The organism is Streptomyces sp. NPDC090106 (assembly GCF_044747265.1).
Taxonomy (GTDB): Bacteria; Actinomycetota; Actinomycetes; order Streptomycetales; family Streptomycetaceae; genus Streptomyces.
Window position 1 is genome coordinate 112,063 of record NZ_JBIVDS010000017.1, and the last position, 114,733, is coordinate 226,795.

General features: G+C 72.0%; 99 protein-coding genes and 1 pseudogene (2 of these 100 running past the window's edge). 47 read left to right on the forward strand and 53 right to left on the reverse strand.

Annotation, left to right across the window (positions count from 1 at the left end; translation table 11 throughout):
- Both ACIPSE_RS40235 and ACIPSE_RS40240 read right to left on the reverse strand, forming a co-directional pair.
- A protein-coding gene (locus tag ACIPSE_RS40235) for a GNAT family N-acetyltransferase (RefSeq protein WP_401673291.1) crosses the window boundary here: on the reverse strand, positions 1 to 216 show its 5' portion. The gene continues 399 nt to the left of window position 1, outside the view; only the first 216 of its 615 coding nucleotides appear in the window; its start codon is at positions 214 to 216; the stop codon falls past the left edge of the window.
- A gap of 60 nt (positions 217 to 276) precedes the next feature.
- Positions 277 to 1,452: a phytanoyl-CoA dioxygenase family protein gene (locus tag ACIPSE_RS40240; RefSeq protein ID WP_401673294.1), complete on the reverse strand. Its 1,176-nt coding sequence runs from the start codon at positions 1,450 to 1,452 to the stop codon at positions 277 to 279.
- A gap of 135 nt (positions 1,453 to 1,587) precedes the next feature.
- On the opposite strand from ACIPSE_RS40240, the gene ACIPSE_RS40245 reads away from it, so the two are divergent.
- Complete coding sequence (locus ACIPSE_RS40245) at positions 1,588 to 2,619, forward strand: LacI family DNA-binding transcriptional regulator (protein WP_401673297.1); 1,032 nt, start codon at positions 1,588 to 1,590, stop codon at positions 2,617 to 2,619.
- Positions 2,620 to 2,722: 103 nt separating this feature from the next.
- Here ACIPSE_RS40245 and paaK read toward each other — a convergent pair whose 3' ends face one another.
- On the reverse strand, positions 2,723 to 4,066 hold the full coding sequence (gene paaK / locus ACIPSE_RS40250) for a phenylacetate--CoA ligase PaaK (protein WP_401673302.1): 1,344 nt from the start codon (positions 4,064 to 4,066) through the stop codon (positions 2,723 to 2,725).
- Entirely contained in the window at positions 4,063 to 4,497 is a 435-nt protein-coding gene (paaI, locus tag ACIPSE_RS40255) for a hydroxyphenylacetyl-CoA thioesterase PaaI (protein ID WP_401673304.1), read from the reverse strand. Before paaI ends, paaK begins: the two co-directional genes overlap by 4 nt.
- Positions 4,498 to 4,610: 113 nt before the next feature.
- On the opposite strand from paaI, the gene ACIPSE_RS40260 reads away from it, so the two are divergent.
- The 6 genes from ACIPSE_RS40260 to paaE all read left to right on the forward strand — a co-directional run bounded on the left by ACIPSE_RS40260 (position 4,611) and on the right by paaE (position 9,414).
- A complete protein-coding gene (locus ACIPSE_RS40260) occupies positions 4,611 to 5,462 on the forward strand; it encodes a 3-hydroxyacyl-CoA dehydrogenase family protein (RefSeq protein WP_401673306.1) in 852 nt (283 codons plus the stop codon).
- Positions 5,463 to 5,548: 86 nt separating this feature from the next.
- Positions 5,549 to 6,496 (forward strand): 1,2-phenylacetyl-CoA epoxidase subunit PaaA, encoded by a 948-nt coding sequence (gene paaA / locus ACIPSE_RS40265; RefSeq protein WP_401673308.1) that lies wholly within the window; start codon positions 5,549 to 5,551, stop codon positions 6,494 to 6,496.
- A gap of 62 nt (positions 6,497 to 6,558) precedes the next feature.
- Positions 6,559 to 6,852 (forward strand): 1,2-phenylacetyl-CoA epoxidase subunit PaaB, encoded by a 294-nt coding sequence (gene paaB, locus ACIPSE_RS40270; RefSeq protein ID WP_401673588.1) that lies wholly within the window; start codon positions 6,559 to 6,561, stop codon positions 6,850 to 6,852.
- Positions 6,853 to 6,884: 32 nt separating this feature from the next.
- The gene (paaC, locus tag ACIPSE_RS40275; protein WP_401673311.1) at positions 6,885 to 7,712 is read left to right on the forward strand and encodes a 1,2-phenylacetyl-CoA epoxidase subunit PaaC; all 828 of its coding nucleotides are present in this window, start codon (positions 6,885 to 6,887) and stop codon (positions 7,710 to 7,712) included.
- Between the two features lie 125 nt (positions 7,713 to 7,837).
- The gene (gene paaD / locus ACIPSE_RS40280; protein ID WP_401673313.1) at positions 7,838 to 8,302 is read left to right on the forward strand and encodes a 1,2-phenylacetyl-CoA epoxidase subunit PaaD; all 465 of its coding nucleotides are present in this window, start codon (positions 7,838 to 7,840) and stop codon (positions 8,300 to 8,302) included.
- Complete coding sequence (gene paaE / locus ACIPSE_RS40285) at positions 8,302 to 9,414, forward strand: 1,2-phenylacetyl-CoA epoxidase subunit PaaE (RefSeq protein WP_401673317.1); 1,113 nt, start codon at positions 8,302 to 8,304, stop codon at positions 9,412 to 9,414. The genes paaD and paaE overlap by 1 nt, the downstream gene beginning before the upstream one ends.
- A 23-nt stretch (positions 9,415 to 9,437) precedes the next feature.
- On the opposite strand, the gene ACIPSE_RS40290 is transcribed toward paaE, so the two are convergent.
- Positions 9,438 to 9,833 carry a luciferase family protein gene (locus ACIPSE_RS40290; protein WP_401673319.1) on the reverse strand — a complete coding sequence of 132 codons (396 nt, stop codon included), beginning with the start codon at positions 9,831 to 9,833 and terminating at the stop codon, positions 9,438 to 9,440.
- 194 nt (positions 9,834 to 10,027) lie between these two features.
- Between ACIPSE_RS40290 and ACIPSE_RS40295 the strand changes: the two genes are divergently transcribed.
- Positions 10,028 to 11,446, forward strand: a complete 1,419-nt coding sequence (locus ACIPSE_RS40295) for a DEAD/DEAH box helicase (RefSeq protein WP_401673321.1) — start codon at positions 10,028 to 10,030, stop codon at positions 11,444 to 11,446.
- A gap of 30 nt (positions 11,447 to 11,476) precedes the next feature.
- Here the strand turns inward: ACIPSE_RS40295 and ACIPSE_RS40300 are convergent, their stop codons facing one another.
- Together ACIPSE_RS40300 and ACIPSE_RS40305 are read right to left on the reverse strand one after the other, a co-directional pair.
- Complete coding sequence (locus ACIPSE_RS40300) at positions 11,477 to 12,511, reverse strand: SDR family oxidoreductase (protein WP_401673323.1); 1,035 nt, start codon at positions 12,509 to 12,511, stop codon at positions 11,477 to 11,479.
- Between the two features lie 47 nt (positions 12,512 to 12,558).
- Positions 12,559 to 13,608, reverse strand: coding sequence for an aldo/keto reductase (locus tag ACIPSE_RS40305; RefSeq protein ID WP_401673325.1), 1,050 nt, complete (start codon positions 13,606 to 13,608; stop codon positions 12,559 to 12,561).
- Between the two features lie 89 nt (positions 13,609 to 13,697).
- Between ACIPSE_RS40305 and ACIPSE_RS40310 the strand changes: the two genes are divergently transcribed.
- Positions 13,698 to 14,234: a TetR/AcrR family transcriptional regulator gene (locus ACIPSE_RS40310; RefSeq protein WP_401673327.1), complete on the forward strand. Its 537-nt coding sequence runs from the start codon at positions 13,698 to 13,700 to the stop codon at positions 14,232 to 14,234.
- Positions 14,235 to 14,352: 118 nt separating this feature from the next.
- Here the strand turns inward: ACIPSE_RS40310 and ACIPSE_RS40315 are convergent, their stop codons facing one another.
- From ACIPSE_RS40315 to ACIPSE_RS40375, 13 genes are all read right to left on the reverse strand, one after another.
- Positions 14,353 to 15,843, reverse strand: coding sequence for a CoA-acylating methylmalonate-semialdehyde dehydrogenase (locus ACIPSE_RS40315; RefSeq protein ID WP_401673329.1), 1,491 nt, complete (start codon positions 15,841 to 15,843; stop codon positions 14,353 to 14,355).
- A gap of 14 nt (positions 15,844 to 15,857) precedes the next feature.
- On the reverse strand, positions 15,858 to 17,741 hold the full coding sequence (gene iolD / locus ACIPSE_RS40320) for a 3D-(3,5/4)-trihydroxycyclohexane-1,2-dione acylhydrolase (decyclizing) (RefSeq protein WP_401673331.1): 1,884 nt from the start codon (positions 17,739 to 17,741) through the stop codon (positions 15,858 to 15,860).
- Positions 17,738 to 18,628: a 5-deoxy-glucuronate isomerase gene (gene iolB / locus ACIPSE_RS40325; RefSeq protein ID WP_401673333.1), complete on the reverse strand. Its 891-nt coding sequence runs from the start codon at positions 18,626 to 18,628 to the stop codon at positions 17,738 to 17,740. Before iolB ends, iolD begins: the two co-directional genes overlap by 4 nt.
- Positions 18,625 to 19,494, reverse strand: a complete 870-nt coding sequence (locus tag ACIPSE_RS40330; RefSeq protein WP_401673340.1) for an aldolase — start codon at positions 19,492 to 19,494, stop codon at positions 18,625 to 18,627. Before ACIPSE_RS40330 ends, iolB begins: the two co-directional genes overlap by 4 nt.
- Entirely contained in the window at positions 19,487 to 20,548 is a 1,062-nt protein-coding gene (iolC, locus tag ACIPSE_RS40335) for a 5-dehydro-2-deoxygluconokinase (protein ID WP_401673342.1), read from the reverse strand. Before iolC ends, ACIPSE_RS40330 begins: the two co-directional genes overlap by 8 nt.
- A 649-nt stretch (positions 20,549 to 21,197) precedes the next feature.
- Entirely contained in the window at positions 21,198 to 21,527 is a 330-nt protein-coding gene (locus ACIPSE_RS40340) for a hypothetical protein (RefSeq protein ID WP_401673345.1), read from the reverse strand.
- Positions 21,528 to 21,725: 198 nt separating this feature from the next.
- Positions 21,726 to 23,006, reverse strand: a complete 1,281-nt coding sequence (locus ACIPSE_RS40345; protein WP_401673347.1) for a helix-turn-helix domain-containing protein — start codon at positions 23,004 to 23,006, stop codon at positions 21,726 to 21,728.
- A 7-nt stretch (positions 23,007 to 23,013) separates the two neighbouring features.
- Positions 23,014 to 23,229, reverse strand: a complete 216-nt coding sequence (locus ACIPSE_RS40350; RefSeq protein ID WP_401673349.1) for a hypothetical protein — start codon at positions 23,227 to 23,229, stop codon at positions 23,014 to 23,016.
- Between the two features lie 669 nt (positions 23,230 to 23,898).
- Positions 23,899 to 24,609, reverse strand: a complete 711-nt coding sequence (locus ACIPSE_RS40355; protein WP_401673351.1) for a hypothetical protein — start codon at positions 24,607 to 24,609, stop codon at positions 23,899 to 23,901.
- 7 nt (positions 24,610 to 24,616) lie between these two features.
- The gene (locus tag ACIPSE_RS40360; protein WP_401673354.1) at positions 24,617 to 25,240 is read right to left on the reverse strand and encodes a sigma-70 family RNA polymerase sigma factor; all 624 of its coding nucleotides are present in this window, start codon (positions 25,238 to 25,240) and stop codon (positions 24,617 to 24,619) included.
- Positions 25,237 to 25,467 carry a hypothetical protein gene (locus tag ACIPSE_RS40365; protein WP_401673356.1) on the reverse strand — a complete coding sequence of 77 codons (231 nt, stop codon included), beginning with the start codon at positions 25,465 to 25,467 and terminating at the stop codon, positions 25,237 to 25,239. Before ACIPSE_RS40365 ends, ACIPSE_RS40360 begins: the two co-directional genes overlap by 4 nt.
- 802 nt (positions 25,468 to 26,269) lie before the next feature.
- Positions 26,270 to 27,127, reverse strand: coding sequence for a sigma-70 family RNA polymerase sigma factor (locus tag ACIPSE_RS40370; protein ID WP_401673359.1), 858 nt, complete (start codon positions 27,125 to 27,127; stop codon positions 26,270 to 26,272).
- Between the two features lie 16 nt (positions 27,128 to 27,143).
- Positions 27,144 to 27,323: a hypothetical protein gene (locus ACIPSE_RS40375; RefSeq protein WP_401673362.1), complete on the reverse strand. Its 180-nt coding sequence runs from the start codon at positions 27,321 to 27,323 to the stop codon at positions 27,144 to 27,146.
- A gap of 518 nt (positions 27,324 to 27,841) precedes the next feature.
- On the opposite strand from ACIPSE_RS40375, the gene ACIPSE_RS40380 reads away from it, so the two are divergent.
- The 8 genes from ACIPSE_RS40380 (at position 27,842) to ACIPSE_RS40415 (ending at position 38,212) form a co-directional block, all read left to right on the forward strand.
- Positions 27,842 to 32,290, forward strand: a complete 4,449-nt coding sequence (locus tag ACIPSE_RS40380; RefSeq protein ID WP_401673364.1) for a hypothetical protein — start codon at positions 27,842 to 27,844, stop codon at positions 32,288 to 32,290.
- 138 nt (positions 32,291 to 32,428) lie between these two features.
- Positions 32,429 to 33,172, forward strand: coding sequence for a Crp/Fnr family transcriptional regulator (locus ACIPSE_RS40385; RefSeq protein ID WP_401673367.1), 744 nt, complete (start codon positions 32,429 to 32,431; stop codon positions 33,170 to 33,172).
- 85 nt (positions 33,173 to 33,257) lie between these two features.
- Positions 33,258 to 34,055 (forward strand): hypothetical protein, encoded by a 798-nt coding sequence (locus ACIPSE_RS40390; protein ID WP_401673369.1) that lies wholly within the window; start codon positions 33,258 to 33,260, stop codon positions 34,053 to 34,055.
- A 268-nt stretch (positions 34,056 to 34,323) separates the two neighbouring features.
- A complete protein-coding gene (locus ACIPSE_RS40395; protein ID WP_401673371.1) occupies positions 34,324 to 35,067 on the forward strand; it encodes a hypothetical protein in 744 nt (247 codons plus the stop codon).
- Positions 35,064 to 35,372, forward strand: a complete 309-nt coding sequence (locus tag ACIPSE_RS40400; protein ID WP_401673373.1) for a helix-turn-helix domain-containing protein — start codon at positions 35,064 to 35,066, stop codon at positions 35,370 to 35,372. Before ACIPSE_RS40395 ends, ACIPSE_RS40400 begins: the two co-directional genes overlap by 4 nt.
- Complete coding sequence (locus ACIPSE_RS40405; protein ID WP_401673376.1) at positions 35,369 to 36,505, forward strand: hypothetical protein; 1,137 nt, start codon at positions 35,369 to 35,371, stop codon at positions 36,503 to 36,505. Before ACIPSE_RS40400 ends, ACIPSE_RS40405 begins: the two co-directional genes overlap by 4 nt.
- A 123-nt stretch (positions 36,506 to 36,628) precedes the next feature.
- Positions 36,629 to 36,898 carry a hypothetical protein gene (locus ACIPSE_RS40410; RefSeq protein ID WP_401673378.1) on the forward strand — a complete coding sequence of 90 codons (270 nt, stop codon included), beginning with the start codon at positions 36,629 to 36,631 and terminating at the stop codon, positions 36,896 to 36,898.
- Positions 36,899 to 37,807: 909 nt separating this feature from the next.
- Positions 37,808 to 38,212, forward strand: coding sequence for a hypothetical protein (locus ACIPSE_RS40415; protein WP_401673380.1), 405 nt, complete (start codon positions 37,808 to 37,810; stop codon positions 38,210 to 38,212).
- On the opposite strand, the gene ACIPSE_RS40420 is transcribed toward ACIPSE_RS40415, so the two are convergent.
- The 7 genes from ACIPSE_RS40420 to xylB form a co-directional block, all read right to left on the reverse strand.
- Positions 38,177 to 39,012, reverse strand: a protein-coding gene (locus tag ACIPSE_RS40420) for an IS5 family transposase (RefSeq protein ID WP_401673382.1) whose coding sequence is annotated in 2 segments (ribosomal slippage) — positions 38,177 to 38,667 and positions 38,667 to 39,012 — 837 coding nt in all. Because the reading frame shifts where the segments join, the coding sequence is not laid out codon by codon here. The genes ACIPSE_RS40415 and ACIPSE_RS40420 overlap by 36 nt on opposite strands.
- A gap of 79 nt (positions 39,013 to 39,091) precedes the next feature.
- Positions 39,092 to 39,909 (reverse strand): IS5 family transposase gene (locus ACIPSE_RS40425; protein ID WP_401673384.1). Its coding sequence is split into 2 segments (ribosomal slippage): positions 39,092 to 39,567 and positions 39,567 to 39,909, totalling 819 coding nucleotides; the frame shifts between segments, so codons are not numbered across the junction.
- Between the two features lie 203 nt (positions 39,910 to 40,112).
- The gene (adh, locus tag ACIPSE_RS40430; protein ID WP_401673386.1) at positions 40,113 to 41,636 is read right to left on the reverse strand and encodes an aldehyde dehydrogenase; all 1,524 of its coding nucleotides are present in this window, start codon (positions 41,634 to 41,636) and stop codon (positions 40,113 to 40,115) included.
- Between the two features lie 87 nt (positions 41,637 to 41,723).
- Positions 41,724 to 42,989, reverse strand: coding sequence for a GAF domain-containing protein (locus tag ACIPSE_RS40435; RefSeq protein ID WP_401673388.1), 1,266 nt, complete (start codon positions 42,987 to 42,989; stop codon positions 41,724 to 41,726).
- 106 nt (positions 42,990 to 43,095) lie between these two features.
- Positions 43,096 to 43,695 carry an N-acetylmuramoyl-L-alanine amidase gene (locus tag ACIPSE_RS40440; protein ID WP_401673390.1) on the reverse strand — a complete coding sequence of 200 codons (600 nt, stop codon included), beginning with the start codon at positions 43,693 to 43,695 and terminating at the stop codon, positions 43,096 to 43,098.
- A 249-nt stretch (positions 43,696 to 43,944) separates the two neighbouring features.
- Complete coding sequence (locus ACIPSE_RS40445) at positions 43,945 to 45,156, reverse strand: ROK family protein (protein ID WP_401673392.1); 1,212 nt, start codon at positions 45,154 to 45,156, stop codon at positions 43,945 to 43,947.
- A gap of 55 nt (positions 45,157 to 45,211) precedes the next feature.
- Positions 45,212 to 46,657, reverse strand: a complete 1,446-nt coding sequence (gene xylB, locus ACIPSE_RS40450) for a xylulokinase (RefSeq protein ID WP_401673394.1) — start codon at positions 46,655 to 46,657, stop codon at positions 45,212 to 45,214.
- A 143-nt stretch (positions 46,658 to 46,800) separates the two neighbouring features.
- Here xylB and xylA point away from each other — a divergent pair, with 143 nt between their 5' ends.
- Entirely contained in the window at positions 46,801 to 47,967 is a 1,167-nt protein-coding gene (xylA, locus tag ACIPSE_RS40455; RefSeq protein ID WP_401673396.1) for a xylose isomerase, read from the forward strand.
- A 186-nt stretch (positions 47,968 to 48,153) separates the two neighbouring features.
- A complete protein-coding gene (locus ACIPSE_RS40460) occupies positions 48,154 to 48,585 on the forward strand; it encodes a hypothetical protein (RefSeq protein WP_401673399.1) in 432 nt (143 codons plus the stop codon).
- 50 nt (positions 48,586 to 48,635) lie between these two features.
- Here the strand turns inward: ACIPSE_RS40460 and ACIPSE_RS40465 are convergent, their stop codons facing one another.
- From ACIPSE_RS40465 to ACIPSE_RS40475, 3 genes are all read right to left on the reverse strand, one after another.
- A complete protein-coding gene (locus ACIPSE_RS40465) occupies positions 48,636 to 49,994 on the reverse strand; it encodes an esterase-like activity of phytase family protein (protein WP_401673401.1) in 1,359 nt (452 codons plus the stop codon).
- Positions 49,995 to 50,139: 145 nt separating this feature from the next.
- Complete coding sequence (locus tag ACIPSE_RS40470; protein WP_401673404.1) at positions 50,140 to 51,456, reverse strand: SWF or SNF family helicase; 1,317 nt, start codon at positions 51,454 to 51,456, stop codon at positions 50,140 to 50,142.
- Complete coding sequence (locus ACIPSE_RS40475; RefSeq protein WP_401673406.1) at positions 51,453 to 54,326, reverse strand: SNF2-related protein; 2,874 nt, start codon at positions 54,324 to 54,326, stop codon at positions 51,453 to 51,455. The genes ACIPSE_RS40470 and ACIPSE_RS40475 overlap by 4 nt, the downstream gene beginning before the upstream one ends.
- Positions 54,327 to 54,635: 309 nt before the next feature.
- On the opposite strand from ACIPSE_RS40475, the gene ACIPSE_RS40480 reads away from it, so the two are divergent.
- The gene (locus ACIPSE_RS40480; RefSeq protein ID WP_401673408.1) at positions 54,636 to 54,818 is read left to right on the forward strand and encodes a hypothetical protein; all 183 of its coding nucleotides are present in this window, start codon (positions 54,636 to 54,638) and stop codon (positions 54,816 to 54,818) included.
- Between the two features lie 93 nt (positions 54,819 to 54,911).
- On the opposite strand, the gene ACIPSE_RS40485 is transcribed toward ACIPSE_RS40480, so the two are convergent.
- Positions 54,912 to 55,748 carry a hypothetical protein gene (locus ACIPSE_RS40485; RefSeq protein ID WP_401673411.1) on the reverse strand — a complete coding sequence of 279 codons (837 nt, stop codon included), beginning with the start codon at positions 55,746 to 55,748 and terminating at the stop codon, positions 54,912 to 54,914.
- A gap of 283 nt (positions 55,749 to 56,031) precedes the next feature.
- Entirely contained in the window at positions 56,032 to 56,328 is a 297-nt protein-coding gene (locus tag ACIPSE_RS40490) for a hypothetical protein (protein ID WP_401673414.1), read from the reverse strand.
- A 121-nt stretch (positions 56,329 to 56,449) separates the two neighbouring features.
- Here ACIPSE_RS40490 and ACIPSE_RS40495 point away from each other — a divergent pair, with 121 nt between their 5' ends.
- On the forward strand, positions 56,450 to 57,349 hold the full coding sequence (locus tag ACIPSE_RS40495) for an oxygenase MpaB family protein (protein WP_401673417.1): 900 nt from the start codon (positions 56,450 to 56,452) through the stop codon (positions 57,347 to 57,349).
- Positions 57,350 to 57,370: 21 nt separating this feature from the next.
- On the opposite strand, the gene ACIPSE_RS40500 is transcribed toward ACIPSE_RS40495, so the two are convergent.
- Positions 57,371 to 57,970 (reverse strand): class I SAM-dependent methyltransferase, encoded by a 600-nt coding sequence (locus ACIPSE_RS40500; protein WP_401673419.1) that lies wholly within the window; start codon positions 57,968 to 57,970, stop codon positions 57,371 to 57,373.
- A gap of 152 nt (positions 57,971 to 58,122) precedes the next feature.
- On the opposite strand from ACIPSE_RS40500, the gene ACIPSE_RS40505 reads away from it, so the two are divergent.
- The 7 genes from ACIPSE_RS40505 (at position 58,123) to ACIPSE_RS40535 (ending at position 64,987) form a co-directional block, all read left to right on the forward strand.
- Positions 58,123 to 58,896, forward strand: coding sequence for an MHYT domain-containing protein (locus tag ACIPSE_RS40505; protein WP_401673421.1), 774 nt, complete (start codon positions 58,123 to 58,125; stop codon positions 58,894 to 58,896).
- Between the two features lie 46 nt (positions 58,897 to 58,942).
- The gene (locus ACIPSE_RS40510) at positions 58,943 to 61,696 is read left to right on the forward strand and encodes a nitrate- and nitrite sensing domain-containing protein (protein WP_401673423.1); all 2,754 of its coding nucleotides are present in this window, start codon (positions 58,943 to 58,945) and stop codon (positions 61,694 to 61,696) included.
- Entirely contained in the window at positions 61,693 to 62,139 is a 447-nt protein-coding gene (locus ACIPSE_RS40515) for a roadblock/LC7 domain-containing protein (RefSeq protein WP_401673425.1), read from the forward strand. Before ACIPSE_RS40510 ends, ACIPSE_RS40515 begins: the two co-directional genes overlap by 4 nt.
- 22 nt (positions 62,140 to 62,161) lie before the next feature.
- A complete protein-coding gene (locus tag ACIPSE_RS40520; RefSeq protein ID WP_401673428.1) occupies positions 62,162 to 62,572 on the forward strand; it encodes a DUF742 domain-containing protein in 411 nt (136 codons plus the stop codon).
- Positions 62,573 to 62,735: 163 nt separating this feature from the next.
- Complete coding sequence (locus ACIPSE_RS40525) at positions 62,736 to 63,341, forward strand: GTP-binding protein (protein ID WP_401673431.1); 606 nt, start codon at positions 62,736 to 62,738, stop codon at positions 63,339 to 63,341.
- Positions 63,342 to 63,532: 191 nt separating this feature from the next.
- Entirely contained in the window at positions 63,533 to 63,946 is a 414-nt protein-coding gene (locus ACIPSE_RS40530) for a roadblock/LC7 domain-containing protein (protein WP_401673433.1), read from the forward strand.
- A gap of 126 nt (positions 63,947 to 64,072) precedes the next feature.
- The gene (locus ACIPSE_RS40535) at positions 64,073 to 64,987 is read left to right on the forward strand and encodes a DUF6397 family protein (RefSeq protein WP_401673435.1); all 915 of its coding nucleotides are present in this window, start codon (positions 64,073 to 64,075) and stop codon (positions 64,985 to 64,987) included.
- Between the two features lie 49 nt (positions 64,988 to 65,036).
- On the opposite strand, the gene ACIPSE_RS40540 is transcribed toward ACIPSE_RS40535, so the two are convergent.
- Positions 65,037 to 65,906 carry an acyl-CoA thioesterase gene (locus tag ACIPSE_RS40540; RefSeq protein ID WP_401673438.1) on the reverse strand — a complete coding sequence of 290 codons (870 nt, stop codon included), beginning with the start codon at positions 65,904 to 65,906 and terminating at the stop codon, positions 65,037 to 65,039.
- A gap of 61 nt (positions 65,907 to 65,967) precedes the next feature.
- The gene (locus tag ACIPSE_RS40545; protein ID WP_401673441.1) at positions 65,968 to 68,481 is read right to left on the reverse strand and encodes a DEAD/DEAH box helicase; all 2,514 of its coding nucleotides are present in this window, start codon (positions 68,479 to 68,481) and stop codon (positions 65,968 to 65,970) included.
- 145 nt (positions 68,482 to 68,626) lie between these two features.
- Here ACIPSE_RS40545 and ACIPSE_RS40550 point away from each other — a divergent pair, with 145 nt between their 5' ends.
- The gene (locus ACIPSE_RS40550; RefSeq protein ID WP_401673443.1) at positions 68,627 to 69,421 is read left to right on the forward strand and encodes a metal-dependent hydrolase; all 795 of its coding nucleotides are present in this window, start codon (positions 68,627 to 68,629) and stop codon (positions 69,419 to 69,421) included.
- A gap of 56 nt (positions 69,422 to 69,477) precedes the next feature.
- On the opposite strand, the gene ACIPSE_RS40555 is transcribed toward ACIPSE_RS40550, so the two are convergent.
- The 3 genes from ACIPSE_RS40555 to ACIPSE_RS40565 all read right to left on the reverse strand — a co-directional run bounded on the left by ACIPSE_RS40555 (position 69,478) and on the right by ACIPSE_RS40565 (position 74,127).
- Entirely contained in the window at positions 69,478 to 69,948 is a 471-nt protein-coding gene (locus ACIPSE_RS40555; protein ID WP_401673446.1) for a DUF5709 domain-containing protein, read from the reverse strand.
- A gap of 574 nt (positions 69,949 to 70,522) precedes the next feature.
- Positions 70,523 to 72,304: an ABC transporter ATP-binding protein gene (locus ACIPSE_RS40560; RefSeq protein WP_401673449.1), complete on the reverse strand. Its 1,782-nt coding sequence runs from the start codon at positions 72,302 to 72,304 to the stop codon at positions 70,523 to 70,525.
- Positions 72,301 to 74,127 carry an ABC transporter ATP-binding protein gene (locus tag ACIPSE_RS40565; protein ID WP_401673452.1) on the reverse strand — a complete coding sequence of 609 codons (1,827 nt, stop codon included), beginning with the start codon at positions 74,125 to 74,127 and terminating at the stop codon, positions 72,301 to 72,303. Before ACIPSE_RS40565 ends, ACIPSE_RS40560 begins: the two co-directional genes overlap by 4 nt.
- Before the next feature lie 208 nt (positions 74,128 to 74,335).
- On the opposite strand from ACIPSE_RS40565, the gene ACIPSE_RS40570 reads away from it, so the two are divergent.
- Complete coding sequence (locus ACIPSE_RS40570; protein WP_401673454.1) at positions 74,336 to 75,922, forward strand: peptide-N4-asparagine amidase; 1,587 nt, start codon at positions 74,336 to 74,338, stop codon at positions 75,920 to 75,922.
- Between the two features lie 105 nt (positions 75,923 to 76,027).
- On the opposite strand, the gene ACIPSE_RS40575 is transcribed toward ACIPSE_RS40570, so the two are convergent.
- Positions 76,028 to 76,522 (reverse strand): MarR family winged helix-turn-helix transcriptional regulator, encoded by a 495-nt coding sequence (locus ACIPSE_RS40575; protein WP_401673457.1) that lies wholly within the window; start codon positions 76,520 to 76,522, stop codon positions 76,028 to 76,030.
- 112 nt (positions 76,523 to 76,634) lie between these two features.
- On the opposite strand from ACIPSE_RS40575, the gene ACIPSE_RS40580 reads away from it, so the two are divergent.
- Together ACIPSE_RS40580 and mltG are read left to right on the forward strand one after the other, a co-directional pair.
- The gene (locus tag ACIPSE_RS40580) at positions 76,635 to 78,437 is read left to right on the forward strand and encodes an ABC transporter ATP-binding protein (protein WP_401673459.1); all 1,803 of its coding nucleotides are present in this window, start codon (positions 76,635 to 76,637) and stop codon (positions 78,435 to 78,437) included.
- 43 nt (positions 78,438 to 78,480) lie between these two features.
- A complete protein-coding gene (mltG, locus tag ACIPSE_RS40585) occupies positions 78,481 to 79,326 on the forward strand; it encodes an endolytic transglycosylase MltG (protein ID WP_401673461.1) in 846 nt (281 codons plus the stop codon).
- Positions 79,327 to 79,338: 12 nt separating this feature from the next.
- Here mltG and ACIPSE_RS40590 read toward each other — a convergent pair whose 3' ends face one another.
- On the reverse strand, positions 79,339 to 80,406 hold the full coding sequence (locus tag ACIPSE_RS40590) for an NAD(P)-binding domain-containing protein (RefSeq protein ID WP_401673463.1): 1,068 nt from the start codon (positions 80,404 to 80,406) through the stop codon (positions 79,339 to 79,341).
- A 104-nt stretch (positions 80,407 to 80,510) separates the two neighbouring features.
- Between ACIPSE_RS40590 and ACIPSE_RS40595 the strand changes: the two genes are divergently transcribed.
- Positions 80,511 to 80,939: a secondary thiamine-phosphate synthase enzyme YjbQ gene (locus ACIPSE_RS40595; RefSeq protein WP_401673466.1), complete on the forward strand. Its 429-nt coding sequence runs from the start codon at positions 80,511 to 80,513 to the stop codon at positions 80,937 to 80,939.
- A gap of 12 nt (positions 80,940 to 80,951) precedes the next feature.
- Here ACIPSE_RS40595 and ACIPSE_RS40600 read toward each other — a convergent pair whose 3' ends face one another.
- Positions 80,952 to 81,530: a TetR/AcrR family transcriptional regulator gene (locus tag ACIPSE_RS40600; RefSeq protein WP_401673468.1), complete on the reverse strand. Its 579-nt coding sequence runs from the start codon at positions 81,528 to 81,530 to the stop codon at positions 80,952 to 80,954.
- Between the two features lie 87 nt (positions 81,531 to 81,617).
- On the opposite strand from ACIPSE_RS40600, the gene ACIPSE_RS40605 reads away from it, so the two are divergent.
- Positions 81,618 to 82,499 carry an SDR family oxidoreductase gene (locus tag ACIPSE_RS40605; RefSeq protein ID WP_401673470.1) on the forward strand — a complete coding sequence of 294 codons (882 nt, stop codon included), beginning with the start codon at positions 81,618 to 81,620 and terminating at the stop codon, positions 82,497 to 82,499.
- A 49-nt stretch (positions 82,500 to 82,548) separates the two neighbouring features.
- Here the strand turns inward: ACIPSE_RS40605 and ACIPSE_RS40610 are convergent, their stop codons facing one another.
- The 5 genes from ACIPSE_RS40610 to ACIPSE_RS40630 form a co-directional block, all read right to left on the reverse strand.
- Positions 82,549 to 83,388: a S1 family peptidase gene (locus ACIPSE_RS40610; protein WP_401673591.1), complete on the reverse strand. Its 840-nt coding sequence runs from the start codon at positions 83,386 to 83,388 to the stop codon at positions 82,549 to 82,551.
- Positions 83,389 to 83,632: 244 nt separating this feature from the next.
- Positions 83,633 to 84,334, reverse strand: a complete 702-nt coding sequence (locus ACIPSE_RS40615) for a response regulator (protein ID WP_401673472.1) — start codon at positions 84,332 to 84,334, stop codon at positions 83,633 to 83,635.
- 121 nt (positions 84,335 to 84,455) lie between these two features.
- Positions 84,456 to 84,920 (reverse strand): cyclic nucleotide-binding domain-containing protein, encoded by a 465-nt coding sequence (locus ACIPSE_RS40620; RefSeq protein WP_401673474.1) that lies wholly within the window; start codon positions 84,918 to 84,920, stop codon positions 84,456 to 84,458.
- A 126-nt stretch (positions 84,921 to 85,046) separates the two neighbouring features.
- The gene (gene ppk2 / locus ACIPSE_RS40625; RefSeq protein WP_401673477.1) at positions 85,047 to 85,850 is read right to left on the reverse strand and encodes a polyphosphate kinase 2; all 804 of its coding nucleotides are present in this window, start codon (positions 85,848 to 85,850) and stop codon (positions 85,047 to 85,049) included.
- A gap of 172 nt (positions 85,851 to 86,022) precedes the next feature.
- The gene (locus ACIPSE_RS40630; RefSeq protein ID WP_401673480.1) at positions 86,023 to 86,700 is read right to left on the reverse strand and encodes a universal stress protein; all 678 of its coding nucleotides are present in this window, start codon (positions 86,698 to 86,700) and stop codon (positions 86,023 to 86,025) included.
- Between the two features lie 242 nt (positions 86,701 to 86,942).
- Between ACIPSE_RS40630 and ACIPSE_RS40635 the strand changes: the two genes are divergently transcribed.
- A complete protein-coding gene (locus ACIPSE_RS40635) occupies positions 86,943 to 88,670 on the forward strand; it encodes a GAF domain-containing protein (RefSeq protein WP_401673482.1) in 1,728 nt (575 codons plus the stop codon).
- A 44-nt stretch (positions 88,671 to 88,714) separates the two neighbouring features.
- Here the strand turns inward: ACIPSE_RS40635 and ACIPSE_RS40640 are convergent, their stop codons facing one another.
- The 4 genes from ACIPSE_RS40640 to ACIPSE_RS40655 all read right to left on the reverse strand — a co-directional run bounded on the left by ACIPSE_RS40640 (position 88,715) and on the right by ACIPSE_RS40655 (position 93,102).
- A complete protein-coding gene (locus ACIPSE_RS40640) occupies positions 88,715 to 89,479 on the reverse strand; it encodes an SDR family NAD(P)-dependent oxidoreductase (RefSeq protein ID WP_401673485.1) in 765 nt (254 codons plus the stop codon).
- Positions 89,480 to 89,612: 133 nt separating this feature from the next.
- Positions 89,613 to 90,506, reverse strand: a complete 894-nt coding sequence (locus ACIPSE_RS40645) for an amidohydrolase (RefSeq protein WP_401673487.1) — start codon at positions 90,504 to 90,506, stop codon at positions 89,613 to 89,615.
- Complete coding sequence (locus tag ACIPSE_RS40650; protein ID WP_401673489.1) at positions 90,503 to 92,104, reverse strand: aromatic amino acid lyase; 1,602 nt, start codon at positions 92,102 to 92,104, stop codon at positions 90,503 to 90,505. The genes ACIPSE_RS40645 and ACIPSE_RS40650 overlap by 4 nt, the downstream gene beginning before the upstream one ends.
- Entirely contained in the window at positions 92,101 to 93,102 is a 1,002-nt protein-coding gene (locus tag ACIPSE_RS40655; protein ID WP_401673491.1) for an ornithine cyclodeaminase family protein, read from the reverse strand. Before ACIPSE_RS40655 ends, ACIPSE_RS40650 begins: the two co-directional genes overlap by 4 nt.
- Positions 93,103 to 93,240: 138 nt before the next feature.
- Here ACIPSE_RS40655 and ACIPSE_RS40660 point away from each other — a divergent pair, with 138 nt between their 5' ends.
- The 6 genes from ACIPSE_RS40660 to ACIPSE_RS40685 all read left to right on the forward strand — a co-directional run bounded on the left by ACIPSE_RS40660 (position 93,241) and on the right by ACIPSE_RS40685 (position 98,550).
- Positions 93,241 to 94,323: an ABC transporter ATP-binding protein gene (locus tag ACIPSE_RS40660; protein ID WP_401673492.1), complete on the forward strand. Its 1,083-nt coding sequence runs from the start codon at positions 93,241 to 93,243 to the stop codon at positions 94,321 to 94,323.
- Positions 94,320 to 94,976, forward strand: a complete 657-nt coding sequence (locus ACIPSE_RS40665; RefSeq protein ID WP_401673494.1) for an ABC transporter permease — start codon at positions 94,320 to 94,322, stop codon at positions 94,974 to 94,976. The genes ACIPSE_RS40660 and ACIPSE_RS40665 overlap by 4 nt, the downstream gene beginning before the upstream one ends.
- Positions 94,973 to 95,662 (forward strand): ABC transporter permease, encoded by a 690-nt coding sequence (locus ACIPSE_RS40670; RefSeq protein WP_401673496.1) that lies wholly within the window; start codon positions 94,973 to 94,975, stop codon positions 95,660 to 95,662. The genes ACIPSE_RS40665 and ACIPSE_RS40670 overlap by 4 nt, the downstream gene beginning before the upstream one ends.
- 61 nt (positions 95,663 to 95,723) lie before the next feature.
- A complete protein-coding gene (locus ACIPSE_RS40675) occupies positions 95,724 to 96,659 on the forward strand; it encodes an ABC transporter substrate-binding protein (RefSeq protein WP_401673499.1) in 936 nt (311 codons plus the stop codon).
- 59 nt (positions 96,660 to 96,718) lie between these two features.
- Positions 96,719 to 97,165, forward strand: coding sequence for a hypothetical protein (locus tag ACIPSE_RS40680; protein ID WP_401673502.1), 447 nt, complete (start codon positions 96,719 to 96,721; stop codon positions 97,163 to 97,165).
- A gap of 161 nt (positions 97,166 to 97,326) precedes the next feature.
- Positions 97,327 to 98,550 carry a cysteine desulfurase-like protein gene (locus tag ACIPSE_RS40685; RefSeq protein ID WP_401673504.1) on the forward strand — a complete coding sequence of 408 codons (1,224 nt, stop codon included), beginning with the start codon at positions 97,327 to 97,329 and terminating at the stop codon, positions 98,548 to 98,550.
- Positions 98,551 to 98,582: 32 nt separating this feature from the next.
- On the opposite strand, the gene ACIPSE_RS40690 is transcribed toward ACIPSE_RS40685, so the two are convergent.
- Both ACIPSE_RS40690 and ACIPSE_RS40695 read right to left on the reverse strand, forming a co-directional pair.
- Positions 98,583 to 99,728: a homoserine O-acetyltransferase gene (locus ACIPSE_RS40690; RefSeq protein ID WP_401673594.1), complete on the reverse strand. Its 1,146-nt coding sequence runs from the start codon at positions 99,726 to 99,728 to the stop codon at positions 98,583 to 98,585.
- A gap of 68 nt (positions 99,729 to 99,796) precedes the next feature.
- A pseudogene (locus ACIPSE_RS40695) lies at positions 99,797 to 101,155 on the reverse strand (bifunctional o-acetylhomoserine/o-acetylserine sulfhydrylase); the annotation flags it as partial.
- 550 nt (positions 101,156 to 101,705) lie between these two features.
- Between ACIPSE_RS40695 and ACIPSE_RS40700 the strand changes: the two are divergent.
- The 6 genes from ACIPSE_RS40700 (at position 101,706) to ACIPSE_RS40725 (ending at position 110,598) form a co-directional block, all read left to right on the forward strand.
- Positions 101,706 to 102,737, forward strand: coding sequence for an isopenicillin N synthase family dioxygenase (locus ACIPSE_RS40700; RefSeq protein ID WP_401673506.1), 1,032 nt, complete (start codon positions 101,706 to 101,708; stop codon positions 102,735 to 102,737).
- On the forward strand, positions 102,734 to 104,041 hold the full coding sequence (locus ACIPSE_RS40705) for an O-acetylhomoserine aminocarboxypropyltransferase/cysteine synthase family protein (RefSeq protein WP_401673508.1): 1,308 nt from the start codon (positions 102,734 to 102,736) through the stop codon (positions 104,039 to 104,041). The genes ACIPSE_RS40700 and ACIPSE_RS40705 overlap by 4 nt, the downstream gene beginning before the upstream one ends.
- Positions 104,038 to 104,304, forward strand: a complete 267-nt coding sequence (locus ACIPSE_RS40710; RefSeq protein WP_401673510.1) for a hypothetical protein — start codon at positions 104,038 to 104,040, stop codon at positions 104,302 to 104,304. The genes ACIPSE_RS40705 and ACIPSE_RS40710 overlap by 4 nt, the downstream gene beginning before the upstream one ends.
- Positions 104,305 to 105,783, forward strand: a complete 1,479-nt coding sequence (locus tag ACIPSE_RS40715) for an MFS transporter (protein ID WP_401673512.1) — start codon at positions 104,305 to 104,307, stop codon at positions 105,781 to 105,783. It begins immediately after the preceding gene.
- Between the two features lie 160 nt (positions 105,784 to 105,943).
- A complete protein-coding gene (locus tag ACIPSE_RS40720; protein ID WP_401673514.1) occupies positions 105,944 to 107,149 on the forward strand; it encodes a cytochrome P450 in 1,206 nt (401 codons plus the stop codon).
- 74 nt (positions 107,150 to 107,223) lie between these two features.
- A complete protein-coding gene (locus ACIPSE_RS40725) occupies positions 107,224 to 110,598 on the forward strand; it encodes a pyruvate carboxylase (protein ID WP_401673517.1) in 3,375 nt (1,124 codons plus the stop codon).
- A 32-nt stretch (positions 110,599 to 110,630) separates the two neighbouring features.
- Here the strand turns inward: ACIPSE_RS40725 and ACIPSE_RS40730 are convergent, their stop codons facing one another.
- Positions 110,631 to 114,733 carry the 3' portion of a hypothetical protein gene (locus ACIPSE_RS40730; protein WP_401673519.1) on the reverse strand. Its footprint extends 253 nt past the window's final position, so 4,103 of the gene's 4,356 nt are visible here — the last part of the coding sequence; the start codon falls outside the window, past its right edge — the gene reads right to left on this strand; the stop codon is at positions 110,631 to 110,633.

Here is a 114,733-nt window from a genome sequence, read left to right on the forward strand (position 1 = left end):
GTACGCGAAGCCCACCACCCGCCCCGACAGCTCCGCGACGAGGAACGGCAGCCGGCGGCCCGCGAGGTCGCCCAGCTTCCGCTCCCAGTCGGCGACGGCCGGCGGGGTCTCCTCGAAGGTGGCCACGGTGTGGCGGACGTAGTGCGTGTAGATGTCGGCCACGGCCCTCATGTCCGCGGTGGCGGCGGGCCGGACGACGCCGTCGAACGCTGTCACGTTGCTCCACTCCCCGGGGCGCTGCCCGGTCGTTCCGTGCCGGTGGCACGGATCAGGACATCACACTCCGCCCCGCCGCTTGGCCCAGGTCGTCAACTCCTGGCGCAGCAGCGCCGGTTCCCAGCCCTCGGTGACCGCCTGCCACAGCGTGTCCGCCTGGGACGGCGGGGCGAGCCCGTCCACCGGCGGGTCGAGGTCCAGGTCCGTGGGGAAGGGGTAGCCCTCGGCGGTCGCGGCGACCACCCGGCGCAGCCAGTCCTCGGAGGCACCGCCGGCCCTGCGCTCCAGCAGCACCGGGAAGAGCGCGTTCGCCATCGCCTCCCGGTCCACCGTCTCCATGGCCCGCCCGAACGCGGACGAGATCTGGAGCAGATTGGCCATGCGCCGGATGTCCGCCGAGCGGTTGTGCCCGGCGGCGTGGAACAGCGCGGGGTTGAAGAAGGCCGCGTCGCCCTTCTCCAGGGGGAGCTGGACGTGATGGGCGTCGAAGTACTCGACGAACTCGGGCAGCCGCCAGGCGAGATAGCCCGGCTCGAACTTCTGCGAGTGCGGCAGGTACAGCGTCGGCCCCGACTCCACGGGCATGTCGCAGTGGGCCACCGCGCCCTGGAGCGTCAGCACCGGGGACAGCCGGTGGACATGGGCCGGATAGGCCGCCGCCCGCGACCGCGACAGGAACCCGAGGTGGTAGTCGCGGTGCACGCTCTGCGCGGCACCGCCCGGGTTGACGACGTTGACCTGCGAGGTCACCTGGTAGGCGGGGCCGAGCCAGGCCTCGGCGACCAGCGCGAGGAGGTCGTTGGCGTAGTAGTCGGCGAACACCTCCGGGGCGCGCAGCGCCACCTTGTCCAGGGCGTTCCACACCCGGTCGTTGGCGCCGGGCCGGGCGAAGTGGTCGCCGCGCGAGACACCCGCGGCGCGCTCCTCCTCGATCAGCTCCCGGAAGGCGTCGGAGGCCCGGTCCACCAGCGCCGGGTCCGTGAACGCGCCCTTGAACACCACGATCCCGGGACCGTCCAGCAGCGCGCGCACCAGCTCGCCCTGCACCGCGCGGCGGCCCTCGGGGGAGGCGGTCAGGGAACGGAGCCGTTCGCCGTCGTAGAGCGGTACGCCCTGCTCCACCCGGTCGGCCGAGGGGAGGGCCGCCGGGTCCGTGGGCCGTTCGACCAGCGCGCGGAACGCGTCGAGGTCGCAGTCCTGATCGGTGAGCCAGGTCCGTGCTGTGCCGGGGTTCATCGCGGGTCCTTTCGCAGCCAGCGCCTTTCTGTCAGTCTTCTGGCAGGAAATCCCTCATTCAAGCCTCAGGGATCCATCAAAAACGCATCACCGTATCCCTGGTCCGAACCGCTGCCCGACCGTGAGGAACCGACCATGCCGCACCCCTATCCGATCCGGGAGATCGCCCGTCAGGCCGGGCTCAGCACGGCCACCGTCGACCGGGTCCTCAACAGCCGGGGCGGGGTGCGCGAGACCACGGTCCGGGAGGTCCGCCAGGCGATCGAGGACCTCGACCGGCAGCGCACCCAGGTACGCATCGCGGGCCGCACCTTCATGATCGACATAGTGATGCAGGCGCCCGAGCGCTTCTCCACGGCCGTCCGGGACGCCCTGGAGGCCGAACTGCCGTCCCTGCACCCGGCGGTGGTCCGCTCCCGGTTCCACTTCCGGGAGACCGGGACGGCCGCCGACCTCGCCGCCACGCTCGACCGGATCGCGGCGCGTGGCACGCAGGGCGTCCTTCTCAAGGCCCCGGACGTCCCCGAGATCACCGCGGCCGTCGGCCGGCTCGCCGCCGCCGGGGTGCCCGTCGTCACGCTCGTCACCGACCTGCCGGGCAGCGCGCGCCTCGCGTACGTCGGCATCGACAACCGGGCCGCGGGCACCACCGCCGCCTATCTCCTCCAGCAGTGGCTCGGCGACCGCCCCGGGCATCTGCTCACCACCATCAGCCGCGGCTCCTTCCGCGGTGAGGAGGAGCGCGACATGGGTCTGCGCAGCGCCCTGCGCGGCACCTTCCCGCGGCGTGAACTGGTCGAGGTCACCGACGCCGACGGCCTCGACAGCACCCAGCGCGACCTCGTCCTGGAGGCGCTGCGCCGGGACGAGGGGATCGTCGCCGTCTACTCGATGGGCGGCGGCAACCTCGCGACCCTGGACGCGTTCGCCGAACTCGGCCGGGAATGCGCGGTGTTCATCGCCCACGACCTCGACCACGACAACGTACGGCTGCTGCGTGAGGGCCGGCTCTCCGCCGTGCTCCACCACGACCTGCGCCACGACGTGCGCCGCGCCTGCCAGACCGTGATGCGCGCCCACCGGGCCCTGCCGGACGACGGCCCCACCCTGCCGTCGGCGATCCAGGTCGTCACCCCGTTCAACATGCCTCCGGAGGCGGGCGGGTGAGACGAACGAGGCGGCGGACCCGGCAGGACGCGGACCCGGCAGGACGCCGACCCGGACCGGCGCGGGTCCGGGAGGCGGCGCGGGTTCAGGAAGTGGTGCGGGTTCAGGAGGTGGTGCGGGTGTCCTTCACGCGCTTCAGTTTGCCCAACGACCGCTCCAGGGTCTCCGGTTCGACGATCTCCACCTCGACGCTGACGCCGACGCCGTCCTTGACGCCCTGCCCGATGGCCCGCGCGGCCTCCGCGCGCTGCTCGGGCCCGCTGCCGGGGCGCGTCTCCACGAGGACCGTCATGTGGTCCATGCGCCCGCGCCGGCCGATCCGGATCTGGAAGTGGGGCGCGACCGCCGGGGTGCGCAGCACGATCTCCTCGATCTGGCTCGGGAAGACGTTCACCCCGCGCAGGATGATCATGTCGTCGCTGCGTCCGGTGATCTTCTCGATCCGGCGGAACCCGGGCCGCGCCGTGCCCGGCAGCAGCCGGGTCAGGTCCCGCGTGCGGTAACGGATGATCGGCAGCGCCTCCTTGGTGAGGGAGGTGAACACCAGCTCACCGCTCTCGCCGTCGGGCAGGGCCTCCTCCCCGAGCGGATCCACCACTTCCGGCAAGAAGTGGTCCTCCCACACGTGGAGGCCGTCCTTGGTCTCCACGCACTCCTGCGCGACCCCGGGGCCGATCACCTCCGACAGCCCGTATATGTCGACGGCGTGGATGTCGAGACGCTCCTCGATCTCCCGGCGCATCTCCTCCGTCCAGGGCTCCGCGCCGAAGATGCCCACCTTCAGGGAGGTGGAGCGGGGGTCGACGCCCTGTTTCTCGAACTCGTCGAGCAGGGTGAGCATGTAGGACGGCGTCACCATGATGATCTCGGGGTGGAAGTCCTGGATGATCTGCACCTGGCGCGCGGTCATCCCGCCGGACGCGGGGATCACCGTGCACCCGGCCCGTTCGGCGCCGTAGTGCGCGCCGAGCCCGCCGGTGAACAGGCCGTAGCCGTACGACACATGGACCTTGTGACCGGGACGGCCGCCGGCCGCGCGGATCGACCGGGCCACCACGTCCGACCACATCGACAGGTCGCCCTCGGTGTACCCGACCACCGTCGGACGGCCCGTCGTGCCGCTGGACGCGTGCAGCCGCCGCACCTGGTCCATCGGCACGGCGAACATCCCGAACGGGTACGTCTCGCGCAGATCGGCCTTGGTGGTGAAGGGGAACCGGGCGAGGTCCTCCAGCGACGCGCAGTCCTCGGGGCGCACGCCCGCCGCGTCGAACTTCTTCCGGTACAGCTCGACGTTGTCGTACGCGTGCCGCAGCGTGGCGCGCAGCCGGGTGAGCTGGAGCGACCTGACCTCCTCGCGTGACATCCGCTCGGTGTCGTCCAGCAGGGCCTCGGGGAGCGGCTCTCCCCGGCGGGCTCCCTGGGGTCCGGTCACTTCGCTGCTCATCGCGGCTCCTCGTCTCGCGTGCTGCGCAGGGTGCGACTGCGGCCGCGGAACTCCGCGATCACCTCGTCGCCGCGCACGACCGTCACGTCGTAGATGCCGCTGCGTCCGAACCGGGTGCGCTCCCGCGCGGTGGCCACCAGGACGTCGCCCTCGTGGGCCGGGGCGACGAACTCGACGTCGGCGCCCGCCGCCACGGTCACCGGACCGTGGCTGTTGCAGGCGCAGGCGAAGGCCGAGTCGGCGAGCAGGAACACGAAGCCACCGTGGGCGATCCCGTGCCCGTTCACCTGTGCGGCGGTCACGGTCATCCGGAGCACGGCGGTCCCTTCGCCGTGCTCCAGCAACTCGATGCCCAGTCCTCGCGAGGCCTCGTCGGCGGCGAACATCGCCTCGACGGGGGAGCGCGTCGGGCAGGGGGCCTCGGGCGTCATTTCCACCACCTTGTGGACCGACCGAACATTCGGTTAGCGTGCGGCACGGTCAAGTAATCCAGCAGGGCACCCGCCTGTCAAGGGTCGCCCCTGTCGAGATCGAGGAGTCGGATATGGCGTCGGTACCGAGGACGGTCGCGGTGATCGGCGGCGGTCGCATGGGCGCGGGCATCGCCCAGTCCTTCGCGACGGCCGGTTCCGCCGTGGTCGTGGTGGAGAGCGGGCAGGAGGCCGCTGCCGCCGCCCTGGAGCGGATCGGCGCGAGCCTCGCGCGGGCGGGGGAGCGGGGCCACCTGGACGAGCCCGCCGCGACGGTGGCGCGCAGGGTCGCCGCCGTGGCCCGGGCGGAGGACCTGCCGGCCGGTGTCGAGCTGGTCGTGGAGGCCGTGCCCGAGGACGCCGGTCTCAAGGCGCGGCTGCTGGCCGAGGCCGAGGCCGCGGTCGGCGACACGGCCGTCCTCGCCACCAACACCAGCTCCCTGTCGGTCACCGACCTCGCCGCCGTGCTCCGGCGCCCGGAACGCTTCCTCGGGATGCACTTCTTCAACCCGGTGCCCGCCTCGGAGCTGGTCGAGATCGTCGTCGCCCCCGGCACCGCCCCGGACACCGTCGCGTCGGCCCTCGCCTGGACCGAGGCGCTGGGCAAGCAGGACGTCGTCGTCCGGGACTCGCCGGGATTCGCCAGCAGCCGGCTCGGTCTCGCGCTCGGCCTGGAGGCGATCCGGATGGTCGAGGAGGGCGTCGCCGAGCCCGGGGCCATCGACGACGCGATGCGGCTCGGCTACAAGCACCCCATGGGGCCGCTGCGGCTCACCGACCTGGTGGGCCTGGACGTCCGGCTCGCCATCGCCGAGTACCTGCACGCCACCCTCGGTGAGCGCTTCGCCCCGCCGCGCCTGCTGCGCGAGAAGGTCGCGCGCGGCGAACTGGGCCGCAAGAGCGGACAGGGGTTCCACACCTGGTGAGGTCCAGGGCTTGCCAGGGTGGCGGGGGATCGTCGTACTATGGACCGAACGAATGGTCGGTTGGGGCAGCGGGAAGGGTGGTAGGGGTGACGGAAGCACTGGAGTCCTCCTTCGAGGCGACCATCGCGCGCGACCAGCGCATCGAGCCGCGCGACTGGATGCCCGAGGGGTACCGCAAGACGCTGATCCGGCAGATCGCCCAGCACGCGCACTCCGAGATCATCGGCATGCAGCCCGAAGGGGAGTGGATCACCCGCGCGCCCTCGCTGCGCCGCAAGGCGATCCTCTTCGCCAAGGTCCAGGACGAGGCCGGCCACGGGCTGTACCTGTACTCGGCCGCCGAGACCCTCGGCGCCGACCGCGCGGACCTCACCCAGCGCCTGGTCGAAGGACGCCAGAAGTACTCGTCGATCTTCAACTACCCGACGCCCACCTTCGCCGACGTCGGCGTCATCGGCTGGTTCGTGGACGGCGCGGCCATCTGCAACCAGGTGCCGCTGTGCCGCAGTTCGTACGGCCCCTACGCGCGCGCCATGGTCCGCATCTGCAAGGAGGAGTCCTTCCACCAACGGCAGGGCTACGAACTGCTGATGACGATGACGCGCGGTACCGAGGCCCAGCGCGAGATGGTCCAGGACGCGGTGAACCGCTGGTGGTGGCCCTCCCTCATGATGTTCGGCCCGCCCGACGACGACTCGCCCAACTCCGCCCGGTCCATGGCCTGGAAGATCAAACGGCACAGCAACGACGAACTCCGTCAGCGCTTCGTCGACATGACCGTCCCCCAGGCCGCCAAGCTCGGCGTCACCCTCCCCGACCCGGACCTGCGCTGGAACGAGGAGCGCGGCCACCACGACTTCGGCACCCCCGACTTCACCGAACTCAAGCGCGTGATCAGCGGCGACGGCCCCTGCAACGCCCAGCGCACCGAACGCCGCCGCAGCGCCCACGAGGACGGCGCCTGGGTCCGCGAGGCGGCCGGCGTCCATGCCGCCAAGCAGGCGGCCCGAGCCCGTAAGGAGACGGCGGTATGACCGACCCCACCGCAGGCGACACCACCCGGGGCGCCGCCCCCGAGCACGGCACCGAGCACGGCGTGCACCGCGGCCCCGCCAACTGGCCCCTGTACGAGGTGTTCGTGCGCGGCAAGCGCGGCCTCAACCACGTCCACGTCGGCTCCCTGCACGCCGCCGACGACCAGATGGCCCTCACCCACGCCCGCGACCTGTACACGCGGCGCAACGAAGGCGTCAGCATCTGGGCGGTCCGCTCCGAGCACATCGCCGCCTCCACCCGCGACGAGAAGGACCCCTTCTTCGCGCCCAGCGCCGACAAGGTGTACCGGCACCCCACGTTCTACGACATCCCCGACGACGTCCCGCACATCTGAAGACGCGGCCAGGAAGAGGAGAGACGCCGGCGATGAGCGACGACCACGTCTACATGACCCTCGCCGAGGGGCACGAGGACGACACCCGCTGGGCCTACGGCACCGGGTTCGAGGACCCCCTGCACGGCGTCGACACCACCGTGCCCGACGGCGTGGACCGGGCCGGACTCGCCGCGCTCTGCCTGGCGTTGGCCGACGACGCCCTCATCGGCGCCCAGCGGCTCGCCGAGTGGACCACCCGGGCGCCCGAGCTGGAGGAGGAGGTGGCGCTCGCCAACATCGGCCTCGATCTGCTCGGCCAGGCCCGCCTCCTGTACGCCCGGTGCGGCCAGGTCGACGGCACGGACCAGGGCGAGGACGCCTACGCCTACTTCCGCGACCCGGACGCCTTCCGCAACGTACGCCTCACCGAACTCCCCAACGGCGACTTCGCGTTCTCGATCGTCCGCCTCCTGGTGTTCTCCAGCTGGCGCCTCGCGCACTTCACCGAACTGTCCTCCGCGCCCGACCCGGTCCTCGCCGCCATCGCGGCCAAGGGCGTCAAGGAACTGGCCTACCACCGCCAGTACGCCGCCGAATGGGCCGTACGCCTCGGTGACGGCACGGACGAGTCCCACGCCCGGATGCGCGCCGCCCTGGACGCGCTCGCGCCCTACTGGCCCGAACTCTTCGCGGCGTACGACGCCCGCGACGCCGTCCTCGCCGACCTCCGCCAGGTGCTGGACGCCGCCGGGCTGCCCCTGCCGGAGGCCGAGGCGCTCCCGGGCAACGGACGCGACGGCGACCGCACCGAGCATCTCGCCCCGCTGCTGGCCGAGTTGCAGAGCGTCGCCCGGGCCCACCCGGAGGCGACATGGTGACCACGTCCGCATCCTCACCTGCATCCGCATCCGCATCCGCATCCACATCCACATCCACGGCTTCGGCTTCGGCTTCGGCCACGGCCTCGGTCGATGTCCGGCGGGCCCGGCGCCTCGCCGCCGAGGTGCCCGACCCCGAACTGCCCATGCTCACCCTGGCCGACCTCGGCGTCCTGCGGGACGTGAGCGTCGAGGCGGACGGCACGGTCGTCGCCTCCCTCACCCCCACCTACTCGGGCTGCCCGGCGATGGCCGAGATGCGTGCGGGCGTCGCGGCGAGGCTGCGCGAGGCCGGCTTCGCGCGCGTCGAGATCCGCACGGTGCTCGACCCCGCGTGGACCAGCGACTGGATCACCGAGGCGGGCCGCCGCAAGCTCGCCGAGCACGGCATCGCCCCGCCCCACCCGGCACCGCGCCGCCCGGCGGGCCCCGTGCCGCTCGTGCTGTCGCCGGCGCCGCGCACCGTCCGCTGCCCGCGCTGCGCGTCCCCCGACACCGAGGAGACCTCGCGCTTCGCGGCCACCTCCTGCAAGGCGCTGTGGCGCTGCCGTGCCTGCCAGGAGCCGTTCGAGTACGTCAAGGAGATCTGATGACGGAGCTGTTGGCCACCACGGCCGGTGCCCCCGCCACACCGCCCCGTCGCCGCAGGCCGGCCTTCCACCCCCTGCGGGTCGCCACCGTGGAGCGGCTCTGCGAGGACGCCGTCGCCGTCGGCTTCGAGATCCCCGAGGACCTCGCCGAGGAGTTCGCCTTCAGTCCCGGCCAGTCCCTCACCCTGCGCCGCGAGGTCGACGGACGCGACGAGCGCCGCTCGTACTCGATCTGCTCACCGGCCGGGGCGCCGCCCCGCATCGGTGTCCGCGAGGTCCCCGGCGGGCTCTTCTCCTCCTGGCTCGTGCACGACGTCCGGCCCGGACAGACCGTCGACGTCATGGCCCCCACCGGCGCGTTCACCCCCGACCTCACCGCGCCGGGCCATCACGTGCTCATCGCGGCGGGCTCGGGCATCACGCCGATGCGGTCCATCGCCGAGTCCGTCCTCGCCGCCGACGACCGCTCCACCGTCACGCTCCTCTACGGCAACCGGCGCACCGACACCGTCATGTTCGCCGACGAGCTGGCCGACCTGAAGGACGCCCACCGCACCCGCTTCCACCTCGCCCACGTGCTGTCCCGCGAGCCCCGCGAGGCCGAACTCCTCTCCGGGCGGCTCGACGGCGACCGGCTCGCCGCCCTCGTCGACGGACTGGTCGACGTCCCCGGGACCGACCACTGGTGGCTGTGCGGACCCCACGGCATGGTCGAGGACGCCCAGGACGTCCTCGCCCGCCTCGGCGTCCCCCGCGAACGCGTCCACCGGGAACTCTTCTTCGCCGACGAGCCCATCGAACCCGTACGGCACGAGGACGCGCCGGCCGACGGCCCCGTCAGCCAGGTCACCGTCACCCTCGACGGCCGCACCACCACCGCCGCGCTGCGCCGCGACACCACGCTCCTCGACGCGGCGGCCCGTGTCCGCCCCGACCTGCCGTTCGCCTGCAAGGGCGGCGTCTGCGGCACCTGCCGCGCCCGGATCACCCTCGGTGAGGCGGACATGCGCCGCAACTACGCGCTGGAACCCGCGGAGGTCGACGCCGGCTACGTCCTGACCTGCCAGAGCTATCCGGTGTCGGAGACGCTGACGGTCGACTACGACAGCTGAGCGGACGGGCCCGCGCGCCGCCGTCAGCCGCCGCTGAACTGCCCGCTCGGGCGGACCCCGCTGCGGTGACCGGTGCAGGGGCCGTCCGGGGCGCCCTCGGCGACCGGACGTGCCTGGTGGGACTGGAGGGCGAGCGTGACCAGGGTGGTCAGCAGATGGACGTCCGCGACGGTGTCCAGACGCACCGTCACCCACGGCGAACCCGGCGCCATCCGCACGGCGCGCGCGGCGGCCAGATGGTCCTCGAACCGCCGGACGGCGCGCAGCGTGAGGTGCAGGTCCACCTCACGGTCGGAGTGGAAGTGGACGATCTCGCGGTGGGCCGTCGCGAGGGCCCGGCCCGTGCCGCAGCTCGGCGCGACCTCGGTGAGGTCCGGCCACGCCGCTAGGTGGGTGAAGGCGTGTTCGGCCATCGTCATAGGCCCATCATGCCCAGTTCACTCCTCGGTCACCGGCTGCCGGCGAACGGCTTTGCGAAGGCGGTGCGGCGCCCCGTGCTAGTGTGGGTCGTTTGCTGTGCCGCCGCGCCGGACCTCCGTGAGGTGTCCCGGCCGGTGGCCGCCGTCCCCGCCGAGCCTCCCTCGGTACGGTCCCCTTCCGAGGAAGGCTCTCTGTGAGCGAATCAGCACGTGCCGATGCCACCCCGGTCCTGCCCCCGGCGACCTCCTTCGCGGAACTGGGCCTGCCGACCGAGGTGCTGCGCGTGCTCGGCGAGCACGGTGTGACGGTGCCCTTCCCCGTCCAGGCGGCGGCCCTGCCGAACGCGCTCGCGGGCCGGGACGTCCTGGGCCGCGGCCGTACCGGCTCCGGCAAGACCCTCGCCTTCGGCCTCGGGATGCTCGCCCGTACCGCGGGACGGCGCGCGCAGCCCAAGGAGCCGCTGGCCCTCGTGCTCGTGCCCACCCGGGAGCTCGCGCAGCAGGTCGGCGAGGCGCTCACCCCGTACGCCGAGGCGCTGCGGCTGCGGCTCGCCACCGTGGTGGGCGGTGTGTCCGTCGGACGGCAGGCCGCCGCGCTGCGGGACGGCGCCGAGATCGTCGTCGCCACCCCCGGCCGTCTGCACGACCTCGTCGAACGCAAGGGCTGCCGACTGGGCCGGGTCCGCATCACGGTGCTGGACGAGGCCGACCAGATGTGCGACATGGGGTTCCTGCCGCAGGTCACCGAGCTCCTCGACCAGGTCCGCCCCGACGGGCAGCGGATGCTGTTCTCCGCGACGCTCGACCGCGACGTCGACCAGCTCGTCCAGGACTACCTGCGCGATCCCGCGGTCCACTCCGTCGACCCGTCCTCCAGCGCGGTCACCGAGATCGAGCACCACGTCTTCGTCGTGCACGGTCCGGACCGGTACGCCGTGACGACGGAGATCGCCGCCCGGGACGGCCGCGTCCTGCTGTTCCTGGACACCAAGCACGGCGTCGACCTCCTCACCCGGCATCTGCGGGCCAACGGCGTGCACGCCGCCGCCCTGCACAGCGGGAAGGCCCAGCCGCAGCGCACCCGGACCCTGGCCCAGTTCAAGGACGGGCAGATCACCGCGCTGGTCGCGACGAACGTCGCCGCACGCGGCCTGCACGTCGAGGACCTCGACCTGGTGGTCAACGTCGACCCGGCCACCGACCCCAAGGACTATCTGCACCGGGCCGGCCGCACCGCCCGCGCGGGCCGCTCCGGCACCGTCGTGACCCTCGCCCTGTCCGGCCAGCGCCGCGAGACGAGCCAGGTGCTGGCGGACGCCGGTGTCGCCCCCAAGGTCACCAAAGTGCGGTCGGGCGAGGCGGAGTTGAGCCGGATCACGGGTGCCAGGGTCCCGTCCGGCAAGCCGCTCGACTCCGCTTCCGCCGCGTCCCGCCCCAAGAACCACAACGCCCCGTTCCGCGGTCTGGGCAGCACCAAGGACACGACGAAGAGCGGTTCCGGTTCAGGGGCCGGGTCCGGTTCCGGTTCCGGCGGCAGGTCCTCCCGCAAGAGCAGCGAGGCCGCCAAGCTCGCCGAGGCCCGCAGGGCGGCGCGGGTGCGGCGCGGGGGCTGAGCCCGGCGTCACGCGCCGCGCGGGGGACGGTCACCGGCCGGGTCGTGCCCCGATGCCCTGGGCCAGCAGGCTCTCGGCCGTCTCCGTGATCGTGTCTTCGATGGGCCGGGCCCGCCAGCCCAGCAGACGTTCCGCCTTGGCGGAGGTCGCGTCGAGGTCCCGGCCCAACTGGTGCCGGAGCAGGCGCAGTTCCGGGTTGACGGCGCCCAGCGCGCGGGCCAGCCACACGGGCAGCTCACGGGTCGGGGCCTGTGCCGCGCGCTCGCCGAGGCGCTCGCGCAGCACACGGGCGATCTCCACGACGCGCAGGCTGTGCCCGGCGACCGCGAGGAACCGTTCACCGGCGGCGGCCGGGTCCGTCATCGCGCGCAGATGCAGATCCGCGACGTCACGGACGTCGACGAAGCCCATGCCGAACGGAGGGCACGCCGGGACCCGTCCTTCCAGCATGCGGCGCACGAGCCGCAGCGACGGCGGGTCGTCCGGCCCGAGCAGCGGACCGAGCACCCCGACCGGGTGGACCGCCGCCAGCTCCATGCCGTCGCCCTCCTCCGCGACGAACCGCCAGGCGGCGCGCTCGGCGAGCGTCTTGGAGCGCTGGTAGGGCGGGATGTCGGCGTCGACGTCGGTCCAGTCCTCCTCGGTGAACGGCGTCGCACGCGGCGGATGCCCGATCCCGACGGCACCGAAGGCGCTCGTCAGGACGGTCCGCCGTACTGTGGCGTCCCGGGCGGCGCGCAGCACCCGCAGCACACCCTCCCGGGCCGGGACGACCAGCTCGTCGTCGTGCGCCGGTGTGTGCCGCAGCGTCGGCGAGGCGACGTGCAGGACGTGGTCGCAGCCGGCGACGGCGTCGTCCCAGCCCTCGTCGTGTTCGAGGTCGGCGCGCACGACCGTGAGCCGGTCGTCGTCGAACGAGGCGGCGGCGTGGAGCCAGGAGCGCAGGTCCCGCTCGCGCCCGAGGTCACGCACCGTGGTGCGCACGGTGTGCCCGGCGTCGAGCAGCGCCAGGACGCACCGGCTCCCGATGAAACCGGTGCCTCCGGTGACCAGTACGCGTGCCATCTCCGTCTCCCGGGATCGGTCGGTGGGTGGGGTGGATGCGATGGGGTTCACGCGAGGGCCATTCCGGGCACCCGCCGGCGGACGGCTTCCATCTCGGCCTCGTCGGAGACGCCCTGCCAGTCGTGGCGCGGCGTGTAAGGGGCCTCCAGGGCGCGTACGTCGTCGTCCGTGAGGTCGAGGTCGAGGGAGGCCACGGCCTCGTCGATCTGCCGGGTCGAACCGGCGCCGACCAGGGGTGCCGTGACGACCGGCTGGCGGCGCAGCCAGGCGAGCGCGACCTGCGCGCGGCTGACCCCGTGGGCGTCGGCGACCTGTCCGACCGCGTCGACGATCGCCCGGTCGGACGCCTCGACGTCGCGTGAGTACAGCTGGTCCGCGTAGGCGCCGTCCGTCTCCGAGCGCACCGTCGAGCGGGCGTCGTCCCAGGTGCGGGCGAGGCGGCCCCGGGCCAGCGGCGACCAGACGACGGTGCCGACGCCCTCGTCCAGACAGAGCGGGATCATCTCGCGCTCCTCCTCGCGGGCGAGGAGGTTGTAGTGGTCCTGCATGGACACGAACCGGGCCCAGCCGTGCTGCTTCTGGAGGTGCAGGGCCTTGGCGAACTCCCACGCGTGCATGGAGGAGGCGCCGAGGTAGCGGACCTTGCCGGACCTCACGACGTCGTTGAGCGCCTCCAGCGTCTCCTCCCACGGCGTGTCGTGGTCGTTGCGGTGGATCTGGTAGAGGTCGATGTGGTCGGTGCCGAGGCGGCGCAGCGAGTGCTCGACCTCGGTCATGACCGCCTTGCGGGACAGTCCCCGCCCGTTGGCTCCCGGCCGCATCGGATGGCGCAGCTTCGTCGCGACGACGACGGCGTCGCGGTCGGCGAAGTCCTTCAGGGCCCGGCCGAGGATCTCCTCGCTGGAGCCGTTCGAGTACATGTTCGCGGTGTCGAAGAAGTTGATGCCCGCTTCCAGCGCGTGCCGGATGAGCGGCCGGGCCTCCTCCTCGCCCTTGGACCAGACGGGGTGCCCGCGGTCGGGCTCGCCGTACGTCATCGCGCCGACCGCGATCGGTGACACGTCCATGCCGGTGGTGCCCAGCTTGATGTAGCGCATGATGCCCCTCTAAACTAAGTGGAGAGCTCTCCGGATAACGTAGTGGAGAGTTCTCCGCTTAGCAAGCCGAGTCGGCAAGGTGAGGTCCTGTGGTTCGTTCAGACGCTCGGGAGAACCGGGCGCGCATCCTCGTGGCGGCCCGCGAGGCGTTCACCGAGAACAGCGGCGCCTCCATGAACCAGGTCGCCCTGCGCGCGGGTGTCGGGGCGGGCACCCTGTACCGCAACTTCCCGACCCGTGAGGCGCTGGTCCTCGCCGTCTACGAGGACGAGGTCGCCCGTATCACCGGCGCCGTGCCCGACCTGCTGGCCCAGCTGGCGCCGCTCGAAGCGCTCCGCGTCTGGACGACCGACCTGGTCGAGGCCATGCGCCAGAAGCACGGCCTCGGCGACGCGCTCAGCGCCGGCGCGCACCAGGCCATCGCCGAGCAGAGCTACGGCCCCGTCATCGCGGCCCTCACCCTGCTCTTCGACGCGGGCAAGGCGGACGGCACCCTCCGCGAGGACGCCGACCCCGGCGACTTCCTCCAGCTCACCGGCGCCCTGTGGCGGGCCGCACCGGGCCCCGGTGACCGGGCGCCGCGGATGCTGGGTCTGATCCTCGACGGGCTGCGCGCACGGCCGTAGACACGCGGGGGAAACGGAAGTGCCCGCGGCGCCGGATGATCCGGGGCCACGGGCACTCGTGGAGGCTGGTCCCAACTCCGTCGGAGCCGGGCCTGATTCAGCCGGAGCGGGCGCTGATTCAGCTGGAGGTGGGGAAGTTGAAGCCCGCGGCCACCTGCTGGCGGGGCTCGGGCCAGCGGGTCGTGACCACCTTCGGACGGGTGTAGAAGCGGATGCCCTCGGGGCCGTGGATGGGGTTGTCGCCGATGAGCGAGTCCTTCCAGCCGCCGAAGGAGTAGTACGACATCGGCACCGGGACCGGCACGTTGATGCCGATCATGCCGACGTGGATACGGCGCTGGAAGCGGCGGGCCGCCTCGCCGGAGCCGGTGAACAGGGCGGTGCCGTTGCCGTACGGGTTGGCGTTGATCAGGTCGATCGCCTCGTCCAGGGTGTCCACGCGGACGACCGCGAGGACCGGGCCGAACAGCTCCTCCTTGTACGCCTCCATCTCGGTGGTGACGTGGTCGAGGAGGGACGGGCCGGTGAAGAAGCCGTCCTCGTGCCCCTCGACCTTCAGGCCGCGGCCGTCGACGACGACGGTGGCACCCTGCGTCTGGGCGACGCCGACCGCGTTCTCCACCCGCTCCTGGGCGGCCTTGGTGACGAGGGGGCCCATCTCGACGCCGGCCTCGTCGCCGGGGCCGACCTTCACCTCGTGGGCCTTGCGGGTGAGGATCTCCACCAGCTGGTCGGCGGCCTCCCCGACGGCGACGGCGACGGAGACGGCCATGCAGCGCTCACCGGCCGAGCCGTACGCGCCGGCGGTGATGTGGTTGGCGGCGAACTCCAGGTCCGCGTCCGGCAGGACGACCGCGTGGTTCTTCGCGCCACCGAGCGCCTGCACCCGCTTGCCGTGCGAAGTCGCCTGCTCGTGGACGTACTTGGCGATGGGGGTGGAGCCGACGAAGGAGACGGCCTCGATGCCCGGGTGGGTCAGGAGGGCGTCCACCGCGTCCTTGCCGCCGTGGACCACGTTGAACACGCCGTCCGGGAGACCGGCCTTGCGGTACAGCTCGGCGACGAAGTTCGCGGCCGACGGGTCGCGCTCGGACGGCTTGAGGATGAAGGTGTTGCCGGTCGCGATGGCGATCGGGTGCATCCACAGCGGCACCATGGCCGGGAAGTTGAACGGGGTGATGCCCGCGACCACACCGAGCGGCTGGCGGAAGTTGTGCACGTCCACGCCGCGCGAGACCTGGTCGGAGAAGGATCCCTTCAGCACGTCGCCCAGACCGCAGGCGAACTCCACGACCTCACGGCCGCGGGTGATCTCGCCGCGGGCGTCGTCCACGGTCTTGCCGTGCTCGGCGGAGATGATCCGGCCCAGCTCCTCCTCGTGCTCGACCAGGAGCTGACGGAAGGCGAACATGACCTGCGTGCGCTGGGAGAGCGAGGAGTCCGCCCACGTCTCGAACGCGGCGCTCGCGGCCTGCACGGCGGCGTCGACCTCCGGGCCGCCGCCGAGGACGACCCGGGCCTGCTCGGCGCCGGTGGCGGGGTTGTAGACGGCCTGGGTGCTCTCGCCGGTGACCTCAGTGCCGTTGATCCAGTGCGGGATGGTGTTCACGGTTCGCGGTTTCCTTACAGGTAGTGGCGCTGGGCCTGCTTGTGGGCGGCATAGGTCTCGTAGGCGCTCCGGGTCGAGTCGAGCGCGGAGACCTCGCTGACGGGGACGTCCCACCAGGCGTGACCGGGCGGGTTGGGGCCGTAGAGGTCGGTCTCCACGTGCACGACGGTCGTCCTGGACGCGGTCTTGGCCTTCTCCATCGCGACGCGGAACTCGTCCACGGAGGAGGCGTGCAGGACGTCCGCGCCGAGGCTCGCCGCGTTCGCCGCCAGGTCGACGGGCAGCACATCGCCGTCGAGCTGGCCCGAACCGTCGTCGCGGAAGCGGTACTTGGTGCCGAACCGCTGCGAGCCGAGCGACTCGGAGAGCGAACCGATGGAGGCGAAGCCGTGGTTCTGGACGAGGACGATGATGACCTTCAGGCCCTCCGAGACCATGGTGACGATCTCCTGAGCCATCATCAGGTAGGAGCCGTCGCCGACGAGGACGACGACCTCGCGCGACGGGTCGGCCATCTTCGCGCCGACACCGGCCGCCACCTCGTAGCCCATGCAGGAGTAGGCGTACTCGACGTGGTAGGCCTTCGGGTCCCGGGCCCGCCACAGCTGCTGGAGGTCGCCCGGCATGGAACCGGCGGCGTTGATGACCACCGCGCGGTCGTCGAGCACGTCGTTGAGGGCCCCGAGGATCTGCGTCTGGGCGGGCAGTTCACCGGTGTTGCGGTCCGGGGCGAAGCACGTCTCCTCGATCTCCCGTGTACGGGCGATGAGTTCACGGGTGTGCGTCCGGTACTCCGGCGCGACCTCCCAGCCGTCCAGCGCGCCGGCCAGGGCCTCGATCCCGAGCCGGGCGTCGGCGACGATCGGTTCGGCGGAGTGCTTGACGGCGTCCAGGCGGGCGACGTTGAGGTTGACGAAGGTGACGTCGGGGTTGCCGAAGACGGTGTGGCTGGCGGTCGTGAAGTCGGAGTACCGGGTGCCGATGCCGAGCACCACGTCGGCCTCGCGCGCCAGTTCGTTGGCCGCGTACGCGCCGGTGGAGCCGAGGCCGCCGACCGCGTAGGGGTGGTCCCACGGCACCGCGCCCTTGCCCGCGTGCGTGTCCGCCACCGGGATGCCGGTCGCCTCGGAGAACGCGCGCAGGGCGGTCTCGGCACCGGAGTAGACCGTGCCGCCACCGGCGACCAGGAGGGGCTTCCTGGCGTTCTTCAGCAGGGCGGCGGCCCGCCGGACGGCGGCTGCCTCCGGCACCGGGCGGCCCACGTGCCAGACCCGGCGCCGGAAGAACGAGGTGGGCCAGTCGTACGCCTCGGCCTGCACGTCCTGGGGGAGGGCGAGGGTCACGGCGCCGGTCTCGACCGGGTCGGTGAGGACCCGCATCGCGGCCAGCGCGGCCGGGATCAGCTGCTCGGGGCGCTGGACGCGGTCGAAGTACTTCGACACGGACCGGAACGCGTCGTTGACGGTGACGTCCCCGGCCCGGGTGTCCTCCAGCTGCTGCAGGACCGGGTCGGCGGCGCGCGTGGCGAACATGTCCGAGGGGAGCAGCAGCACCGGGATGCGGTTGGTGGTGGCCAGCGCCGCGCCCGTGATCATGTTCGTCGAACCCGGGCCGGTGGAGGCCGAGCAGGCGAAGGTGGCGAGCCGGTCGCGCATCTTCGCGTAGGCCACCGACGCGTGCACCATGCCCTGTTCGTTGCGGGCCAGGAAGTACGGCAGATCGGCCTCGCCGGTCACGGACGCCTGGAGGAGCGCCTGGCCGAGGCCGGCGACGTTGCCGTGACCGAAGATGCCCCAGACACCGGGGATCAGACGCTGCTCCTGGCCGTCGCGCTCGCTGTACTGGGCGGCGAGGAAACGCACCAGGGCCTGCGCGGTGGTCAGTCGGACGGTGCTCATGAGGTCTCTCCGAAGGGCAGGCGGTCGTCCACGTCCTGGGTGTCCCAGGTGGCGCGGACCCAGCCGTGGGCGGGGTCGTCGCAGATCAGCCAGGCCCGGTCCTGACCGGGGCCCGCCATGACGTTGAGGTAGTACAGGTCGTAGCCCGGCGCCGCGACGGAGGGGCCGTGCCAGCCGTGCGGGATCAGCACGGCGTCTCCGGAACGCACCTCCGCCAGTACGTCCAGGGGGCGTTCGGGGGTGCCGTAGACGCGCTGGTAGGCGAACGCGTCGTCCCCGCCGGCGATGCGGAAGTAGTAGATCTCCTCCAGCTCCGACTCCACCGGGTTCCCGTCGGCGTCGGTCCGTGCCTCGTCGTGCTTGTGCGGCGGGTAGGAGGACCAGTTGCCTCCCGGGGTCAACACCTCGCACACGAGGAGCTGTTCGGCGTCGAAGGTGCCCGGGAGGCAGTAGTTGTTGACCTGCCGTGAGCAGGCCCCCGCGCCGCGCAGTTCGACGGGCACGTCCTGCTTGGGCCCGTACCGAGCCGGATGACCTCCCTGCTCGGTACGGGCGGAGGGCAGCGCGAACGTCCCGCCGTCCGCACTGCTGATCAGAGCCTCCGACGCGCGGGGGAGATACGCGAAGTCGGTGGCCGAGGCGAACACGTCGGTCCGCCCTTCGAGTTCGAAGGTGCTGCCGTCCGTGGTGACGGTGCAGGATCCCGTCAGCGGCAGGACCAGGAACTCGGAGTCCTCGGTGGACAGGGCGTGCGCCTGTCCCGGTGCCAGGGTGAGGATCCTGAGGCCGGAGTGGCCCCAGCCCGCCGATTCCGGCGTCACGACCAGGTCGTAGTCGCCGTCCCCTGAAGTCCCGTTCGGGAGGTGGTACTTGTGCGAGGAGGTCACAGCAGGCTCACCGCCTTGTCGACGGCCCCGGCGACGTCGCCGCCCGCGGGGTAGAGCAGTGAACGGCCCACGACCAGTCCCTGCGCGGTCGGTTGGCGCAGCGCCCTGCCCCAGGAGGCGAAGGCGGCCTCGGCGTCCTTGACCTCGCCGCCCAGCAGGAGCGCGGGCAGCGTCGAGGAGGCCAGCACCCGTTCCATCTCGGGCACCACCGGCAGCTTCAGCCAGGTGTAGGCGGTGCGGCGGCCCAGCGCGGAGGCGATGGTGACCGACTTGATGACCGCGTCGGGTGTCAGGTCGTTGCGGATCCTGCCGTTCTCCCACACCGACAGGAACGGCTCGATCATCGCGATCAGCCGGCGGTCGTTGAGCTCGTTGACCGCCTTCGCCGTCTCGACCAGGGCGGCCGGGGTGGCCGGGTCGTCCAGGGCGATACGGGTCAGCGTCTTGCCGCCGTCGAAGCCCATCGCGGCGATGGTCTCGGCGTCGTAGCCGGTGAACCGGTCGTCGATCTCGAACACCGAGCCCGCGAGGCCGGCCCGGTTCATCGACCCGAACACCGACTTGCCGTCCAGGACGCCGAGCAGGAGCAGGTCCTCCAGGATGTCGGCGGTGCCCAGCACGCCCGTCACTCCGGGGCGCTCCAGGGCGACGCAGAGCCGGTCCAGCAGCTCCGAGCGGTCCGCCATCGCGTTCGGGTCGCCGCCCACGCCGTTGGCGCCCCGTGCGGGGTGGTCGGCGGCGATGATCATGGCCTTGCCGTGCTCGCCCAGCAGCGAGGCCGCCTTCACCCGGCGATCGGCCGCCGCCTCGATCGCGCCGGGGTCGTTCACCCGGGCGTGGACGATCCGGTCGAGCTTCTCAGACACTCTGGGTCACCTCGTCGAGCTTGGCGGTGGCGTCGTTCTCGGCGGTGGCGCGGGTCTCGGCGGTGCCGCCGGTCTCGGCGTTGACGTCGTTCTCGGCGGTGGCGTCGTTCTCGCCGGTGGCGCCGAGCCTGGCGTCGACTTCGTCCTCGGTCGGCATCGCGTCCGAGCAGGAGAGGCGGCCGGCGACGATCGACCCCGCGACGTTCGCGAAGGACACCGCGCGGCGCACGTCCCAGCCCGACAGCAGCCCGTGGCACAGGGCGCCGCCGAAGGCGTCGCCGGCGCCGAGGCCGTTGACCACGTCCACGAACACCGGCGGGATCTCCGCGATCTCGCCCGAGCGGTCCATGGCGAGGACCCCCTTGGGGCCCTGCTTGACCACGGCCAGCTCCACACCGGCCGCCAGCAGCGCCTCCGCCGCCGCGACCGGCTCCCGGACGCCGGTCGCGACCTCGCACTCGTCGAGGTTGCCGACCGCCACCGTCGTATGGGCCAGCGCCTCGGCGTAGAACGCGCGCGCCTGCTCCGGGTCGGACCAGAACATCGGCCGCCAGTCCAGGTCGAAGACCGTCGTCCCGGCCTTGGCCCGGTGCCGCAGGGCCGCCAGTGTCGCCGAGCGGCTCGGCTCCTCGCTCAGCCCGGTCCCGGTGACCCAGAAGACCTTCGCCCCGCGCACGGCGTCCAGGTCCAGCTCCTCCGGACGGATGTCCAGGTCGGGGGCTTTGGGGAGACGGTAGAAGTAGAGGGGGAAGTCGTCCGGCGGGAAGATCTCGCAGAACGTCACCGGCGTCGGCGCGATGTCGGACGTGCCGACGAACCGGGTGTCCACGCCGTAGCCGTCGAGCGCGGTGCGTACGAAGTCCCCGAACGGGTCCCGCCCCGTCTTCGTGACGACGGCCGCCGACCGCCCGTAGCGGGCCGCGGCCACCGCCACGTTGGTCGGGCTGCCGCCCAGGTACTTGCCGAACGAGGTGACCTCGGCCAGCCCCACCCCGGTCTGGAGCGGATAGACATCCACCCCGACCCGGCCCATGGTCAGGACATCGAACGACATCGCGTGGGGTTCCCTTCGCTCGGCGGCGTGCGTGTCTGTGCGCTCGCGCTTCGGGACAAGAGTATGTCAGGACATTAGGATGTCAACACCGTCGCGGGGTTTGGTGGGGAACGCGATGCCGGCCTGCTCGAAGAACGGCGCGAAGGGACGGCGCGAAGGGACGACGCGAAGGAACGGCGCGAAGGTACGGCTCGAACGATCGGTCGCGCACGTGGCTTCCGGCAGGAACAGTTGATCACCAGTGCCGACGAGCGGGTCACGGCGGGGCGGGTGTCAGTGTCCGTACTCGCTGTCGATGCGCTCGCGTGTCAGGTCACGCGCCTCGCTCCAGCCATCCGGTCGCAGCGCTTCCCGTACGGACCGCGGGGTCCTCTTGTGGCGCGCGACGGCCGACCGGACGCTGTCCTCGGCGTCCGCCGCCGAGTCCGGCGGCAGGCCGGGAGTCGGCTTGCGTTACCGCGGGGTCGGGGTCGGTCGCCGGCACCCTTCCGCTTCACGTGCGGTGCACGCCCGGTCGGGCTGCGAGCGGCGAACACGTCCGCGGTCCTCTTCTCCGACGAAGGGGGAACGGCAGGGGTTCGGCCGGGACGGGCGAGGTCACCGGGTCGGCCCCGTACCTCCGTCGAGTGCCAGGGGCTGACGTGCCGCGTCAGAATCGGCCGGTGCAGCCGAGACAGATCCGCTTCGACTCCCAGTCCGCCCGCGACGTGAGGTAGACGCCCATCTCGCGGTGATCCCAAGCTCCGAACAGCAGCCCGCCCGCCGCCACGGCCAATCCGAGCAGCCAGGAACCGGACACCAGCAGGGCGATTCCGCCGATGAGTGCCAGCGCGGCGATCCACGCTCGCGAATCGACCTTCGCCGGCGGTGCGTACGTCTTCTTGAGCGGCGAATCCGACGCCAGCGACAGCCAGTAGTGCGACAGTTGCTGAACGTTCGTCGAACCGCATTTGTCGGAGGGGCAGGCCAGCATCGTCAACTCCCGTGCGTGTGGCGGTGGTTGACGGAAGATTGCGGCCCGTCGCGCGGGGCGGCAATGGCTACCCGCCGGTCTGTGACGCGGGTCACCGGGCGTAGGAAACGGGCTTCCCAGCCGCAACAGGAGAGGCGCCCGCGTCACCGGACGACTACGCGGAGAGCAACGCCAAGGCCCCTGTGACGCCTCGGCCTGTCCCGGTCACGAGACGTCGTCGATTCTCCCCGGCTGGTCGGGCTTGGGTGTGCGGACGACGATGGGCGGGATGGGGCGGCTGCCGGGGATGTTGATCCGGATGCGGGTCGTCAGGGAGGTGTCCCGGGTGGGTGGCGGCTGCTTGTCGGACTGGGTTCTGCGTTCGTTGGCGCAGAACATGCAGGTGCAGTCGGCGAACGGGGACTGCGGGTGCGCGGGCGCCGGTGCGTCGGTGTGGGTGGCCAGACTGTCGGCGTCCTGGGGTGTGGCCGGGGTGGTGGTCGCGGTGGGCCAGGGGCGTGGGACGCGCTGGGGCAGGGGCGGCGGGACGGTGGGGACGCGGAGGCCCAGCGGCAGGGTGGGAGTGTCCTCGGTGGCGGCGGCCGGGGGCGGTGGGGCGCAGGTGGTGCAGAGCTGGGGGATCCAGCCGCTGCGGTCGTCGTACCCGAAGGAGGGGCGTCGGCACTGCGGGCAGGCGAGGTCTCCGCTGCGCTGCGCCTGGTCGACCAGGAGCTCGCGGGTCATGCGAGTGGACGATTCTGCATCCGCGTCGCCGGGCTGGGGGATGTGGACCAGGAGCTTCAGCCCGGGTTCCTTGCGGGCCGACGACTCCAGTTCGCTCATCAGCTGCTGCAGGTCGCGCGGGGTGGCACGGTCGTGGATCGTCAGACGCGGGTCCGGACCCGCGGGCTTCTTGCGCATACGGGTGCTGCGCCGGTCGGCGTCGGCACGGTCCCAGGCCTTCGTCCACTCCGGGAGATCCGCCTTGCGGACGTTGCAGGCTTCGGCGAAGGCGGCCACGAAGGTTCTGCTGGGCGTGGACTGGCGGTTGAGGACCTTCCCCACGGTGCTGTGGGGGAGCCGGCCCACCCCGCCGACGCGGGCGTCGAGGCTGCGCAGCGGCGGGCTGCCTTCGTCGTGGTAGAGGTCGACGATGACGGAGTGCAGGTCGGCGAAGTCCTTCACGACGCTGATGTGGACGCCGCCGCGGTGTCCGCCGCTGACGGCGCTCTGGGCGCGGGCGGCGTCACGACGGGCCTGCTTCCACAGCCGTTCCGCGTCCTTCGGGCTGAGGTTGCAGGCCCGCGCGTAGGCGATGACGACGGCGGGGTTCTGCGGGACGCTGTGGCCCGATGAGGCGCGCGCGAGAGTGTCCGCACTGAACTGGGTGCGGGCGGCGAGCTGGTCGTACGTCAACCCGGCTTTCGTACGGCCGGCGCGCAGCCAAGTGGCCAGTGCGTGCAAGGACTTGCTGCACTGGGCAATCGGCTTCTCGCGGCGCCCCATCGGTCGGTCAGATCTCCGTCGCCCGCGCTGTGCCCGTCTCGCGTGCGCGGAGCCGCAGGAGCAGCCCGGTGCCGCAGGAGACGGCCTCGGTGATCAGGAGGATCACGCCCGCGGTCGGCAGGCCTGCGGCGGCCAGCACGGCGGCCACGACGATGATGACGATGAGAACGCCGGCTTCGGGCGTGGTGAGCGGCCGTGGTGGGCCGCAGAACGGGTTGTTCACGGATCTTTCTCCAACTCTTGCTGTACTGCGGGCTAACTGACGGATGGTGCAAGGCGGTTGCCGCCGCCTTTCATGGCAAGTGATGTTGCAGCATCCGGGCCTTGAGCACTAACCCCTTGAAGTCCATAGCCGCGAATCCGTCCCTGTGGTGGTCTTGGCCGAACTCGCTCCGCGTCATGCAGAAGGCGCAGGTCAGGTTCTCTTTGGCCGGATGATTTCCGCTTCCGTGTCCCGGTCTGGCGCACCCCGTAATGTGACGGAGAGTGATTTCCCGCATGCCTGTCTCACCCCTCCCTGCGTCTTTCGGACATAGCCTGACCTGCTTCTGTGCCAGGTCAGGCCGTGAATGAGGATCGGCTTTCCCGCGCGGGCGTCCCGCTGTTGACCTCGCGGCGGGCATGCCCGATCTTTAGTCGTGCAGTCGCCGGACGCGGTCACCGCACCGGCGAGGCTCTCCGAAGTACTGCGGGCAATCCAGTCACCCGGAGACGGAGCAGGACTCGTTGCCGCGATGCCTGCCGTGGTCCTGGCGCCGCATGGCGGCGCCAGGACCAGCATTTTTGCGCGGCCGTCGGACCGGCATTCGTCGCGGCGCTCGAACCGGCATCCGTCGCGGCCCTCGGCGTGAGGGGGCCGTCCGTCCGTCGTCTGATCCTGGCCTTCTTTCTCCTAACACGTGACCAGAGCCGCCCAGTGAGCGGCGAGCGCGGGGATCGGCTGCGGCACCGGACCGAGTGCCCCCGCACAGGGCGTACGCAGGTCGTCCAGGGCGTCCCTGAGGGCGTCCTCGCACACACCCGGTCTCGATGCCGGCAGCCGGTACTGCACGGCCGAGGCCGACTCCGGCGGGCGCGCGGGCAGGGCGGCGTGATGCTCCACGGGCGTGTAGGTGTTCCAGCCCAGTGTGTTGAGGCGCTGGATCTGCCCGGCCCAGTGGGCGGCGTCGCGCATCTCTCCCCGGCGCAGATGCAGCAGATACACGCACAGGGCGGCGGTGACACTGCCGGCCCCGGCGGCGTAGTGCCACCAGAACTGCGCCCCCTCCTCCTCGTCGGCCAGGTAGAGCAGGCCGGCGAAGGTGAGGGCCCCGTCCGGGGCGCGGTCCCGCTCGAAGGCGGAGATGTGCCCGGATGCCTCACGGTGCTGGACGGTGCCCCGGCACAGCAGCCGCAGATCGTGGGCGGCCTGCTCGTGCAGCGCGGCCGAGGGCGTGTGCGGGCAGCCCGCCGGGGCGGTGCTCAGGAACTGCACCCAGCGCAGCTCGTGCAGCTGCCCGGCCAGGGTGCGCCGGGACTGCTCGAGGTCGGCGTCGGTGTACTCGCCCTGGAAGACGCGGGCACGGCGCAAGGCCTCGTCGATGCTGCGCGGGGTGCGGTTCACAGGTTCCTCACTCCTTGTCCGCCTCGGGGGCGTCGTCGGTGCGGTACCCCATGGCGGACGCCATGCGGATCTTCGCCGTGCGGTGGGTGGAGCGGACCGTCGCCTCGTTGATGCCCATGATCAAGGCGGTGTCCCTGGTCGTGAACGCGAGCGCGTCCCGCAGCACGAGGACGTCGAACTGCCGCTCGCTCAGGCGCACCATGTGGCTGTAGACGCCGAGTCCTTCCTCGAGTTCGGTGAACTCGTCGCCGTGTTCGGCGTGGAAGGAGGTCCTGAACGATTCCAGCAGCGGCGCCGTGGCCGCCCGGATGGCGCGGGCGAAGGCCAGGTTCTCGGTGATCGCCGGGCTGCGGCCCTGGGCCTCCAACTCGCCGTGCACCCGCTGTTTGAACAGGGCCCAGGCATGCGAGCCGCGGTCGGCCATCAGCCGCAGCCGGGGCCAGATGACGGCCAGATAGAGGAACGTGGCGTCCACCAGCCGGCGAGCCGCGGCCGGATCCCCGAGATGGATACGGCTGTACTCCAGGAACGCCCGGTCGTACCGGTCCTGGAACGCCCCGAAGTCGGGTGGAACCCAGGGCGAACGGCAGTCGGTGGCGGGTCCTGCCGGGTCGGGGTGAGGAGTGCTCACCGGTGGCCTCCTTCGTCCAGCGAGGCCGTGTCGGGGGATGCGGGGAACGTCGAGGACATGAGGGACATGGGGGATGTGGGGGACACGTGCTGCTGTTCGGCCAGCGCCAGGGCGCCGAGCCGTACTCCGGCACCGAGAAGGCGCCGCACTAGGAACCACACGTCGGGCGCGAACGAGCGCGCCGCGGCGGCGAGGGCCAGCACGAAGCCGGCGTCGACGTAGTTCACAGTGGCTGTCTTCCTTCGTTTCAGGCGGTGTTGTGACCGCACCGTCCCCCGTTCGGGCGGGCAGACACCTTGAGCACCGTTGCTCTGCGAAACAGACAAGCCTATGAGCCCAGTGATTCGTGCAGACCTCTCAGCACATCGTTCTAACGGAAGGTAACTTTCCGCCCGCGTGTAACAGGGGGCGCTTTTCGCAAGCGCACAGCGCCACACTTCGCCACCCCGCGCGCCTTTTGGCGCCACCCTGACGAGCTGCCGGTTTCACGGAAACGTGCGGAAAGGGGGCAGATTTGCGCGAACATGAAATTGCACGTTCAATTTCAGCATGTGTCGCAGATCACTCTGAGGTTGAGTGGGTGGCAGCGAGGGGTGCCTGACGGGTAGTCACGCTTGGCGGCGGGCACTTCGTGCGCCGCCGGAAGAGGTGGCAGGAGAACCTCCCGCAGAACTGCCGGTGGAACCGGAAGAAGCCGAGCTTCTGGGTGAGTGGGTGATTGGGTGAATGGCTCACCAGCAGGTGCTTCGTGTGCTGGTGGTGCGTGCACGCATGTCTCTGACCGGCGCGAACGTAAGCCGGGTGGGGCGGTCTTGGAAGCTGGTCCGCGTCGGGTCTGCGTCTGGTCCGGATCTGTGACTTTGGCGACGGCGGTGCTGCGGGAAGACCTGAGGGCGTCCGGTGCCGGGGGCTGGTGCGCTCAAGCCGGGCCCCGCACCGTCGAAAGCCGGTCCGGGGCCGGTGAGGAGATCGGTGCACAGCTGATCGCCCTGCATCCGACGCTGCCCCGCTGGATCGGGAGCTGCGCAGTCACTGCTTCGTCCGCGATACCTCACCTGCACGAAAGGTCAGTCTCTCGATGCGCGTTCTTCTCCCGGCGCGGGCGCGGTCCAACACCACGGGAAATGCAGCTCGGTAGCGAAAAGCTGCTCCGGCATCGTCGGATAGGCCGGAGTCGAACCTCGCCTTCAGCCAGGCCAGGAGTGACCCGGACACGTAGAACGCGAGGGGAAGAAGTACCGCGCCCAGACACATGGCCTGCCAACTGCTCAGCCCGAGGTCGGGAGTCATCGGAGTCGCGCGTTCCCGGCCCCTGTCGGCGACATCTGCCGCGCGCTCAGCCACCGTGCCCAGCAGGCCGCACAGTAACGTGACCACGACTGCCCACACCGCTGACAGGTTGAGTCGTAAGCAGGTCACTGCCCGTGCGACATGGGTGGCGATGGTGCCCGGGCTTCTGCCCATGTCCCGGGCTACCTCTTGCTGCGTGTGGCCCATCGCCTTCGTTGCCCACACGGCAGTCCGCTGCTGAGGCGGCAGCTCGCGGAGAGCCTGGTGCAGCGAGATTTGGTGAGCGACCATGTCGCTGAAGTCCGCAAGCGCCGGCTCGCCGGCGGACATGCCGTCGAGCCGGCGCGCTGGTTCCCAGCGGGCTGATGAGCCGTACCGCCTCGCCTCCGACTCGACTTCGCGGCGGATCACCGCGTACAGGTAGGCGCGTGGGTCGTCGGCAACGCGAGGCGCGCGGAGCACGTTGGAGAACGCGTTGTGCACGACATCCTCGGCCTCGAGCCGTGAAGCCGGGATCCTCGCGTCCGACAGCAACCGGCGTGCCTTGCCCGTCATCTCCCCGTGGAACTCCGCGTACACGGAGTTCCACGTCTCCACGGATACGACTCTCCCCTCAGCCATCGACCCTCCCGCGCTCGCGCGTCTCGCAGGCGTGCGACTCGGTTGCGCTCTGCGCGCGGATCACCTCGGCCCTCCCGCTGGCCCTGTTCCGATAGGCCACGCTGTCGATCAACTTCCCGAGACTGGGAGCGATGATCACGATCAGGAACAGCACTGCGCCGGCGACATCCACCGAGCACCTCCTCCACTCTGCGGCCTCCAGCGCCTCGCGGTTGAAGCAAACGGGCCGTACAACACTGGAGAGGGAGCAGCGGCAGATTCTCTTGACACACCCAGCAGAGCGCTTCAGCGCAAGTTCAGGTCCCGCGTTCGCGAGGTCCTGGTCCTGGGGGCGGCCAGGGCCCGCGCGGCGAGTCGGGCCGGCCGGCTCCGAGCTCGTGCGGCGGGTTGCCTGGAGGTCAACCTTCCCTCCAGGCAACCGAGTTCATCCCCTAGAAGAAGCCGAGCTTCTGCGGTGAGTAGCTCACCAGCAGGTTCTTCGTCTGTCGGTGGTACATGAATCCGATGCCTGCTGACCTGCAGAAATGAAGCTCGAGACTGTTATTGGTTGGGCGTTGGTCCGTCAATGGTCCGGATCTTGGTCTGACTGAATGAGGCTCTCTCGGCGGAGCTCGGCGTCCCTCGCTCGTATCCGGTAGCGTCCGCGCACGGGTGTGGCTCGTCTGGGGGTGGAGGGGGGCAGGGGACACGGTGGCACCGCGGTCGGGAGGCGAGACGGACAAGTTCGGCAACCGCTACGAGGGAGCCTGGACGGTCAGGCATGCCCTGTACGTACTGATGGGTTCGGGTACGTCGCTCTGCGTCGAGCCGGGTGGGCTGCTGGGCGACGGGGTCGAGTTCGTCTACCGGCATGACCACGCGACGGAGGTGCACCAGGTCAAGCGCCAAAACCGCAATGCGAACAGTTGGAATGTGGCCTCCCTCCGCAGCAAGGGGGTGTGGGAGAGCTTGCGTTCGCACGTCGATGCAGGTCGGGCGTTCCACTTTGTCTCCGTAGTCCCCGCCCGTGTGCTTGACGAGCTCACTGACCGCGCCCGTCGCTCCGACGATCTCGCCTCGTTCGAAGCTGAGTGGCTGACGGACGAACTCCGGGGCGCCTTTGACGCCCTCGCTTCGAGTGGCATCTACGGCTCGACCGCGACGGCCTGGCGGATGCTGAGAGGGCTGCGGATGGAGTGGCACGACGAACGGGACCTCGTGCACACCAACGCCATCCTGGCCGAACAGGTCCTGGCCGGAGCGCCGGGTCGGCTGGCGGCGCTCGCCCTCGGCCAAGTGCTGATGGACAACCTGGGAACCACACTTGACGCCGAGACTCTCACCTTCCGCCTCGGGGCCTACGGACTGCGGGCTGCCGTACGGGCTGACGCTCTCGCGGTGTCCGACGCCGTGCGGACGGTGACGCGGCGGTGGGCGGCAAGTGTCCAACGTACGCTGCTCTGGCCCACGATCCCGAGGGAAGAAACCGACTGCGTCGCGACGGAGGTCAGGGAGGGCCCTCGGCGGCTCATCCTGCCCACCGGAACGGCGGGCGGTGGGAAGAGTGCCGTGCTGCATCAGACCGTCGCCGCCCTGGTGGAGGCGGCCACTCCGGTTCTTGCCTTCCGGCTCGACCGCCTGGAACCCTTCGGCTCGACCCATGAACTGGGACAGCGTGTCGGACTGCCCATATCCCCGGTCGGCGCTCTCGGTGCCGTAGCGGACGGGCGGCCCTGCGTCCTTGTCGTGGACCAACTCGACGCCGTGAGCATGGCATCGGGGCGCATCCCGGAAACCTTCGACGCGGTGGCCGACTTGGTCGACGAGGCTGCGGCACATCCCGGCATGCGGGTGGTCCTGGCCTGCCGCGCGTTCGACGTCGAGGCCGACGCCCGAATCCGTAGGCTCACAGCCCCGGACCGCTGTACGCGCGTCTCGGTCGGGTCGCTCTCCGATGCACAGGTCGACAGCGCGGTCACCGAATTGGGCCTGGACGCTTCCCGACTGGCCGCGCCGCAACGAGCGTTACTGCGCTCACCGCTGCATCTCGTCCTCCTCGCCCAGGTCAGCAACCAGGAGGAGGCGCTTTGCCTCCACAGCACTCGAAAGCTCTTTGACGCCTTCTGGGACACCAAAGAGGAGGCGTGCGCCCGCCGTCCGTCCGTGCGTTTCCACGACGCGGTCTCGGCTGTCGTCTCCGTCATGAGTGCGCGCCAGCGGCTGTCCGTGCCCCACAGCGTGTTCGACACCGACGCCCTCGCAGCCAGCAGGAAGGTCCTGGAGTCGGAACACATCTGTGTGCGCGACGGTCGCCAACTGGCTTTCTTCCATGAGAGCTTCTTCGATTACGCCTTCGCCCGTGATTGGCTTCGGCGCGAAGAGAGCCTCGTTGTTTTCCTCACCGCAGGTGAACAGGAGTTGTTCCGCCGCGGACAGCTCCGGCAGGTGTTCGAACACCTGCGGGATCTCGACCCGAAACGCTTCGCTGTAGAGGTCGAGGCACTGCTGACCAGCCCGGACATTCGATATCACCTCAAGCACCTGACACTTGCGGTGCTGCGCGGCTTGGATGCTCCCACCGGCACTGAGTGGGGTGTCGTGGCCCGTGTGCTGGCCACACGCCCGCCCTTCCGTGACCGCCTCGTCGACTTGCTCGGCACGCCCGCCTGGTTCCGCCGTGGAGACGACGAAGGGGTCTTCGAGCGCTGGCTCGACAGCGCCGACGTGAGGGAACAAGGCTGGGCGGTGGGGCTGTTGGCGGCGGTTGCCGAGGCTTTGCCCGACCGAGTGGCCCGCCTCCTGGAACCGCATACGGCCGACCCCAGGTACGGTTCGTGGCTGATCAAGATTGTGCCCCGTGCGAGCCTCGTCGGCAGTCGAGCGCTCTTCGACTCCCTGCTCGACGGCGTGCGAGAAGGTGTTTTCACCGGTCTCGAACACGCCCTCTGGTTTCCGGCGAGCGACTTGGCGGCGGTAGAACCCACCTGGGTGGTCGAGTTGCTGGGCGCACTGTTGACCGAGCGCCCCGACGCCCTCCGGCTCGACGACCAAGGCAGGGTGGCTATCCTGGTCAACCGGGACTACGCGATGCTCCAGGCGGTTACCGCCGCCGCGGTCGGCGCACCGGAGGAGTTCTGCGCCCGGATGCTGCCGGTCCTCCTGGCCGCTATGTGTCTGACCGCGTACCCGGTACAGGCAGGATGGCCCATCAATGACCGCCACTTCTCACACCGCCATCGCGACGACGATCCAGGCGACCTGGGGGACGCCTTGCTGCAGGGCGCGGCCGAAGCTCTGCGGATGACAGCGGGCCGGGACGCGGCGCGAGCGCGTCAGCTTGTGGACGGTCTGGTGAGCGAGCCGTACGAGGCAGCACAGTGGCTCCTGTACCAGGCGTTGGCCGCGGGGGGACCCGACCTCGCCCCATGGGCCGCCGACATTCTCCTCCAGGGTGGACACCGTCTGCTGTCCGGCTATGCCGACAACGTCGTGTGGGGCGCCCGTGAGGTCCTCAGCGCCATCGGTGGCGCTCTGCCGGACCCTACGGTCGCGCAGTTGGAGCAGTACCTGTTCCAACTGCGCCTCCCCCCGGACGAGGAGCTGTCCCCCTGGCATGAGTTCACTCTGCTGACGGCGCTGCCCGAAGAGCGGCTTTCCGAGCGTGCGAGGCGCCGACTCGGAGAACTCAGCCGACTCCACGGCGACCGACGGGAACCGGACGAACCGGAGGGGATGACTGGTGGGTTCGTAGGTTCGCCGATCCCGGTGGACGCGGCCCAGCGCATGAGTGACGACCAGTGGCTCAAGGCCATGAGGAAACACAGCCGGGACCGAGTCGACTGGGCAACGCATACCGGCGGCGCGCGCGAACTTTCACACGTGCTGCGGAGCATGACGGCGGCGGACCCCCGTCGGTTCGTGAGGCTTGCTCAGCGTGTCGACGTCGGCACGCATCCGGCCTACGGTGTTTCGCTGCTCCTCGGCTTGGGCGAGGCTGAGCAATACGACGATCCTGAGGCCGTCTTCGCGGCGGTGCGGCATTTCGCCGGCAGGGGTTTGTCGTCGCAAGACCGGTGGCTCGGGCACGCCCTGCAGAAGTACCTCGACCACGTGCCGCTGGACCTGGTCGAGACGCTTCTCGGTCGCGCTCTCAACTCGGGTGATCCGAGCGACGCCGACCGTCCTCACGGCGCGGACAAGGGTGATGTGACGCGCGACCTGCTCAACGCCGGAATCAACAGCGTACGGGGCACCGCGGCGAAAAGTCTGGGCGATCTGCTCGTCCACGACGCCGACGGATCCCGCGCCACCTTGATCGTCCCCCACCTGGGAAGATTGGCGGCCGATCCCTCCCTTGACGTTCGCGCATGCGTGGCCCATGTGCTGCGTGCCGCGATCCGTCACGACCGCCCCGCGGCGGCCGATGCCTTCGCGGTGTTGGTCCAGGCTCCCGACCATTTGCTGGCGTCACCTTATGTTTCCCGCCTCGCCGTTGCCTTGATGCACGGGGACCCGGCGGCGGCCGGGCCGCTGACAGAACGCATGCTGCACTCCGCGGCGGCCCCGGTACGCCGGGTCGGTGGCCAGGTCGCCGCGCTTGCCGCGATGGAATGGGAGATGCCTGGCCCGCTGGCTGAGGTACTTGCCGGGAACGACATGGCACAACGGCAGGGAGCCGCAGCCGTATGCGCTCAGCGACTGCTCAACACCGGCGACGCTGCCTTCGCTCATCGCGCACTCGTCCGGTTTTTCCACGATCCGGAGGAGGATGTGCGGGAAGCCGCCGCGACAGTGGCCGCCGCTCTGCGCGGTCGGCGTCTGGGGTCTTACAAGCGGACACTGACCGCATTGATTGACTCCCGCGCTTTCGAGGCCGCCCTGCCTCAGCTGCTGATCACGCTCGAACGCGCTCCGGACCGGGTCGACCAACTGGTTCTGGCGTGCGTGCGGCGCTTCGTCGCGGTACTCGCAGCCGCTTCAGGCGACCTCACCCGCAGTGCGTCGGCCGACGCCCGCCACATCGGCCGCCTGCTGGTCCGTGCGTATGTCCAGGCCACTTCTCCTGCACACCGGTCCGAGATTCTCGATCTGCTCGACCAGTTGCTGCTCTCCGGGTCCTACGGCGTGGCCGCGGCGATCACCGACTCCGACCGGGGCTGAAGGGGCCGGCCCTTTCCCGTTCCCGGCCCGCGGATGCCTCCGTCGTGCGCCGTGGCGCGCCCCGGCGTGCGTCCGGCGCGCTCGGGGACGGAGGCGAAAACGACCGCTGCCGGGGCGACCGAGTGCTGTGCTGTGCAGATGACACAGGGCTCGAATCCGTACAGCCGTGCGTCCTTCCTCGGCATGCTGTCGCCTGAGGCGCGCACGGCGTTCAGCTGCCTCGGTACGCGACGCCGCTACGCCGGGGGAGACGTACTCATCCATGAGGGCGACCACGATCAGGAACTGGTCGTCCTCCACGAGGGCTTGGTGAAGGTGACCGCTCGGCTGGACCATGACCGGGAGTCACTCGTGGACATCTGGAGTGCAGGAGACGTCGTGGGCGAGAGGGCCGCAGTGGGCCTCGGACCGCGCTCGGCCACGGTCACGGCCTGCGGTGATGTGCTCGCCACTGTCATCCCGAGCCGTGAGCTCAGGGACTTTCTGCTCACTCATCCAGAGATGTCGCTGTCGCTCTACCGGATGGCATGCGGTCGGCTGAGTCGATCCGACCGTCTGCGACTCGAGCTGGGCAGATACCCGGTCCGGGTTCGGCTGGCACGCGTCCTCGTCGAGCTGGCGGAGTCGTGCGGGCGACCCGCAGGGACATTCAGGGGGCCCAATTGGAACAAGGTGTGCATCGATGTGGACTTGTCCCAGTCGGAGTTTGCCGCCCTTGCTGCGTCCACGACGGACACCGTGCACAAGGCCCTCGCTCACCTGCGCAGACGCAACATCATCACCACCGGTGACCGGAAGACCTCCGTTGAGGACATGGAACGCCTGCGCCAGGCAGCTGGGCTGAGTGCGACTCCCGGGAGCAGCGCAAGCAAACCGCACTAATACGGCTTGGACAGCCGTTCCCGCTCCTTCCGTCCACAGTTGGCGTGCACCGCACCCAACTCCTCCTGGAAGGTGGCGAGTTGTAGTGAAAGAGCTATCCCACCCCTGCCCGCCGAACGGCCTGACGCCTCGTCGTCTGTGCCTGGCCGCGGACGTGGAGCAGTACAGCCGTCTGGACACCCGCACGCAGTGCGTCGTCCAGTCCGAGCTGGTCCGGCTGCTCGACGAGGCAGCGGCATCGGCCGGGCTGGACCGGGCGACCTGGACGCGTCAGCCGCAGGGGGACCTGGAGTTCGCCGTCCTCCCTGAGCTCACGCCGGAAGGCGTCGTTCTCGGCCCCTTGGTTCACCATCTCGCCGCCCGCCTCGGCGAGCACAATGCCCGACCGGGCACTGTGCGGATCAGGCTGCGGCTGTCCGTGGACACCGGTGTGGCCTTGGACGCAGCGCTGGGGCACGCGGGCCCGGCCCCAGTCGCTGTGGCGCGCTACCTCGACGCGCCCCAGCTCCGCTCCGTACTCGCCAACCTCACCACCGCGCATCTCGCTGCCATTGTCTCGGACCGGCTGTACCAGGACGTCGTCCGGGCCGGGTGGCGAGACCTCGATCCTGCGCAGTACATGAGGGTCCACGTGCAGGTGAAGGAATTCGGCGGCTACGGCTGGATCCGAGTGCCGGGCCATGGCCCGGACGAGATGCGGTCGGCCCTGGCGAAGGCGCCGGGGCACAGGCCGGCGTCCCCGAACGAGGGCGACACACCCAGCCGGACGGCCCTGTCACAGCACGTCCACCAGGGGGCCGCCGTCGGCGGCGACGTCGTTGGTGGTCTCACGGTCGGCCTTCCCGTCCCGCCTCCACCGCCCGGCCCCTGGCCTGTGCGGTGAAGGCCCCCTCCGACGCCCCGCGTTGGCGCGAGCGGGGCGACAACCAGTGGGCGGACTACGGCGTGAACGTAGGCCATGCCGTGTACGGCGGTATCCACTTCCACGCGCCCGCCGCACGTTCCGGGCACCGGAACGCCATGCCTCACCCGGTCGGCAAAGCCTGGCACACGGCTGTGAAGTCAGCCCTGACCGACCTCGCACATGCCTGCGGCCGAGCCGCTGCTGCCCTGTCGTATCTCCGGTCCGACGCGGCCGGAAAGGAGGAGGCATGACCTCGACCGGACCCGGAACGGTCTTCGCTCGGATCGACCGCGAGGTCCTGGGACCGCCTGACGCCACACGACCGCCCCTCACGGTCCATGTCGGCCCGCAAGTGCTCTCGCTCTCCCTGGAAGAGAGCAGGGGCGCGCTGTATGGCCCGCGAAGGAACGCGGTGCTGGGCTCGGCCGTCTGGCGGCAGGCCGTCACCGATGCGCGGCGGGAACCCCGGGACGGCCATGGCTCCGGACGGCTGCTGGTCGTCTGGCTCGCCCTCCCGGGGCTGTACCGGAACCTGCACCGGATTCTGCGCCTCTGGCGCCGGCTGGATCAGGCGGATCTCGAGGCGGAGGCAGTCCTGGCCGTGCTGGCTGCCCTCGACACGATGGATCCGGACACCCCGGATGTGGGCCGCTGTCTGACCAAGGAGACGGTGAACCGGATGTGGGCCTACGCGAGGCGCGTCACGCGGGAGATCCCTGTCGTCGACATCCTTGCCTTGGCCGAGGCTCGGAAAACTACCGTTCCGTCGGAGGAGCGACCCACCCCGCCCGAAGGCTGGCATCTGCACATCACGCCACCGCCCCGCCGTGAAGGCCTCTACGCCACGATCTGCTTCGCCGAGCCGCGCCCTCGGCAAGGCGGTCGGCAGTCCGGTACCCGCCTGCCCGATCTGGTGTTCCGGGCTCGTCGGCACGAGGAGGCCGATCTCATCGGCACGCTTGTCCTGCGCCCTGCGGGAGCCCACCGGTGAGCGCGCGGTCCGGCCCGCCGGTCGGCTTCGCGGAGGCCTTCGACCTGCCCTTGGTCGTCGATCTGCGCACCGCCGCCCGCGCATTCGGGATCTGCCCTGCGACCGCCTACAAGCTGATCCGCCTCGGTGCCTTTCCCTGCCCCGTGATGCGGGTCGGTGGACGCTACCGCATTCCCACGGCCTACCTGTTGCGCACCCTCGGTATCGAGGAACGGCCGGTGTACGCCGTCCCGCTCGAGGACGACACGGTGTCCGCAGCCCAGTCCCACGACATCCACGCTCACGTATCGGAGGTTCGCGCATGATCACGTCACAGACGCTTCGACAGGAGTCCGACCAGCCGCTGAGGTGCTTCGTCGTCGGCCCCATCGGTGACTCGCATGCCGCGCACGGCAGCCCGGAGCGCGAGGCGTACGAGCATCACCTGCGCGTCTTCGAGCAGGTGATCGTCCCCGCCTGCGAGAAGTACGACATCAGTACCCTTCGCGCGGACGGCATCGCGCACGCCGGTGACATCAACGAGCAGATCTGCAGGTACGTCGTCGAATCCGACCTCGTCGTCGCGGACGTCAGCGGCGGCAACCCCAATGTGATGTACGAACTGGGACTGCGGCACATCACAGGCAAGCCGACGATCCATATAGGCGAGGTCGGTCAACTGCCCTTCGACATCGCGTCGATCAGGACGATCCACTACGAGCGGACGGGCAGCCATCTGGCCGGAGCGCGCAAGGAGATCGAGAGCGCCCTGGAGGCCGGGCTCCGGGAGGGCTTTGAACTCCTCACGCCGGCGCGGGTGCTGCGTGGACTCCAGGCCGGAGTCGGACCGGACCCCGCGTCCGAGACTGACGAGGGCGGAAAGAGGGAGGACGAGGATTCGCCTGGCCTGCTCGACGACTTCGCCGTGATCGAGGACGGGCTGGCCGAGATGGACGCCGACATGGAGGCGATCACGAAGACGATCGAGACGATCGGAGCGCTGACCGAACAGTCCAGTACCGAGATGGGCGATCTGAGCCAGGCGAACGCGCCCGCGAGCGCTCAACTCGCTGCCGTCGCCCGGTACGCGGAGACGATCAGTGCACCGGCGAGCGAACTCAACACCGTCGCCGCTGCGTTTGCGGAGCGGATGGTGACTCTGGACAGCGGGGTGCGGGCCGCGCTGGGGCTCATCGAGATGACGCCGCCCGACGAGCGTGGTGAGGGAACGGAGGAGTTCCTGGAACAGCTGATGTCCTTGGACGAGGCGGCCCAGGAGGGTCTGGCTCAGATCGGATCCTTCGGCACCTCGGCGGTCGGCATGCTTCGGGTCAGCCGGTACCTCCGCAAGCCGGTGAAGGAGATCTCCGGCGCAGTGAAGCAACTGACCTCCGCTATCTCGAGGATGGGGGAGTGGGCGGCCAAGGCCCGTGCGCTGGCGCATGGCACCACCGCATGACACTGCTTGGCAGGGACCCGGGCTTCCTCAGAGGCCCGGGTCCTGTGTCGTGGAGTCGGCCAGCGCCGCCGGATACTAGGCGAACTGCTGGCACCCGGCGGCCCCCTGCGCGACCGCGTCTCCGTGTATGTGATCGACAAGCCCAACTTTATCGCGGGCACACTCATCAACATCCTGCTCGAGGAACGGTTCCACGTCATGGAGCACGACACCGTCAGCAATGGCGTGGGCCGGCAGTTCGCACTGGACCTGGCCACCGAAGGGCCGCGCGCACTGGGCCGCGACGGCTTCGACCGCCTCATCGCCCTCGCCGTGCAGTTCTCCGCCAAGAAGAACTGCACGGGCGACCATGTCACGGTCGACGACTTGTGCACCGTCCTTCAACAGCCCTAGGCTTACGCCCGCCGCTGCGCGGTCCCCCCCCGGCGAAGAAGGCGACACAGCTCTGGGACATGCTGCGCGAGGCCCGCCCGGAGGCCGAGGCCTTCGCCCGCCAGCACCCGGCCGAGGCCACACCGACCGGAGAACATGGCCTGCTCGACGACACCACAGACCTCATCCACAGAGTCCGACAGCAGGGTGGGGCTGGCGAGTTGCTGCCGCCTGCACTTCTCCGTGCCCTCGTCAATGAGCGGTCAGGTCGACAGTCGCATGATGAAACCGCTTTTGTTAGAGCCAGTAAGGCCCACGGCGTCGTGATGCTCACTCCGTGACGGCTAGGCGGAGAAAGCCGCCCGACAGACCCATTCAGCGCTCCAGGCAGTGTCGCAGGATGAGTATCCGTCGCGATGTGACACTGCTCTGTTGCTGAAGGAATCACGCCGGTCAAAGGGCCAGGCAGCGACAGCAGCGGCGCGTCGTTCCCGGAACGGTTCTCGATCTAATGAACCCCAACCCACCCCGGGGAGACATCCTGTGCCGCAGTCCGTCTCGTCGAACGCAGTCCTCGACAGTATCCGCGACCACGCCAAAGGTGCATCGCGCAGGCACTGAACGAGCTCACGTCGATGCCTGTGGTTCATCGGTTGTCATCACTCGGTTCATTTGCCGCCACCGAGTCGATAGTCATGTTCACGCCGAACTCGGTGACGCTCGATCATCGAGCGTCGATTAACCAGGGGCTTCGCATCAGCAAGCCCTTACTCGCCTATGCGATTCAGCCATAGGGTCTGATGCACGATCGGGTGACATCTTGACTTGCCCCATCTCTGAGGTTCCAGTTCTGGTGGCTAAGAACTCCTAACGGAATGACTCTTTGGGGTTGGGTGCCCAATGTAATTTGTTGTCGGGGAGCATGGGGCGATGAATGTTGAGCGGCCGCTGCCGCGCGAGGTGAAGGTCATCGATTCGGCCTCGCTGTTCCGGCTGGAGGAGCGGGCGGAAGTCCTCTGCCTGAGCCAGCGATTGGATCCAACGTGGGTGCGGGCGAATGTGGCGCCCGACGGCACCCACTATCTGTGGCCGGCCCTGTGGCACACCCTGTCCCACCGCCCTGACGTTCCCGATCAAGTGCGGTGGGAACTGCTGATCGCTCTGCGTACGGGAGACCGCGTGGTGAGCTGGTTGGACGTCACCCCCGACGACTTCGTCCCGCTGCCGAAGGTGACCTCACGCGAAGAGGGAATGCAAGTCAGACAGCTTCTTGACCAAGCTTCGTCGGTCCGGGAATGGCTACTGGGAGAGGGTCAGAGATCGGGTCGGCTGTGACAGGCGTCGCCAGCAGATGAGTACGCATCCCAGGGTGAGGAAGGCTTCGTGAATGTCGTCGCGGATCTCCCAGCGGATCCGCAGGCGGCGGAACCAGTGCAGGTGGGCGAAGGCGCGCTCTACAACCCAGCGTTGAGTTCCGAGTCCGGAGCCGTGTTCGGTTCCGCGTCGCGCGATCAGTGGCTTCACGCCGAGCGCGCGGATGAGGTGGCGGTACTTGTCGTGGTCGTAGCCGCGGTCACCGAGCACGACGTCCGGGCGGCGCCGGGGTCGGCCGCGCTTGCCCCGCACGGGCGGCACTGCCTGGAGCAGCGGGATGAGCTGGGTGACGTCGTTGAGGTTGCCACCGGTCAGGGTGACCGCGAGCGGGATGCCGGTGGCGTCCGTGATCAGGTGGTGCCTACTGCCCGTCCTGCCCCGGTCAACAGGGCTTCGTCCCGTCTTGGGTCCCCTTTTAGCGCCCGGATGTGGGAGCCGTCGACCGCCGCCCGGGAGAGGTCCAAGGCGTCCGCACTGCGGAGCTTGGCCAAGAGCGCTTCGTGGAGCCGGGGCCACACGCCGGCTTCGGTCCACTCGGCCAGGCGTCGCCAGCACGTCATGTCCGAACCGAAGCCGAGTTCCTGCGGCAGGTGTTCCCAGGCGATCCCGGTATGCAGCACGAACAGGATGCCCCGGAACACCAGCCGGTCCGGATGACGCTTCCGCCCGGGATGACGAGTGCGACGTTCGATCTTCGGCAGTAGCGGCTCGATCACCGCCCACAGCTCGTCATCGACGTCCCACGGCTTCCGCCGAGCCACCCCACACCCCCAGATCGACCGCCCCGAAGTGATCCAACCACCTCAAAGATCATTCCGTTAGGAGTTCTTAGACCGTGTCCTACGTGGTGAGGCGGACGAGTCGCTTGTAACAGCACAGGGCTGCCGCGAGTCCGAGAAAGCCCAGGTAGTTGCGGGGGTTGCGCTCGTAGCGGGGGCTGAGCCTGCGGTAGCCGGACAGCCACGACATCGTGCGCTCGATCACCCATCTCCGACGCCCTAATCGTTCACTGGACTCGACCCCCTTGCGGGCAATACGCACGCCGATGTGTTTGCCCCACAACCATCTCCGCAGGTGGGGAACGTCGTAGGCCTTATCCGCGTGCAGCCGCTGCGGCTTGAAGTACCGTCCGCGGTAGGGGTCGTGTTGCGTTTGGTGGCCCTCGACCATGGGCTTCAGCCCTTCGCTGTCGTGGACGTTGCCGGCCGAGAGGCCGACGACGAGGGGCAGTCCGTTCGCGTCCGACAGGACGTGCATCTTGGAACCCGGCTTGCCCCGGTCCACGGGGCTCAGACCTGTGTGTTCGCCCCCTTTTTAGCCCGGACGTGGGCAGTGTCCAGTACGACGCGGGTGACGTCGATGAGGCCGGCATCGTCGAGGCGGTGCAGCACGGCTTCGTGCAGCCGTCCCCAGACTCCGGCTCTCGACCAGATCAGGAACCGTCGGTGGGCGGTCGACTTCGATATCCCGAAGCAAGGCGGTAGTTGGCGCCAGGCGCAACCGCTGACCAGTACATAGACGATCGCCGCGAACAGTGTCTCATCAGGCGTGTCCTGTGTCCCGCCGCCCTGCGGACGCACCCGTGACGGAGGGATCAGCGGCTTCGCGATCTCCCATAGCCCGTCCGGAACAATCCAACTCCACGTACCCCGCCCCATGAACGAACCAACGACCGCCTCACCACGTAGGACACGGTCTTAGCGGGACCCTGGCCCGGAAATGCCCCGGAACGGCTGATCGAAGGTGGGATAGCAGTGGGAGATATCAGGAGTAAGGGAGCGTTTCGACTCGCCGAGTAGTTTTGCTGCGAGAGGGGCGTCTGGCAGGCATCTTTCCTGGTCAGACGCCCCTTTTCCTTTGTCTAGAAGAAGCCGAGCTTCTGCGGAGAGTACGAGACGAGCAGGTTCTTCGTCTGCTGGTAGTGCTCCAGCATCATCTTGTGGGTCTCCCGGCCGATGCCGGACTGCTTGTAGCCGCCGAAGGCCGCGTGGGCCGGGTAGGCGTGGTAGCAGTTCGTCCAGACGCGGCCGGCCTGGATGGCGCGGCCCGCGCGGTACGCGGTGTTGATGTCGCGGGTCCACACGCCCGCGCCGAGGCCGTACAGGGTGTCGTTGGCGATCTTGATGGCGTCGTCGAAGTCGTCGAACGAGGCCACGGAGACGACCGGGCCGAAGATCTCCTCCTGGAAGATCCGCATACGGTTGTCGCCCTCGAAGATGGTCGGCTGGACGTAGTAGCCGCCCTTCAGCTCACCGTCGTGCTCGATGCGTTGTCCGCCGGTGAGGACCTTCGCGCCTTCCTGGCGGCCGATGTCGAGGTAGGAGAGGATCTTCTCCAGCTGGTCGTTGGACGCCTGGGCGCCGATCATCGTGTCGGTGTCGAGGGGGTGGCCGGGGACGATGAGTTCGGTGCGGGCCACGGCCGCCTCGACGAACTCGGCGTAGTTGCCCCGCTGGACGAGTGCCCGGGACGGACAGGTGCACACCTCGCCCTGGTTGAGGGCGAACATGGTGAAGCCTTCGAGGGCCTTGTCGCGGAAGTCGTCGTCGTGGGCCCACACGTCGTCGAAGAAGATGTTGGGCGACTTGCCGCCCAGCTCCAGCGTGACCGGCTTGATGTTCTCCGAGGCGTACTGCATGATCAGCCGCCCCGTGGTGGTCTCACCGGTGAACGCCACCTTGGCCACTCGCGGGCTGGACGCGAGCGGCTTGCCCGCCTCCACCCCGAAGCCGTTGACGATGTTGACCACGCCCGGCGGCAGCAGGTCCGCGATCAGGCTCATCCAGTAGTGGATGGACGCCGGTGTCTGCTCGGCCGGCTTGATGACGACCGCGTTGCCCGCCGCGAGCGCCGGCGCCAGCTTCCAGGTCGCCATCAGGATGGGGAAGTTCCACGGGATGATCTGCGCGACCACACCGAGCGGCTCGTGGAAGTGGTACGCCACCGTGTCGTCGTCGACCTCGCCCAGCGAGCCCTCCTGCGCGCGGATGGCGCCCGCGAAGTAACGGAAGTGGTCGATGGCCAGCGGGATGTCGGCGGCGAGGGTCTCCCGGACCGGCTTGCCGTTCTCCCAGCTCTCCGCGACGGCCAGCTTCTCCAGGTTCGCCTCCATGCGGTCGGCGATCTTCAGGAGGATGTCGGATCGCTCGGTCACCGACGTGCGCCCCCAGCCGGGGGCCGCCGCGTGCGCCGCGTCCAGCGCCCGCTCGACGTCCTCCGCCGTACCGCGCGCGATCTCCGTGAACGGCTGCCCGTTCACCGGCGACGGGTTCTCGAAGTACTGCCCGCGCACCGGCGGTACCCACTCGCCGCCGATGAAGTGGTCGTAGCGCGCCTGATAGGAGACGATCGCGCCCTCGGTGCCGGGCGCCGCGTAACGGGTCATGCTGGCCTGCCTCCTCCTAGCAGCGCTGCCCGCCGTTGGGCAGCTCTGCGCGTGAGGCTAGGAACGCGGACGTTGCAACTACGTTGCCTACCAGGGTCGTCCGCCCGGCACCGCCAGCTCCGCCTCCAGCGCCGCGAGCCGCGCGCGGACCGTCGGTGTCGGCCGCGTCGCCGCCAGCGCCCGCCACACCTCGAAGTCGTCCTCGCCCCACGGTGTGTGCGCCCAGTCCGCCAGCAGGTCCGGGTCACCGCGCGCGATGAGCGCCGTGCGCAGCCCGTCGGCGAGGCGGTGCCGCAGCCGGACCACCGCGGGTGCCGTGGAGGCGGGCAGCAGCGGGCCGCTGTACGCGGTCGCCGCGGCGGTGACCGCGCCGGTCTCCAGCCGCCGCTCCACCACCGCCACGTCCGACCCGACGGGCACGGTGAGCCGGTACGGGCGCGAGGCCAGCAGCCCCGGACCGAGGACGCGGCGCAGCCGGGCCAGCTCGGCGCGCAGCGTCACCGGGGTCACCGACTCGTCCTCGTAGAGCGCGCACAGGAGTTCGTCGCCGGTCAGGCCCTCCGGGTGGCGGGAGAGCAGGACGAGGATCTCGCTGTGCCGGCGGCTGAGCCGCACCGACCGGCCGCCGGTGCTGAGGCGTGCCTCGTCACGGCCCAGCGCGGTCAGCTCCGGGAGGTCCGCGGCCGGGGACTCCGGTGCCAGCAGCGCCAGATGGGACTCGGCGGCACGGGCCACCGCCTGCACGAGTCCCAGACTGTGCGGATGCGCCAGCCCGTTCCCGCCGGTGATGTCGACCGCACCGAGGACCCGCCCCGTCCGCGGGTCGTGCACGGGAGCTGCCGCGCACGTCCACGGCTGCACCTGACGGATGAAGTGCTCGGCGGCGAACACCTGCACCGGACGGCCCACGGCGACCGCCGTCCCGGGCGCGTTCGTCCCGACGGCGCTCTCCGCCCAGCGCGCGCCGGGCACGAAGTTCATCAGCCCCGCCTTGTGCCGGGTCGAGGCGTGGCCCTCGACCCAGAGCAGCCTGCCGTGCGCGTCGCACACCGCGAGCAGATGCTCGCCGTCGGCGGCGAACGTGCCCAGCAGCTCCCGGAAGAGCGGCATCACCCTGGACAGCGGGTGCTCCGCCCGGTACGCGCCCAGGTCACCGTCCATCAGCTCCACGCTGGCCGTCCCGTCGGGCCCGACCCCGGCCCGCGCCGAACGCCGCCACGAGTCGGCCACCACCGGCCGGACCGGTCTCGGCACGGTGCCGGCCTCGGTGAACGCCTCATGGGCCCGGCGCAGAATCCGGACCCGCTCGGCGGGATCGGCCCCCGGCTCCAGGGCCACCCACGGATCGGTCAACTCGGCCTCCCCGAACGGCGTTGACGTGGCGACGACGTGAACGCTGCCATCGTCACTCCGAGTACGTGCGCGGACAACCTCTTCGGCGCGGATCAGCCGAACGATGTCACTGTGCGAACCGTTCGACGAGCCGTAGGTACCGCGCCCAGTCCCAATACGGCCCGGGGTCGGTGTGGTCCGTGCCCGGGACCTCGTAGTGCCCGATGATGTGCTCCCGGTCCACGGGTATCCCGTGTCTGCCGCAGATCCCCGCGGTCAGCCGCGCCGACCGCTCGTAGAGGGCGTCCGTGAAGTAGCCGGGCTGGTCCACCCAGCCCTCGTGCTCGATGCCGATGCTGCGGGTGTTGTGATCCCAGTCGCCCGCGTGCCAGGCGATGTCCGCCTCGCGGACGCACTGCGCGAGGTTGCCGTCCCAGGAGCGGACGACGTAGTGGGCGGAGACCTCCTTGCTCGGGCCCAGGAAGACGCCCAGGGTCGTGCGGTAGGTCGTCTGCGTGACGTGGATGATCACGAGGTCGACGGGGTGGGACGCGGGGCGGTTCGCCGGGGTGTAGTTGGCGGGGCTCGCGGGTTCCCACTCGGCGTCCGGGTCGTCCACGGGGTGTGGGTCGGCTTCCGCGCGCCGGGCGGGCAGCAGCGCGTAGGGGACGACGGCGAGCGCGGCACCCCGCAGGACGCGTCGCCTGCTCGGGGGGAGGGACTTCACCGGCCCGGCTTCGCGGCCGGCTCGCGCACTTCACTCATGGGTGTTCCGCTCCGTTCTGTTGCTCCTGGTGTGCCTTGGCATGCCTTGGTCCTTGGTGTGCCTCACGCTACGGCGCCGGCCAGGTGGGCAGAAGGGGGTGCCGTGTTCCGGTGGACGGCCGCGGGGATGTGGACAACTCCCTCACCCACCAGGGTGATTCGCATCCGGAGCCCCGATGTCATGGAGTTCCGGAGTCCTGAAGTCCCCGAGTCAGGCCGCTCGTTCCGGCACGGCCGCGGGATCGTCCAGGACGGCCCGCACCACCGAGTGCGCGGCCCCCAGCAGAGGGCCCTCGGGCCCGAGCCGGGACACGGACACCGGGCAGGCCGGTCCCGCCGTGCGGCGCGCCAGTTCGGCCTCCAGCGAGGGCAGCAGCCAGGGCGCCAGCCCGGACAGCTCACCGCCGAGCACGACGCTCTCGGGGTCCAGCAGATTGACCGCCCCCGTCAGCGCGACCCCCAGGGCCCGTCCCGCGTCGCGCAGGGCCCGCCGTACGTTCTCGTCGCCCTCGGCGGCACGGGTGGCGAGCAGTCCGACGCGGTCACCGCCCGGTTCGAGGCCCGCCGCCCGCAACACCGCCTCCTCGCCGGCGTACTGCTCCAGGCAGCCGCGTCCGCCGCACGGGCACGCAGGTCCTTCCGGCTCCACCGGCACATGACCCAGCTCGCCCGCGAACCCCCGCCGCCCGCGCAGCAGTCCGCCCGCCACGACGAGCGCCGCGCCGATGCCGATCTCCGCCGACACGTGCAGGAAGTCCTGCGGGGTGGCGTCGCCGAGCCAGAGTTCCGCCAAGGCGCCGAAATTGGCCTCGTTGTCCACCGTCAGCGGATAGGCGGACGGCAGGAGGGCGCCGAGGTCGGTGTCGTGCCAGTCGAGGTTCGGGGCGCGCACGACGGTCCGGGCGTCGCGGGCCACCAGGCCCGGCACCGCCACCGCGAGTCCCGCGGGCCACAGGCCCTCGCCCTCCGCCTCGGCGACGACCCGGGCCACCAGCTCCGCGAGTTCACCGAGCACCGGCCCGGGGGAGCGGCCCCGGTTCCCGCCGTGCCGTACGGCCCTGGCACGGACCTGGCCGCGCAGATCGACCGCGCAGACCGCCAGATGGTCGACACCGACCTCGGCGCCTATCCCCGCCGGGCCGTGCCCGCTGACGGCGAGCGCGGAGCCGGGCCGGCCCACCCGGCCCGGCCGTTCGGGGCCGAGTTCCTCCAGCAGGCCGGCGCGTATCAGCTCGTCCACCAGGGTCGACACGGCGGCGCGCGTCAGCCCGATGCGGGAGGCGACGGCCGCACGGGACAGCGGTCCCTCGGCGCTGACGGTGTGCATCACCCGGGCCAGGTTGCGGCGGCGCATGCCCTGCTGGGTGTCGGGCAGCGCGCGCCCCGGTCCGGCCGGGTGCGACTCGTGCAGCGGTGCGGTCATGCCTCCGTCAGTCCTCAGTGGTCGGTGATCCGGCGGTCGGTGACCCGGGGGTCGGTCAGCGGGTCCGCGGCGCGCCTTCCAGCAGCGGAGCCGCGTCGGAGAGTACCCCGGAGATCCGCGCCATCGTCTCCTCGTCCCGCTCCACGGCGTCCAGTACGGGACCGGCCGTCGTGTTCCAGCGCCGGGCGACCGCCGCCGGGTCCTCGCCGGTCAGCAGGCCCGCGGCCTGGGCCGCCGCGCCGAGCGCGACCAGCTCCTTGGCCTCGGGGATCTGCACGGGACGGCCCGAGAGACGCCGCACGGTCTCCTGCCAGGCCCGGCCCCGGGCGCCGCCGCCGATCAGCAGCAGCGGTGCCGTACGGTCGGCGTCCTCGTCGAGGACCAGGTCGAGCGCTTCGAGCAGGGCGTGCACGGCACCGTCGTAGGACGCCTGGAGGAGCTGCCCGCCGGTGGTGTCGTGCCGCAGCCCGTAGAGCAGGCCGGAGGCGGCCGGGAGGGCCGGGGTGCGTTCGCCGTCCAGGTAGGGCAGGAGCGTGACGCCGGAAGAGGGTTCCACGGCCTCGCGGTCCAGGCCCAGCAGCGCGGCCACCCGGTCGACGGCCAGGGTGCAGTTCAGCGTGCACGCCAGCGGCAGCCAGTCACCGTGCGCGTCGGCGAAGCCCGCCACGGTGCCGGTCGGGTCGGCGGGGCGCCGCTTGGACACCGCGTACACCGTGCCCGATGTGCCGAGGCTCAGGACCGGGGTGCCGGGCCGCAGCCCGAGGCCCAGCGCGGCGGCGGCGTTGTCGCCGGTGCCGGGCGCGACCAGGGTGCCCTTGGAGAACGGCAGGTCATGGCTGTCGCGCACGGTGCCGGCGATCTCGCCGGGGCGCACCACCCGGGGGAGCAGAGCCGGGTCCAGGCCCACGTGGGCGAGGATCTCGTCGTCGTACGCCTCGGTCGCCGAGGCCCACCAGCCGGTGCCGGAGGCGTCGCCCCGGTCGGTGGTGTCCTGGCCGGTCAGGCGTTCGGTCAGGTAGTCGTGGGGGAGCCGGACGGCCCGGGTGGCGCGGATCGCCTCCGGCTCGTGCTCGGCGAGCCAGGCCCACTTGGTGACCGTGAAGGACGTGCTCGGCACGCTGCCGGTGCGCTCCGCCCATGCCTTGGGGCCGCCCAGCTCGTCGATCAGGCGCCTGGTCTGCGGCGCCGAGCGCACGTCGTTCCACAGCAGCGCCGGGCGGACCGGCTCGCCGCGCCCGTCCAGCGTCACCAGGCCGTGCTGCTGGCCGCCGATCGAGACGGCGGCGGCCTCGTACGCCGCGTCCCCGCACTGGCTCAGGGCCTCGCACAGGGCGTCCCACCACTGGCGCGGATCGCTCTCGCGACCGGCGCCGGCGGACACCGTGTGCGGCGCCTGGCCGCTGGCGACCACCCTGCCGGTCGACGCGTCGACGACCAGGGCCTTGGTGGACTGCGTGGACGTGTCCACGCCGACGACGAGCGGACCCTCGGCTGCTGACATCGGGTTTCTCCCTCATGTGCGGCAGATGACTCTCTCCGGAGCCATCTTGTCTCTTCCCTGAGACGCTCGGGCATACTAATTTGTAAACCGCCATGACGAAATAGTCGTGGCGCAGCAGTCGTCAGCCAGCGAGGAGCCGCGGCATGAACTACCAGCCCACCCCCGAGGACAGGTTCACCTTCGGCCTGTGGACCGTCGGCTGGCAGGGAAGGGACCCGTTCGGCGACGCCACGCGGCGGGCCCTCGACCCCGTCGAGACGGTGCAGCGCCTGTCCGAGCTCGGCGCCCACGGTGTGACCTTCCACGACGACGACCTGATCCCCTTCGGGTCCTCGGACAGTGAGCGCGAGGGGCACATCAAGCGTTTCCGCGAGGCCCTGGACGCCACCGGCATGAAGGTGCCGATGGCCACCACCAACCTCTTCACGCACCCCGTCTTCAAGGACGGCGCGTTCACCGCGAACGACCGCGACGTACGCCGCTACGCCCTGCGCAAGACCATCCGCAACATCGACCTCGCCGCCGAGCTGGGCGCCGAGACCTATGTCGCCTGGGGCGGCCGTGAGGGCGCCGAGTCCGGTGGCGCCAAGGACGTGCGTGTCGCCCTGGACCGCATGAAGGAGGCCTTCGACCTCCTCGGCGAGTACGTCACCGAGCAGGGCTACGACCTGAAGTTCGCGATCGAGCCCAAGCCGAACGAGCCGCGCGGCGACATCCTCCTGCCGACCGTCGGCCACGCGCTGGCGTTCATCGAGCGCCTGGAGCGCCCCGAGCTGTACGGCGTGAACCCCGAGGTCGGCCACGAGCAGATGGCCGGGCTCAACTTCCCGCACGGCATCGCGCAGGCCCTGTGGGCGGGCAAGCTCTTCCACATCGACCTCAACGGCCAGTCCGGCATCAAGTACGACCAGGACCTGCGCTTCGGCGCCGGTGACCTGCGGTCCGCCTTCTGGCTGGTCGACCTGCTGGAGAGCGCCGGCTACGCGGGCCCCAAGCACTTCGACTTCAAGCCGCCGCGCACCGAGGACCTCGACGGCGTCTGGGCGTCCGCCGCGGGCTGCATGCGCAACTACCTGATCCTCAAGGAGCGTGCGGCTGCCTTCCGCGCCGACCCGGCGGTCCAGGAAGCGCTGCGCGCCTCGCGTCTGGACGAGCTGGCGCAGTCCACGGCGGCCGACGGCCTCAAGGCGCTCCTCGCCGACCGTACGGCCTTCGAGGAGTTCGACGTCGAGGCCGCCGCCGCGCGCGGCATGGCCTTCGAGCAGCTCGACCAGCTGGCGATGGACCACCTGCTGGGCGCCCGCGGCTGACGCCACGCGCGCGTACGCGCGCCCGGCATCACACGCGCGTGCCGAGTCAGGCGGCCACGCGCGCGGGTGCCGGGTCGCACGACCCCCGTACGGAATGCGCCGGAATCATGCGGTCCATGGCATGAGTCCGTATCAACTTCCGTACGGGGGTCGCCTGCTGCCCGGTTCGCGGCGACTCTGGACGGTATGGCCATGCCGCCCGTACCGCCTCAGCCGCCGGACGACACGCCGCCCTACGGCGGCGGCTTCGGACCCCCTCCGGGGAGCGACGGACCGACCTCGTACGGAGCCTGGGAACCGCCCCCGCCGCCACCCGAAGGGCCGCGCCGGGGCCGCACCCCGCTTCTCTTCGTGCTGCTCGCCGTGCTCGCGGCCGGTGCCGCCGTCGCCGTCATCGTGCTGATGGGCTCCGGCGGCAGCGACGACTCGCCCGACGAGAAACCCGGCACGAGCACGAGTTCCTCGCCGAGCCCGTCGCTGAACCTGCCGAGCGAGCTGCCCACGGAGCTGCCGAGCAAGCTGCCGACCGCACTGCCCTCCCAGTTCCCCACGGAGCTGCCGAGCGAGTTCCCCAGTGAGATCCCGAGCGGCCTGGAATCACTGATCCCGGACTTCTAGGTCGTGTCCGCGCAGTCCCGCCTGCCCCGCGACGCCCGGCAGGAGCCGTCTCAGATACCGCGCGGGAGACGCACGTACGTCACGGTCGTCTCCACGCCGCTGTCCACCAGGCGGCCGTTCGCGTCGAACGCGCCCGTCCCGTCGGTCATCCCGAAGTCGTTGTCGTTGATCAGGGCGAGCGTGTCGTGGTCCACGCGCGCGACGCCCTCGATCTTGCCGGGCACGCCCGCGACCGTGCCCAGGTCGACGACCAGACGCTTCCCGAGCACCGGCACACCCTCGGCCGCCGGGTCGTCGAGCTGCTCCAGGGACGGGGACGTGGTGTCGTCGTCCCAGGCGCCGCCCAGGATGTTCGACGTGCGGTCCAGCCGGACGAGCTGGAGGCGCGCGGCCTTGTCGGTGCGCTCCTCGACGAGCAGCCGGTCACCGCCCACGGCGACCACCGAGGAGATCTTCAGCTCGGAGGTGTCGTCCTCGCCCGGGTCGACGACCTCCACCGGGTCGAAGCGGTAGGCGTACTCGGCGGTGACGGCCTTCTTCTTCGGCGAGAAGCGCAGCAGCCGCGTGGTGCGCGAGCCCTCGCCCGCGTCGGTGTCCGGGAGCGACAGAGGGCTCTGCACGGCCAGCACCAGATCCCCGTTCGGCAGCAGGGCGAGGCCCTCGAAGCCACGGTTGATCTTCCGGTGCAGCAGCACCGACGGCAGCGCCTCCACCACGGGATAGCCGGCCCCGGTGAGGTTCAGCCCCTCGGGCACGTACCGGGTGAGGACCTTCCCGCGCGCGGAGACGTGCACGAGCGAGGGCCCGTACTCGTCCACCAGCCAGAAGCTCCCGTCGGCGGCCCGCACGATGCCCTCGGTGTCCAGACCGTTCGGGTCGTACGACAGCGGCGTCTGCGCGTTGTAGTCGTACGGCGCCTCGTCGCGCGCCTGCTGGTTCGGCAGACCGGTGACGGCCTTGCCGGACGAGGTGGTGATCGGGATCGCGTCCAGGACCTTCACCGTGTCGCCGGACACCTTGATCTTCACGATCGCCGGGTCGAAGCCGGGCACGGGGAACGTGCGGCGCTTGGTGCCGGAGACCTTGATCTGCCCGTTGGGGCCCCGGTCCGTGACGGTCCAGAACTCGCCCTTGCGGCCCGCCGGGTAGATGTCGCTGCCGATGCCACCGAGGTCCACGCCCCGGTCGTCGCCGACGGTGCCCGGGAGCAGGCCGTTGCTGAACGTGCCCAGCGGGATGTCCCCGAGCGTCGCCGTGCGGACGACCTCGGCCTTCGCGGGGTGGGCGGAACTCCCGGCCGGGGCGCCCTCGGCGGGGGCCGCGGCCACGAGCGCGGCCAGCACGGCGAGGGGGACGCCCGTCGCGACGGAACGATGGACGCGGCGCCGGCCGGTGGCGTGCGGGGACATGCTGGCCTCCTGGGAACAACTGCTGTGACAGCGCACAGAGTTCGTTCCCCCGTCGAACGCCGGGCCACCGCAGGGTGAACGGGATGTGGCGGATACTCGTCGGGCACGGAGATCCCCGCTCCCGCAGCCCTCGAGCGCCCTCGGATCAGAGCTCCGCCGCCGCGGCCAGGGCCGTCGCCGGATCCTGCGCAGGGGCCCCCGCGGGCGTCCAATCGCCCTGCTCCGCACGGAACGGCCACCACCGGCCGTCGCGTCCCAGCCGCAGCTGGTACGGGGTCCCGACGACCGTCCAGCGAGCGTCCCGCGCGGACAGCGACGGCCGTTCGTCCTCGTCCCAGGCCGCGTCTATCGCGGCACGCGCGCGTGCGAGCTCCTCGCCCTCGACGGTCCGGTTCTCCTCCAGCACGGCCAGCGCCGCCGCGCCGCCCTGCCGCCAGGCGCGAACGGCCAGCGCCAGCTCCCGCGGCGTACGGCCCGATCCCGCCGCCAGCCGCTGGGCCACCGCGTCGTCGGTCACATCGTCCGCGCCGTCCGCGAGACGCACCGCGTCCTCGGCGAGACCCGGCTCCGGCTCCGGGTTCGTGGACGGCTGCGCGGGCGGATGGGCGGGCGGCTGGGCGCTCAGCGCCTCGGCCAGCAGCCGGTGCGCCCACGTCGCGGTCCGGGCGGCCAGGTACTCCAGGGCGACCGGATCGAGCCCGGCCGGGGGAGGCGTCTCGGTGTCCAGGGAAGGCGGTGTGCCGGGTTCCTCGGGGAGTTCCGGGAGGGCGGGAGGCGCGGGCAGCAGGGCCCCGGCCGCGAACGTCTCGGCGGCGTCGACGCCCTCCTCCTCCGCCCGTTCGGCCGGGTCGGCGGGCGCGGTGGTGCGGGCCTGGAGGTCGGCCAGCAGCTCCTGCTCGCCGCGTCCGCGCAGCAGGAGCAGCACGAAGGGGTCCTCGTCCAGCAGCCGCGCCACCTGGTAGCAGAGCGCCGCCGTGTGCCCGCAGTGGTCCCAGGCGCCGCAGTCGCACTCGGGCTCCAGCTCGCCCATGCCCGGCAGGAGGTCCACCCCCGCGGCGGCGGCGTCCTCGACGAGGTGCGGAGGCATGTCGCGGTCCAGGAGCGCCGCGATGTGCCCCGCACGCTCGACGGCCATGTCCAGGAAGCGGTCCCACTGCCCGGCCGACAGCTCCGCCAGCAGGACGTCCGCGCGGTGCGGCGTACGGTCGCGGTCCTGGACGACGGCCGTGAGGCGTCCCGGCCGCACCGTGACCGCTCCGACGGCACCCGCGCGGGCGAGCCTTCGGCCCGTCTTCACCTGCTGTGTGTCGAGCGCCGCGTCCTCCAGTGCCCGGAGCCACGCCTGGCCCCACCACGACCCCGCGAAACCCCTCCCCTGGGCGGGCGGCAACGCGGCGAACGTCCGCTCCGGCCCGTCGCCGTACCCGTTCCCGGCGTACCCGTTGCCGTCGTACCCGCTCATCGCGTACCCCCTCGCAGCTCGACCAGGTCGGCCAGTTCCGCGTCCGTCAGCTCCGTGAGAGCCGCCTCGCCCGCGCCGAGCACCGCGTCGGCCAGCTTCTGCTTGCGGCCGAGCAGCGCGGCGATGCGGTCCTCGACCGTCCCCTCCGCGATCAGCCGGTGCACCTGCACGGGCCGGTTCTGGCCGATTCGGTGGGCGCGGTCGGTGGCCTGCGCCTCGACGGCCGGGTTCCACCAGCGGTCGAAGTGCACGACGTGCTCGGCCCGGGTCAGGTTCAGGCCGGTGCCGGCCGCCTTCAGCGACAGCAGGAAGACCGGCACCTCGCCCTCCTGGAAGCGCCGCACCATCGCCTCGCGCTCCGCCACCGGCGTGCCGCCGTGCAGGAACTGCGAGGACACGCCCCGCGCGCCCAGGTGCCGTTCGACGAGACGGCCCATGCGCACGTACTGCGTGAAGACCAGCACGCCCGCCTCCTCGGCGAGGATCGTGTCGAGCAGCTCGTCCAGCAGCTCCAGCTTCCCCGAGCGGCCGGCGATCCTCGGCTCCTCCTCCTTGAGGAACTGCGCCGGGTGGTTGCAGATCTGCTTCAGCCCCGTCAGCAGCTTCACGATCAGACCGCGTCGCGCCATGCTGTCGGCCCCGGCGATCTCCGCGAGCGTCTCGCGCACCACGGCCTCGTACAGACCGGCCTGTTCGGGAGTGAGGGACACGGCACGGTCGGTCTCCGTCTTGGGAGGCAGCTCCGGGGCGATGCCCGGGTCCGACTTGCGGCGCCGCAGCAGGAACGGGCTCACGAGCCGGGACAGCCGCTCGGCGGCGCCCGGATCACGGCCGCCCTCGACCGGCTGCGCGTACCGCGCGCGGAAGGTGCCGAGACGGCCCAGCAGACCGGGCGTCGTCCAGTCGAGGATCGCCCACAGCTCCGACAGGTTGTTCTCCACCGGGGTACCGGTGAGCGCCACACGCGCGCGTGCCGGGATCGACCGCAGCTGACGTGCCGTCGCCGAGTACGGGTTCTTCACGTGCTGCGCCTCGTCCGCCACGACCATGCCCCACGCCGCCTCCGCCAGCCGCTCGGCGTCGAGCCGCATCGTGCCGTACGTGGTGAGCACGAACTCGCCGTCGCCCAGGGCGTCCAGATCACGGCGCGGCCCGTGGAAGCGCCGCACGCGCGTGCCCGGCGCGAACCGCTCGATCTCGCGCTGCCAGTTGCCCATGAGGGACGTCGGACACACCACGAGCGTGGGGCCCGCGCTCTCCGGGTCCTGCTGACGGTGCAGATGCAGGGCGATGAGGGTGATCGTCTTGCCGAGCCCCATGTCGTCGGCGAGACAGCAGCCGAGCCCCAGCGACGTCATCCGCGCCAGCCAGTCCAGGCCGCGCCGCTGGTAGTCCCGCAGGGTCGCCGCGAGGGCCTCGGGCTGCCCGACGGGCTCCCGCGCCCGGGGGTCCGCCAGGCGCTCCCGCAGTGCGGCCAGCCAGCCCGTCGGCTCCACGTCGACGCGGCGGCCGTCGACCTCGGTCGACCCGCTGAGCGCCGCCGATAGCGCGTCGATGGCCGTGACCTGATGGTCCTTGTGGGCGCGGGCCCGGCTCACCTCCTCCGGGTCGATCAGGACCCACTGGTCGCGCAGCCGTACGACGGGCCGGCTCGCCTCGGCCAGCCGGTCCAGCTCCGCGCGCGTGAGCTGCCGGCCGCCCAGCGTGAACCGCCAGTCGAACGCCAGCAACGCGTCCGCGGAGAGGAACGACGGCACGTCCGAGGAAGCTCTGGCAGAGGTGCCGTCCGGGTCCCGGGGCCGCTCGTCCGGCGGGCCGATCACCGCGCGCGCGGTGAGCTTGCGGGCCAGCTCCTTCGGCCAGTGGACGTCCAGGCCCGACGCGCCGAGGGCCCGCGCGCCGTGCGCGAGGAGGTCGGTGACCTCCTCGTCGGCGAGCTCGACGACGTCCGGGACCGCCGCCGACAGCAACGGCGCCAGGGGCGGCCAGGCGCGTGCCGCGCGGCGCAGCGCCAGCAGCGCGTCCATCCGCGCGCGGGGACCGAACCCGGCGTCGGCGCCGGCCCACACCGCGCCCGCGTCGGCGACCAGGCCGGGATCGCTGACGCTGTGCACCTGGAGGACGGCCCGGAAGGCGAGACCTGCGCCGTCGTCCGTGGCCGCCGTGAGGCCGGGCACCTCGACGCGCAGCGACAGCCGCACCCCGGCGTCGTGACCGGCGGCCACGTCGCCCGCCCAGGCGCGGTACTCCGGCACGTGCCGGGGCTCCGGCGCGGCGTAGGCGGGGCCGCCCGTCACCAGGTGCGCCGCCGGGGAACGGGGCAGGGCGTCCGCGACCGCGTCGAGGAACGCCCGCAGCAGCCGCTCGGGGTCGGGCAGCCGGAGCGGCCCGACGGCCTCACCGAGCGGTACGGCGTGCGCCTCGGGCGGCATCGCGGCGGCGAGGCCGCGCACGCGCTCCACGTCCTGGGGTCCGAGCGGGCCCATGCGCCAGGCGTCGTGGTCGCTCGCGGACAGGCCGGGCAGCAGCAGGCCGCGCGCCGCGAGCTGGAGGGCGTGCACGGCGGCCGTGCCCCAGAACACGGCCGCCGGGTGGCCGTCGGCGGCGGCACGCGCACGCGTGAGGACGGGCAGCGCCGCCCGCACCGGCAGCACGACGGCCCGCACCCGGACCACTTCGACCCGCCGCCCGACGGGTACCACGACGGACAGTTCCTCGACCGACCCGGCCGGGACGGGCGGGGGAGCGTCACCGGCGGGGTCCCAGAAGGCGACCCCGCCGGTGCGGGACGGGTCGCCGGGGACGAACACGGCGCAGCAACGGGCCAGTTGCGCGATCTCGGACGGGGTCGCCGCAGGGATCGTCGGCACAGGAACGCAGCACTCCTCAAACTTGACTACCTTGGGTGCGGTGGCCGACGGTACAGGACTCCCCGCGGCCGTCCGGCATGACCGGGCCGTGACCTGGGTCACGATGGAGTGAGGTGGGTATCCCGGTCCTGGGACGCCGAACCGGCCGCGAGGGCCCACCCGGTCCGGGGTCGAACCGGTCTCAGGGGCGCGTAAGGGTCGTTCCTCGGGGGCGACTCAGGGGCGTCTCAGGGTCGTGGTCCGGAACTGCGGGGAGCGCGGGGCCGTTTTCAGGGCAGAGAGCGGCAGTGGCCGCGAAGGAGGCGACACATGTCGAAGAAAGCGAAGATCGCCGCAGGAGGCGTGGCAGTCGGCATCTTGCTGCTGATCTGGCTGCCGTGGTGGGCCGCGCTCCTGATCGTCCTGGGAGTCCCGGCCGCCGCGTACCTCACGCTCGATCCGTCTCAGCGGCGCAGGCTGCGCCGTGTCTCCCGCAAGGAGCTCGGCCGCTGAGACGCGTCGGCCGGCGGACCGTCACGGGTCGGTCGGCCGGCGGGTGGCCCGAGAGGCGGAACGCCTCGGAGGGGTTGCCGGGGGTGGAGCGGTTCAGAGCGGCCGTACGGCCATCTTGTCGAGCGCTTCCAGCAGGCCCGGCAGTTCCGGCCCGCGGCCGACGGGCAAGACCTCGCCGGGTTCGTCGTCGAGGAGGACGAACGCGATGTCGTCGGTCCGGGCCACCAGCGACCAGCCCGGGCCGTCCGCGCGCAGGGTGCGGGCGTCGCCGGGTGCGAAGGAGGACCGGACCCGGCCGAGCGGCGGCGGGCTGTCCACGTAGCCACGCGCCTCCGCGAGGACGCGCCGGATGCCGCTGTGCCCCCTGGACTCGGCCTTCTCGCCGTCCTCGCCCCGCTCGCCGTCCGCGGTGGCTCCCGGCGCGGGGAAGTCCGCGTCGTCGATCTGCTCACGCCAGGTGGCCCACTGCACGGCTATCTCGTCGGCGCCGAGGCGGCGCTGGGCCGGTCCCCACGTGGTGGTGTCCGGCGGCGCGAGCGGCGGACCGTCCGCGACGTCCTCGGCGGGGTCGTGCGGCGCGGGGACCCCCGGTGCCGCGACGGCGACGGCCAGCGGCCAGCCGGGCAGCGCGGCCACGACCGTGCGCTCGTCCGGCGACAGGTCGTATTCCATGCCGCAGTCCCAGGACGCGATGGCGACCGCCACGAGGGACACGTCGTCGATGACGACGGTCCAGCGGGAACCGTCCCCGTCCTGGCCGAGCACCAGGCCGTAGCCGTCGGCCGCCGGCGCGAGGCCGAGCGCCGCGCAGGCCTCCGGATAGTCGTCGCCCAGCACGCTCGGGAACTTCGCCGGCGTCAGCAGCACCGCCGTGAGCACAAAGAGCGCCTCGTCCTCGGCGGCGACGGCGTCCTCGTCCGTCCCGGCCATCCCAGCCTCCCCATCGTTACACCCAACGGCGCGCACCCTAGTGCGCCCGGAAGGCGCTTGTCACGACTCCGCACCCCACCCGGAGCAGCGGTTTTCCGTCCGGACAGGGCGAAAAGACCGCAGATGACCGGACGTTTCAGGCCGCCGAAGCCGCTGAGGCCATCGAGGCCGCTGAGACCCACCGAGATCGCTGAAGCCACCAAGACCGCTGAGGCCACCGAGATCGCTGAAGCCGCCGAGGCCGCTCACGCCGTTCAAGCCACCGCTCAGGCCACCGGCCCGCTCAGGCCGCCGGAAGCCCCAGCAGATCGCGGGCGACTGTCTGCGGGGACTCGTCGCGCTCCCGGGCGAGCGCGATGACGGCCCGGCAGGCCAGCTCGCTCACCCCGAACGACAGCGCTTCGGGCGACACCCAGCCCGCCGCCTCGTCGATCTGCTCCTGGTCGTCCTCCGCGCACGCCGAGACGTACACGGCCGCGGCCTCGAAGAGATTGTGCGGACGCCTGCGCCCGCCCTCGTCCCCGTCGGCGCGCGCCGGACCGAGAAGTCTGGCGAGGGCCTCCTTGATCCTTTCGAACATCGTGACCACCTTCCCCCTGCGCGGTTGTCCCGGCCGTAGCGGCCGTTCCTGGCTACTGATCGTTCATCTCCTCCTACTCAACGTAGAGTTGGAGCCTCGGCGGCAGAAGGGGGACACCGCGGTGAAGCGGTACGGGCGGCTCGAACAGATACGACGGCTCGACCCCGTCGAGGACGCCTCCGAGATCTACCGGCTGATGACGGCGTACGAGTTCCCCTGGGACTTCACCCGCTCCCTGGAACTCGCCCTCTACCGCACCTACGCCGTTCCCGGCATCGGACGGCTGCTCGCCGCGACCGCCGAGCTCACGGACCGTTCCCAGAAGCGCTACGACGACACCTCGCTCCTCCTCGGCGAGATCGTCGAGCACGGCTTCGGCGCCGAGCGGACACGGGCGTCGATCCGCCGGATCAACCAGATGCACCGCAGCTACGACATCACCGACGACGAGATGCGCTACGTCCTGTGCACGTTCGTCGTGATGCCCAGAAGGTGGATCGACGCCTACGCATGGCGCAGGCTGTCACGTCACGAGATCGTCGCCTCCGTCGTCCACTACCGCACCCTGGGGCGGCTCATGGGCATCGGCTCGGTGCCGGAGACCTACGAGGAGTTCGAGGCCTTCCTAGACGCCTACGAGGAGGCCCACTTCGGCTGGGACGAGGGCGCGCGGCGCGTCTCGGACGCCACGATCGACCTGATGACGTCCTGGTACCCGCGCCCGCTCGCACCCCTGCTGCGCACCGGGACGCTCGCCCTCCTCGACGACTCGCTCCTGCGCGCCTTCCGCTACCCGCCGCCCGGGGACACCACCCGCGCCCTGGTACGCCGCGCGGTGCGGCTGCGCGGGCGTGCCGTGCGTCTGCTGCCGCCCCGGCGCGCACCGCACTACGCCCGGCACAACCGTGAGATCAAGGGGTACCGGGACGGCTACCGGCCCGAGGAGCTGGGCACCTGGCCGGTACCGGGCACGGGTGGCTGCCCGGTCCGTCACCGGGGCGACGCGCCGGCCGCCGACTGAGCGCCCGACGGGGCCCGGCCCTCAGGCGTCGCGCACCGCGAGCGCCAGGAACCGGCTGTCCTCGTCGGCGTACGAGGTCATGCGCCACCCCGAACCGGCCAGCAGCGGACGCAGGTTGGGCTCCGCGCGCAGGTCGTCCGGAGTGATCCGGCGGCCCTGCCGGGCCGCGAGCGCCGCCCGGCCGATCGGATGGAACAGGGCGAGGGCGCCGCCCGGACGCACCACACGCCTCAACTCCCGCAGATTCCCGGCCGGATCGGGGAGATGGGCGATCAGACCCGCTCCGAACACGGCATCGAGGGACGCCGAGCGTAGCGGCAGCGCGGCCACGTCGGTCAGCAGCAACCGCCCGTCCCGGTCCCGTCCGGCGCGTACCGCGGCCTCCAGCATGGCCGCGGTCAGATCGGCCCCGACGACCAGCCCGGAGGGCCCCACGGCCGCCCGCAGCGGCGGCAGGGCGCGTCCCGTGCCGCACCCCGCGTCGAGCACGCGGTCACCCTCGCGCAGCCCCAAATCGGCGACCGCGGCGGCGTAGGCGGGTCCGTCGTCGGGGAACTTGGCGTCCCAGCCGGCGGCCCTCGCGGCGAAGAACTCCTGGACGCGTGTGTGGTCGTCGCTCATGGTCCGCATGATCCCTCACCGACAAGGGTGATGCAGCGGCGCACACGTTCGAGCGGCAGACGATCGTTCCGGTGCATCTCCGCGTCACATTGCAACACCTTTCGAAACGCGCCCCCTTTGTGCGCCCATGCCCCGACTAGCGTCCCGGAGCCATGGGACACCTGGACCACGCCGCCTTCGGCTGGCTGACCCCCGTGCTGTCGTACGTGATGGCCTGCGTCGGCTCGGCGCTCGGTCTGCGCTGCACCGTGCGCGCGCTCGGCGCCACCGGACGTTCACGCCGCAACTGGCTCATCACCGCGGCCTCCGCGCTCGGCACCGGCATCTGGACCATGCACTTCGTGGCCATGCTGGGCTTCGGCGTCAGCGGCACCGACATCCGCTACGACGTACCGCTCACCGTCGCCAGCCTGCTCGTCGCCATGGCCGTCGTCTGCGCCGGGGTCTTCGCCGTCGGCTACAGCCGCGACCGTACGCGCGCGCTTCTCATCGGTGGACTCAGCACCGGGATCGGCGTAGCGAGCATGCACTACCTGGGGATGGCTGCCGTACGCCTGCACGGCGAGGTGCGCTACGACCCCATGCTCGTCGCGGTGTCCGTGCTGATCGCCGTCGTCGCGGCCACGGCCGCGCTGTGGGCCGCGCTCAACATCAAGTCACCGGTCGCCGTCACCATCGCCTCACTGATCATGGGCGCCGCGGTGAGCAGCATGCACTACACCGGGATGTTCTCGGTGAGCGTGCGGGTCGCACCGTCCGGCGTGCCACTGGCCGGGGCCTCGGCGATGCAGTTCGTCTTCCCCCTCGCCGTCGGCCTCGGCTCCTACCTCTTCCTGACCTCCGCCTTCGTCGCGCTGTCACCGACGACGGGGGAGCGCGAGGCGTCCGCGTCGGCCCAGCGGCCGGTCGAACCCGTGGCCCACTGACGGCGGCCCGTCCCGGCACGCCGCACACTTTCCGAGGCAGGAGGCCATGCGAACACCCCGTAGGACACCCACGAACGACACCGCCGCGACACCCGCCAGAGGCCGTCGCGCACACGCCGGACCACCCGCCGACGAAGGCCCCGACGGCCCGCCGCCGACCGCGGAGGAACCGCTCGCGCGCGGGTGGCGTTTCCGCCCCCGCACCGTGCGCGCGAAGATCGTCTGCCTGCTGATGGTCCCGGTCGTCTCCCTGCTCGCCCTGTGGGCGTACGCCACCGTCACCACCGCCCAGGACGTCTCCCGGCTGCGGCAGTCGCAGCGCGTGGACGCCGGCATCCGCACCCCCGTGACGGCGGCCGTCGCGGCGTTGCAGGCCGAGCGTGCCGAAGCCGTGCTGTACGCGACCGACCCGGGCAGCGGCGGCGCCGGCGACCTCGAGGAGCTGGCCCGGCGCACGGACGAGGCCGTCGCCGCCCTCCGGCTCGGCAAGGGCAGCACGGTCGCCGACGGCACGGACCTGCCCGCGGACGTGGGCCGCCGCCTGGAAGCCTTCGTGAGCGGCGCCGAACAGCTGCCCTCCCTGCGGACCGAGGTCCTCGACCGCCGCGCGGACTGGGCCGAGACCTACGACCGGTACACCCGGACCATCGCCACGGCCTTCGGAGTGGGCGGCGCCCTCAGCGGCGTCCAGGACGCCGAACTCGGCGCCGACGCGCGCGTGCTGCTGGAGTTCTCCCGCGCGGGAGAGGCGCTGGCCCAGGAGGGCGCCGTGCTGTCCAGCGCCCGCCAGGCGGGCCGCCTCGACGGGCAGCGGTTGCGTCTGTTCGCCGGCGCCGTCGACACCCGCCGTACGCTCACCGAGTCCGCGGTCGCCGACCTGAGCGGCTCCGGACGGGCCGCCTGGCAGGACCTCGCCGCGGGACACGACTACGGGAGCCTCGTCGCCGTCGAGGACAAGGTCCTCGCGAGCCGCGCGGGCACCGCGGCCGTAGACGCCGCCCCGGACGGCACCTGGGACCCGGCACACGCGCGCGTGCAGGACGCGATGCGGGCCATCGAGCAGGACGCGGGCCGCGGTGTCGCCGACGAGGCGGACCCCTTCGCACGCGGGCTGCTCACCCCGGCCGGCGCCGCGGTCCTGTTCGGCCTCGCCGCCGTCCTCGCCTCGCTCGTCATCTCCGTCCGCATCGGCCGCGGCCTGGTGATCGAGCTGGTGGGCCTGCGCAACACCGCCCTGGACATCGCCCGCCGCAGGCTCCCCGAGGCGATGCGGAAGCTGCGGGCCGGCGAGGAGATCGACGTCCGTGCGGAGGCTCCGCCTGGCCCGCCCGCGGAGGACGAGGCGGGGCAGGTCGCCGAGGCGCTCGGCACCGTGCACCGCGCCGCTCTGCGGGCCGCCGCCGAACGCGCCGAGCTGGCCGGCGGTATCTCCGGGGTGTTCGTCAACCTCGCCCGGCGCAGCCAGGTCCTGGTGCACCGGCAGCTGAACCTGCTGGACAGCATGGAGCGCCGCTCCGACGACCCGGACGAGCTCAGCGACCTCTTCCGCCTCGACCACCTCACCACCCGCATGCGGCGGCACGCCGAGAGCCTCATCATCCTCTCCGGGGCGGCACCCGGCCGCGCCTGGCGGATGCCGGTCTCCCTGACCGACGTGGTCCGCGCGGCCGTCTCCGAGGTCGAGGACTACGCGCGCGTGGAGGTGCGCCAGCTCCCCGAGGCGGCCGTGCTCGGCGGAGCCGTCGCCGACCTCACCCACCTCCTCGCGGAGATCGTCGAGAACGCCGCCCAGTTCTCGCCCCCGCACACGCGCGTGCGCGTCACCGGCGAACCCGTCGGCAACGGGTACGCCGTGGAGGTCGAGGACCGAGGGCTCGGCATGGGCAAGGAGACCCTCGCCGAGGCCAACCGCCGGATCGAACAGTCCGAGGCGCTCGACCTGTTCGACAGCGACCGGCTCGGACTGTTCGTCGTCAGCAGGCTCGCGGCCCGGCACGGCATCAAGGTGCACCTGCGCACCTCGCCGTACGGCGGCACCACCGCGGTCGTCCTGCTGCCCACCGCGCTGCTGCACAGCGGCGTGGAGGAACGTTCCCCCGGCCGGGCGGCCGATCCCGCCTCCGATCCCGGACACGACTACGCGCGCGTGCCGGGGCCGAGCAGGCCGCAGGAGTCCGTGCGCGCCTCCGCCGAGCGGCCCGCGCTGGCCCCCGCCACGGGAGCGGACCGGCCGAACCGGACGGAGACCGGGGGCGAGCGCGCGGTCGTGGAACGGTCGGCCGCGCCACGGTCGGACGCCGCGCCACGGTCGGACGGGGAGCGAGCGGCTGCCGAGCGAAAGGCCACAGCGCGAACGGCCACAGCGCGAACGGCTACAGCGCGAACGGCCGCCGGGGGCGGGCCGGTCGGTGCCGCTGCGGCCGACCGCGGGTCCGGGACCCCGCCGCCCGGGGTTGCGACCCTGCGCCTGCACCGCCCGCACGAGCGACCCGGTCACACGGACCCGCCCTCCGGCGCGGACCCCCGCCCGCTTCCGGGCTCCGGCACGGACTCCGACGACCTGCCGCGCCGCGTCCGGCAGGCGCACCTCGCGCCGCAGCTGCGCGCCCCGCAGGCCGACGAACCCGAGCGGCACCCCGATCCCCGGACCGACGACGGACGCACCCCGGAACTGGTGCGGGACCGCATGACCGCCTACCGCGACGGCTGGACGCGCGGCGGCGGCCGGCGTCCCGGCCGCGGGGCCGGCCCGGACACCCGCCGCGTGGCCGGCGACAGCAGCGAAGGAGACCCCGCATGATCCAGGACCCGAGCACGGCGAGCATGAGGGGCGCCCGCAGGTCCGGCGAACTCGACTGGCTGCTGGACGACCTGGTGCTGCGGGTCGGCGCGGTGCGCCACGCCGTGGTGCTGTCCAACGACGGCCTCGCCGTGGGCGCCTCGAACGACCTGCGCCGCGAGGACGCCGAGCACCTCGCGGCGGTCGCCTCGGGCTTCCACAGTCTCGCCAAGGGCGCCGGACGCCACTTCGGGGCGGGCGGCGTGCGCCAGACGATGGTCGAGATGGACGACGGCTTCCTGTTCGTGGCCGCCGCGGGCGACGGCTCCTGCCTCGCCCTGCTCACCGCCGTGACCGCGGACATCGGGCTGGTCGCCTACGAGATGGCCCTGCTCGTCAAACGCGTCGGCGAGCATCTGTGCACCGCCCCGCGCGTCGCCGCGCAGCCACCGGCCGCCGGATGAGACGCGAAGGCGGTGCCCACGCATGACGCACGACAACGCCGCGCGGGAACGGGAGCCGGGCGGCCAGTGGTACGACGGCGAGGCCGGGCCTCTCGTCCGCCCGTACGCCATGACGGGCGGACGGACCCGGCCCGGCCCCTCCGGGATCCGGTTCGACCTCATCGCCCTCGTCGCGCTGGACCCGGCGGCGCCCGGTCTCCACGACGGCCCGCTCGGTCCGGAACACCGGGCCCTGGTCGAACTGTGCCGCGTCGAGATCCAGTCCGTCGCCGAACTCTCCGCCGGAGCCGACCTGCCCGTGGGCGTCGTCCGTGTGCTGCTCGGCGATCTGCTGGAACTCGGCCACGTCACCGTCAGCCGCCCCGTGCCGCCCGCGCAGCTTCCTGACGAACGGATTCTGCGCGAGGTCATCGAAGGACTGCGGGCGCTGTAGATGAAAGTTCGAACGCCAATGCGCGCGACTCGGTCAGAACGGTCAATTTGCGGTCCAACCCCTCGAAGGGGTAACGCAGTTGTCATCATTTTGACGTCAGGCACCTTCGCCGTGCCGGCGTCAGTACCGCCGACCGTTGCCCGCACTCCTGAGAGAAGGATCGATGGTCCCCGAGCACTCCGATGCCCAGGGCGGCGAGTCGGCCGCGCTGGCGTTGAAGATACTGGTCGCCGGTGGATTCGGCGTGGGAAAGACCACCCTGGTGGGCGCGGTCAGTGAGATCAGGCCGCTGCGCACCGAGGAACTGCTCAGCGAGGCGGGCCGGTCGGTGGACGACACCGGCGGCGTCGGCCAGAAGGTCACCACCACCGTCGCCATGGACTTCGGCCGCATCACCATCCGCTCCGGGCTCTCCCTCTATCTCTTCGGCACCCCCGGACAGGACCGGTTCTGGTTCCTGTGGGACGAGTTGGCGCAGGGCGCCCTCGGCGCCGTCGTCCTCGCGGACACCCGCCGCCTGGAGGACTGCTTCCCGGCGGTCGACTACTTCGAGCACCGGCGCATCCCGTTCGTCGTCGCCGTCAACTGCTTCGCGGGCGCCCGCACGTACGGCGCCCAGGACGTCTCGCGCGCACTCGACCTGGACCGTGGAACCCCGGTCGTGCTCTGCGACGCCCGGGACCGCGACTCGGGCAAGGAGGTCCTCATCCGGCTCGTCGAGTACGCGGGCCGCATGCACACCGCCCGCCTGCTCGACTCGGTGAGCTGAGAACACGCTTCCCGCTTCCCGCTCCCCGCGTCCCGGGCCGTGCCGGATCCCGTCACGAACAGCCGCCGCGCCGAAAACATCACGCCCTTTACCGCGCCATGCCCTGTCCTCCTTGCCCGGCCGCCGGTCGTCGGGAAGGGTGGCGAACAGACCCCCGAACAGGGGGAGATGCCACACGGGGAGGCGGAAACATGGCGCAGAACCAGGGACTTGACTGGTTGCTGGACGACCTGACCGAGCGTGTCGACCACATACGGCACGCACTCGTCCTGTCCAACGACGGGCTGGTGGCCGGCGCCAGCACGGGGCTGCGCCGGGAGGACGCCGAGCACCTCGCCGCCGTCTCCTCCGGACTGCACAGCCTGGCCAAGGGGTCAGGACGCCACTTCGGGGCCGGCAGAGTGCGCCAGACGATGATCGAGTTCGACGGCGCCATGCTGTTCGTGACCGCCGCGGGCACCGGTAGCTGTCTGTGCGTGCTCAGCGGCGCGGAGGCCGACGTCGGTCTGGTCGCTTACGAGATGACCCTGCTGGTCAACCGCGTCGGCGAACACCTCGACGTGGACTCCCGCCACCCCGGCCAGAACTCACCCATCGACCTCTGACCTGCGTATTCGCACTCACCCGTGGAGTTATCCACAGGCTCACCACGTCTCACGCCGGACCGGTTACCCTTCTGTCACGGCGAACGCACACAGCGTGAGCGAACCACTCCACGGGGGAGTACGACCATGACAGGCACCGTCACCACCGTCACCGCCCAGAGCTCCGTTCCCAAGCCGCGGCGCCTCGCGTACACGCCGAGCCGCGCGGCCCGTGAACTGGAGATCAAACGGGGCGAGTTCGACCTGGCCGTCCATCTCGGCCATATCGCGACGGTCCCCGACGAGGGAGGCGGAGGCCGACGCGTCAGCCCGGCCGAGATCGAGCGGCTGCGCTCCCAGGACGGCTTCCCCGAAACGCTGCGGGAGCGGGTGCGGGTCGTGGGCACGACCGAGGGAGCCGCCCTGATGGACGTGCCCGTCGGCAGGTTCACCCGCCTCGCCCGCCTGGGCCTCGTCGCGCCGGTGCGCTTCTATCTGAACCGGTACCGGGCCGTCGTCTGGCTCTACCTCGCCGAGGACCTGGAACGGGCCGCGGCCGACGAACGCAACGCCGAGGTGCTGACCGCCCGCCGTATCCCCGAGACGCTGCGCGAGCTGCTGGACGCGGGCGTGGACCTGCGGGCGCGGAACTGGCGTGCCGGGCACCGGGACTTCCTGCTGCGGCAGGCCGAAGGCCCGTGGGAGAGCGCCGGAGTCCTGGCCGCCTTCCTCGACCCGGTACGGATCGGCGACCTCGTCCCAGACCCCTACGAGCGGGCGTACCTGCACCGGTTCCGGCCGGAACCGCCGGCCCACGGCGCACCCGGTTCCCCCGGGGCGCACCTGAGCGAACGGATCATGACGGCCGACGACCCGGACGAGATCGACGGCCTGGCGACCTCGCTGAGCCGCACCCTGGACGACGCCCGCAGGCACCGGCCGGCGCCCCGCCCCTCGACGGAGCGGCCCGCGAAGCCCACCGCAGGGCCGACGGGAGAGCCGGGGACGCCGCGCCGGGAGGGCCGAACCCTGCTCGGCTGGCTCCGCCGCAGAAGCGCCTGACCCGCGGAGCCGAACCGCACGGCGACCCTGGACCGGCCCGCGCGGGGACCTACAGGGCCCGGAAGAGCCCCTCCTGGACGACCGACACCAGCAGGCGCCCCTCCAGGTCGTAGATCCGTCCGCGTGCCAGGCCCCGGCCGCCCGTGGCGATCGGGGACTCCTGGTCGTACAGGAACCACTCGTCCGCGCGGAACGGCCGGTGGAACCACATCGCGTGGTCCAGCGACGCGATGTCGAAACTCCGCGGGCCCCACAGCGGCTCGACCGGGATGCGCACGGCGTCCAGGAGCGTCATGTCGCTCGCGTAGGTCAGCGCGCAGGTGTGGACGACCGGATCGTCACCGAGCGGGCCGACCGCGCGCATCCACACCGCGCTGCGCGGCTCGGCGCCCTGGACCTCCTCCGGCGTCCAGCGCAACCCGTCCACGTAGCGGATGTCGAAGGGCTGACGGCGGGCCATCCGCTCCAACTGCTCGGGCAGCGCGCCCAGATGCTTGCGGATCTCCTCGCTGACCGTCGGCAGCGACTCGGGGTGCGGCACCTCACGGGCCGGCGGGAGCTGGTGCTCGAACGACCCCTGTTCAGGCTTGTGGAAGGAGGCGGTGAGATTGAAGATCGTGCGGCCCTGCTGCACCGCGGTGACCCGGCGCGTGGTGAACGACCGGCCATCGCGTACCCGTTCGACCTGGTACACGATCGGCACCCCCGGCCGGCCCGGGCGCAGGAAGTACGCGTGCAGCGAGTGCACGGGCCGGTCGCCCTCGGTGGTCCGTGCGGCGGCGACCAGCGCCTGGCCCGCCACCTGCCCGCCGAAGACCCGCTGGAGGGACTCGTTCGGGCTCAGGCCACGGAAGATGTTGACCTCGATCTGCTCCAGGTCGAGCAGGTCGACCAGGCGCTCGGCCGGGTTCGTCGTCATGGGTGTGTCTCTCCTGTGCTCACGACGGGCGGGTGTCCGCCCTCGATCGGCCGACGTCCGCTCACAACTGGCCGACGTCGGTGACACGCACGATCGCGCGGCCCTCCGCGTCGGAGGCCGTCAGGTCGACCTCCGCGCTGATGCCCCAGTCGTGGTCCTTGTTCGGGTCGTCGAAGATCTGCCGGACGCGCCACAGACGGTTCTCCGGCTGCTCCTCGATGAGGAGCAGCTTGGGGCCGCGGGCGTCGGGGCCGGTGCCGAGATCCTCGTACTCGTCCCAGTACTTGTCCATCGCCTCGCCCCACGCGTCGGCGTCCCAGCCGTCGTCGGCGTCCAGTTCGCCCAGCTGCTCGACCTGGTCGAGGGCGGCCAGCTCGACGCGGCGGAACATCGCGTTGCGGACGAGGACCCGGAAGGCGCGGGCGTTGGTCGTGACCGGCTTGACCTCGTCGGCCTTCTCCTGGGCCTCCTCGGCGGTCATCTCCGCCGGGTTGGCGAGCTGCTCCCACTCGTCCAGGAGGCTGGAGTCGACCTGGCGGACCATCTCGCCGAGCCACTCGATGAGGTCCTGGAGGTCCTCGGACTTCAGATCGTCCGGGATGTTGTGGTCCAGGGTCTTGTAGGCGCTCGCGAGGTAGCGCAGGACGATGCCCTCGGTGCGGGCCAGCTCGTAGAAGGACACCAACTCGGTGAAGGACATGGCCCGTTCGTACATGTCCCGGATGACGGACTTCGGGGACAGCGGGTGGTCACCGACCCAGGGGTGGCTCTTGCGGTACGTGTCGTACGCGTGGAAGAGCAGCTCCTCCAGGGGCTTGGGGTAGCTGATGTCCTGGAGGCGCTCCATGCGCTCCTCGTACTCGACGCCGTCCGCCTTCATCGCGGCGACGGCCTCGCCCTTCGCCTTGTTCAGCTGGGCGACGAGGATCTGCCGCGGGTCGTCCAGCGTCGACTCGACGACGGAGACCATGTCCAGGGCGTAGGACGGCGAGTCCGGGTCGAGGAGCTCGAACGCGGCGAGCGCGAACGTGGACAGCGGCTGGTTCAGCGCGAAGTCCTGCTGGAGATCGACGGTGAGGCGGACGATCCGGCCCTCGGCGTCCGGCTCGTCCAGCTTCTCGACGATGCCGCCGTCCAGCAGCGAGCGGTAGATGGCGATCGCGCGCCGGATGTGCCGCAGCTGCGCCTTGCGCGGCTCGTGGTTGTCCTCCAGGAGGTGCCGCATCGCCTCGAAGGCGTTGCCGGGGCGGGCGATCACCGACAGCAGCATCGTGTGGGTCACCCGGAAGCGGGAGGTCAGCGGCTCCGGGTCGGAGGCGATGAGCTTGTCGAAGGTGCTCTCCGTCCAGGCGACGAAGCCCTCCGGAGCCTTCTTACGGACCACCTTGCGGCGTTTCTTCGGATCGTCGCCCGCCTTCGCGAGCGCCTTCTCGTTCTCGACGACGTGCTCGGGGGCCTGCGCGACGACGAAGCCCGCCGTGTCGAACCCCGCGCGCCCGGCCCGCCCGGCGATCTGGTGGAACTCACGGTTGCGCAGGGTCCGCACCCGGCTGCCGTCGTACTTGGTGAGCGCCGTGAACAGCACCGTGCGGATCGGGACGTTGACGCCCACGCCGAGCGTGTCCGTGCCGCAGATGACCTTCAGCAGGCCCGCCTGCGCCAGCTTCTCCACCAGGCGGCGGTACTTGGGCAGCATGCCGGCGTGGTGCACACCGATGCCGTGCCGTACGTAACGGGACAGATTCCGGCCGAACTTGGTGGTGAAGCGGAAGTTGCCGATGAGATCGGCGATCCGCTCCTTCTCCTCCTTCGAGCACATGTTGATGCTCATCAGCGCCTGCGCCCGCTCCACGGCCTGCGCCTGGGTGAAGTGCACGATGTACACCGGCGCCTGCCGGGTCTCCAGGAGTTCGGTCAACGTCTCGGTGAGCGGCGTGAGCCGGTACTCGTAGGACAGCGGCACCGGGCGCGTCGCCGAACGGACCACGGAGGTGGGGCGGCCGGTGCGCCGGGTGAGGTCCTGCTCGAACATGGAGACGTCGCCGAGGGTGGCCGACATCAGGATGAACTGGGCCTGCGGCAGCTCCAGGATCGGGATCTGCCAGGCCCAGCCGCGGTCGCCCTCCGCGTAGAAGTGGAACTCGTCCATCACGACCTGGCCGACGTCGGCCTGCTTGCCGTCGCGCAGCGCGATCGACGCGAGGACCTCGGCCGTGCAGCAGATGACGGGCGCGTCGGAGTTCACGGACGCGTCGCCGGTCAGCATGCCGACGTTCTCGGTGCCGAAGATCTTGCACAGCTCGAAGAACTTCTCCGAGACCAGCGCCTTGATGGGGGCGGTGTAGAAGGTGACCTCGTCACGGGCGAGCGCGGCGAAGTGCGCGGCTGCCGCGATCATGCTCTTGCCGGAGCCGGTGGGCGTCGACACGATCACGTTCGCCCCGGAGACCACCTCGATCAGCGCCTCCTCCTGATGGGGGTAGAGCGTGAGCCCGCGCTCCGTGGCCCACGACTCGAAGGCTTCGTAGAGGGCGTCGGGGTCTGCGGTCGGCGGGAGCTGATCGATGAGGGTCACCCACCCATCTTGCCTGTCCCACCCCGCTGCGGGGGAATCGGATGCGGGTGCGAAGATCACGAGCAGTACGCTGTGTCACCGACGCGCAGTCAGGGCATCGGGTCAACTGAACAGCGACATAAGAGGAATGGGGCGGGGAACGGCCATGATGGGACCAGCACACTCACTGTCGGGCGCCGCCGCCTGGCTGGGCGTCGGAGCGGCGGCCGCCGCCGCGGGACACACCATGCCCTGGCCGGTGCTGCTCACCGGAGCCCTGATCTGCGCGGGCGCGGCACTGGCGCCCGACCTGGACCACAAGGCGGCGACGATCTCCCGGGCCTTCGGGCCGATCTCACGGTGGCTGTGCGAGATCGTCGACAAGCTGTCGTACGCCGTCTACAAGTCGACCCGGAAGCCGGGCGACCCGCGGCGCTCCGGCGGGCACCGCACGCTCACCCACACCTGGCTGTGGGCCGCCCTGATCGGCGCGGGCGTCTCCGTCGCGGCGATCACCGGGGACCGCTGGGCGGTTCTCGGGATCCTCTTCGTGCACATGGTGCTGGCCATCGAGGGCCTGCTGTGGCGGGCGACCCGTGGCTCCAGCGCCGACGTCCTGGTGTGGCTGCTCGCCGCGACCAGCTCATGGATCATCGCCGGGGTGCTGGACCAGCCGGGCAACGGTTCGGACTGGCTCTTCACCCAGCCCGGCCAGGAGTACCTGTGGCTGGGGCTGCCGGTCGTCCTGGGGGCGCTCGTCCACGACATCGGGGACGCGCTGACCGTCTCGGGCTGCCCGATCCTGTGGCCGATCCCGGTGGGCCGCAAGCGCTGGTACCCGATCGGGCCGCCCAAGGCGATGCGCTTCCGGGCCGGGAGCTGGGTCGAGCTGAAGGTGCTGATGCCGGTGTTCATGGTGCTCGGCGGGATCGGCTGCGCGGCGGCGCTCAACTTCATCTGAGCCGACGGGGCCGGGTCGGGGCCCGCGAGGCGGGCACCGGCCGCCGTTCCGCCGACTCAGCCGGACAGGGCATCCTCGTCGACGATGTGCATCGCGGCCTCCTCGGCGGAGGCGGCGGCGCCGTCGATCCCGACGTCCGTCGCGACCAGGGCGCTCTCCTCGTCCTCGTGGGCGCCCTCGTCGGGCGCGACGAGCCGGCCCGAGCGCCGGTCGCCGACCTCGTTGTCGAGCAGCTCGCCGTCCGTGCCGTCGACGTCGCCGATGCCGTCGCCGTCGGGGACGGCGATGTCGGGCACCTCCTCGGCGAGCCGCTCGTCGAGCGTCTCGCCCCGGTGGCCCTCGGCCGCCGTCACCCCCGAGTGCTCCACCGCCCAGGGGCGGTCCGGAGGGGACCAGCCCCGGTCAAGGGGGTCGTCGACACCGTCGTTGTCCAGTGTGTCCTCGGCGTCGAGCAGCCCGGAGTCCTCCTGGATCTCGGATCCGTCGGGCTGGTAGACGTCGTCGCCCCATCCGTCGGCGCTGTTCACGGGTACCTCCAGGTGGTGGGCACGGGCCCGGTCACACGGCGGCCGATGCCGGGCCGCCGCACGGAGCACAGACTGCGCCCGGGGAACCCGATCGTCCCCGGGCACTCCCCGAGCCGGTGCCGCTCTCCAGCCTTCCACCCCTTTTCGGGACCGCGCAACGGCACGACGGGGACGGCCCGGGAATCCACCGGTCCCGGGACCGATTCGGAGCCCGCCCCGGGGACCGGCCCGGAGCCCGTCCCCGGGACCGATCGGGAGTCCCCCGGGGCCGGCCCGGAGTCCGCCCTGGGGATCTGTCCGGAGTCCGTCCCCGGGACCGACCCGGAGTCCGCCACTGAGGGCCTGTCCGGAGTCCGTCCCCGGGACCGACCCGGAGCCCGCCCCGGGGGCCTGCCTGGAGTCCACCCCCAGACCGACCCGGAGCCCGCCCCGGGAACCTGCCCGGAGTCCACCCCCCCCAGGGACCGGCCCCGCGAGCGCCCCCGGGACCGACCCCACCGATCCCGGGACCGACCCCACCGATCCCAGAACCGTCCCCCACGGCGCCCCGCCGCACCCGGCCCGGGGCTCCGCCCTACCCGTGCCACGACCTCCACAGCGCCGCGTAGGCGCCCTCGGCCGCGACCAGCTCGTCATGGCTGCCCAGCTCGCTGATCCGGCCGTTCTCCACGACGGCGATGACATCGGCGTCGTGCGCGGTGTGCAGCCGGTGGGCGATGGCGACGACCGTGCGCCCGTCCAGGACGCGGGCCAGCGACCGTTCCAGATGCCGGGCCGCGCGCGGGTCGAGCAGCGAGGTCGCCTCGTCCAGGACGAGCGTGTGCGGGTCGGCCAGGACCAGCCGGGCCAGCGCGATCTGCTGGGCCTGGGCCGGGGTCAGCGCGAAGCCGCCCGAGCCGACCTCGGTGTCCAGTCCCTCGTCGAGGCCCCGCGCCCAGCCATCCGCGTCGACCGCGCCCAGCGCCGCCCACAGCTCGGCGTCCTCGGCGCCCGTGCGGGCGAGCAGCAGGTTGTCGCGCAGGGACCCCACGAAGACGTGGTGCTCCTGGTTGACGAGGGCCACATGGGAGCGGACGCTCTCGGCGGTCATCCGCGACAGCTCCGCGCCGCCCAGCGTGATCCGGCCGTCCCGCGGGGAGTAGATCCCCGCCAGCAGCCTGCCCAGGGTCGACTTGCCCGCACCCGAGGGCCCGACCAGCGCCAGCCGGGTGCCCGGAGCGACCTGAAGGGACACCTGGCGCAGGACGTCGACGCCCTCCAGGTAGCCGAAGTGCACGTCGTCCGCGTGCACCTGGCGTCCGTCGGGGGAGACGGCGGCGTCACCGGCGTCCGGCTCGACGTCCCGCACCCCGACCAGCCGGGCCAGCGACACCTGGGCGACCTGGAGCTCGTCGTACCAGCGCAGGATCAGCCCGACCGGGTCGACGAGCATCTGCGCGATCAGCGCACCGGTCGTCAGCTGGCCGACGTCGATCCAGCCCTGGAGGACGAACACACCGCCGACCATCAGCACGGAGCCGAGGATCAGCACATGGGTGGCGTTGATGACCGGGAACAGCACCGAGCGCAGCCACAGCGTGTACCGCTCCCAGGCCGTCCACTGCCGGATCCGCAGCTCCGACAGCTCCACCCGGCGCGCGCCCAGGCGCTGCGCCTCGACGGTGCGCCCGGCGTCCACGGTCTCGGCGAGCGCGGCGGCCACGGCGGCGTACCCGGCGGCCTCCGAACGGTAGGCCGAGGGGGCGCGCCGGAAGTACCAGCGGCAGCCGGTCACCAGCACCGGCAGGGCCACCAGCACGGCGGCGGCCAGCGGCGGCGCCGTGACGACGAGCCCGCCGAGCAGCAGGCCCGCCCACACCACGCCGATGGTGAGCTGGGGCACGGCCTCGCGCATGGCGTTGGCGAGCCGGTCGATGTCGGTCGTGATCCGGGAGAGCAGGTCGCCCGTGCCCGCCCGCTCCAGCACCCCGGGCGGCAGCCCGACCGACCGGACGAGGAAGTCCTCGCGCAGGTCGGCCAGCATCCGCTCACCCAGGGTCGCGCCGCGCAGCCGCACCTGCCGGACGAACACGGCCTGCACGACGAGGGCGGCCACGAACAGCCCGGCGGTCAGTTCCAGATGGACCTCACGGGCCCCGTCCGAGACCCGTTCCACCAGGCCGCCGAGGAGCCACGGCCCCACCATCGACGCCACCACGGACACCGTGTTGACGCCCATGAGGACGAGGAAGGCCCGGCGGTGCCGGCGGAACAGTTCGGTCACATAGGTGCGTACGGTCGCGGGACCGCCGACGGGCAGCGTGTTGGCCGTCGTCGGGGCCGCCGGGTCGTACGCCGGTGGCGCCAGGCCGATCATGCCGACTCCTCGATGTCTTTGCGGGCGCCCGTGAGGGCGACGTCGTCCATGCCCGTGCGGGCGGCTTCCTCAAGGTCCGCGAGGGTGCTCTCCTCGTCGGTCTCGCGGGTCACGACCGCGCGGTACCGGGGCTCGGTGCGCACCAGCTCGCGGTGCACGCCGACGGCCACGACCTCGCCCCCGTGCACCAGCACGACGCGTTCGGCCCGGTCCAGGAGCAGCGGCGAGGACGTGAACACGACGGTCGTACGGCCGGCGCGCAGCTCCCGTACGCCCTCGGCGACGCGGGCCTCGGTGTGCGAGTCGACGGCGGACGTCGGCTCGTCCAGGACGAGCACCTCCGGGTCGGTGACCAGCGACCGGGCCAGCGCGAGCCGCTGGCGCTGGCCGCCGGACAGGGAGCGGCCCCGCTCGGTGATGCGCGCGTCCATCGGGTCGTCGGCGTCCAGCGAGCCCTGGACCAGGGCGGTCAGGACGTCATCGCACTGCGCGGCGGCCAGCGCCTCGTGGGCGTCGACGGCGCCGGACGCGGGGACGTCGAGCAGCTCGCGGAGCGTGCCGGACAGCAGCACCGGGTCCTTGTCCTGGACGAGGACGGCGGTGCGCGCGGTGCCGAGCGGCAGCTCGTCCAGCGGGACCCCGCCGAGCAGCACCGAGGTGGCCGGCTCGGACGGGTGGCCGCCGAGCCGTTCGGCCAGCAGGCCCGCCGCGTCCGGGTCGCCGCACACCACGGCGGTGAGCCGGCCGGAGGGTGCGAGCAGGCCGGTCGCCGGGTCGTACAGGTCCCCGGCCGGTACCTCGGAGCCGCGCGAGCCGCCGCTGTCGGTGGCCCGCTCCAGCGCCAGCACACCCGCCGCTCGGCGGGCCGAGGGACGGGAGAAGGAGTACGCCATGGCGATCTCCTCGAAGTGCCGCAGCGGATAGGTGAGGATCATGACCGAGCTGTAGACGGTGACCAGTTCGCCGACGGTGATCCGGCCCTCGCGGGCCAGGCCCACGCCGTGCCAGACCACCGCGATGAGCAGCAGCCCCGGCAGCAGCACCTGGATCGCGGAGATCAGCGACCACATGCGGGCGCTGCGCACGGCCGCGTGCCGTACCTCCTGCGAGGCGCTGCGGTAGCGGTCCAGGAAGAGCTCCTCGCCGCCGATGCCGCGCAGCACGCGCAGTCCGGCGACCGTGTCGGAGGCCAGTTCGGTGGCGCGGCCCGCCTTCTCGCGCTGGAAGTCGGCCCGCCGGGTGGCCCGGGGGAGCAGCGGCAGCACCGCGACGGCCAGCACGGGCAGCCCGACGGCGACGACCACGCCCAGCGCGGGCTGGTAGACGAGCAGGCCCACGCAGACGAACACGATGGTCACCGCGGCGGCCGTGAACCGGGAGACGGCCTCGACGAACCAGCCGATCTTCTCGACGTCGCCGGTGGACACGGCCACGACCTCGCCGGCCGCGACCCGGCGGGTCAGGGCCGAGCCGAGGGAGGCCGCCTTGCGGGCGAGGAGCTGCTGGACGCGGGCGGCGGCGGTGATCCAGTTGGTGATGGCGGTGCGGTGCAGGAAGGTGTCGCCGAGCGCGATGGCGGCGCCGGCCAGTGCCAGCAGCCCGCCCGCGAGGGCGAGCCGGGTCCCGGAACGGTCGACGACGGCCTGCACGGCGAGGCCCACACAGAACGGCAGGGCGGACACGGACCCGAAGTGCATGAGCCCCCAGGCCAGTGACTTCACCTGTCCGCCGAGCTGATTCCGGAAGAGCCACCACAGGAATCGGGGACCCGAGCGGGCGTCGGGGACGCCCGGGTCGGGATACGGAAGGTCTTGGATCTGCATGACGGATGACGTCCCAGTGGCTCGTGTCAGGGGTGGTGGACGGACCGCGAGAGCGCGGTAGCAAACCGTGAAAGGTTCGCGTCATCGCGTGGCCTCAGGCAAACGGTTTTACGGTCGGGCGAACAGATCCGGATGACGGTGCCCGAAAGGGGCGTCCGCCCCGAGGCGTCATTGCGGGGTGCGCCCCGCTCGCCGTAGAACACCGGCCATGAAGAGACGGTTCATCATGTCCATGCTCGCCGGAGCGACCCTCCTCGCGAGCACCCTTCTGGGCGCGGCGCCCGCCCTCTCCGCCGACGTCCCGGCCGAGTTCGGCAGCGACTGGCACGACCCCGTCACCGCCGCCCCGCCCGTCACCCGGCCCGCCGGCCGGTCCTGTGAGGTCACCGTCGCCGAGGCGCGGTTCCGCGACTTCACCCCCTACCAGGGCACCTACACCCCGCCCGCCGGGTGCGGCGACCGCTGGAGCAAGGTCGTCCTGCGGCTGGACGGCGAGGTGAAGGGCCGCCAGTACGACCGGCTCGGCTATCTGAGGGTCGGCGGGGTGGAGATCTTCCGGACCTCGACGCCGGAGCCGTCGCCCGACGGGATCGAGTGGTCCGTCGAGAAGGACGTCACCCGCTACAGCGACACCCTGCGCGCGGGCCGGGACGTCGAGATGCTCATCGGGAACGTCGTCGACGACACCTACACCGGGGTCATCGACGTGAAGGTGACGCTGACGTTCTACCCGGGCGCGCCCGCCGCGCGGGACACCCCCGACCGGGTCCTGACCCTGGCGGGCGACTCGACGCTCAGCACCCCGCGCAACAGCGAACGCATCGTCGCCGAGGTGTACGCCACCGGGTCCGGCGGCGGCTGCGAGGAGTACTGGTATCTGACCGTCCCCGACACGGCCCCGTACTCCTGCAAGGCGACCGGCGGACCCTACCGGGAGGTGCAGATCTCGGTCGACGGCCAACTGGCCGGAATCGCCGCCCCGTTCCCGCACGTGTGGACGGGCGGCTGGTCGAATCCGTTCCTCTGGTACGTCGTTCCGGGGCCCCGCGCCTTCGACGTCCAGCCGATCGCATACGACCTGACGCCGTTCGCGGGACTCCTCAACGACGGCCGCCCGCACCGGGTGGAGGTCGACGTGGTCGGCGTCCCCGAAGGGCAGAGCGGCTGGAGCGCACCCGTCAACGTGCTGGTGTGGCAGGACGAGAAGAGCGCGCGGGTCACCGGGAAGCTCACCGCGCACTCCGCAGGCGAACTCGCCAACTCCTCGACCTACACGCCCGGTTCGGAGCATCGGCTGGACACCGAGGGCGGCCACCGGCTCACCGTCTCCGGATACGTCGACACCTCGCACGGCCGGGTGACGACGACGGTCCGCCGCACGCTGGCCAACACCTCCACGCACCGCTGGACCGAGGGGGAGAACCTCGACGCGCTCGCGTCGGTCTGGACGGACGACGAGTCGGTCACCGTCGACGGCCGCGGCCCGGCCCGCACCACCCGTACGGCACGGACGTACACGATGGACGGCACCACCACGATCGGCGCGGACGACCGGCTGCGGACCGTGCTGACGCTGGGGGACCGGGCCGCGGTCGCCGTCGACGGGCGCCGAACCCGATGGCTGGACGACACCTACACCGGTGACGCCACCTGGACCCTGGGCGTCCCGCGCGACCAGCGGCACGCGGTCGGCACGTCGAGCGAGCGCTACCGGCTGTACGGGCGAGGCGGCTGCCACGACCGGACCCTGACGACCGTTCAGGGGGTGCTCACCGAGGATCTGACGCGCTGCTGAGGCGAGTCGTGTGCGCTGCGTCAGGCGGGGCGGGGCAGGAGCCGCAGGCCGCGGACCGGCCTTCCCGGGAGAAGGCGGTCGGGACCGCCCGTCCCGCGGACGCGCTCAGCAGTGCTTCTTGGGCTTCTCCGCGTCCCCGCCCAGCAGCGCGTCCAGCAGCGTCCCGAACGCCTCGCGCTGATCCACCCGGAGCGGCGCGAGGATCTCCGCCGCCGCCGAGCGCCGTGCCTCCCGCAGCTCGCCCAGCGACTTGAGGCCGTCCTCGGTGAGCTCTATCCGGATCACCCGCCGGTTCGTCGGATCCGGCACCCGGCGCACCTTGCCGTTCGCCTCCAGCCCGTCCACCAGCGTCGTCACCGCGCGCGGGACGACCTCCAGCCGCTCGGCGAGATCCGCCATGCGCGGGGGCGCGCTGTAGTGCGCGAGCGTGCGCAGCAGACGCGACTGGGCCGGGGTGACGCCCAGACCGCTCTGCTCGATGTGCCGCTTCTGGATGCGGTGCACACGCCGGGTGAACCGCAGCAGCTGCTCGGCGAGCAGGCCGTCGGCATCGGACGCGGAGGCGGTCGCGGAGACGGGTGCGGACGCGGGGTCGGTCATACGGGAACAATATCAGGACCATGTGCATTGTGAGTATAGGTAACAATGAGCTAAGGTCCGTAAGTCATCTTCGACGCGCCTTCCCGCGCCGACCCGTCTCCCTGAGGAGCACATGCGCCCCGAACACGAATCCGTCTGGGCACCGCCCGGCGACCCGAAGGAACAACCCCGCCAGGTCCGCCGTATCCTGCGGCTCTTCCGCCCCTACCGCCGCCGCCTCGCCGTCGTCGGCCTCCTCGTCGGCGCCGCCTCCCTGGTCTCCGTCGCCACGCCGTTCCTGCTGAAGGAGACGCTGGACGTCGCGATCCCCGAGGGCCGTACCGGGCTGCTCAGCCTGCTGGCGCTCGGCATGATCCTGAGCGCCGTGCTGACCAGCGTCTTCGGCGTCCTGCAGACCCTGATCTCGACCACGGTCGGCCAGCGCGTCATGCACGACCTGCGCACCGCCGTCTACGACCGTCTCCAGCGGATGTCGCTCGCGTTCTTCACGCGCACCCGTACCGGCGAGGTCCAGTCGCGCATCGCCAACGACATCGGCGGCATGCAGGCCACCGTCACCTCGACCGCCACCTCGCTGGTCTCCAACGCCACCAGCGTCATCGCCACGATCATCGCGATGATCGCCCTGGACTGGCGGCTGACCGTCGTCTCGCTCCTGCTGCTCCCGGTGTTCGTGTGGATCAGCCGCCGTGTCGGCAACGAACGCAAGAAGATCACCACCCAGCGCCAGAAGCAGATGGCCGCGATGGCCGCCACCGTCACCGAGTCCCTCTCGGTCAGCGGCATCCTGCTCGGCCGCACCATGGGCCGCTCCGACTCGCTGACCCGCTCCTTCTCCGAGGAGTCCGAGCAGCTCGTCGACCTCGAAGTGCGCTCCAGCATGGCCGGTCGCTGGCGGATGGCCGTCATCACGATCGTCATGGCCGCGATGCCCGCCGTCATCTACTGGACCGCCGGTCTGGCCCTCCAGATGGGCGGCCCGGACGTCTCGATCGGCACCATCGTCGCCTTCGTCTCGCTCCAGCAGGGCTTGTTCCGCCCGGCCGTGAGCCTGCTCGGCACGGGCGTGCAGATACAGGCCTCCCTCGCGCTCTTCCAGCGCATCTTCGAGTACCTCGACCTGCCGGTCGACATCACCGAGCGCGACACCCCGGTCCACCTCGACACCGTCAAGGGCGAGGTCCGCTTCGAGGCCGTCGAGTTCCGCTACGACGACAAGAGCGCGCCGACCCTCGACGGCATCGACATCACCGTCCCCGCGGGCAGCAGCCTCGCCGTCGTCGGCCCGACCGGCGCGGGCAAGTCCACGCTCGGCCACCTGGTGCCGCGGCTGTACGACGTGACCGGCGGCCGGGTCACCCTCGACGGCGTCGACGTGCGCGACCTGGACTTCGACACGCTCGCCCGGGCCGTCGGCGTCGTCTCGCAGGAGACCTACCTCTTCCATGCCTCCGTCGCCGACAACCTGCGCTTCGCCAAGCCCGACGCCACCGACGAGGAACTGCACGCGGCGGCGAAGGCGGCCCAGATCCACGACCACATCGCGGGCCTGCCCGACGGCTACGACACCGTGGTCGGCGAGCGCGGCCACCGCTTCTCCGGCGGCGAGAAGCAGCGCCTGGCCATCGCGCGCACGATCCTGCGCGACCCGCCGGTGCTGATCCTCGACGAGGCGACCAGCGCTCTGGACACCCGCACCGAGTACGCCGTGCAGGAGGCCATCGACGCCCTGTCCGCCGACCGCACCACGCTCACCATCGCCCACCGGCTGTCCACCGTGCGCGACGCGGACCAGATCGTGGTCCTGGACGCGGGGCAGGTCGCCGAGCGCGGCACGCACGGGGAACTCCTCGCGCAGGACGGGCGGTACGCCGCCCTCGTACGCCGGGATGCCCAACTGGAACCGACAAGCTGAAAATATGCCGGGTTTGTGACGTTTTGGGGGTTACCGTGCCCGCATGTATCAGAACACTCCGCCACGGAGCACGATCCGACTGACCCGTCGGGGCCGACTGGTTCTCATCGCGACCGGGGCCGTCGTGGCCGGCACCGCCGTGGCGGTGCCGCTGCTGAGCCTGAAGAGCGCCGAGGAGGCCAAACCCGCCTCGCTGGTCATCCCCGAGGGCTGGCGCGCGAGCCAGATCTACACGGCCGTCGACAAGGCCCTCGAACGCCCGGCCGGCACCACCAGAAAGGCGCTGGCCAAGGCCGATCTGAAGCTGCCGAACGACGCCGAGGGCAACCCGGAGGGCTATCTCTTCCCGGCGACCTATCCGCTGGAGGACAAGACCACTCCGGAGTCGCTCCTGTCGTTCATGGCCGCCACGGCGAACAAGAAGTTCAACGGCGCCCCCATCGCGGCCGGCGCGCAGCGCAACGCGATGAACGTCTACCAGGCCGTCACGATCGCCAGCATCGTCCAGGCCGAGGCCGCCTCGAAGGCCGACATGGGAAAGGTGGCGCGGGTCGTCTTCAATCGCCTGGAGCGCGGGATGCCCCTCCAGATGGACTCGACCATCAACTACGCGCTGAACCGCTCCACGCTGAAGACGTCCGACGCCGACACCCGGATCGACAACCCCTACAACTCGTACCAGCGCATGGGCCTGCCCCCCACGCCCATCGACAACCCGGGCGAGGAGGCGCTGCGCGCCGCCATCAGTCCGACGCCGGGCGACTGGCTGTACTTCGTCACGGTCAAGCCCGGCGACACCCGGTTCACGGCCAGCTATGAGGAACACCTGCGCAATGTGGCCGAGTTCAACGCCGTCCAGAAGAAGAGCGCCCAGCCCGCGCAGAAGTGACCCGCCGGGACGTCAGGCGGCGACCGGCTCCCCGGCCAGCAGCCGCCTGATGTCCCGCACCGCCGCCCGCCCCGCGCGGTTGGCGCCGATCGTGCTGGCCGACGGGCCGTAGCCGACGAGATGGACCCGCGGGTCGGCGACCGCGCGCGTGCCCTCCACCCGGACACCGCCGCCCGGCTCGCGCAGCTTCAGCGGGGCCAGGTGGTCGATGGAGGCGCGGAAGCCGGTCGCCCACAGGATCACGTCGGCCTCGACCTGCCCGCCGTCCTCCCACTCCACCCCGTCCGGGGTGATCCGGTCGAACATCGGCCGCCGGTCCAGCACCCCGTCCGCGAGCGCCTGCCGGACCTGGTCGTTGAGCGGCAGCCCGGTCACCGAGACGACGCTCCTGGGCGGCAGCCCCTGCCGCACCCGCTCCTCGACGAGCGCGACGGCGGCCCGCCCCACGTCCTCGCTGAACGGACCCTCGCGGAAGACCGGGGGCCGCCGGGTCACCCACGTGGTGGCCGCGGCGAACGGGGCGATCTCCATCAGGTGCTGGGTACCGGACGCGCCCCCGCCCACCACCACGACCCGCAGCCCCGCGAACGCCTCGGGCCCCGGGTACCGCGCGGTGTGCACCTGCCGCCCCCGGAAGGTCTCCTGACCCGGATACCGCGGCCAGAACGGCCGGTCCCAGGTGCCGGTCGCGTTGATCAGGGCTCGGGCCGCCCAGGTGCCGGCGTCGGTCTCCACGAGCAGCCGTCCGCCCTCGCCCTCCCGCACCGCGCGCACGTCCACGGGCCGTCGTACCCGCAGGTCGAAGGCGCGCTCGTACGCGGTGAAGTACCCGGCGATCACCTCCGAGGACGGCCGTGCGGGGTCGGCGTCCGTCAGTTCCATGCCGGGCAGCGAGTGCATCCCGTGCACCTTGCCGTACGTCAGAGACGGCCAGCGGAACTGCCACGCGCCGCCCGGACCGGGGGAGTGGTCCAGGACGACGAAGTCGCGGTCCGGCTCGAAGCCGGTGCGGCGCAGGTGATAGGCGCTGGACAGTCCGGCCTGACCGGCGCCCACGACGACGACCTCAGTGTTGTTCACGGTTCTACCAACCGTGCGCGGGGCGCGGATCTTCCCTCGGGTCTCCCTCGGGTCCGGGGGGCGGCGGTCCTCCGCGCCCGCGTCGGGTGGGCGAGGATGGACGCATGTCAGATGCGTTCACCACCCGGGTCCTGAACATCACGTCCGGCTCCTCGGAGCGCGTGGTCGATCTCACCGCCGACTGCGAGGCGTTCCTGCGCGAGGCCGCCGCCGGGCGCGACGGCCTCCTCAACGTCTTCGTCCCGCACGCCACCGCGGGCATCGCCGTCCTGGAGACCGGCGCGGGCAGCGACGACGACCTCCTCGCCGCCCTGCACACCCTCCTGCCCGCCGACGACCGCTGGCAGCACCGCCACGGCAGCCCCGGCCACGGCCGCGACCACGTCCTCCCGGCCCTCGTCCCGCCGCACGCCACGCTGCCCGTGGTGGCGGGCCGGCTGGAGCTCGGGACGTGGCAGTCGGTGTGCCTGGTGGACACCAACCGCGACAACCCGCAGCGAAAGGTCCGGGTCAGCTTCCTCGCGGGTTCCTGACCCCCGTGCCGCTCATCCCAGCGAGGCGCTCGCCGCGCGCAGTTCGTCCAGGGCCGCCAGGGTGAACCCGGCGAGCTCGTCCGTGCCGTCGCGGGCGCCTTCGGACCATCGGCCGTAGCCGCGCTTGAAGGCGAGGACGCCCAGTTCGCCCGCCAGGGCCGCCGTCGCGTCGGGCACGCCGCGGGCGACCAGGGCGGCCGTCATCGCCGCCGCGAGGCTCACGCTCTTGAGCGCGTCGCGCTCCTGGAGTTCGGCGCTGGCGGCGACCGCCGCCTTCAGGCGTGGCGCCAGTTCGCGGCTGACGGGGCCCATCGCGCCCGACGCGCGCTCCAGACCGGCGGCGACCGCCTCGAGCGGGCTCGCGTGGGCGGGCGCCTCGGCGATCCCCTCGGTCAGCAGACGGCTCAGCGTCTCCTGTCCCGCCACCAGCAGCTCGCGCTTGTCGGGGAAGTGCCGGAAGAAGGTGCTCTTGGTGACCCCCGCGCGTTCGGCGATCTGCGTGACCGTCGTGGCGTCGTACCCCTGCTCCGTGAACAGGTCGACAGCGGCCATGACGAGGCGTTCGCGTGCGCCCGGTTCCCATCTGCCCATGGTCGCCATCATAAGTGATGGGACTCTTGTCCCATCACTGAGGTACGGTGATGGGACAAGAGTCCCATCACTTCTCGGGAGTTCCCCATGCGCGTCTTCGTCACCGGCGGCACCGGTCTGATCGGGTCCGCCGTCGTCGCCGAACTGACCGGCAACGGCCACACCGTCCTCGCACTCGCCCGCTCCGACGCGTCCGCGCGGGCCGTGGCGGCGGCCGGCGCCGCACCCGTCCGGGGCGCCCTCGCCGACCTGGCCGCGCTCCGCGACGGCGCCGCCCGCGCCGACGGGGTGATCCACCTGGCCTTCGGCCACGACTTCAGCAGCCCCGACAGCATCGCCAGGTCGGTCGCGGAGGAGAGCGCCGCCCTCGCGGCGCTCGGCGAGGAACTCGTCGGCAGCGAGCGCCCCTTCGTCGTCTGCTCCGGTACGCCCCATGTGCCCGGCCGCGCCTCCACCGAGACCGACCCGCTGATGACCGACGGGCCGGTCGGCGGCCGGGGCCGCTCGGTGACGTCGGTCCTGGAACTGTCCTCGCGCGGGGTGCGCAGCAGCGCCGTACGCCTGCCGCGCACCGTCCACAACGAGGGCGCCGGCGGATTCGCCGGCCTGCTGACCGACATCGCGCGCCGTACCGGCGTGTCCGGCTACCCCGGCGACGGCGCGCAGCGCTGGCCGGCCGTGCACGCGCTCGACGCCGCGGTCCTCTTCCGTCTCGCCCTGGAGCGGGCGGAACCGGGCACGGCCTGGCACGCCGTGGACGACGAGGGGGACCGGGTCCGCGACATCGCCGCCGTCATCGGCCGGCGCCTCGGCCTGCCGGTCCGGCCGGTCCCCGCGGAGGCCTTCGGCCCCCTCGGCCAGATCTTCGCGAGCGACCAGCCCTCGTCCAGCGCCCGCACCCGCCAGGCACTGGGCTGGGAGCCCAAGCATCCCGGCCTGCTGGAGGACCTGGAGAACATCCGGCCCTGACGGGCGGCCGGGACGTCAGGGACGTCAGGGACGTCAGGGACGCCCGGGATCAGTAGACGCTCACCCCGTAGACGCTGAGCGCTTCCTGGATCGGCTGGTAATAGGTGGTGCCGCCCGACGTGCAGTCGCCCGAGCCGCCCGAGAGGATGCCGATGACCTTGTCGCCGGCGTACAGCGGGCCGCCGCTGTCGCCGGGCTCGGCGCAGATGTTGGTGCGGATGAGGCCGCGGACGACCGCGCCGCTCGCGTAGTTGACGGTCACGTTGAGCGCGTTCACCACCCCGCAGCGCACGCCCGTGACCGCGCCCCGACGGCACACCGCCTGCCCCACGTAGGCGGTGCCCGCGCCGGTGACGTCCACGGTGCCGATCGTGCCGGGGCGGGGGACGGCCGTGTTGGTGTACCGGACGAGGCCGAAGTCGTCGCCCGGGAAGCTGGTGGCGACGGTCGGGCCGATCGCCGTGGTGAGCGCGGCGCTGGTGGACCAGGTCGACGCGGCCTGGGTGCAGTGGCCCGCCGTCAGGAAGTAGTACGTCGAGCCGCTCTGCACGTTGACCCCCGCCGAGCAGCGGTACGCCGACGCGTAGATCCCGTCACCGCCCGACACGAGGGTGCGCAGTTGTCCCTCGACCCGCTCCACGTTCGCGGCACCGGCGGCCCGCCGCAGTCTTGCCAGGTCCGTGGCCGCGACCGTGGAGTCCGCGAGGACCCGCAGGCGCCCGCTGCCCTGATCCACGGCCCAGCTCGTCCCGGCGATCCCGAGACCTTCGACGACGGCCCGCGTGCTCTGTACGGAAGCGGCGCCGGGCGACGGTGCCGCGCTCGCCGGGACCGTGCCGGACACGGCCAGCGCGATCACGGCCGGCAGGCTCGTCACCGACGCGATCACGCGGGAACGTCCGGCGGTGGTGCGGAGTGTTCTGCTCACCCAGGTCGCGCAGGTCTGCCAAGTCACCCAAGTCTCCCGAGGACGGTCGGCCAGATGGGCGGCCCGCCGGCATCGGTGACCGGGCGTGCCGTGGACGCGCGCGGCCACGACGGATCACGGTCACCCGACGCGAGCCGGCCGGCGTCCCAGTCTGCCGGGCCCCGCCGGGTGGGGACAGACGTACTTCGGCCGAGGCGGCCCGCGCTCACCTGCCCGGGCGGTCCCCCGGCTCCGGCTGCTCCAGCTGGGACGCCAGGACCGCCGCCTGGACGCGGCGTTGGACGCCGAGCTTGGCGAGCAGACGGGAGATGTGGTTCTTGACGGTCTTCTCGGAGAGGAAGAGCTTCTTGCCGATCTCGCGGTTGGTGAGGCCGTCGCCGATGAGCGCGAGGATGTCCCGTTCCCGGGGCGAGAGGCTCGCCAACTCCGGTGAGAGGGAAGGGGTTTCGGCGGGGTCGGCGCGCAGGGAGCGCATCAGGCGGGCCGTCGTCGCGGGGTCCAGCATGGACTGGCCGGACGCCACCGTGCGGACGGCGGAGACCAGGTCGGAGCCCTTGATCTGCTTGAGGACGTAGCCGGAGGCGCCGGCCATGATGGCGTCGAGCAGCGCGTCCTCGTCGTCGAAGGACGTCAGCATCAGACACGCCAACTCCGGCATACGGCTGCGCAGTTCACGGCAGACCGTGATGCCGTCGCCGTCCGGGAGACGGACGTCGAGAACGGCGACATGGGGACGCAGGGCGGGGCCGCGGACGAGGGCGTGCTCGACGGTGTCGGCGTCCCCGACCACGGAGATGTCCGGTTCGGCGTCGAGGAGGTCGGTGATGCCGCGCCGCACGACCTCGTGGTCGTCCAGCAGGAACACGCGGATCGGGTCCTGCTCCGTGAAACTGCGTGTCTCGGCCATGACGATCCCTCGTTCCGGTGGCGCGCGGACTGCGGGCCGCTCGTGAGGGCGATCATCGCTCGCCGGGGGCGGGGCGCACTAGGGCCGACCGGCCCCAGTCGCTCCGGTGCGCGGCGCCCGCTCAGACGGTGCCGCCCGCGCCGTAGGGGGCGTACAGGTCCATCAGCCGGGTACGGGCCGAGCGCAGCCGGTGGGCGAGCACGTCACCGACCCACTGGGCGACGGCGCTGCCCAGCGCCGGGTCGTCCTGGCACATCAGCCGGACGGCCGTGGCGTCGAACTCGTACGCCCGCACCGGGGTCGTCGCCTCGGCGCCCATGTGCCACACGTGCGGGGCGAACAGCCAGGACCAGCCGACGAGTTCGTTGTGCCGCAGGATCTCGATCACGGCGGACCGCCGTCCCGGCACCCGCATGTCGAGCTCCACCGTGCCCGTGCGGACCACCCAGAAACGGTCGGCCCTGCCCCCCTCCTCGAACAGACGTGCGCCCTGCGGGAAGGACACCTCGCGGGCGACGCTCATCAGCCGGTGCCGGTGCTCCGCGGGCAGGGCGCGCAGCATGCTGGGCGTGGGCGTGGTGATCATGGGGTGCCTCCCGGGCGGGGGTGCCGGCTTCTCCTGACACCAGCCTGGCGTCCGGCGCCCCGCTCGCCCATGGGCCACTCGGCCTCCCGGGCGGGCCACCCGGCCCGCCCGGGGCGCGGCCGTCGCTCAGAGCGTCGCCGCGTGGTCGGGCACGTACGTCTGGAGGTCCCGTGGCGGGCGCTCGTACCCGGTCGACGGCGGGCGGCCCGGCAGTTCCAGCACCGGCGGCGGCACCTCGTGGTAGGGCACGGAGTCCAGCAGATGGGCGATCGAGTTCAGCCGCGCCCGCCGCTTGTCGTCGCTCTCCACGACGGCCCACGGCGCCTCGGGGATGTCGGTGTGCACGAGCATCTCGTCCTTGGCCCGGGAGTACGCCTCCCAGCGGGTGATCGACTCCAGGTCCATCGGGGAGAGCTTCCAGCGGCGCACCGGATCCTCCAGGCGGCGCCGGAAACGCTCCTGCTGCTCGGTGTCGCTCACCGAGAACCAGTACTTGCGCAGCAGGACGCCGTCCTCGACCAGCATCCGCTCGAACTGGGGGCACTGGCGCAGGAAGAGCTGGTACTCCCGCTTGGTGCAGAACCCCATCACGTGCTCGACACCGGCCCGGTTGTACCAGGACCGGTCGAACAGCACGATCTCCCCGGCGGCCGGCAGATGCTCGACGTACCGCTGGAAGTACCACTGGGTGCGCTCGCGCTCGGTCGGCTTGGGCAGGGCCGCGATCCGGGCGACGCGCGGGTTGAGATGCTCCGATACCCGCTTGATCGTGCCGCCCTTGCCCGCCGCGTCCCGCCCCTCGAAGACGACGACGAGCCGGGCGCCCGTGGCCCGCACCCACTCCTGGAGCTTCACCAACTCCGTCTGGAGCCGCAGCAGTTCCCGCTCGTACGTCTTGCGCGGCAGCCTCGCCGCGCCCTTGTCGGCCATGCCGCCTCCGCCGCCTCGTGGGACGGCCCGTCCGGGCCGCGTCCCCATCCGGACGCCACCGTACGTTCCGGCGCGGCGGCGCGCACCCGGACGGCCCGCCGGTCAGGGCCCCTGGGGGGTGTGGCGAAAGTCCCGCACAGCACCCGCGGCGCCCGGCACGCGCCCTCGCCCCTCACGCGGGGATCACGGCCACCGGGCAGCGCGCGTCGCGCAGCAGGGCCCGCACCGTCGTCCCGGGCGACCGTCCGCCGTCCCGTCCGACGACCACCAGCCCGGCCCGCGCGGACCGTTGGACCAGCGCACGGGCCGGCGCGAGCAGCCGGACGTCCTCGAGGACCCGCACCTCGGGGTGGTCCCCGCGCCACGGCCGCAGCGCGTCCCGCAGCGTCTGCACCTCTTCGTCCTCCCAGGTGGCGCGGTCCTCCTCCGGTACGGCGAAGGGCAGTTCGGCCCTGGCGGCGGGCAACTGCCAGGCGTGCACGGCCCGCAGACGCACGCCCCAGGACCCGGCGGCCTCGAAGGCGAAGTCCACGGCGGCCGGACAGGGACGGCGGGCGTCGACGCCCAGGACGATCTCGGCGTCCGGTGACGGGGCGGTCGCCTCGGGGACCAGCACGACCGGGCAGCCCGGGAGCAGCGCCGGGTCCGTGTCCCGCAACCCGGTCACGAGGAGCTGCGCGTCGGCGAGGGCGCCGGACCCGGCGTGGTGGACCACGCGCAGCGGCAGACGGCGCCGGGTCGCCTCCTCCCACGCCCAGTGGACGGTCGGCTGGTACCGGGCGGGGCCGTCGAGGCTGGCGACGATGACGCGGTCCAGTCGCTGCCGGGGGACCGACGGTGAGCGGTTCATGGCCCTGCCTTCTGCTCGGGAAGCACGGAACGGACGCATGACGGACGCGGTGCGTGGCCGCGCCGGCACGGACGCCGGCACCGGCGCCCTGTCGACCGTGGCACCGGCGGGCGCGCGGCGACAGGGGCCCGTCGGCGCTTTCACGGGGCCGAACGGTCCCTGCGGGCCGGTCCCGGTCGGTAGCGTGGACAGTGATCGCAGCGGCTGGTGAGCGACCGCGCAGGGGAGCGGAGGAGACGCAGGTGGGAAGCGCCGAGGAGCCTCGGGAGGCCCGGGTACGGCTGCCGCAGTTGCGGCTGGACGAACTGCTGGAGGAGCTGCAGGCCCGGCTGGACGCGGCACGCGGCACCCGGGACCGGGTGCACAGCCTGCTGGAGGCGGTGCTCGCGGTCGGCCGTGAGCTGGACCTGGAGCAGGCGCTGCACAGCATCGTCGAGGCCGCGGCCGTCCTCGTGGACGCCGAGTACGCGGCGCTCGGTGTGATCGGCCCGGACGGCAGGCGGCTGTCGGCCTTCCACACGGTCGGCGTCACCGAGGAGCAGATCGCCCGGATCGGCCCCTACCCGGAGGGCCACGGCATCCTCGGCGAGCTGATCCGGCACCCGGCGCCGCTGCGCCTGGCGAAGATCTCCGAGCATCCCGCGTCCTACGGCTTCCCGCCCAACCATCCGCCGATGAACACCTTCCTCGGGGTGCCCATCCGGGTGCGTGAGCAGGTCTTCGGCAATCTGTACCTGACCGAGAAGCGGGGCGGCGCGCAGTTCGACGAGGAGGACGTCTCCGTCACCTCGACGCTCGCCGTGGCCGCCGGGGTCGCCATCGACAACGCCCGCCTGTACGAGGAGTCCCGGCTGCGGGAGCGCTGGCTGAGCGCGACCGCGGAGATCACCCGCAGCCTGATGTCCGGCGCCGACCGGGGCGAGGTCCTCGGGCTGATCGCCGACCGGGCCCGGGAGATCACCGGGGCGACGCTGGCGATGGTGGCGGTGCCGATGGAGGACACCGACTCGCTCAGCGTGGAGCTGGCCATCGGACCGGGCGCGGAGACCCTGCGCGGGCTGGTGCTGCCCGTCGACGGCTCGCTGATCGGGGAGGCCTTCTCGACGGTCGCGCCGGTCACCACCCCGGACGTCTGTCTCGACGAGCGGGTGGCGGCGCGGCGGTCCCGCTTCACGGGCCTGGGCCCCGCGCTGGCCGTACCGGTCGGCACCGGGGAGGGCGGGGTGCGCGGTGTCGTCCTGCTGATGCGGGCGGCGGGCCGGACGGTCTTCACCGACAAGGAGACCGATCCGCTGCTGAGCTTCGCCGCGCAGGCCGCCGTCGCCATGGAGCTCGCGGAGCGCCGCCGGGACGCCGAGGAGGTCGCCGTCCTCAAGGACCGCGACCGGATCGCCCGCGATCTGCACGACCTCGCCATCCAGCGGCTCTTCGCGACCGGCATGACCCTCCAGAGCGCGGGCCGGTTCATCGAGCATCCCGAGGCGTCCGAGCGCGTGGTCCGCGCGGTCGACGACCTCGACGAGACCATCAAGATCATCAGGTCGACCATCTTCGGTCTGCGCTCCCGCGAGGGCTCCGGCGGAACCGGGCTGCGTGCCCGCGTGGTCCGGATCGCCGGGGAGGCGGCGGCGGTGCTCGGCTTCGCGCCCAGCGTGCGCATGGAGGGCCTCCTCGACACCGACGTCCCCCGCGAGATCGCCGACCACGCGGTCGCCGTCCTCTCCGAGGCGCTCACCAACATCGCCCGCCACGCCCACGCGGACCGCGCCGACATCGTCCTCACGGCCGAAGCCGGCCGGCTGCGCCTCGCCGTCACCGACAACGGGGTCGGCATCCCGCCGGACGGCCGCCGCAGCGGCCTGCGCAACATGGCCGAACGGGCGAGGCAGTTGGGCGGCGCACTCGAACTGGGCGGACCGGAGAGCGGCGGTACGGCACTGGTGTGGCAGGTCCCGCTCCCGGCCGAGTAGCCCCGGGGCGGCCCCCGTTCAGACGTCCGGTGCAGGATCGCGGGTCAACGGCCCCGCTCGGCGCCGCCGTTGACCTGGACGATCTGGCCGGTGACGTGACCGGACGCGGGGGAGGCGAGCCAGTGCACGGTCTCGGCGACGTCCTGCGGGGTGCCCGCCCGGCCGGTGCTGGTCTGGCCGACGAGGGTCCGCTCCCGCTCCGCCGACAGGGCGCCCCGGAAGAACTCCGTCCCGGCGGTGTACCCGGGCGCGACCACGTTCACGGTGACGCCCTGTCCGCCGAGCGCGGCGGCGAGATCGTACGCGTACGGGTGGAGCGCGGCCTTCGCGCCGCCGTAGGAGCCGGATCCGGAGCCCCGGTAGGCGGCGATCGAGCTGAGCAGGACCACCCGTCCGCCCGGCGAGGCGAGCAGGTCCCGCAGCGCCTCGGTGAGCAGGACGGTGGTCAGCACGTTGGCGCGGAAGTTGCCCGTCCAGTGCGCGGCGGCCCGCGCGGCCGGGCTGCCCTCCGCAGGCGGGGCGTCGAGAGCGGCGTTGCCGCCCGCGCTGTGCACGAGCACGTCGACCCTGCCGTACTCGCGGCCCAGGACCTCCCGCACCCGGTCGGCCTCGGCCGGTTCGGCGAGGTCGGCGGCGAGCGGCACCACCTTGGCGAGGGCTCCCGCCTCCGCGATCTCCGCCGCCGCGCGTTCCAGGACGTCGGCCCGGCGGCCGATGACCACGACCTCGTCCCCGTCCCGGGCGAACCGCTCGGCGACGGCCCGGCCGATGCCGGTACCGCCTCCGCTGACCACGATCACGCGTGCCATGTACGTCTCTTCCGGTCTGCTCCGGCGGGAATCCTCGGACCGGAAGATCCTTGCACGGTCCGGTGGCCCGGTACCCGGATCCTGGGCGTCGCCAAGAGACGGCAATCGGCCGTTCACAAACCGCCGGCCGAACTCACCCCGTCAGCAGCCGCCGCGGGTTGGCAATCCGGAAGGCGTACGCCGCCGCGCCGCCCAGGCCGAAGCCGGGCTGCTGCGGCGGCTCCGCGTACGGCCGGTCCGAGCCCTGGACGACGGCGTCCACCCCGAGGGCGCGCACGACGGCCTCGACGGCGCGCGGCCCGTACGAGGACGTCTCGACGAACACGCCCGGGTCGGGGCGGGCCGGCCCGTCCCCGCGGGCGGCGAACCGCTCCCCGTGCAGCGGGGCGAGCCCGGCGAGCAGCGCGAAGCACACCCGCAGCCGGGGGCGGCGGGGCCGTCCGAACGCCTGGAACGCGAACCACGCGGCGTGCATCTGCTGCACGTAGGGCACCATCGCGGGCCACCAGCCGGGGCCCGCGGACGCCCCGGGGGCGGGCCCCGGGTGCACGAACAGCGGCAGGTCCCGTTCTTCGAGCAGATCGAGCAGTGGGCCGCAGCGGGCGTAACCGTCCTCGTCCGCAAGGGCGTTGGCCGGCAGCTGGAGTCCGGCGAAGCCCCGGTCCAGGTCCTCGGCCGCGCCCTTGGCGTCGATGTCCCGCACCCCGGCGGCGGCCCACGCGCCGAACGGCTCCGGCAGCGCGAGCGCGCCCTCGTGGTAGGCGTCGAGCAGGGGCCGCGCCTCGGCGTCGGGCAGCCACTCCACGCCGATCGGCGCGGACAGCGAGACCAGGGCCAGGCCGAGCCCGTCGTCGGCGGCGATCGCCGCACGCAGGGCGGGATCATGGGCGGCCGGCGGCACCTCGTAGGGCGGTTCGCCGTCCAGGAGCAGGGTCCAGCCGTCCAGGCGGGGCGGCTCGCGGCGGGCGCGCAGGGCGGCCAGCAGTTCCGGACTCCACAGGTGCTGGTGCACGTCGACGGTGGTCAAGACGTTCCTCCCGCCAGGGCGCCCAGAGCGCGCCGCACGTCATCGGAGTCCATGATCTCGCGGTCCACCGCCTCCACGTCCACCCCGCAGGGCCGGTCGTCGTCCAGCGGCGGCACCAGCGCGCGGACCGCACGGTGCAGCGCCGCAGGGCCCCGCCCCAGCGCGGAGGGCGCCGCCAGGTCCACCGCCTGCGCCGCCACCACGGCCTCCACCGCGAGGAGCTGACGCACCCGGCCCAGCAGCGTGGAGAGACGGCGCGCGCCGAGGGAGGCGTTGGTCGAGTCGTCCTCGACGGCGTCCGCGCCGTGCCGGGGGTCCACGGACACCGGCACCGCCAGCATGCGCACCTCGGTGACCAGCGCCTGTGCCGTCTTGGCCAGCGGCGCGAACCCCGAGCGCTCCGGGCCGTACGGCGACAGGTTCGCCGGCAGACCGCTCACCGCCGGGTCGAGCAGCCGTCGCATCCGCTCGCCGGAGACCGCCGCGGTCTGGGCGAGCGCCAGCGCGAGCGTGTCCAGGGCCAGCGCGAGAGCCGGGGTGTGGAAGTTGCCGGAGGAGACGATCGCGCCGGAGCCGAGGTCAGGGTCGGAGCCGAGGTCAGGGTCGGTCGTGCCACCGGTCCCGGCGCCCTCCTCGTCGCCGGCCAGGACCACCGGGTTGTCTCCGCACCCGTTCAGTTCGGGACCGAGCGCCGCCGTCGCGAAGTCCAGCGCCGCGTACGCGGAGCCGTGCACCTGGGCCGAGCAGCGCAGGCTGACGGGGTCCTGGACGCGCCGCGCGCGGCGCGGGTCGCCCAGTTCGCCGCCGTCGAGCAGGGCCAGCAACTCCCGTGCCGCGCGGGCCTGTCCAGGAGCCGGGCGCAGTGCGAGCACCCGCGGGTCGAGCGGGCTGGTGTTCGCCCGGAACCCCTCGTACGTCAGGGCGGTCACCGTCTGCGCGAGGCTGAGGACGGCGGCGGTCTCGTGCAGCGCGAGCGCACCCGCCCCGGCCGCCAGTGGGCTCGCCCCGCACAGCACGAGCCCGTCCTTGGGACCGAGACGCACCGGGGTGAGACCCGCCCGGCGCAGCGCCGTGGCCCCGTCGAGCACCTCGCCCCCGTACTCGGCGCGGCCCTCGCCGAGGACGACCAGACCGGCATGGGCCATCTGGCACAGATCGGAGGCGCCGATCGAGCCGACCTCGGGGATCACGGGATGCACCCGCGCGTTGAGCAGGTCCACCAGCAGCCGCACGACCTGCGGCCCCACCCCGCTGCCCCCGCCCGCGAGCCCGGACACCCGCGCGAGCAGCGCGGCCCGCACGACCGGCACCGGCAGCGGATCGCCGACCGCGTTGGCGCGCCCGCGCACCGTGCGCACGCTGAACCGTTCGAGCTCCGCGCGGGGCAGCGCGAACGAGGAGCGGGACCCCAGCCCGGTCGTCAGACCGTAGGTCGGCACCTGCCGGTCGACGGCGTCCTCGACGACGGCGCGCTCCCGTTCGAGGCGCGGCAACACCTCCTCGGCGAGGGCGACTCGGGCGCCGTCGCGGGCCACGGCGGCGACATCGTCGTACGACAGCGTGCGGCCGTCGACGCGTACCGTTCCGCGGGCCGTCACGAGAACCGCAGCTTCTGTCCCAGGCCCAGCTCCTCGGCCTTGCGGAGCATCGCCGCGCCGAGGGCGATGTCGGAGAGGGAGAGACCGCGGTGCCAGAACAGGTTCGTCTCCCCGGGGCTCTCCCGGCCGGGCTTCAGACCCGCCACGATCTCGCCCAACTCGCCATGGAGATTGCCCTTGTTGAGCCTGCCGGAGTCGACGTGGGCGCGCAGCGCGCCGAACGGTCCCGCGTGCGCCTGCCCCCAGTCGTCCACGACGACCTTGTCCATGACGTCGGTCAGGTCCAGCTCCACGGCGCTGTTCGTGCCGTAGGGCACCACCAGGGCGCCGGGGGAGATCCACTCGGTCCTCAGGAGCGGCTCGGGGCGCTCCAGGCGGGACGCCTCCACGACGATGTCCGCGCCCTCGACACAGGACCGCCAGTCGTCGGTGACGGTCACCGGCTTGCCGAGGTCGCGTTCCAGCCGCTCCGCGAAGGCGCGACGGCTCTCGGGGCGGCGGGAGTGCACCCGTATCTCGGTGAGGTCGAAGAGCCGGTCGAGGAGCCGGACGTTCCAGTACGAGGTGGCGCGGGCGCCGATGTGTCCGAGCACCTTGGAGTCCTGCCGGGCCAGATGGCGGGCGCCGAGCGCGGTGAGCGCGCCGGTGCGCATCTCGGTGAGGGCGGTGGCGTCGACGACGGCGACGGGCATCCCGGTGCGCGGGTCGAAGAGGTTCAGCAGGGCCATCTCGGACGGCAGGCCCTGGCGGTAGTTGTCGACGTAGTCGCCCACGATCTTGACACCGGCCAGCGAGAGCGGGGCGACGTAGCCGCGCAGGACGTTGAAGTGACCGTTGAAGGCGGGGTCGGGGACGAGATGGACGCGGGGTTCGATCACCGTCCTCCCGAGGCCCTGGGCCCGCAGTCCGTCCTCGACCGCGTCGAGGATCTCGGCGTCGGTGAGGTGCAGACGGGCGATGTCCGCGCCGTTCAGAAAGGTGAACCAGACCGGTTCCATGGAACTGTCTCCCTGCCTCTGACCTGCGATTATGTCAATTTCTCAGGAACGTAATACGCCGTTCACGAAAGAGCATTGACTGCCATTCAGTCACCGGTAACCCTGCATGACCATATGCAGTCGGGTGTAGGGGCAGTCTTGATCAGGTTCGATGCGGTGAGCAAGAAGTACCCGGGCGGGACGACCGCCGTGGACGAGTTGTCCCTGGAGCTGGCCGAGGGCGGCATCACGGTCCTGGTCGGCCCCTCGGGCTGCGGCAAGACCACCACCCTGCGCATGATCAACCGCATGGTCGAGCCCACCTCGGGCACCGTCAGCCTGCGCGGCAGGGACATCCGCGAGGTGCACGCGCCCGAGCTGCGCCGCGGCATCGGATACGTCATCCAGCACGCCGGGCTGTTCCCGCACCGCACCGTCCTCGACAACATCGCGACCGTGCCGCTGCTGCTCGGCTGGAGCCGCAGGAAGGCCCGCGCGCGGGCGGCGGAACTGCTCGAACTCGTCGGCCTGCCGGCGGAGTCGGGCAAGCGCTACCCCAACCAGCTCTCCGGTGGACAGCAGCAGCGCGTCGGAGTGGCCCGGGCGCTCGGCGCCGACCCGCCCGTCCTGCTGATGGACGAGCCCTTCAGCGCCGTCGACCCGATCGTGCGCGGTGAGCTGCAGACCGAACTGGTGCGGCTCCAGAAGGAACTCCACAAGACGATCGTCTTCGTCACCCATGACATCGAGGAGGCCGTCCGGCTCGGCGACACCATCGCCGTCTTCCGCACCGGCGGCGTACTCGCCCAGTTCGACAGCCCCGAGCGGCTGCTCGCCGAGCCCGCCGACGACTTCGTCGCCGGTTTCGTCGGCCAGGACCGGGGCATCCGCCGTCTGTCCTTCGTCAAGGGCTCCGAAGTGCCCCTGCGTGACGGCCCGTTGCTGCCGGCGGAGACGCCCGTGTCCGTGGCCCGCGCGGCCGGGGAACCCTGGCTCCTCGTCCTCGACGGCGAACGGCGACCCCTCGGCTGGGCCGAGACCGGCGCACTGCCCGCCGGCGGCACCCTCGCCGACGTCGAACTGAAGCCCTTCGGCCCCGGCTTCAGCCTCCTCGGCGACTCGGCGCGGGCCGCCCTGGACGCGGCGCTCCTGTCACCCGCCCGGCTCGCGGTCGCCCTCGACACCGACGGGACCGCCGTGGGAGTCGCGGGCGCGCAGGAGCTGACGGGCGGTGCCCGATGAACGACGACGAACCGCTGGTCCGTTGGGACTGGATCGGCGACCACGCCGGTGAACTCGCCGACTACACCGGCCTGCACCTGCGCCTCGGACTGCTGCCCGTCCTGTTCGGGCTGATCGTCGCGGTGCCCCTGGGGATCGCCTGCCACCGCTGGCGCTGGCTCTACCCACCGGTGCTGACCGTGGCCAACATCCTCTACTCCATACCGTCGCTGGCCCTGTTCATGATCTTCGTGCGGTACACGGGGCTCACCGAGCAGACGGTCATGATCCCGCTCACCCTCTACACGCTGTCCGTGCTCGTGCCGGGCGTCGTGGACGGTCTGGGCGCCGTACCCGAACCGGTGCGGCTCGCCGCCGACGCCATGGGCTTCGGCGCGGTGCGACGGGTCGTCCAGGTCGAACTGCCCATCGCCGTTCCCGTCGTCATCGCCGGAGTGCGCGTCGCCGCGGTCTCCTCCATCAGCCTCGTCGCCGTGGGACAGCTCATCGGACAGGGCGGGCTCGGCTACTACATCACCCGAGGCCTCCAACTCGACTTCCCCACCCCGATCGTCACCGCCATCGTGCTGATCATGCTGCTCGCGCTCGTCACCGACGCGCTGCTCGTGCTGGCGCAGCGGCTGCTCACCCCCTGGTCCAGGAGCACGGCATGAACGACGTCCTGAACCAGGTCCGGCTCGTCGCCGACTGGCTGACCTCGCCCGGCCAGTGGCGCGGCGACGAGGGCATCCCGCAGCGGCTCCTGGAACACCTCACCTACAGCGGGCTGTCGTTGCTGTGCGCGGCCGTGATCGGGCTGGCCCTCGGGCTGCTCGTCGGACACACCAGGCGCGGCGCGTTCGCCGTGGCCTCCGTCGCCAACCTCGCGCGGGCCGTCCCCACCTTCGGCCTGGTCGTCCTCGTCGTCACCCTCGCGGGGCTCAGCACCGCACCCGTGCTCATCGCCCTCACCGCGCTCGCCGTGCCGCCCGTCCTCATCAACACCTTCGAGGGCGTCCGGGGCGTCGACCCCGCCACCCGGGACGCGGCCCGCGGCGTCGGCATGACCGGCTGGGAGGTCCTGACGAAGGTGGAGGTGCCGATGGCGCTGCCGCTGATCCTGCTCGGGCTGCGCATCGCCGCGATCCAGGTCGTGGCCACCGCGACCGTCGCCGCCTACCCCGGGCTCGGCGGGCTCGGCCGGTTCATCGTCGACGGGCTCTCCCGCAACGACTACGAACTCGTCATCGGCGGCTCCGCCGTCGTCGTCGCGCTCGCCCTCGTCGTCCAGATCCTGTTCACCGCGCTGCGGCGCCTGCTCGTGTCGCCGGGTCTGCGGACCCCTGCGGCGAAGTCCTGAACCCCCACCGGTTCATGACGAAGTCCTGAGCCCCCAGGGGTTCTTGAGAGAGGAAACACCCATGAGAGCCATCCACCGCAGCGCCGCGTTCGGCCTGATCGCCGCCCTCGCGCTGACCGCCTGCGGCAGCGGCGGGGACAGCGACGACAACCCGCTGGCCGGCGACAGCGCCGACAGCGGCAGCGGCAAGTCCATCGTCGTCGGCTCCGCGAACTTCCCCGAGAACCAGCTCCTCGCCGAGATCTACTCACAGGCCCTGGAGAGCAAGGGACTCAAGGTCACCCGCAAGTTCGACATCGGCGCGCGCGAGGTCTACTACGACCAGGTCGTCAAGGGCGGCATCGGTGTCTTCCCCGAGTACAACGGCGCCCTGCTCGCCGTGGCGGTGGACAAGAACAGCACCGCGACCAGCACCGAGGACATCAACACCGAACTCAAGGCGAAGCTCCCGGACTCGGTGGAGATCCTCGACTCGGCCGAGGCCCAGGACAAGGACTCCGTCACCGTCACCGCCGAGACCGCCGCCAAGTACGACCTGAAGACCCTCGCCGACCTCAAGTCCGTCGCCAAGGACTGGACGATCGGCGCCGGTTCGGAGTTCAAGACCCGTACCCAGGGCGGCGTGGGCCTGAAGAAGGTCTACGGCGTGGAGTTCGGGACGTTCCAGCCCCTCGACGCGGGCGCCCAGAGCACCCTGCTGAAGCTGCTCAAGGACGACAAGGTGCAGGCCGCGAACATCTACACCACCGACCCCGCGATCGTCGAGGACGACCTGGTCGTCCTGGAGGACCCCAAGAGCCTCTTCTCCTCCCAGAACGTCACGCCCCTCGTCAACAAGTCCGCGGTCGACGACACCGCCAGGTCCGCCCTCAACGGCGTCTCCGCGAAGCTCACCACCGCGGACCTCCAGAACATGATGAAGAAGCTCGTCAACGACAAGGAGGATGCGAGCGACGTCGCCGAGGAGTGGCTCACCACGGCCGGGCTCGTGAGCTGAACGAGCGCCCGCGCGGGCGCGTACCTCTGGGCACACACCCGTGCGAAACGGAGCGGCACGTGCCCCGACAGCGACCCTTCATCCCCCGCCTGCTCGCGGTGGCCTGTCTCGCCCCCGCCCTCGGCTGCTCCGGCGGGGGCGACGGCGGCAGCCGGGCCGCCGCCGGGTCCACCGTGACCGCGGCCCCGGCGGGCGGGGTGGTGGCACCGGCCAGGGTCGAGGTGATCGGCGGTCTGCTCGGCTGCGAGGTCAGCATCCGCACCGAGGCGGAGGAACTGCGCGAGGGCGTCTGCCACGGCACGGCGGGCGACTACCTCATCACCACGTTCCCCGAGGACAGGCTGAAGGACACCTGGCTCGACGCGGCCTCCGTCTACGGCGGCACCTACCTCGTCGGCACCCAGTGGGTCGTCAGCGCCAAGCCGGCCCTCCTGAAGAAGGCCCGCCCCGAGATCGGCGGCGAACTCCAGGACCTGTCCGGCGCGAGCGGCACGACCGGCTCATAGGTGCCGGCGTCCTGACGTGCCCCGCCGCCGCGAGAAAGATCAGCACCGCCACGCGACCATGCGGGCGGGTGTGCGTACGGTGGTCGCGGTGATCCCCTCGGAACCGCTCGCGCGGGGGTCGCCGGGAGGACACACACCGTCCGGGCGCGAAGGAGCCTCGCATGACCCGCCAGACGCCGTACGACATCGCCGCCGTCCGCGCCCTGTTCCCCGCCCTCGCGGCCGGAACCGCCCACTTCGACGGCCCCGGCGGCACCCAGACCCCGCGCCCCGTCATCGACGCCGTCGCCGACGCCATGGCCCGCCCGCTCTCCAACCGGGGCCGCACGACCCCGGGGGAGCGCAACGCCGACGCGCTCGTCACCGGCGCCCGGGCCGCCCTCGGCGACCTGCTGGGGGCCGACCCGGCGGGCATCGTCTTCGGACGCAGCGCCACGCAACTGACGTACGACATGTCCCGCACCCTCGCCCGGACGTGGGCGCCGGGCGACGAGGTGGTCGTCACACGGCTCGACCACGACTCCAACATCCGCCCCTGGATCCAGGCCGCCGCGCAGGCGGGAGCCACCGTCCGCTGGGCCGACTTCGACCCGGCCACCGGCGAGCTGGGCGCCGACGTGATCCGCGCGCTGCTGTCCGAGCGGACCCGGCTGGTCGCCCTCACCGCCGCCTCCAACCTCATCGGCACCCGCCCCGCCGTCGCCGAGATCGCCGAACTGGTCCATGCGGCGGGCGCGTTGCTCTACGTCGACGGCGTCCACCACGCCGCGCACTCGCTCGTCGACCTGGAAGGGCTCGGCGCCGACTTCTACGTGTGCTCGCCGTACAAGTTCCTCGGACCGCACCACGGAGTCCTCGCCGCCCGGCCGGAGTTGCTGGAGACGCTGCACCCGGACAAGCTGCTGCCCTCCACCGACGCCGTCCCCGAACGCTTCGAACTGGGCACCCTGCCCTACGAGTTCCTTGCCGGGACCACCGCGGCGATCGACTTCCTCGCGGGCCTGGACCCGGCCGCCACGGGAACGCGCCGCGAACGCCTCGCCGCCTCCTACGCCGCCCTCGAAGCACATGAGGACACCCTGCGCGCCCAGATGGACAAGGGGCTGGCCGCCCTCGACGGGATCACCGTCCACTCCAGGGCGGACAACCGCACCCCGACCCTGCTGCTGACCTTCGAGAACCACGACACCGCCGACGCGTACGCCTTCCTCGCCGCACCCGAACGCCTCGTCCACGCCCCGTCCGGCTCCTTCTACGCCGTCGAGGCCTCCCGGCACCTGGGCCTGGGCGACACCGGCGGCCTCCGCGTCGGCCTCGCGCCCTACAACGACTCCACCGACGTGGACCGCCTGCTGACCGGCCTCTCCGACTTCCTCACCCGCTAGGCCGTGGACGGGACTCCACGGACGCGCCCTGGTCACGGCAGGAGCTCGCGCACCAGCGCGGCCACCTGCTCCACCTCGATGAGGAAACCGTCGTGCCCGTACGGCGACTCGATCACCCGGAGCCGGTCCGCGCTCCCGATCCCGGCCGCCAGCTCGGCCTGCTGGGAGGGCGGATAGAGCCGGTCGGAGCCGACACCGGCCACGAGCGTGCGGGCCGTGACCCGGCGCAGCGCCGCGCGGATGCCGCCCCGGCCGCGGCCCACGTCATGGCTGTTCATGGCCTCCGACAGGACGACATAGCTGCCCGCGTCGAACCGGCGCACCAGCTTGGCCGCGTGGTGGTCCAGATAGGACTCCACCTGGTACCGGCCGCCGGCCCACGGGTCCTCCGCGCCCTGGGACGACCGGCCGAAGCGGACGGCGAGCTCCGGCTCGCTGCGGTAGGTGACGTGCGCGAGCCGTCGGGCCAGTCCGAGGCCGGCGTCCGGCCCCCGCCCGGTGCCGTGGTAGTCGCCGCCGCGCCAGTGCGGATCGGCGCGGACCGCGTGCAGCTGGACGTTCGCCCAGGCGATCTGCTCGGCGCTCGCCGCGGCCGTCGTGGCGAGCAGCAGCAGCGCCCCGGCCCGTTCCGGATACCCGACGGCCCACTCCAGGGCCCGCATCCCGCCCATCGAACCGCCGACCACCAGCGCCCACCGTCCGACACCGAGCGCGTCCGCCAGACCGGCCTCGACCGCCACCTGGTCCCGCTGCGTCAGAAACGGGAAGGCGCCGCCCCAGTGGCCGCCGCCGGGCGCGAGGGACGACGGTCCGGTGCTGCCCTGGCAGCCGCCCAGCACGTTCGGCGCCACGACGAACCAGCGGTCCGTGTCCAGGGCGCGGCCGGGGCCGATCAACCCGTCCCACCAGCCCGGCGTCGGATGGCCGGGCCCGGCGGGGCCGACGACATGGCTGTCGCCGGTGAGGGCGTGCAGCACCAGCACCGCGTTGGACGCGTCCGGCGCGAGCCGCCCCCAGGTCTCGAACGCCAGCCGCACGCCCGGCAGTTCACCGCCGGCCTCCAGCGCCGGCGGCTTCTCCGGCTCGTACCACTGCCGGCGCCCGGGAGGGTCCCCCTCCCGCCAGGCCCCGGAGGCCGGCGGAAGGGGAGTCCCGGACGGAGTCGGTACGGTGTTCAGGACGTGCCCTCGGACGCGCTCCCGGCGCCGTCCGCGCCCTTGGCCGTGTCTTCGGCCGTGTCCTCGTCCGCGCCCTTGGCCGCGCGGAACCCGGCCTCCAGGTCCGCCTTCAGGTCGTCGAGACTCTCGATGCCCACCGACAGCCGCACCAGACCGGGCGAGGTGCCCGTGGCCGCCAACTGCGCCTCGTCCAGCTGGCTGTGGGTCGTGGACGCCGGATGGATGATCAGGCTGCGCACGTCACCGATGTTGGCGAGATGGCTGAACAGCTCGACCGCGTCCACGAACCGCTTGCCCGCCTCCACCCCGTCCCGCAGCTCGAACGCCAGCACCGCGCCCGCACCGCGCGGCAGATACGTCCGCCCCGCCTCGTACCAGCGGTTGGACGGCAGTCCCGGGTAGTGGACGGCGGCGACCTCGTCGCGCTGCTCCAGCCACTCGGCGAGCGCCTGGGCGTTCGCCGAGTGGCGCTCGATGCGCAGGCTCAGCGTCTCCACACCCTGGAGCAGCAGGAACGCCGAGTGCGGGGAGAGCGCGGGACCGAGGTCGCGCAGCAGCTGCACACGCAGCTTTACGGCGAAGGCGCCCGGGCCGAGCGCCGGCCAGTACCGGAGGCCGTGGTAGCTCGGGTCCGGCTCGGTGAAGTCGGGGAACCGCTCGGCGTGCGCCCCGAAGTCGAAGGTCCCGCCGTCGACCACCACGCCGGCGATCGCCGTGCCGTGCCCGCCGATGAACTTCGTCGCCGAGTGCACCACGATGTCCGCGCCGTGCTCAAGGGGCCGCAGCAGATAGGGAGTCGGGACCGTGTTGTCCACGATCAGCGGCACGCCCGCCTCGTGCGCCACGTCCGCGACCGCCCGTACGTCGAGGACGTTGCCGCGCGGGTTGCCGAGCGTCTCCGCGAACAGCGCCTTGGTCTCGGGGCGGATCGCCGCCCGCCACGCCTCGACGTCGTCCGGGTCGTCCACGAACGACACCTCGATGCCCAGCTTCGGCAACGTGTGCCGGAAGAGGTTGTACGTGCCGCCGTAGAGCGAGGTGCTGGAGACGATGTGGTCGCCGGCGCTCGCCAGCGTCAGGATCGCGAGGGTCTCCGCCGCCTGCCCGGAGGACAGCGCGACCGCCGCCACACCGCCCTCCAGCGCGGCGATCCGCTGCTCGAAGACGTCCTGGGTGGGGTTGTGGATGCGGGTGTAGATGTTGCCGGGTTCCGCGAGCGAGAACAGGTCGGCGGCGTGCTGGGTGTCCCGGAACACGAACGACGTCGTCTGGTAGATCGGCGTCGCCCGCGCGCCCGTCGTCGGGTCGGGCGCGGCGCCCGCGTGGATCTGCTTCGTCTCGAACGACCAGGCGGAGGTGTCGGGTCCGGCGGGCGACTCCTCGGGGGTGTGCCCCGCGGTGACCGAGTCGATGGGCTGCTGGCTCATGGTGCTGCTCCCTGTGCGGAGGGTGAACGGTGGTGGGAAGGAACGGCGGAGGGGAGGGCAGACGGGCGCGACCGGGCCCGGGAACGGGCGCGGCACAAGGCGCGGAAAGATGCCGTCAGGCAGAGAAAGAGCTGGTCGGAAGCCGGAGCGGAGCGTCAGCTCGCGGCGGAACAGCCCGTGGTGGTGACACGCACGTAATCGACGTGGCGGCGGGTCACGAGCACGGTCATGGGCCCAGGTAACCACACCCGGGCGGCACCGCACCAGGGCGGACGGACCGTCTCAGCCGCTGGGACGCGTGGTGGACGCCCCTTCTCCCGTGTGCTTTGATCCCGGCCATGGAGACCACAGGCCCGGCACACACGGTGCTGCTCGACCCGTTCTGGGTGAGCCGCCGCGCCGACCAGTTCGACCAGGTCTGTTGCTGAACGCCGTCCCCCGGACCGCGATGCCCCTCTCCTCCTCCGCGCCTTGCCCCGCGCTTCTCTTCACCGGCAACGTCCCCTGCGCGTAAGCGGGTTCGCCGCCGTCAAGGAACCAAGGAACCCCCATGGCCCAGCCCACGGCCCTGCCCGTCCTCGACCTCTCCCGCTTCCGTGCCCCGGCCGCCGCCGACCGTGCCGCCTTCCTCGCCGAACTCCGCTCCGCCGCGCACGAGGTGGGCTTCTTCTACGTCACCGGACACGGAGTGCCCGCCACGCTCCAGGACGAGATCCTGGACGCCGCCCGCGCCTTCTTCGCCCTCCCCGAGGACCGGCGCCTGGAGATCGAGAACGTCAACTCGCCCCAGTTCCGCGGCTACACGCGCACCGGGACGGAGTACACGGCGGGCGGCGCCGACTGGCGCGAGCAGATCGACATCGGCCCCGAGCGCGCCGCACTCGACACCGGGCCCGGTGACCCCGACTATCTGCGGCTCGTCGGCCCCAACCAATGGCCTTCGGCGCAACCGGAGTTGAGGGACGTCGTGCTGCGCTGGCAGGCGCAGGCGCTGCGGGTGAGCCGCGAGGTGCTCCGGGCGCTCGCCGCGGCGCTCGGGCAGGACGAGGGCTACTTCGACCGGTGGTTCGACGACGAGGCCGCCGTGCACGTGAAGATCGTCCACTATCCGCCGCGCCCCGCTCTCGAAGCGGACCAAGGCGTGGGCGCGCACAAGGACTACGGCTATCTCGCCCTGTTGCAGCAGGACGAGGTCGGCGGACTCCAGGTGCGGCGCGAGGACGGCGAGTGGATCGACGCCTCGCCCGTGCCCGGCGCGTTCGTGTTCAACATCGGCGAGATGCTGGAGATCGCCACCCAGGGCTATCTGAGGGCCACGGACCACCGGGTGGTCAGCCCTCGCGCGGGCGTCCACCGCTACTCCGTCCCGTTCTTCCTCGGGCCGCGCCTCGACGCCGTCGTGCGGCCCCTCACGCTCCCGCCCGAACTCGCTGCCCGCAGCCGGGGCGTCACCGACGACCCCGGCAACCCGCTCCTCGCCGCCTTCGGGGAGAACGCCGTCGTCGGCTGGCTCCGCTCCCATCCACGGGTCGCCGCACGCTGGTGGGCCGACGTCCTCGACCGGCGGGAGGCGAACCGGTGAGCAGCCACGGCTTCGAGACCCGGCAGGTGCACGCCGGTGCCGTCCCCGACCCCGCGACCGGCGCCCGCGCCGTGCCGATCCACCAGACGGCTAGCTACGTCTACCGCGACACCGCGCACGCCGCCGCGGCCTTCGAGCTGGCCGACCTGACCACTCACGCCTACACACGGCTGTCCAACCCGACCACCGCCGTCGTCGAGGAACGCATTGCCTCCCTTGAGGGCGGCGCCGCGGCCGTCGCCGTGGCCAGCGGACAGGCCGCGACCGCGCTCGCCCTGCTCAACCTCGCCCGCGCGGGCGACCACATCGTCGCCTCCTCCTCCCACTACGGCGGCACCCGCACCCTCCTCCAGCACACCTTCGCCGACTTCGGCATCGACGTGACCTTCGTCGACGACCCGGACGACCTCGGCGCCTGGTACTCGGCCGTGCGCCCCACCACCAAGGCGTTCTTCGGGGAGAGCGTCGGCAACCCGCGCGGCAACGTCCTCGACCTGGAGGCGATCGCGTACATCGCCCACGAGATCGGCGTCCCCCTCGTCGTCGACAACACGGTCCCGACCCCCTATCTGCTGCGCCCCTTCGAGCACGGCGCGGACATCGTCGTCCACTCCACGACCAAGTTCCTGTCCGGGCACGGCACCGGCATCGGCGGAGTCGTCGTCGACAGCGGGCGCTTCGACTTCGGCGCCGACCCCGACCGGTGGCCGGGACTGACCCGCCCTGACCCGACGTACGACGGGCTGTCCTTCTGGGACTCCTTCTCCGACCTCGGGCTCGCCTACGCGCTGCGGCTGCGCACCCGGCTGGTCCGGGACCTGGGACCCGCCGTCTCCCCCTTCAACAGCTTCCTGCTGCTCCAGGGCCTGGAGACGCTCAGCCTGCGCATCGAACGGCATGTCGCCAACGCGCAGGCCGTCGCCGAGTGGCTGGAGCGGCAGCCGCAGGTCGCCCGGGTGCACTACGCGGGGCTGTCCTCCAGCCCGTGGCGCGTACCGGCCAAGCACTATCTGCCGCGCGGCGCCGGAGCCGTCCTCGCCTTCGAACTCGCCGACGGGCTGGAGGCCGGCCGGCGCTTCGTCGAGGGCGTCCGGCTCTTCAGCCACCTCGCCAACATCGGTGATGTCCGCAGCCTCGTGATCCACCCGGCCTCCACCACCCACGCCCAGCTCGACGCCGGGCAGCGGGCCGCCGCCGGGGTCGGCCCCGGCCTCGTCCGCCTCTCCGTCGGCATCGAGGGCGTCGACGACCTGATCGCCGACCTCACGACCGGCCTGCGCGCCGCCGCCGGGACCGGGACGTGACCAGCCGCCGCCCGCGCGGCACACCCCCTCCTCCCGCCGAGCCCACGACCCTGCTCGCCGCGCTCTCCGCCTGCGCCGCCGGCATCTCCGCCGGACGGACCGGCCGGAACGTGGTCGCCTCCCTCGACGACTTCGACGACTTCGACGACTTCGACGACCCGGCCGTCCCCGAACCGCGCCGCCGTGGACCGTTGCGCACCCACCGCGCGGGCACCGCCCCGCGCGGTCATCCGGGGCTGCCGGGCCCCGAACGGCGCGCCTGAATGCCCCGTCTGCTTCCGGGGGAGGACCCCGCCGCGCGTCGGGCCCTGCTGGTGTGCCTGGCCGCGGGGGCGACGACCCTGCTCGACCAGGCGGTCCTGAACATCGCCGTGCCCAGCATGCGCCAGACGCTGGGCGCGAGTGCGGCGGACGTCCAGTGGATCGTGGCCGGGTACTCGCTGGCCTTCGGTCTCGCCCTCGTGCCCGGCGGCGGCCTCGGTGACCTGCACGGCCGCAAGTGGCTGTTCGTCGCGGGCACGGCCGCCTTCCTCCTCGCCGGGGTGACGGCGGCGACCGGCGGGGGACCCGGCACCGTGATCGGGGCGCGGCTGGTGCAGGGCGCGGCGGCCGGGCTGGTCAACTCCCAGGTGATCGGCACCCTTCAGGACGTCTTCCGGGGTCAGGAACGCGGCCGTGCGCTGGGCGCCTACGCGGTGACGGCCGGTGTGGCCACCGCCCTCGGGCCGCCGCTCGGCGGCGCGCTGGTCGCCGGACTCGGCCCGGAGACCGGCTGGCGGTGCTGTCTCCTGCTGAGCGCGCCCTTCGCGGTCGTCACCCTCGTCCTCGCCGTACGCCATCTGCCGCCGCCCCGCCGTACCGCCCGCGACTCCCGCCTCGACACCCTCGGGCTCGTCCTGGCCTGCGGGTGCACCCTCGCCGTGATGGTGCCGTTCATCCGCACCCCCGGCAGCGGCGCCGGGGTGCTCGCCTGGACGGCGCTGATCTGCGCCCTCGCCGCCCTGTTCACCGCGCACCAGCGGGCCCGCGTCCGGCACGGGCGGCGGCCCCTCGTGCACCCGGCGCTGGCCGCGTCGCGGCCGTACCGGCTGGGTACAGCCGTCGCCATGGCCCAGTTCGGGTCCTCGCTGGCCGGGTACCTCGTGCTCACCGTCTTCCTCCAGGACGGGCTCGGCCTGTCCGCGCTGCTGACGGCGGCCGTCGCCCTGCCGTCGGCGGTCACGATGGGCGTCGCCTCCGGCCTCGCGTGGCGGCTGGTGCGGCGCGTCGGGCCGCGCACGGTCACCCTCGGGCTCGCCCTCGGCATCGGCGCGGCCCTCACCGGGGCGGCCGTCGCGCTGCGGGCACCGCTCGCCGCGCTGCCCGTCGCGCTCGCCGCCACCCAGGCGCTGAGCGGGGTCGCGAGCGGGCTCACCGTCTCGCCCAACCAGGCCCAGGTGCTCCAGCACGCCCCGGCCGAGGCCGCCGGAGTGGGCGGCGGCATCCTGCAGATGGCCCAGCGCATCGCCGCCGCGGTCTGCCTCGCGGCCGTCTCGGCGGTCTATCTGCACACGGCGCCGGCCTCCCCGAGGACCGCCTACGCGCTGGCCTCGTGCGGCTGCGCGGGACTGCTCGGGCTCGCGCTGATGCTGTCCCTGCCGAGCCGCCGGGACCCGTCACCGCGGGCTCCGCTGCCCTCGGCCCCCGCCGGCCCCGCCACCGCCGTACCACCCGGCCCCGACACGTCCACCTGCGAGAGGTAGCTTCGACCGTGCCCGACACGACCGTCGCGGAGGGCGGCTCGGACCGGACCCCCCGCGGATGACCCACACCCCCGCCTGCGGAAGCCACCCCCGCCCATGACCCACGTATCCGCCCCCGGAAGGTGTCCCCGACCATGACGTACCCCCTCGGGACTCGCCTGTGACGACCTCGGCCACCGCCTTCCCGCTCGGCGCGGCGACCACCCTCGCCGAGCTCACCGTGAACCCGCACCCCCGCCTCGCCCTGCTCAGGGCCCGCGAACCCGTGTCGTGGCTGCCCGAGCTGAACGGCTGGCTGGTCACCCGGCGCGACCTCGCGCTCGACGTCATGCGGGACGCCGTGACCTTCACCGTCGACGACCCCCGCTTCTCCACCGCCCAGGTCGTCGGCCCCAGCATGCTCTCCCTCGACGGGCCCGAACACGCCCGCCACCGCGAGGCGTTCGCCGCGCCCTTCCGCCCGCGCCGGACCCACGAGGGGTTCGCCGCGTTCATCGAGGAGGAGACCGGACGGCTCCTCGACGCACTCGAACCCGCCGGCGCCGCCGAACTGCGCCGCGACTTCGCCGGGCCGCTCGCCGTCGCCGTCGTCACCGAGGCCCTCGGCCTCGTCGGCACCACCCCCGGCACGGTGCTCGCCTGGTACGACGCGATCGTCCAGGCCGTCTCCGACATCACCGCGGGCAAGGCCGCCGGACCCGAGGGACTCACCGCGTACGCCCGGCTCGGCCAGGCCGTCGAGGAGACCGTCGCCGCCCGCGGCGCGTCCTCCCTGCTCGGCTCGGCCGCCGCACGGCTGACCGGGCCCGAGGTCGCCTCCAACGCGGCCGTCCTCATGTTCGGCGGCATCGAGACCGTCGAGGCGATGCTCACCAACGCCCTGCTCCACCTCCTCGACCACCCCGATCAACTCGCCCTGGTCCGCTCCGACTTCGACCTCCTCGACGGCGCCGTGGAGGAGTCCCTGCGGCTGGAGCCCGGCGCGGCCGTCGTCGACCGCTACGCCACCCGCGACACCGCCCTCGGCCCGGCGACCGTCCGCGAGGGCGACCTCGTCACCGTCTCCCTGGCGGGCGCCAACCGGGACCCGGCCGTCTTCGCCGACCCCGACCGCTTCGACGTCCGCCGCGCGAACGCCCGCCTCCAACTCGCCTTCGCGCACGGCCCGCACTACTGCATCGCCGCCCACCTGGCCCGCCTGGAGACCCGGATCGCCCTGCGCGCCCTGCTGGAACGCCTGCCCGCCCTGCGGCTGGAGCGAGGGCGGACACTCACGCCGTACGGACTGGTCTTCCGGAAGCCGCCCGCGCTGTACGCCCGATGGGATGAAAACCGGCCAACGGGAGATATCGCCGTTTCCGAGTGACCTGCCTCTCATGGCGACCCGGGGCGGGAGCGGCCACGATGGTGAGCGTCACCGGCAGGCCGAAGGGATCGGGAATGCTCCGCAAGGTACTGGTCGCCAACCGAGGCGAGATCGCCATTCGCGCGTTCCGCGCCGGTTTCGAGCTCGGCGCGAGGACCGTCGCCGTCTTCCCCCACGAGGACCGCAACTCACTGCACCGGCTCAAGGCCGACGAGGCGTACGAGATCGGCGAACCCGGCCACCCCGTGCGGGCGTACCTCTCCGTCGAGGAGATCGTCCGCGCCGCCCGGCAGGCCGGCGCCGACGCCGTCTACCCGGGATACGGGTTCCTGTCCGAGAACCCGGAGCTGGCCCGCGCCTGCGAGGAGGCCGGGATCACCTTCGTCGGACCGAGCGCCGACATCCTTGAACTGACCGGCAACAAGGCGCGCGCCGTGGCCGCCGCCCGAGCCGCCGGCGTCCCGGTGCTCGCCTCCTCCGCGCCCTCCAGCGACATCGACGAACTGGTGCGCGCCGCCGACGACATCGGCTTCCCCGTGTTCGTGAAGGCCGTCGCCGGAGGCGGCGGACGCGGCATGCGGCGCGTCGAGGACCCCGCGACGCTGCGGGAGTCCATCGAGGCGGCGGCGCGCGAGGCGGCCTCGGCGTTCGGCGACCCGACCGTCTTCCTGGAGAAGGCCGTCGTCGACCCCCGCCACATCGAGGTGCAGATCCTCGCCGACGGCGAGGGCAACGTCATCCACCTCTTCGAACGCGACTGCTCCGTCCAGCGCCGCCACCAGAAGGTCATCGAGCTGGCCCCCGCGCCCAACCTCGACCCGGAGCTGCGGAGTCGGATCTGCGCCGACGCGGTCCGCTTCGCCCGCGAGATCGGCTACCGCAACGCGGGCACGGTGGAGTTCCTCCTCGACCCGCAGGGCAACCACGTCTTCATCGAGATGAACCCGCGCATCCAGGTCGAGCACACGGTCACCGAGGAGGTCACCGACGTCGACCTCGTCCAGTCCCAGCTGCGCATCGCCGCCGGGGAGACCCTCGCCGACCTCGGCCTGTCCCAGGAGACGGTGACGCTGCACGGTGCCGCCCTCCAGTGCCGCATCACCACCGAGGACCCCGCCAACGGGTTCCGCCCCGACACCGGCCGCATCTCCGCCTACCGCTCGCCCGGCGGCTCCGGCATCCGCCTCGACGGCGGAACCACCCACGCCGGTACGGAGATCAGCGCCCACTTCGACTCGATGCTGGTCAAACTGACCTGCCGGGGACGGGACTTCGGCACCGCCGTGAAGCGGGCCCGGCGCGCCGTCGCCGAGTTCCGCATCCGGGGCGTCGCCACCAACATCCCCTTCCTGCAAGCCGTGCTGGACGACGCGGACTTCCAGGCGGGCCGCGTCACCACGTCGTTCATCGAGCAGCGCCCCCACCTGCTGACCTCCCGGACCTCCGCCGACCGCGGCACCAAGCTGCTCACCTACCTGGCCGACGTCACCGTCAACAAGCCGCACGGCGAGCGCCCCCAGCTCATCGACCCCACCACCAAACTGCCGCGCCTCGACGGCTCCCAGCCCGCCCCGGGCTCCAAGCAGCGGCTCACCGAGCTCGGCCCCGAGGGCTTCGCCCGCTGGCTGCGCGAGTCCCCGACCATCGGCGTCACCGACACCACGTTCCGCGACGCCCACCAGTCCCTGCTCGCCACCCGCGTCCGCAGCAAGGACCTCCTCGCCGTCGCCCCGGTCGTCGCCCGCACGCTGCCCGGACTGCTCTCCCTGGAGTGCTGGGGCGGCGCCACCTACGACGTCGCCCTGCGGTTCCTCGCCGAGGACCCCTGGGAGCGGCTCGCCGCGCTGCGCGAGGCCGTGCCCAACCTCTGCCTCCAGATGCTGCTGCGCGGACGCAACACCGTCGGCTACACGCCCTACCCGACCGAGGTGACCGACGCCTTCGTCGAGGAGGCCGCCGCCACCGGCATCGACATCTTCCGCATCTTCGACGCCCTCAACGACGTCGGCCAGATGCGCCCCGCGATCGAGGCCGTCCGCTCGACCGGCACGGCGATCGCCGAGGTCGCCCTCTGCTACACCTCCGACCTGTCCGATCCCGGCGAGCGGCTCTACACCCTCGACTACTACCTGCGGCTCGCCGAGCAGATCGTCGAGGCGGGCGCCCATGTCCTCGCCGTCAAGGACATGGCCGGTCTGCTGCGCGCCCCGGCCGCCGCCACCCTCGTCTCGGCGCTGCGGCGCGAGTTCGACCTCCCGGTGCACATCCACACCCACGACACGTCGGGCGGCCAGCTCGCCACCTACCTCGCCGCGATCCAGGCGGGCGCGGACGCCGTGGACGGCGCGGTGGCCTCCATGGCCGGCACGACCTCCCAGCCCTCGCTGTCCGCGATCGTCGCCGCGACCGACCACTCGGCCCGCCCGACCGGCCTCGACCTGCGGGCCGTCGGTGACCTGGAGCCGTACTGGGAGAGCGTCCGCCGCGTCTACGCCCCCTTCGAGGCGGGCCTCGCCTCGCCCACCGGCCGGGTCTACGACCACGAGATCCCCGGCGGGCAGCTCTCCAACCTGCGTACCCAGGCCGTCGCCCTCGGTCTCGGCGACCGGTTCGAGGACATCGAAGAGATGTACGCCGCCGCCGACCGCATCCTGGGCCACCTGGTCAAGGTCACCCCCTCCTCCAAGGTCGTCGGCGACCTCGCGCTGCACCTCGTCGGCGCCGGGGTGTCGCCCGCCGACTTCGAGGCGACGCCCGGCCGCTTCGACATCCCCGACTCCGTCATCGGCTTCCTCCGCGGCGAGCTGGGCACCCCGCCCGGCGGCTGGCCCGAGCCGTTCCGCAGCCGGGCCCTGGAGGGCCGCGCCGCCCCCAAGGCCACGCCGGAACTGACGCCGGAGGACCGCGACGGACTGGAGAAGGACCGCCGCGCCACCCTCAACCGGCTCCTCTTCCCCGGCCCGACCCGCGACTTCGACACCCACCGCCAGTCCTTCGGGGACACCAGCGTCCTCGACAGCAAGGACTTCTTCTACGGCCTGCGCCCGGGCACCGAGTACGCCGTCGACCTGGAACCCGGCGTGCGGCTCCTCATGGGTCTCGAAGCCATCGGCGAGGCCGACGAGCGCGGCATGCGCACGGTGATGGCCACCCTCAACGGCCAGCTCCGCCCCATCCAGGTCCGCGACACGGCCGCCGCCTCCGACGTCCCCGCCACCGAGAAGGCCGACCGCGCCAACCCCGGCCATGTCGCAGCCCCCTTCGCGGGCGTCGTCACCCTCGCGGTCGCCGAGGGCGACGAGGTCACCGCCGGCGGCACCATCGCCACCATCGAGGCGATGAAGATGGAGGCCGCGATCACCGCCCCGAAGGCCGGCAAGGTCACCCGCCTGGCCATCAACCGGATCCAGCAGGTGGAGGGCGGGGATCTGCTGTTCGTGATCGGGTGAGGCCGCAGTCCGTCTGGGCTCTTCGGCGGGCGTCATGAGCAGTGAACGCCGATGACGGCCACTCCTTCGTCAGTTGTCAGGACCAGATCCGAGCCCACTGCCGTCAGCGCGTACACCTCCAGGTCCACGGGGAGGACAGCGGTGAGGCTCCGGTCCTTGCGGTCCCAGATCCGCAAGGACCGGTCCTCGCCGCCGGTCGCAAGGAGAGCGCGGCCGGTGGGCGACGTGAAGGGCACAACAGCGTGTACCGGGCGGGTATGACCCAGCAGGGGCGGCGCGTCCTGTCGTCCGGCCATGGGGTCCCAGATCCGGACGGTTTGATCGTCGCCTCCGGTCACGAGCCGGGTTGCCGTCGGCATCATGCAGGCCGCGAGCGCGTGGATGGCGCCTTGGTGGCCCCGGAGCGGAGAGCGGACCTGCCGGGCCGTGACCGGATCCCATACACGAACCGTTCCGTCGTAGCCGCAACTGGCGAGCAGTCTGTGACCACCTTGTGTCTCGAATGTGGTGAGCGCCAGGATCCCTCCGGTGTGGCCCAGGAGAGGCGCGGCTGTCTGCTGGGCGCTGGAGGGATCCCAGATCCGTATGGTGCGGTCCTCGCTGCACGTCGCGAGGAGGGTACGGCCGTCGGTTCCGATGAACGTCGTCACGCCGCGTACGGCACCGGTGTGACCCAGGAGGGACGCCGTGCTCACCTCGGCGCCTGGATCCCAGATCCGTACCGTTCCGCCGCGCGCGAGTGCCAGCCGGGGCCGTCCGTCGTGCCCGTTGAACGCGGTCACCGCCTCGACTCGTTCGTGTGTTTCACCCAGCGTGGCCACCCATTGCCCCGTGGCCGACTCCCAGATGTGAGCTCTGCGGTCATGTCCACCGGTGACGAGAAGAGTCCGGCCGTCCGACCCCGGGAACGAAGCCACGGCGCCCACATCCCTGGTGTGGCCTTTCAAGGACGGCGCGGCCTGCTGGGCCGTGGTCGGATCCCACACCCGGACAGCCCGATCGTGACTTCCTGTGGCCAGCAGAGCTCGACCGTCCCGGAGTGTGAACGCCGTCACCGCGCCCACCCAGTCGTCATGGCCGTGCAAGGGCGGTGCGGCCTGTCGACCGGCTATGGGGTCCCAGATCCGGATCGTGTAGTCGTCGCTGCAACTTGCCAGCAGCGGCCGCCCGTCCGGCCCGGAGAACGTGGCCAGGGCTCCGATCCAGTCTGTGTGCCCGGTCATCGCGGCCGCAGTCTCCCGTCCTGTTTCGGGGTCCCAGATCCGCAGCATCAGGTCGTCACCGGCTGAGGCCAGCAACGGCTTTCCGGAGGAGCCGGGGAATGCGACGACCGCCTGCACGTTGCCGCTGTGTCCGACCAGCGGGGTGACCGTCTGACGGCCGGTGGCCGGATCCCAGACCCGTACGGTCTCGTCCTCCCCGCCGGACGCCAGCAGGACGCGTCCCTCCGCTGTTGTGAACGTGGTCAGCGCCTGTACGGCACCGCTGTGTCCGGTGATCGGCGCCCCCTTCTCGCGGCCTGCGACAGGGTCCCAGATGCGGATGGTGCCGTCGGCGCCTGCTGTGGCCAGGCGGATGCCGCGGTCGGGTGCGGTGAACGAGGCGAGGGCGTGGACGGCTCCGTTGTGGCCCTCCAGCGGTCCGGACGCCACGGGGACCAGGTGCTGCGGCGAGTCGTCCTCGGCCGCTGTGGCCAGTTGGTGGACCGGATCGGTGTGACCCCGCAATGGTTCGGATGTTTGTTCGAATGTCGCTGGGTTCCAGATGCGGATGGTGCCGTCGGCGCCTGCCGTTGCGAGGCGGGTTCCGTGGTCGGGTGTGGTGAAGGAGATGATGGCGTGGATGGCTCCGCCATGGCCCTCCAGCGGTTCCGAAGCCTGCTCCGCCGTCAGGGGGTCCCAGATGCGGACGGTGGCGTCGGCGCCGCCGGAGGCCAGCCGAGGGCGCCCGTCCCAAGAGGTGAAGGCGGCTACAGCGAGGACCTCGCTGCGATGGCCCTGCAGGGGTAGATGTACCGGATGACGGAGCAGCTGGGCCCAGCGCAGTGACCATGTCGGCAGAGGGTCCGCTCCGTGAGGCGGGGGCGTCCCTTGGTCCGTGCAACGTGCCGTGGCCAGTTCCCGGATGCCGCGCCGGTCCTCGGGCGCCGCCTTGACCAGCAGGGTGACTCCCGCGACGGCGCCTGCGACCGCGGGTGGCAGCCCGAGTCTGCCGAAACCCGTCCGCAGGGCGCTTCCGGCGACGGCGGTGGGGTCCAGCCGGTCCAGCAGCCTCGGACACGCGGCGAGTTCGTCCCAGGCCGCCGGGCCGCCGAGTGCCGCGTGATCGGCCAGGTGGTATTCGACGTAGCGATTGGGCTGTTGCTCCGGAAGCCGTGCGTTCGCCTGCCGGGCCAGTGCCGCCGCGATGCGCGCGTGGCGATCGTCGTGTTCGGCCGAGGGCCCCACGAAGTGCTCGGCGAACGCGCGGTGTGCGAGCCGGTAGACCGTCTGGCCCTGCTCATGATCAGCGGTGACATATGGCGCCGCGTGCCTTAGAAGGAGTACGACGTCCTCTCCGGCCAACGGCGGCACTGTTCCGTCCGTTACCAATGCTCTCGCCACTGTGAGCCACAGGTCGTCCTGGTCGGGCAGTCCGTGGCCCTGAGCCAGGGCCAGGGCCTCCAGCAGAAGGAGGTAGGCCGGATTGATCGAGGTGAGCCGCTGTACGGCTCCGGCGAAGAGTCGCCGGTGATCGGTCCCGACCAGCGGCGTCGGCGTGAGAGCGAGCCCTGGGTCGTGCAGGATCTCGTGCACGGCCAGACGGGCGAAGAGGAACTCGCGGTCGAGCCGGCCGAGCGAATGAACGGTGCGTTCGATGGCGGCCGGGTCGACACGCAGTGTGCCGCGGTCGCGTGCGGTGTGCAGGCGGCGACGGATGTAGCGCGTTGTGGCTTCACGGTCGTGGCCCACCAGCACCTTCGCCTGATGACCTGCTCCCGGCGCGGTCACCCCGAGCCCGACGAGGAGATCTTCGTCGTCGGACAGCGGCAGGCCCGGCCCCTCCCGAGTGGACCTTCTGGTCCCGACCACAAGCCGAACACCGGGGGTGGCGGCGAGGGGACGCAATACCTCGGCGGCCATGACCAGGGGCAGGTGCGCTTCGTCCAAGGCGTCTACAAGCAGCGTGAGTGTCGGCTCGGGCGATGTGCCTCGTTGGCGTCGGGCTCCCAGATACGACGTGAGCCAGGCCATCCGGGGCGCGAGGCTCTGGGCGTCCGGCGGCCGCTGGACGATGCCCGCAGCCTGGGCGATCCGGTCCACCAGCAGCTGCGGGGTGAGCCCGGTGAGCGGGATAGCTGCATCGAAGGCGTGCCTGGGGTGAGGTGTTCCCTCGGGCAGGGCCGACAGGTGTCCGGAAAGGCGAAGGATCTCCGCCAGTTCCGGCCGGGTGTGGATCAGGACGTGTCCCAGCAGTGCAGACTTGCCCGACCCGGCCGGGCCGGTGACCACCATGAGTCCCTCGTGCGCCGTCGACAGCCATCGCATGAGGTCGTAGCGCTCGGTCTCGCGCCCCTCGAAGTACCAGGTCTGTTCGCCGAGCTCTCCGCCCGCGGCCTTGTCGACGAAATGACGGCGCGCTTCCGCGCCCAGACACGACAGGGCTGTCTCGATCTCCGCCTCCACGTCGAGAGGCGCCTGAGCACGGCCGGACACTGTCGGGTGGACACGTCGTAGCGCCGCATGGCCGTACGTGCGGGCGTAGGCCACTGTGTCGCCCATGGCACAGTTGATCTGCTCTGCCAGCGTGTAGAGACCGATGGTGTCGTGGGTGCGGAACGTCACCGTCAACAGTCGGTCCAGTACGTCACGGAAGGCGCCGAGTGTGGTGCTGCCGTCCTGGGCGCTGGCGACGAGGATGAACTCACCGACATCCGCGTCAGCCGTGGCTTGACTGCTCATCAACTCCACGAACCGGCGGGAGGTACAGGCATCGATGAAGACGGCGGCCCACCCCGCCTGCCTTCGACCCTGGCGCGTTTTCAGGTACTGGAGCAGGTCCAGGTGCGAGATGCCGTTCCGGATCAATGGGTTCGGACTCTCGGCATGGGCCAACAGCGCGAGGGAACGGCCGTCGCTGGCTCCGTGCCCTACCC

Coding starts and splice junctions, on each gene's coding strand:
- ACIPSE_RS40505 (WP_401673421.1), top strand. CDS start 58,123: ATGGGACACCTGGACCACGCCGCCTTCGGCTGGCTGACCCCCGTGCTG.
- ACIPSE_RS40575 (WP_401673457.1), bottom strand. CDS start 76,522: ATGACCGACCCCGCGTCCGCACCCGTCTCCGCGACCGCCTCCGCGTCC.
- ACIPSE_RS40565 (WP_401673452.1), bottom strand. CDS start 74,127: ATGCAGATCCAAGACCTTCCGTATCCCGACCCGGGCGTCCCCGACGCC.
- iolC (WP_401673342.1), bottom strand. CDS start 20,548: ATGTCGTTCGATGTCCTGACCATGGGCCGGGTCGGGGTGGATGTCTAT.
- ACIPSE_RS40515 (WP_401673425.1), top strand. CDS start 61,693: ATGATCCAGGACCCGAGCACGGCGAGCATGAGGGGCGCCCGCAGGTCC.
- ACIPSE_RS40595 (WP_401673466.1), top strand. CDS start 80,511: ATGTCAGATGCGTTCACCACCCGGGTCCTGAACATCACGTCCGGCTCC.
- ACIPSE_RS40640 (WP_401673485.1), bottom strand. CDS start 89,479: ATGGCACGCGTGATCGTGGTCAGCGGAGGCGGTACCGGCATCGGCCGG.
- ACIPSE_RS40510 (WP_401673423.1), top strand. CDS start 58,943: ATGCGAACACCCCGTAGGACACCCACGAACGACACCGCCGCGACACCC.
- mltG (WP_401673461.1), top strand. CDS start 78,481: ATGTATCAGAACACTCCGCCACGGAGCACGATCCGACTGACCCGTCGG.
- xylA (WP_401673396.1), top strand. CDS start 46,801: ATGAACTACCAGCCCACCCCCGAGGACAGGTTCACCTTCGGCCTGTGG.
- ACIPSE_RS40605 (WP_401673470.1), top strand. CDS start 81,618: ATGCGCGTCTTCGTCACCGGCGGCACCGGTCTGATCGGGTCCGCCGTC.
- ACIPSE_RS40615 (WP_401673472.1), bottom strand. CDS start 84,334: ATGGCCGAGACACGCAGTTTCACGGAGCAGGACCCGATCCGCGTGTTC.
- ACIPSE_RS40655 (WP_401673491.1), bottom strand. CDS start 93,102: ATGGAACCGGTCTGGTTCACCTTTCTGAACGGCGCGGACATCGCCCGT.
- ppk2 (WP_401673477.1), bottom strand. CDS start 85,850: ATGGCCGACAAGGGCGCGGCGAGGCTGCCGCGCAAGACGTACGAGCGG.
- ACIPSE_RS40570 (WP_401673454.1), top strand. CDS start 74,336: ATGAAGAGACGGTTCATCATGTCCATGCTCGCCGGAGCGACCCTCCTC.
- ACIPSE_RS40345 (WP_401673347.1), bottom strand. CDS start 23,006: ATGGGGCGCCGCGAGAAGCCGATTGCCCAGTGCAGCAAGTCCTTGCAC.
- ACIPSE_RS40300 (WP_401673323.1), bottom strand. CDS start 12,511: ATGGCACGCGTACTGGTCACCGGAGGCACCGGTTTCATCGGGAGCCGG.
- paaE (WP_401673317.1), top strand. CDS start 8,302: ATGACGGAGCTGTTGGCCACCACGGCCGGTGCCCCCGCCACACCGCCC.
- ACIPSE_RS40530 (WP_401673433.1), top strand. CDS start 63,533: ATGGCGCAGAACCAGGGACTTGACTGGTTGCTGGACGACCTGACCGAG.
- ACIPSE_RS40500 (WP_401673419.1), bottom strand. CDS start 57,970: ATGAGCGACGACCACACACGCGTCCAGGAGTTCTTCGCCGCGAGGGCC.
- ACIPSE_RS40665 (WP_401673494.1), top strand. CDS start 94,320: ATGAACGACGACGAACCGCTGGTCCGTTGGGACTGGATCGGCGACCAC.
- ACIPSE_RS40480 (WP_401673408.1), top strand. CDS start 54,636: ATGTCGAAGAAAGCGAAGATCGCCGCAGGAGGCGTGGCAGTCGGCATC.
- xylB (WP_401673394.1), bottom strand. CDS start 46,657: ATGTCAGCAGCCGAGGGTCCGCTCGTCGTCGGCGTGGACACGTCCACG.
- ACIPSE_RS40550 (WP_401673443.1), top strand. CDS start 68,627: ATGATGGGACCAGCACACTCACTGTCGGGCGCCGCCGCCTGGCTGGGC.
- ACIPSE_RS40415 (WP_401673380.1), top strand. CDS start 37,808: ATGAATGTTGAGCGGCCGCTGCCGCGCGAGGTGAAGGTCATCGATTCG.
- ACIPSE_RS40395 (WP_401673371.1), top strand. CDS start 34,324: ATGACCTCGACCGGACCCGGAACGGTCTTCGCTCGGATCGACCGCGAG.
- ACIPSE_RS40290 (WP_401673319.1), bottom strand. CDS start 9,833: ATGACGATGGCCGAACACGCCTTCACCCACCTAGCGGCGTGGCCGGAC.
- iolD (WP_401673331.1), bottom strand. CDS start 17,741: ATGAGCACCGTCCGACTGACCACCGCGCAGGCCCTGGTGCGTTTCCTC.
- ACIPSE_RS40670 (WP_401673496.1), top strand. CDS start 94,973: ATGAACGACGTCCTGAACCAGGTCCGGCTCGTCGCCGACTGGCTGACC.
- ACIPSE_RS40485 (WP_401673411.1), bottom strand. CDS start 55,748: ATGGCCGGGACGGACGAGGACGCCGTCGCCGCCGAGGACGAGGCGCTC.
- ACIPSE_RS40535 (WP_401673435.1), top strand. CDS start 64,073: ATGACAGGCACCGTCACCACCGTCACCGCCCAGAGCTCCGTTCCCAAG.
- ACIPSE_RS40560 (WP_401673449.1), bottom strand. CDS start 72,304: ATGATCGGCCTGGCGCCACCGGCGTACGACCCGGCGGCCCCGACGACG.
- paaK (WP_401673302.1), bottom strand. CDS start 4,066: ATGAGCAGCGAAGTGACCGGACCCCAGGGAGCCCGCCGGGGAGAGCCG.
- ACIPSE_RS40445 (WP_401673392.1), bottom strand. CDS start 45,156: ATGACCGCACCGCTGCACGAGTCGCACCCGGCCGGACCGGGGCGCGCG.
- paaC (WP_401673311.1), top strand. CDS start 6,885: ATGAGCGACGACCACGTCTACATGACCCTCGCCGAGGGGCACGAGGAC.
- ACIPSE_RS40685 (WP_401673504.1), top strand. CDS start 97,327: ATGACCCGCCAGACGCCGTACGACATCGCCGCCGTCCGCGCCCTGTTC.
- ACIPSE_RS40620 (WP_401673474.1), bottom strand. CDS start 84,920: ATGATCACCACGCCCACGCCCAGCATGCTGCGCGCCCTGCCCGCGGAG.
- adh (WP_401673386.1), bottom strand. CDS start 41,636: ATGACCCGTTACGCGGCGCCCGGCACCGAGGGCGCGATCGTCTCCTAT.
- ACIPSE_RS40715 (WP_401673512.1), top strand. CDS start 104,305: ATGCCCCGTCTGCTTCCGGGGGAGGACCCCGCCGCGCGTCGGGCCCTG.
- ACIPSE_RS40240 (WP_401673294.1), bottom strand. CDS start 1,452: ATGAACCCCGGCACAGCACGGACCTGGCTCACCGATCAGGACTGCGAC.
- ACIPSE_RS40600 (WP_401673468.1), bottom strand. CDS start 81,530: ATGGGCAGATGGGAACCGGGCGCACGCGAACGCCTCGTCATGGCCGCT.
- ACIPSE_RS40460 (WP_401673399.1), top strand. CDS start 48,154: ATGGCCATGCCGCCCGTACCGCCTCAGCCGCCGGACGACACGCCGCCC.
- ACIPSE_RS40245 (WP_401673297.1), top strand. CDS start 1,588: ATGCCGCACCCCTATCCGATCCGGGAGATCGCCCGTCAGGCCGGGCTC.
- ACIPSE_RS40260 (WP_401673306.1), top strand. CDS start 4,611: ATGGCGTCGGTACCGAGGACGGTCGCGGTGATCGGCGGCGGTCGCATG.
- ACIPSE_RS40525 (WP_401673431.1), top strand. CDS start 62,736: ATGGTCCCCGAGCACTCCGATGCCCAGGGCGGCGAGTCGGCCGCGCTG.
- ACIPSE_RS40675 (WP_401673499.1), top strand. CDS start 95,724: ATGAGAGCCATCCACCGCAGCGCCGCGTTCGGCCTGATCGCCGCCCTC.
- ACIPSE_RS40465 (WP_401673401.1), bottom strand. CDS start 49,994: ATGTCCCCGCACGCCACCGGCCGGCGCCGCGTCCATCGTTCCGTCGCG.
- ACIPSE_RS40725 (WP_401673517.1), top strand. CDS start 107,224: ATGCTCCGCAAGGTACTGGTCGCCAACCGAGGCGAGATCGCCATTCGC.
- ACIPSE_RS40520 (WP_401673428.1), top strand. CDS start 62,162: ATGACGCACGACAACGCCGCGCGGGAACGGGAGCCGGGCGGCCAGTGG.
- ACIPSE_RS40385 (WP_401673367.1), top strand. CDS start 32,429: ATGACACAGGGCTCGAATCCGTACAGCCGTGCGTCCTTCCTCGGCATG.
- ACIPSE_RS40405 (WP_401673376.1), top strand. CDS start 35,369: ATGATCACGTCACAGACGCTTCGACAGGAGTCCGACCAGCCGCTGAGG.
- ACIPSE_RS40700 (WP_401673506.1), top strand. CDS start 101,706: ATGGCCCAGCCCACGGCCCTGCCCGTCCTCGACCTCTCCCGCTTCCGT.
- ACIPSE_RS40490 (WP_401673414.1), bottom strand. CDS start 56,328: ATGTTCGAAAGGATCAAGGAGGCCCTCGCCAGACTTCTCGGTCCGGCG.
- ACIPSE_RS40630 (WP_401673480.1), bottom strand. CDS start 86,700: ATGAACCGCTCACCGTCGGTCCCCCGGCAGCGACTGGACCGCGTCATC.
- ACIPSE_RS40305 (WP_401673325.1), bottom strand. CDS start 13,608: ATGCGCTACATCAAGCTGGGCACCACCGGCATGGACGTGTCACCGATC.
- ACIPSE_RS40470 (WP_401673404.1), bottom strand. CDS start 51,456: ATGAGCGGGTACGACGGCAACGGGTACGCCGGGAACGGGTACGGCGAC.
- ACIPSE_RS40540 (WP_401673438.1), bottom strand. CDS start 65,906: ATGACGACGAACCCGGCCGAGCGCCTGGTCGACCTGCTCGACCTGGAG.
- ACIPSE_RS40580 (WP_401673459.1), top strand. CDS start 76,635: ATGCGCCCCGAACACGAATCCGTCTGGGCACCGCCCGGCGACCCGAAG.
- paaI (WP_401673304.1), bottom strand. CDS start 4,497: ATGACGCCCGAGGCCCCCTGCCCGACGCGCTCCCCCGTCGAGGCGATG.